The organism is Arthrobacter sp. FW306-05-C, assembly GCF_021801725.1.
GTDB lineage: Bacteria > Actinomycetota > Actinomycetes > Actinomycetales > Micrococcaceae > Arthrobacter.
In genome coordinates this window covers 3,877,201-3,988,591 of record NZ_CP084556.1, presented here as the reverse complement: position 1 = coordinate 3,988,591, position 111,391 = coordinate 3,877,201, and the positions used below count along the sequence as shown (strand labels likewise).

Here is a 111,391-nt window from a genome sequence, read left to right as displayed (position 1 = left end):
GCCAGGATGATGTCCCCGGCCTTCAACGCGTCACCGTGGGCGGCGATCTTGTTGGCCAGCCAATGGACCCCGTTGGCGGGGTGGTCCAGGACTCCGGCGGCAACCCCGGTCTCCTCCACGGTCTGGTTCTTGTAGAGGATGGCGGAGACCCAGCGCAGGTCCACGGCGTCCGGCTTCACCGGGTTGCCGCCGATCACCATGGCGCCCATGGCCGCGTTGTCCGAGATGGTGTCCACGATGGTCCGGCCCTCCATTTCGATCCGGGAGTCCAGGATCTCGAGGGCCGGAACCACGTAGTCGGTGGCCTTCAGGACATCGAAAATGGTCACGCCCGGGCCCTTGAGCCCGTCCTTCAACACGAACGCCAGCTCCACCTCCACCCGCGGGTGCGTGTACTGGTCCCACTCCACGGAGCAGCCGGTTTCCAGCACCATGTCATCGAAGATGGCGCCGTAGTCAGGTTCCGTGATGCCGGTGGCGGCCTGCATGGCCCTGGACGTGAGGCCGATCTTGCGCCCCACCAGGGTCCTGCCGGCGTCCTCGTTCCGGCGCCGCCACAGCTGCTGCACCGCGTAGGAGTCCTCCACCGTCATGCCAGGGTAGCGGGCGGTCAGGCGGGGAACAGGGGTGCGGGTCCGGCCGGCTTCCACCAGTTCGTCCGCGATGGCCTCAATCGTCGTCGGCTCAAGCATGGCTAGACCTGCGCTCCCAGCTTGAAGCCGGTCCGGTCGCCTTCCGGTGAACCGTCCTTGCGGGTGTAGGAGAAGCCGTCGGCCCCCACGGTCACCGCCATCTCGGACTTTTCCTCGCGGACGATGACCGGCTGCGGGTTGCCGTCCAGGTCCAGGACGAGGGAGGCCTCGGTGTACCAGGACGGGACGACGGGGTTGCCCCACCAATCGCGGCGCTGGTTGTCGTGGACGTCCCAGGTGATGGTGGGGTTGTCGGGATCGCCGGTGTAGTAGTCCTGGGTGTAGATCTCGATGCGGTGGCCGTCGGGGTCCAGGATGTAGAGGTAGAACGCGTTGGACACGCCGTGCCGGCCGGGGCCGCGTTCGATCCGGTCGCTGATGCGCAGGGCGCCCATCTTGTCGCAGATCTGGATGATGTTGTGCTTCTCATGGGTGGCGAACGCGACGTGGTGCATGCGCGGGCCGTTGCCGCCGGTCAGAGCCGTGTCGTGGACCGTCTGCTTGCGGTGCATCCAGGCGGCATAGGTGACGCCGTCGGAATCCTTGATGTCCTCGGAGACGCGGAAGCCGAGGTCCTCCAGGTACGCCCGGCCGCGCGGGACGTCGGGGGTGACCTGGTTGAAGTGGTCCAGGCGGACCAGTTCACCGGCCGAGTAAAGGTCGTAGCGCTGGGTGAGGCGTTCGACGTGTTCCACCTCGTAGAAGAATTCGTAGGGGAAGCCCAGCGGGTCCTCCACGCGGACGGAGTCGCCGATGCCCTTGGTGAAGCCGTCCTTGCGGCGCTCCACGCGGCAGCCGAGCTCCTTATAGTAGGCCTCTGCGGCGTCTACCTCGGCGGGGGACTTCACCCGGTAGGCGAACGCGGCGACGGCGGCCACGGGTCCCTTGCGCAGCACCAGGTTGTGGTGGATGAACTCCTCCAGGGAGCGCAGGTAGATGGCGTTCTCGTCCTCTTCGGTGACGTGCAGGCCCAGGACGTCCACGTAGAACTCGCGGGATCTGGCGAGGTCCGTGACCACGATTTCCATGTAGGCGCAGCGCACGATGTCCGGTGCCGGGACGGTGGGGGTGGGAACGAAGTTGGTCATGGGATTCTCTCTTCTTCGAAAGGGCTTTCCCCAACTGACTGGCAGTAGTTGTCGTTTTGGAGCTTCAAAACGACAACAAGTGCGAGCTAGTTGGGCTAGGCGCCGAATTTGGGGGTGTGGACGGAGCCGAGCGTGATGTGCACGGCCTGCTGGTCCGTGTAGAAATCGATGGAGCGGTAGCCGCCCTCGTGGCCCAGCCCGGAGGCCTTGACGCCGCCGAACGGGGTGCGCAGGTCGCGGACGTTGTGGCTGTTCAGCCACACCATGCCGGCTTCGACGCTTTGCGAGAAGTTGTGGGCCCGGGTGAGGTTTTGCGTCCAGATATACGCGGCCAGGCCGTACTTGGTGTTGTTGGCCAGCGCGAGGGCTTCGTCGTCGTTCTCGAACGGGGTGATGGCCACGACGGGTCCGAATATTTCCTCCTGGAAGATCCGGGCGTCGGGTGCGACGTCGGCAAACACCGTGGGTGCGATGTAGTTGCCTTCGGGCAGGTGGTCGGGGCGGCCGCCGCCGGCCAGGAGCCGGCCTTCGGACTTGCCGATCTCCACGTAGGAAGCCACCTTCTCGTAGTGCTCGGGGTGCACCAAAGCTCCCACCTGGGTCTTGGGGTCGTGGGGGTCGCCGACCACGATGTTCCTGGCCCGGGCGGCGTACTTCTCGCAGAACTCGTCGTAAATGGCGCGTTCCACCAGGATGCGGGAACCTGCGGTGCAGCGCTCCCCATTGAGGGAGAAGACGCCGAACAGGGCGGAATCGATGGCGGCGTCGAGGTCCGCATCGGCGAACACGACGCAGGGGGACTTGCCGCCGAGCTCCATGGACAGGCCCTTGAGGTTGGTTGCGGCGTTGCGGAAGATCGTCTGGCCGGTGGTGGTCTCGCCGGTGAAGGAGATAAGCGGGACGTCCGGGTGCTTGACCAGTGCGTCGCCGGCTTCCTCTCCCAGGCCATTGACCAGGTTGAAGACACCGTCGGGCAGGCCGGCGTCCTTGAAGATGGTGGCCCACAGCGAAGCGGACAGGGGAGTGAACTCGGCGGGCTTGAGGACCACGGTGTTGCCGGTGGCCAGGGCCGGGGCGAGCTTCCAGGACTCCAGCATGAACGGGGTGTTCCACGGGGTAATCAGCCCGGCGACACCGATCGGCTTGCGGTTCACGTAGTTGATCTGGGATCCGGGGACCTTCATGGCATCGTCGAACTGGGCGACAATCAGGTCCGCGAAGAACCGGAAGTTCTCGGCGGCGCGGAGGGCCTGGCCCTTTGCCTGGGTGATGGGCAGGCCGGTGTCGAAGGTTTCGAGTTCGGCAAGGCGTGCTTCCTGGGCTTCCACGGCATCAGCGATCTTATTCAGGACCCGGGCGCGCTCGCGGGGCTTCATCTTCGGCCATGGGCCATTGACGAACGCTTCGCGGGCGGCAGCCACGGCGAGGTCGATGTCTTCCTTCTGGCCCGCCGCTGCCGTGGCGTAGTTCCGGTTGGAGACCGGGTCCAGGACGTCGAAGGTCTTGCCGCCCACGGAGTCCACGAACTGGCCGTTGATGTAGTGCTGGATATGCGTGGGCAGATCCTCCGGAACGTAATGCTTGGCGGTTTCTACAGAGGCAGTCATCGTTGAAGTCCTAACTGTGTTCTTTGTCCTGCAAGGGTTTGCGCGTCCGGCCGGGCAGAGCGCTTAGGTGGTTTGGGCGAGGTACGCGTCCAACGTCGCTGTCCGGTGGAGCCGGGCTGCCTTTTCGATGGCGTCCGCGTCGGCTCCGGTTTCGAGGAGTTTCAGCAGGTTCTCGTGTTCCTCCACGGAGTCGCGGGCGCGGCCGGGGACGAAGCGGAAGGTGGAGGACCGGAGGGATGCGAGCCGGTTCCAGCCGCGGTGCACCAGGTCCAGGATGTGCGGGTTGGGGCAGTGCTCGAACAGGACGCTGTGGAAGTCCTGGTTGAGCTGAGTGAACCGGACCGGATCGAAGTGTTCCAAACACTCGCGCATCTCCTGGTTCACAGCCCGGGCCCGGGCCACCGCGGCGGAGTCGATCAGCGGGGCCGACAGCGCCGTCGCGGCCCCCTCCACAATGCTGAGGGTCTGCATCGTGTACAGGTACTCCGTGGGATCGATTCCTGCCACGGTAGCGCCGACGTTCCGTTCGAAGGTCACCAGGCCCTCGGCTTCCAGCCGCCGGATGGCCTCCCGCACCGGGACCACGCTGAACCCCAGGTCCTTGGCGATGGCCCCCAGGACCAGCCGGTAGCCGGGGGTGTAGGTGCCTTCCACGATCCGGGCCTTGACGGACTGGTAGGCCTGCTCCGACTTGCTGCCGGAAGGGGTATCGGAAAGCTCCGGCACGCCGGTCAATGCTGTCTCAGTCATTGGTGCTGCCTGCCCATGCGTTCCCACTCCACGTACCTGGTCCGCCATTCGGCGTTCATGGGGTAGAGGCCATCCACGCTGTTGCCCTGCTTGACCATCTCGAAGATGAAGGCTTCTTCCTTCTCCTGCTGGATGCAGTCGTCCACCAGTTCCTCGGCGATGGCCGGCGGGATCACCAGGATTCCGTCCGAGTCGGCCACGATGATGTCGCCGGGCTGCACGGTGGCGCCGCCGCAGGCGATGGTGATGTCGGTGTCCCACGGAATGTGGCGCCGTCCCAGCACCGCAGGGTGAGGGTTGGCGAAGTAGGTGGGCATTTCCAGATCCGCGACGGCCGAGTAGTCCCGCACGCCGCCGTCGGTAATGATGGCAGCGGCGCCCCGCACCTGGGCACGGAGGGCCAGGATGTCGCCCACCGTGCCGGTGCCCTTCTCGCCGCGGGCCTCCATGACCAGGATTTCGCCCTCGTTCACGGAGTCGATGGCCTTCTTCTGGGCGTTGAAGCCGCCGCCGTGGGTCTTGAACAGGTCTTCGCGGTTGGGCACATACCGGAGGGTCCGGGCCAAGCCCACAACGCGGCGGTCCGGCCGGGTGGCCTGCAGCCCATCGATGCTGACGTTGTTCAGGCCGCGCTTGCGCATTTGCGAGGACAGCGTGGCGGTGGCAACTGACTCAAGTTTTGCTTTCAGTTCCGGGGAGAGGGCGGGCGAAACCGCGGCAAGTCCGGCTGCTTCGCGCGAACCGTAGGCCTCCTCCCGCTGCAGGTCATCGACCTTGGGCTGCGCGCCAAAGTCGGCGAACGCCGTCGTGCCTTCCTCAACAGTGGTGACCAGGCGGCCGGTGGAGAGCGAACCATCAAGGCTGGCCACCTCAACCTCCAGGACGTCGCCGGGCTGGGCCACGGAGGCGCCGGCCGGGGTGCCGGTGAGGATGATGTCCCCCTCTTCGAGGGTGAGCAGCTGGGACAGGTCCGCCACAAGGCGGGCGAACGGGAAGAGGAGGTCTTCGGTGGTGTCGTCCTGGACCAGCTCACCGTTGTGCCAGGTGCGGATGCGGAGCCTGGAAGGGTCGACGGCGTCTGCCGGGATCAGTGCCGGGCCCACGGGGGTGAACCCGTCCCCGCCCTTGGACCGAAGGTTGGAACCCTTGTCGGCATACCGCAGGTCGTACACGCCGAGGTCATTGCTGGCCGTGACGGCGGCGACATGGCTCCACGCGTCCTCCATGCTGACGCGGCGGGCGGCCTTGCCGATCACCAGGGCGATCTCGCCTTCGTAGCCGAGCAGTTCGCAGCCGGCTGGCCGCTCGACGGGGCTTCCGCTGAGTGCCAGGGAGCTGGAAGGCTTGAGGAAGTAGGACGGCTGGGCCGGGGTGCGGCCGCGCTGGGCAGCCCTGCTGGGGTAGTTGATGTGCACCGCGATCACCTTGCGTGCTGCCGCCAGGGTGTCGCCGTTGACCTGCTCCAAATCCTTCTCCTCATCAGGTACGAAATCGTATACGATCACTATGGCCGCTTCCGCGCGGTCCGTCAACCCCCGGTTTTCCACCGCTTTCCTGATAGCTCCTGATCCACTTGTCGCCCACATCACATGCGGCGTACAGTGGAAACCAAGTTTTTAGTTTCGATTATCGAATCTAATGTTCCAATATCGAACAAAATCAATCTGACGGAACAGTTATCCACAATGAAGTGAGGAAAGCCCGTGCAGTTCCACCACCACGGATACGTATCCGGTGACCCGCGCGTCCAGCCCGCAGCCGGCGTCGGCCTGAACCGGCCCGAGGAGCTTCCTGAGGAAGTGGACGTCCTTATCGTCGGGACCGGCCCTGCCGGTATGCTCGCCGCCGCGCAGCTGTCGATGTTCCCCAACGTGACCACCCGCATTGTCGAGCGCCGTCCCGGCAGGCTGGCCATCGGCCAGGCCGACGGAATCCAGGCCCGCAGCGTGGAGACCTTCCAGGCCTTCGGCTTTGCGGAACGCATCACCGCCGAGGCGTACCGGATCACGGAGATGGCCTTCTGGAAGCCTGATCCCGCCAACCATGCCAACATTGTCCGTTCTGCCCGTGCCGTGGACGACGAGATGGGCATCAGCGAGTTCCCGCACCTGATCGTCAACCAGGCACGCGTTCTGGACTACTTCGCCGAGTTCGCCGCGAATTCGCCCACCCGACTCAAGCCCGACTACGGCTACGAATTCCAGGGCCTCACCGTCGCCACTGAAGGGGACTACCCGGTGACCGTGACCCTGCTCCACACTGCAGGACCCAACGAGGGGCAGGAGCGGACGGTCCGCGCCAAGTACGTGGTGGGGGCCGACGGTGCCCGCAGCAAGGTTCGCCAGGCGATTGGCTGCACCATGGCAGGGGACCAGGCCAACCACGCCTGGGGCGTCATGGACGTACTGGCCGTCACCGATTTCCCCGACATCCGTACCAAGTGCGCCATCCAGGGCGAAAAGGGCAGCATCCTGCTGATTCCGCGCGAAGGCGGCCACCTGTTCCGCATGTACGTGGACCTGGGCGAAGTGGATCCTGCCACCCATCACGCAGTGCGCAACACCAGCATTGAGCAGATCATCGCCAAGGCAAACGACATCCTCCACCCCTACACCCTGGATGTGCGCAACGTGGCATGGCACAGCGTGTACGAGGTGGGCCACCGCCTCACGGACAGGTTCGACGACGTCCTGCCGGCGGACCGCGGCACCCGCACCCCCCGCGTATTCATCACCGGCGACGCCTGCCACACCCACAGCGCCAAGGCGGGCCAGGGCATGAACGTCTCGATGCAGGACGGCTTCAACATCGCCTGGAAGCTGGGGCATGTCCTTGAGGGCCGCAGCCCCGAAAGCCTGCTTTCCACCTACTCCGAGGAGCGGCAGGTGGTGGCGAAGAACCTGATCGACTTCGACAAGCAGTGGTCATCAATGATGGCCAAGAAGCCCGAGGAGTTCGAGGACCCGTCGGAGCTGGAGGAGTTCTATGTCCGCACCGCGGAGTTCCCGGCCGGTTTCATGACCCAGTACGCGCCGTCGCTTATCGTGGGCAGCAGCGGGCACCAGGACCTGGCTGCCGGCTTCCCGGTCGGAAAGCGCTTCAAGTCCGCACCCGTGGTCCGCGTCGGTGACACCAACCCCATCCACCTGGGCCATCACGCCACCGCCGACGGCCGCTGGCGGATCTACGTCTTCGCCGATCCCGCCCTGCCCGGCACCGGCTCCGCCACGGACAAGCTCGCGGAATGGTTCGCCAACTCGCCGGAATCCCCGCTGGCCGCCACCCCTGCCGGCGCCGACCCGGATGCGTGGTTCGACCTGAAGGTCGTCTACCAGCAGCCGCACACCGCCGTCGAGATCGGGGCCGTTCCTGCAGTGTTCAAGCCGCAGGTGGGGCCGTTCAAGCTGACCGACTACGAAAAGGTGTACGCCACGGATCCCAAGGCCGACATCTTCGACCTGCGCGGCGTCGACCGCAACGGCGCCGTCGTGGTGGTCCGCCCGGACCAGTACGTGGCCAGCGTCCTGCCGCTGGCGGCGACTGCTGAGCTGGGGGCGTTCTTCGGGCCGCTGCTCAAGCGCAGGGAACCGGTGACACAGCCGCGTCAGGCGGTGGCTGCTGCCGCCCGGTAGGCCGCCGCCGGGTAGACGCCCAGGATCCGCACCTCGGTGGTGAAGAAGTCCAGTTCCTCGAGGGCCAGCTTGAGCGGCAGGTCCTCGGGGTGGCCTTCAACGTCGGCCATGAACATGGTGGCCGCGAACTCGTTGCCCACCATATAGCTCTCCAGCCGGGTCATGTTCACGCCGTTGGTGGCAAAACCGCCCAGCGCCTTGTACAGGGCGGAGGGGACGTTGCGGACGCGGAAAACGAAGCTGGTGACTGCCGGTCCGGGAAGTTCCTCCCGGGCCGGCAGTGCCGTTTCCCGGGCCAGGACCACGAAGCGGGTGGTGTTGGACGGGTCGTCCTCCACGCGCGAGGCCAGGACATCCAGGCCGTAGATCTGCGCGGCAAGCGGGGGAGCCAGGGAGAGCTTGCGGGGATCGTTCCATTCGGCCACTTCCCGGGCGGACCCGGCGGTGTCACCGGCGATGACCGGCTTGAGGCCGTGTTCGCGGATCAGCTTCCGGCACTGGCCCAGCGCGTGGATGTGGCTGTGCACCTCGGTGGCACCTTCGATGGTGCTCCCCGGGATGCCCAGCAGGTCGAAGTGGATGGGCAGGAAATACTCGCCCACGATCTGCAGGTTGGACTGCGGCAGCAGGATATGGATGTCCGCCACCCGCCCGGCGATGGAGTTCTCGATGGGGATCATGGCCAGCTCCGCCTCGCCGCTGGCCACCAGCTCAAAGGCGTCCTCGAAGCTGGCGCATGGAACGCTTTCCATGTCCGGGAACATCTGCTGACACGCGATATTGGAGTTGGCGCCGGGCTCACCCTGGTACGCAATCTTGGAGGCCATAATCCGTATGGTTTCACGCACGGACACGGGTTAAGAAAACGGGCACCGCGATGCTACGCCGGGGTGACGCGCAGCCAGAGGTATTGCCGGGGAAGGAGCATTACGCCGTCGTCCAGCTGAAGGGCAGCCTCGGAGAGAAGGTCGACGGCGGCCGGCGCGAATCCGCCGAAGGTCTCCGGCGGAAGGGTCTGGGCGGAGTCGCTGAAGTTGGCAAGGGAAAGGACCGCGCTGCCATCCTCCGGATCGCCGGGCCGCTGGTAGGCCAGGACTGACCGGTTGTTCGTGTGGAAGTCCACCAGCGTGGTTCCGGCAAGTTCAGCGGTATTCGCCCGGACCTCGATCATCCGTTTCAGGCCTGCATACACTGCACCTTCCGGAGTGGCGGGATCCAGGCGGCGGGCGTACTGCTCCGCCGGAAAGTGCGGGCGGTGGACCCACCGGCTGTCCTCCCCGTGGCCCGGTTCCGACGCGTAGCCATAGTCGTTGACCTGGCCCACCTCGTCGCCCAGGTACAGCAGCGGGATGCCGCCGGTGCTGAACGGCACCGAGTGGGCCAGGAGGATCCGTTCCACCGCCTCAGCCGGGTCAACCTCCATGCCGCACAGGGACGCCGTCGTGCCGGAAATCCTGCAGTCTCCGGTTTTCGGATTGTCCTGGAAGGGGACCCCGCGGGCGAAGCTGCCGGGGAACCTGTTGACGTAGAAGGAGTTCAGGAAACGGCGGTGGTCAAAGCCGTTGATGCCCAGTTCGGCGGCGTCCTCGTCGGCGAAGGTCCAGCCGATGTCATCGTGGCTGCGGACGTAGTTCACCCAGGCCGTGCCGTCCGGGATGTTGTGCCGGCGCTCCAGGGCCTGGGCCAGGAGCGAGGCATCCCTGGTGGCCAGGGATTCCCAGATCAGGGCCATCTGCAGCGGGTTGTAGGACAGCTGGCATTCTTTGGGGTCGATGTACAGGGCCACCTCGTCCGGGTGAACGATGGCCTCTGACTTGAACAGCAGCGACGGCGCCGCCAGCCGGCACACGGCGTTGAAGGCCCGCAGCAGCGTGTGCGCCTGCGGGAGGTTTTCGCAGGCGGTGCCCAGCTGCTTCCAGATGAACGCCACCGCATCCATGCGCAGGATGTCCACGCCCTGGTTGGCGAGGAACAGCATCTCGCCGGCCATGGCCCGGAACACCTCCGGGTTGGCGTAGTTCAGGTCCCACTGGTACGTGTGGAACGTGGCCCACACCCACCGGCCGTCCTCCATCTGGATGAAGGAGCCGGGGTGGTTCTCGGGAAAGATCTCGCGGACGTTCGCCTCGAAGGCGTCCGGCATGGTCCGGTCCGGGAAGATCCAGTAGTAGTCGCTGAATTCGGGATCTCCCGCGGCTGCCTTCCGGGCCCATTCGTGCTCGTCCGAGGTGTGGTTGAAGATGAAATCCACCACCAGGCTGATGCCGTTGGCCTTCAGCTCCGCTGCAAGGGAGCGCAGCTGCTCCATGGTGCCCAGCTTCGGGTTGACCTGACGGTAGCTCGAGACCGCGTAGCCGCCGTCCGAATGGGGTTCGGGTGCCAGGAACAGGGGCATGAGGTGCAGGTAGGTCAGGCCCAGTTCCTTGAAGTACGGGATGCGGGCCCGCACCCCTTCCAGGCTTTCGGCGTAGCGGTCCACGTAGCAGACCCCGCCGAGCATCCGGTTGGACTGGAACCAGTCCGAAGTTGCCTCGCGTTCGGCGTCCAGGGCCTTCAGTTCCGGTGAGCGGTCCTGCCAGGAGCGGGCACATTGGAGGACCAGGTCCGTGAGCTGGTCCAGCCAGTCATTGCGGTCGCCGTATAGGGAGTGGAACAGGCTGCGGAGCGTGGGAAAGTGCTCCTCGAGGCGCCGGTCGAAGTCCGGGTCCGGGCGCAGCCCAAGCCCGCGTTCCCGGGACACAGCAGACAGCACATGCCGGCGTGCCTGCTGGTCCTCGTTAACCGTTTCCTGCATGTTGACCGGCCTTTCCACACTTCCTCCGGCCTCCCTGGCCGCTCACCTGTAGGGAAGTATTCCACGTCACATGCGGAAGGCGTCCGACGGCGACGGGACGGTTACGTTTCGCAGGGCCCCGGTGGGCCGGAGCAGGTGGTGCCAAGTCCGGCCTAAGCTTTATCCGTATACAGGTACGCCGGAAATGATAGGAAACCCATGAGCCGCAACTTCACCATCGACTCAATTCCCGGCGACGGCATCGGCGTGGATGTCACCGACGTGGCCATGGAATGCGTGGACGCCCTGGCCGGGCTGCACGGCTTTACCGTTACCTGGCGGGTCCGCGACTGGAACAGCGACCTGTACGTCAAGACCGGCAGGATGATGCCGGTTGACGGTATTGAGCAGCTCAGCAGTGGCGACGGCATCTTCCTGGGCGCAGTGGGAACCCCTGACGTCCCGGACGACGTAACCCTGTGGGGACTGCTGATTCCCATCCGCCGCGAGTTCGACCAGTACATCAACCTGCGCCCCATGAAGCTGCTGCCCGGCGTCACCGGTGCGGTGCCTGGCATCGAAGACCTGGACATTGTGGTGGTGCGGGAGAACGTTGAGGGCGAATACTCGCAGATCGGCGGGCGCTTTGGCGCCGGGACGGAGGCGGAGTTCGCCGTCCAGGAGAGTGTGTTTACCAGGGCCGGCATCAGCAGGGTGGCGCGCTATGCAGCCCAAGCAGCCGCCGGCCGTGGCGGAACGCTGGTCTCAGCCACCAAATCCAACGGCATCATCCACACCATGCCGTTCTGGGACGAAGTGGTGGCTTCCGCGGTGGCCCAGTTCCCAGGCGTCACCGTGGACAAGGTGCTCATCGATGCGCTCGCTGCCCGGCTGGTCATGAAGCCCACCAGTGTTCGCACCATCGTGGCCTCGAATCTGTTCGGCGATATCCTGTCCGACCTTGTGGCCGGCGTCGCCGGCTCCATCGGCATCGCGCCGAGCGCCAACCTGAACCCTGAACGGCGCTTCCCGTCGATGTTCGAACCCGTTCACGGTTCTGCCCCGGACATCGCCGGCAAGGGCATCGCTAACCCGGTCGGTGCCCTTTGGGCTGCGGCCATGATGTTGGAGCACCTGGGGGAGGTGGCGGCAGCGCGGTCCCTGACAAGCGCTTTCGAATCCACGCTTGCGGACGGAGTGGCCACTCCGGACCTCGGCGGATCAGCCACCACCATGGAGTTCGCGAAGGAAGTGCGCCAGCGGCTGCAGTAGCTGCGCTTTAAACACGACGACTAAAGCACGCTGCGGATGGCCTGTTCGAAACTGGTGACGTGCTCCAGGGCGAGTTTGCCCGCCCGGTCGGAATCGCCGTCGGCCACTGCCTCCAGCAGCTCCACGTGCTCGGCGATGTGCGACGCAACGGACGGCACCTTTTCCAGCACCATGCACCAGATCCGGGTGGCCAGGTTGTCGTAGCGGATCAGGACGTCTTCGAGGTGCGCGTTGGCCGCGGCCCGGTAGATCAGCCGGTGGACTTTGATGTCGTACCGCATGAGGTCGTAGGGATCATAGCCGTCCTCCATTTTGGCGATCGCCGCCGCGGTCTCGCGAATCTCCGCCCGCAAAGCCGGCGTTGCCAGCTTGGCCGCCCGGCGTGCCGCCAGGGGCTCCAGGGATTCGCGCAGCTCGGAGACGTCGGCGAGTTCGGTGATGTCGACGATGGTGGCGAACGTTCCGCGGCGGGGATATGAGACCACAAGATGGTCGCTTTCCAGGCGCTTGAGTGCTTCCCGGACCGGCGTCCGGCCAATCCCCAGTTCGGCGGCCAGCTTGCCGTCGTTGATCGCCTCGCCCGGCCGGATGTCCAGCATGATGAGCCGGTCGCGGAGGTGTCGGTAGGCCTGTTCGGAGAGTGAGAGATCTCCGTCCCCGGCCAGGTGGTTCTCTAATGTGACGCTCATTTCGAGCCTTCCCAGGAGTGCTATTGACGTCCAAGTGATCTGGAACATACTATTACGATAGTTCTAATATATCAGTTACAGATCAGTTATAGGTCAGTAACTCCGAAGGGCTTTGAAGGAGAACAATGCAGGACGTACTGAACGCCTCGCTCGCCACGGTCGACGCCGACGTCGCCGCCGCTGTGGCACGGGAACTGCACCGCCAGCAGTCCACCTTGGAAATGATCGCCTCGGAGAACTTTGCTCCGTCCTCCGTCATGGAGGCCCAGGGCTCGGTCCTCACTAACAAGTACGCCGAGGGCTACCCCGGCAAGCGCTACTACGGCGGCTGCGAGCACGTGGACGTCATCGAACAGCTCGCCATCGACCGCGTGAAGGCCCTGTTCGGCGCCGAGTTCGCCAATGTCCAGCCGCACTCCGGCGCGCAGGCCAACGCCGCCGCCATGTTCGCCCTGCTGAACCCCGGCGACACCATCCTGGGCCTGTCCCTGGCGCACGGCGGCCACCTGACCCACGGCATGAAGATCAACTTCTCCGGCAAGCTCTACAACGTGGTTCCCTACCACGTCCGGGAGGAAGACCTCCGGATTGATATGGCCGAGGTGGAAGCCCTGGCCCTGGAGCACAAGCCCAAGCTGATCGTGGCCGGCTGGTCCGCCTACTCACGCCAGCTGGACTTCGCGGAGTTCCGCCGGATCGCCGACCTCGTGGGCGCCTACTTGATGGTGGACATGGCCCACTTCGCCGGCTTGGTGGCGGCAGGCCTGCACCCCAACCCCGTCCCCTACGCGGATGTGGTGACCACCACCACCCACAAGACCCTGGGCGGCCCCCGCGGCGGCGTCATCCTCGCCAAGGAGGAATACGCCAAGAAGATCAACAGCGCCGTGTTCCCCGGCCAGCAGGGCGGTCCCCTGGAGCACGTGGTCGCCGCCAAGGCCGTGGCCTTCAAGCTCGCTGCCGCCCCCGAATTCAAGGAGCGCCAGGAGCGCGTCCTGGCGGGCGCCAAGCTGCTGGCAGATCGTCTCCTCAAGGAAGACGTGGCAGCGGCAGGCATCTCCGTGGTCAATGGCGGCACCGACGTCCACCTGGTCCTGGTGGACCTGCGCCACTCCGAACTCGACGGCCAGCAGGGCGAGGACGCACTCCACCAGATCGGCATCACCGTCAACCGCAACGCCGTCCCCTTCGACCCCCGCCCGCCGATGGTCTCCTCCGGCCTCCGGATCGGGACACCCGCCCTGGCCGCCCGCGGTTTCGGCGCCGCCGAGTTCACCGAGGTTGCGGACATCATTGCGACGGCCCTGATCGCGTCGGCGTCCACCGGTACCCTGCCCGGGGACACCGCCGTCGAACTCCGCTCCCGGGTGACGGCCTTGGCCGAAAAGTTCCCCCTGTACCCGCACCTCACCGCCGACGCCAGCCTGGCAGAAGCCGAAGCAGACCTGATTGGAGCAGCCCAGTGAGCGCAGACCTCCTCCCCGAGCACCCGGATTTCCTCTGGCGCAACCCGGAGCCCAAGTCCTCCTACGATGCCGTGATCGTCGGCGGCGGCGGGCACGGCCTCGCCACCGCCTACTTCCTGGCCAAGAACCACGGGATGACCAACATCGCCGTCCTGGAAAAGGGCTGGCTGGCCGGCGGCAACATGGCCCGGAACACCACCATCATCCGCTCCAACTACCTCTGGGACGAGAGCGCCGCCATCTACGAGCACGCGCTCAAGCTGTGGGAGATCCTGCCCGAGGAACTCGAATACGACTTCCTGTTCAGCCAGCGCGGCGTGATGAACCTGGCCCACACCTTGGGCGACGTGCGCGAAAGCATCCGCCGCGTGGGCGCCAACAAGCTCAACGGCGTGGACGCCGAATGGCTCGACCCGCAGCAGGTCAAGGAACTTTGCCCCATCCTGAACATCCGGGACAACATCCGCTACCCGGTCATGGGCGCCACCTACCAGCCCCGTGCCGGCATCGCCAAGCATGACCACGTTGCTTGGGCCTTCGCCCGCAAGTGCGACGAAATGGGCGTGGACATTATCCAGAACTGCGAGGTGACCGGCTTCCTCAAGGACGGCGACCGCGTAGTGGGAGTCAAGACCAACCGCGGCACCATCAACACCGAAAAAGTTGGCCTGTGCGCCGCCGGCCACAGCTCGGTTTTGGCCGAGATGGCAGGCTTCCAGCTGCCCATCCAGTCCCACCCGCTGCAGGCCCTGGTCTCCGAACTGCACGAGCCTGTCCACCCCACGGTGGTCATGTCCAACCACGTCCACGTCTACGTTTCGCAGGCGCACAAGGGTGAACTGGTCATGGGCGCCGGTGTGGACTCCTACAACGGCTACGGCCAGCGCGGCTCCTTCCACGTGATCGAGCAGCAGATGGCGGCCGCCGTCGAACTCTTCCCCATCTTCGCCCGGGCCCACGTGCTCCGGACCTGGGGAGGCATTGTGGACACCACCCTGGACGCCTCGCCGATCGTGGGCCTGACCCCGGTGGAGAACATGTTCGTGAACTGCGGCTGGGGTACCGGCGGGTTCAAGGGAACGCCCGCTGCCGGCATGACCTTCGCGCATACCATCGCCACCGGCGCGCCGCACAAGCTGAATGCGCCGTTCTCGCTGGAACGCTTCGAAACCGGCGCCCTCATCGACGAACACGGCGCCGCCGCCGTGGCCCACTAGCCGCCGCCACCAGAAAAGGACTAACGCACATGCTGCTGATCCCATGCCCCAACTGCGGCCCGCGGGACGAAACCGAATTCCACTACGGGGGACAGGCCCACGTCCCCTACCCGGAGAACCCGAATGAACTGAGCGATACGGAGTGGTCCCGCTACCTCTTCTACCGCGAGAACCCCAAAGGCACCTTCGCCGAGCGCTGGGTCCACAGCACCGGCTGCCGGCAGTGGTTCAATATGCTGCGCGACACCGTCAGCTACGACATCCAGGCCGTCTACCCCATGGGAACACCGCGGCCCGACCGTTCCCCGAGGGTCACGCCCGAATCCGGAACCGCCAGCACGGCCCCTGACAGCACCACCACGGGAACCGCTGGACCCAGCACTTCCACCACGAGCATCCTGACCACCACCGCCCCGGAAGGAGCGACCAAGTGACTTCCCAGAACGCCCGCCTGGCTACCGGCGGCCGCATCGACCGCACCATTTCCTGGCGCTTTACGGTGGACGGCGAGGAATTCACCGGCCACCCCGGCGACACCCTGGCCTCGGCCCTGCTGGCCAACGGCCGCATCGCCGCCGGCAGCTCGCTGTACGAGGACCGTCCCCGCGGCATCATGTCCGCCGGAGTCGAAGAGGCCAACGCCCTGGTCCGCGTGGAAGCCCGCTTTCCCGGCCACGTAGCCGAATCCATGCTCCCCGCCACCACCGTCTCCCTGGTGGACGGCCTGAAGGCCACGCTTCTGAATGGCCTGGGCAAGCTTGACCCGGAAGACGACCGCGCTGAATACGACAAGAAGTACGTCCACACCGACGTCCTGGTGATCGGCGGCGGCCCCGCCGGCCTTGCCGCGGCGCGAGAAGCTGTCCGCACCGGCGCCCGTGTCATGCTGCTGGACGACCAGCCCGAACTCGGCGGCTCCCTGCTCTCCGGCTCCACCGCCGAGGGCCTGGCCGAGACCATCGAAGGCAAACCAGCCCTCGAGTGGGTGGCTGATGTCGAAGCTGAATTGGTCTCCGGCGCCGAGTCAACGGTCCTGAACCGGACCACCGCATTCGGCGCCTACGACGCCAACTACGTCATCGCCGTCCAGAACCGCACCGACCACCTGTCCACCCCCGCAGCTCCCGGCGTCTCCCGCCAGCGGATTTGGCACATCCGTGCCAACCAAGTGGTGCTGGCACCGGGCGCGCACGAGCGTCCCCTGGTGTTCGAGAACAACGACCGCCCCGGCATCATGCTGGCCTCTGCCGTGCGCAGCTACCTCAACCGGTACGGCGTTGCCGCCGGCAAGCGCGTGGTCATCAGCACCACCAACGACAGTGCCTACGCCGCCGCCGCCGACCTGACCGCCGCCGACGTCAAGGTCGCAGCCGTGGTGGACGCCCGCCCCCAGTTGACCCCGTTGGCAACTGCCGCCGTCGAAAGCGGGCTCCGGGTACTGATCGGCAGCGCGGTTGCCAACACGTCGGCAGACAGTGACGGCCGGCTGGACGGCGTCACCGTCCGCAGCATCAACGACGACGGCGAGCTCACCTCCGGCGTCGAACAGATCGCCTGCGACCTGCTGGCTGTGTCCGGCGGCTGGAGCCCGCTGGTCCACCTCCACTCCCAGCGGCAGGGCAAGCTGCGCTGGGACGACGAGCTGGCAGCCTTCGTGCCCAGCACCGAAGTGCCCAACCAGCAGACCATCGGCTCCGGCCGCGGTTCCTTCGACACCGCCGACTGCCTGGCCGAGGGCATCTCCGCCGGCGCACGGGCAGCCACCGCCGCCGGGTTCGCATCCGCCGTCGAACCTTCCGTGTTCGGCGCGCCGAAGGCCTCCGCCCCCACCCGCCAGCTGTGGTTGGTACCGGGGGAGAACGGCACCCCGGATGACTGGCACCACCACTTCGTGGACTTCCAGCGCGACCAGTCCGTGGCGGACGTCCTCCGCTCCACCGGCGCCGGCATGCGCTCGGTGGAGCACATCAAGCGGTACACCTCCATCAGCACCGCCAACGACCAGGGCAAGACTTCCGGCGTCAATGCCATCGGCGTCATCGCCGCCGCACTCCGGACCGCCGGCGAGGCGTCCCGCGGCATCGGCGACATCGGCACCACCACCTACCGCGCACCGTTCACCCCGGTGGCCTTCGCGGCACTGGCCGGACGCCAGCGCGGCGAACTCTTCGACCCCGCCCGCATCACGTCGATCCACCCCTGGCACGTTGCCAAGGGCGCGCTGTTCGAGGACGTCGGACAGTGGAAGCGCCCCTGGTACTACCCGCAGGCCGGGGAGGACATGGACGCCGCCGTGCTGCGTGAATGCGCTGCGGTCCGCGAATCCGTAGGGTTCATGGACGCCACCACCCTGGGCAAGATCGAGATCCGCGGCAAGGATGCGGGCGAGTTCCTCAACCGCATGTACACCAACGCGTTCAAGAAGCTCGCCCCGGGCTCGGCACGCTACGGTGTCATGTGCACCCCGGACGGCATGATCTTCGACGACGGCGTGACCCTCCGCGTTGACGACGAAACCTACTTCATGACCACCACCACCGGCGGCGCCGCCAAGGTGCTGGACTGGCTCGAGGAATGGCTGCAGACCGAGTGGCCGGAACTGGACGTGAACTGCACCTCGGTGACCGAGCAGTGGAGCACCATTGCCGTCGTCGGGCCCAAGTCCCGCGAGGTCATCGCCAAGGTGGCGCCGGAACTGGCTGCCAACGGCGGCTTGGAGGCCGAGGCCTTCCCGTTCATGACCTTCCGCGAAACCACGTTGGCGTCCGGCGTCCGTGCCCGGATCTGCCGGATCTCGTTCTCCGGCGAACTTGCCTACGAGATCAACGTGCCGGCCTGGTACGGCCTGAACACCTGGGAAGCCGTGGCGGCGGCCGGTGCCGAATTCAACATCACCCCGTACGGCACCGAAACCATGCACGTGCTCCGCGCCGAGAAGGGCTACCCGATCGTCGGGCAGGACACCGACGGCACGGTCACCCCGCAGGATGCCGGCATGGAGTGGATCGTCTCCAAGGCGAAGGAATTCATCGGCAAGCGCTCCTACTCCCGGTCGGACGCGCAGCGTGAGGACCGCAAGCACCTGGTCAGCGTCCTTCCCGTGGACGGCTCGCTGCGGTTGCCGGAAGGCACCCAGCTGGTGGAAAAGGGCCGCTCCACCAACCCCGCCTACGGCCCGGTGCCGATGGAAGGGTTCGTCACCTCCAGCTACCACAGTGCAGCGCTGGGCAGGTCCTTTGGCCTGGCCCTGATCAAGAACGGACGCAACCGCATCGGCGAAACGCTGGTGGCAGCCGCCGGCGACCAGCTGGTGGACGTGGTTGTGGCAGAGACAGTGCTTTTTGACCCCGAAGGGACCCGTAAAGATGGCTGAAACAGCAGCATCCCCCACCTCCGCAGACAAGAACCTCGCAGCCCGCATCAGCCCTGCCAGGCAGCTGGCCGAAGCATTCGCGGCAGGCTCCCTGCCCGGCACCGTCGAGCTCACCGAGCTGCCCTTCCTGACCATGGTGGGGCTCCGGGCCGCGGCGGGGTCGGACGTGGCGCAGCGGCTGGCCGCTGTCACCGGCGGCCTCCCGGCCGGGTCCGGCGCGGTGGCCGGCAACGGCGACGTCTCCGTCCTGTGGCTGGGCCCCTCCGAGTTCCTGGTGGTGGCACCCACCGAGGCACACGAGTCGCTGGGCGGCGGCCTGATCCCCGCACTCCGGGACGCGCTGGGCAGCGACGCAGGCCAGGTGGTGGACCTCTCCGCCAACCGCACCACCTTTGAACTGAAGGGCCCGCGGGCCCGCGCTGTCCTGGAAAAGGGCTGCTCGCTGGACCTGCACCCGCGGGTGTTCAAAACGGGCACCGCCTTCTCCACGGAAATCGCGAACATCCCCGCCGGGCTGTGGAAGACCGGGGAGGACACCTTCCGGATCTTCCCGCGTGCTTCGTTCGCCGAGTTCCTGGGCCGGTGGCTGCTGGACGCCATGCGGGAGTACGCCTCGCCAGAGGTTCCCTGATGGCGCTCAGCGTCCTGGACCTGTTCTCCGTTGGCATCGGGCCCTCGTCGTCACACACGGTGGGCCCGATGCGGGCAGCCAAGCTTTTCGCTGACGGGCTGAAGGGCGACGGGCAGCTGGCCGCCACCGCCAGGGTCCAGACCGAACTGTTCGGGTCTCTTGGTGCCACCGGCCGCGGCCACGGCTCGGACAAGGCGGTGGTCCTGGGGCTGAAGGGCCTTGACCCGGAAACCGTGGACACCTTCACCGCCGACGACCAGGTGGCGGCCGCCGCGCTGGACGCCGAACTGCACATCGCCGGGGTGCACCGGGTGGACTTCAACTGGGAAGAGGACGTGGTGCTCCACCGCCGCAAGTCCCTTCCCGCGCACCCCAACGGCATGACCTTCCGGGCCCTGGACCACGCCGGCGCCGTGCTGAGCGAGCGGAGCTTCTACTCCATCGGCGGCGGCTTTGTGGTGGACGGCGATGCCCGGGGCGGGGACAAGGTGGTGGCGGACGACACCGTCCTGCCGTACCCGTTCTCTACCGCAGACGAGCTCCTGCAGATCTGCAGCCGGGAAGGCATGTCCATCTCCGACGTCATGCTGGCCAACGAACTGACCTGGCGCAGCGAAGCCGAACTCCGGGAGCAGCTGCTGGGGCTGTGGGCCGTGATGAAGGAATGTGTGCAGAACGGCTGCAACGCCGAGGGAATCCTGCCCGGCGGCCTGAAAGTGACCCGGCGCGCACCGGCCCTGTACAAGACACTGTCGGCGGATTCGGCCACCAAAGATGCGCTCCATGCCATGGAATGGGTCAACCTGTTCGCGCTGGCCGTGAACGAGGAAAATGCCGCCGGCGGGCGGATCGTCACCGCCCCCACCAACGGCGCCGCCGGGATCGTGCCGGCCGTCCTGCACTACTACGTGAAGTTTATTCCAGGGGCCGACGACGACGGTGTGGTCCGCTTCCTGCTGGCGGCGGCCGCCGTCGGAATCCTGTTCAAAACGAACGCCTCCATCTCCGGTGCCGAAGTGGGCTGCCAGGGCGAGGTTGGTTCTGCCTGTTCGATGGCCGCCGCCGGGCTCTGCGAGGTGCTTGGCGGAATGCCGGCGCAGGTGGAAAACGCCGCGGAGGTTGGCATCGAGCACAACCTGGGCCTGACCTGCGACCCCGTGGGCGGCCTGGTGCAGATCCCGTGCATCGAACGGAACGCGATCGCCAGCGTAAAGGCGATCAACGCGGCCCGCCTGGCCCTGCACGGGGACGGCAGCCACAAGGTCTCGCTGGACAAGGCGATCAAGACCATGCGGGACACCGGAGCCGATATGAAAACCAAGTACAAGGAAACCTCCCGAGGAGGCCTCGCCGTGAATGTGATCGAGTGCTGAGCCATGACCGTTACTGAAACCCACGTGCCCGCGCCCAAGGCGCCCACCACCGTGGAACACGTCCTTACCCTTGACTGCCCGGAAGGACCCGGCATCGTGCACGCCGTGTCCGGCTTCCTGCTGGAACACGGCTGCGACATCATCGACAACAAGCAGTTCGGGGAGCGCTCCGAGGGGCACTTCTTCATGCGGGTGCACTTCGTCTCCGAGGGGGACGAATCCACGCTGGAGGTCCTGCGTTCTTCCTTTGCCCCGGTGGCCGACAAGTTCGGCATGCGCTGGCAGCTGGAACGCCAGGGCTCCAAACGCAAGGTCCTGATCATGGTGTCCAAGTTCGGGCACTGCCTTAACGACCTGCTGTTCCGTTCCCGCATTGGCGAGCTGCCCGTGGAAATCGTGGCGGTGGTGTCCAACCACCGGGACCACGAGGCCCTGGTGGAGTGGCACGGCATCCCGTTCCACCACATCCCGGTCACTGCCGACACGAAACCCGCAGCGGAAGCCGCGCTGATGGCGCTCGTGGACGGGCTCGACGTTGAGCTCGTGGTGCTGGCCCGCTACATGCAGGTGCTCAGCGACGACCTGACCCGGAAGCTGGACGGGCGGGCCATCAACATCCACCACTCGTTCCTGCCCAGCTTTAAGGGCGCCAAGCCGTACCACCAGGCCTATGCGCGCGGCGTCAAGACCGTAGGCGCCACCGCGCACTACGTGAACGCGGAGCTGGACGAGGGGCCCATCATCTCGCAGCAGGTTGTGGACGTGGACCACACCTACGGGCCCGAGGACCTGGTGGCCGCCGGCCGCGACACGGAATGCAAGGCCCTTTCCAACGCGGTGAAGTGGCACTGCGAAGGCCGGGTCATCCTGCAGGGAAACCGCACTGTAGTGCTCCGGTAACGGAACAAAACTTCATAGCAATGCGCGGCCGGCTGCTTGTTGGAGCGGCCGGCCGCTGCCACATGTCGAACGCTTTTTGCATTCATTCGGGACGGGACGCGAGAGTTGGGGAAACACCAACCCTTTGAGGAGACCCAAAGATGAACCACCGCCCGGTGAACAACCAGGTACTGGAACTGGACGACGTTTCGTTTCGCCGGGACGGCCGCGACATCATCAGCGGGATCACGCTCTCGGTCAAGGCCGGAGAACACTGGGCATTGCTCGGGGCGAACGGAGCCGGGAAGAGCACCCTTATGGGGCTGTGCGGGGCCGTCAACCACCCCAGTTCCGGAACGGTATCCGTGCTTGGCGAACGCCTGGGGCGGGTGGAACTGAAGGCACTTCGCCAATCCATCGGCCACGTAAATCCGCGCCACCAGGTCCTGTCACCCCTCACTGTCCGCCAGGTTGTCCTCACGGGCCTGACGGGGAGCAATGACCTGGCCCCGCGGTGGGAGCCCACCCACGCCGAGTATGCCAAGGCCGATGAGCTCGTGGAGCAGTTTGGACTGGCCCACAAAGCCGGTCTGCGCTGGCCCACCCTCTCCCAGGGTGAGCGTGGGCGGGCGCTGATTGCCCGGGCCCTTATCTCCTCCCCGGAGCTGCTGCTTCTTGATGAACCCTGCACGGGCCTGGACATCGCTGCCCGGGAGCAACTGCTGGAAACCATCGACGACCTCGCCTACACCCACCCGCAGATGGCGTCGGTCCTGGTCACCCACCACCTGGAGGAACTGCCCGCCACAACCAGCCACGCGCTGCTGATCACGGCCGGGCAGGCAGTGGCCGCCGGGCCCGCTGCCGGGGTCATCACCAGCGAAAACATCAGCGCCGCCTTCGGGCACCCCATTGACGTCGAGTACCGGCACCAGCGCTGGAGCGCCCGCACGGGCCGCAGCAGCAGGCGCGGGATCCGGCGGCAGCATGCAGCCGAGGTCACCGCTTCCTAGACGCTGCGTTGGTCTGCCAGGCGGGTTTTGCCCCGCTCGCCGGCGTGACGGAGCGAAGCGTCGTTGACTGTCGCAGCCAGCCCCGGGGCGCCTGCACTGGCCCGGCGAGGACTGCGCCGTCCCCGCCGCGCCAGCAAGCCCGCTGCCACGAAGAGACCGGCCAGGAGCGCCGCCGCCAAACACGCCACCAAGCCGCTCCGGGGCCACAGTCCGGCCAAGCCCAGGAACGCCGGGACGGTGGCCGTCACCTGGCTGGCCAGGACCAGCGCCCAACCGGCGAACGGTTCCAGCCGCGCTGCTCCCAGCGCTGAGGAAGCAAACAGCAGGCCCCACAGCACCGACCAGCACACCCACAGCACGGCGAGCAGCGGATCGGTGCCCACCCAGGCACCCGCCAGCAGCAGGCCAAAGAACGCCACCATGCCGCAGAACCAGCCCAGTCCCTTTGAGCCAAGCCCCAGCAGGACGTCCAGCCCGGCGTAAACGTAGGTCAGTCCGAACAGGAACATGCCGGCGCCCGTCATGAGGGCTTCACTGCCGGCGCCGGTCCCTAAAAGATGCCCGACGCCGAGCACCAGTTGGGTGCCACCGAGCACCATGCTGAACACGGCTGCGTCGCGGCGGGGGAGTTGGCCGAGTGTTGCCAGTCCGTTGACCAGCAGCGCGGCGCCGGAGAGCAGGAGGCAAATGTAAGCCATCAGCGCTTCCTCCCGGACCTTGAATAGGGCTTCTCGGTTCCCGAATTATGGAATTCTTCTGTCACATTACGGAGATTAGTGGAAGCGCGTGGATCGGCCTACTGGTGCCCGGTCGTAATCGGATACGTTGAAGCGTGAACCTTTGAAGCGATGGCGCTGTCCTGCGCCGGCCCTCATATCGGCAATGTTAGGAACTGTTCATGGACGCACGGCTCGAATCCATCAAGGACACTGTCCTTGCGCGGAACCCCGGCGAAGCGGAGTTCCACCAGGCGGTGGTTGAGGTGTTTGAAAGCCTGGGTCCGGTCCATGACAGGCACCCCGAATTCCTTGAGGCTGCCATCCTTGAGCGTCTCTGCGAGCCCGAGCGCCAGATCATCTTCCGGGTTCCGTGGACCGACGACTCCGGCCGCGTCCAGATCAACCGCGGGTTCCGGGTGGAGTTCAACTCGGCGCTGGGCCCCTACAAGGGCGGCCTGCGCTTCCACCCGTCTGTTTACCTGGGGATCGTGAAGTTCCTCGGCTTCGAGCAGATCTTCAAGAACGCCCTCACCGGCATGCCCATCGGCGGCGGCAAGGGCGGCTCCGACTTTGACCCCCGCGGCCGCAGTGACGCCGAGGTCATGCGGTTCTGCCAGTCCTTCATGACCGAGCTCTACCGGCACATCGGGGAGTACACAGACGTCCCGGCGGGCGACATCGGCGTGGGCGGCCGCGAAATCGGCTACCTCTTCGGCCAGTACAAGCGCATCACCAACCGCTACGAGTCCGGCGTGCTGACCGGTAAGGGCATCTCCTGGGGCGGATCCCTGGTCCGCCCTGAGGCAACCGGCTTTGGAACCGTCATCTTCACCCAGGAGATGCTGAAAACCCGAGGCACGTCCTTCGACGGCCAGCGCGTGGTGGTGTCCGGCTCCGGCAACGTGGCCGTCAACGCGATCGCCAAAGCGCAGGCCCTCGGCGCCACCGTCGTGGCCTGTTCCGACTCGTCAGGCTACGTGGTGGACGAGGCGGGGATCGACGTCGAACTCCTCCGCACCGTCAAGGAAGTGGAGCGCGGCCGCCTGAAGGAATACGCGGAACGCCGTGCCGGCGTCTCCTACGTGGACGGCGGGTCCGTGTGGGACGTGGACGCCACGGTGGCGCTGCCGTGCGCCACGCAAAACGAGCTCGACGGCGATGCTGCCGCCCGCCTGCTGCGCAATGGCCTGCTGGCTGTCGGCGAAGGGGCCAACATGCCCTCAACCCGGGACGCCGTGGCGGTGTTCCAGGAGGCTGGAGTGCTGTTCGGACCCGGCAAGGCCGCCAATGCCGGCGGCGTGGCTACCTCGGCCCTGGAGATGCAGCAGAACGCCAGCCGCGATTCATGGTCCTTCGAACATACCGAGGAGCGGCTCACGGAGATCATGGTGGGCATCCACGACCGCTGCGCCGCCACCGCTGACGAGTACGGTGAACCCGGAAATTACGTGCTGGGTGCGAACATCGGAGGGTTTGTGAAGGTGGCCGACGCCATGCTGGCGCAGGGGCTGATCTAGCCGGGGGAGCGGCATCCAGCCGCGCCCCAGCCTCCCGTGCCATGATCGGGCAATGAAGTCCATGACGGTTCCCGGCGACCACCACCGGAACTTCAACTCCCTCGCACATCATTCGCGGCTCCGGATGCTGGTCATGCTGGTCGTCGGCCTGGCTGCGGCACTGTTGGTCGGTCCCTCAGGAGCCTGGGCCTATGCACCCGCTCTCGGGTGGGCAGTCGCTTCGGCCACCTACCTGGTTTGGGTGTGGAGCGTTATTGGGCGCCTGGGGCCCGCGGCCACTGCTGCGCATGCCCGAAGAGAGGACCCGGGCCGAGTCTTTTCGGACGCCCTGGTCCTCACCGCCACGGTGGCCAGCTTTGCGGGAGTCGCCCTGATCCTGCTTGACGCCTCCAATGAGCAGGGCGGAGCCAAGGATGTCACCGTGGCCATGGCCCTGGGCAGCATTGCCCTGTCATGGTTCCTGGTGCACACGCTGTTCACCCTCCGGTACGCCGCGATCTACTACCGGGACGGCACCGGCGTCGATTTCAATGAGGAGTCCCAGCCCCGCTACTCGGACTTTGCCTATCTCGCCTTCACCGTAGGCATGACCTTTCAGGTTTCGGACACGGACCTGAAGACCAACGCGATCCGTTCCACGGTCCTGCGGCAGGCGCTGCTGTCTTACCTCCTTGGGGCCATTGTCCTGGCCACCACCATCAACCTGGTCTCGGGGCTCATCCACTAGGCGATCGAAGCCGCGCCATCGGTGCCGCCCTGCCTGGGGCGCCGGGGATTTATTCTGGGCGCATGGTTGAGATGAGAGTTAACTGGCACCGGCGGCACAAAGAAGGCCTTAGCGCGGGCGACAAGGCTGCGGACAGGCTTCGGAACGGCATGGGCAGTTGGCCTTTCGTAGGCATCTTCGTGGGCTTCATGGTGCTCTGGGCAGGAGTGAACTCCTACCTTCTCGCCAACAATGCATGGGACCCGTATCCCTACATCCTGCTGAACCTGTTCCTGTCCATGCTTGCCGGCCTGCAGGGCGCCATCCTGCTCATCGCGGCCAAGCGCCAGGACGCCATCGCCTCCGCCATGGCCCAGCATGACTATGAGACAGATGTCCGCGCTGCCGCCCAGATCGAAATGCTCATGGCGGTCAATGCTGAGCAGCTGAAGCTCCTGCAGGAGCTCCGGGACCAGCGCGACCAGCCCTAGGAACGCCAATGGGTGCAGCTCCTGCTGGAGCTGCACCCATTGTTGCGTGTGGCGCCGACTAATCCTTCTTGAAGGCGTCCTTGACGTTCTCGCCGGCCTGCTTCAGGTCCGATTTTGCCTGGTCCGTCTTGCCTTCGGCCTTCAGGCTCTCGTCGCCCGTTGCGCTGCCGGCAGCTTCCTTGCCCTTGCCGCCAAGCTTTTCTGCGGCGTTACCGATCTTGTCGTCCAAACCCATGGAGTTGCTCCTTACAGTTGGTGCTCTCCCTGGCAAAGCCAGAGCCTGACCCCTCCATACTAAGCATGCTTTCGACTTTGGTGCCCATCCGTCGTCGTACATTTTGGGTAAATTTGCCAAGACCTCCAGGCGAGCCACTCAGGCGGCAGGGACGCCCAATGGGCGGGCGACGTGCAGCTGGCCGTGGTCAACGAGCCACTGGACGGCTTCGAAGATGGCCTGCTCGGGCTCGTACCGCGGCACGTAGCCCAGCACTGAAGTGGCCTTCTCAATGCTGAAGCACTGGCTGCGGTAAAGGTGGCCCCAGGTGGACTCTGCGTAGTCCCGCGTCGTGTCTTCGCGGAAGCGGTCCCACGGGACCGTTTCCAGCACGGCGGCGTGTCCGAACCAGGCCGCGGCGATGTCTGCGTAGCCGCGGACGGTCAGCGCTGTTGGGGCGACGATGTTGAAGTCCTCGCCGCTTGCCGCTTCCCGCTGGGCGATGGCTTTCTCGAAGGCCTGGGCGACGTCGTCGGCATGCACATGATGCATGAGCTCAGCACCGCTGCCGGGGACCCGGAGGGGCTGGCCGGCGGAAATGGTCTGCCATACGGCGGGGTCGAGGTTTCCCAGCGGGCCGATAGGATGCCAGCCCGGTCCTGTGATGTGGCCCGGATGCAGTGAGGTGGTGGCCAGTCCGCCGCGCGCCGTTTCCTCCTTCAACATCAGGGCAATCCGGTTCTTCTGGATGCCGTACTCGCCGAAAGGCTCCGCGGCCGAGTCCGATCCTTCCCTGATGGGCAGTTTCAGGCTTTGCCCGTACCGCCAGACGGAGCCACAGTGCAGCAGGTGGCCCACCTCGCCGCGCAGGCTCTGTACCAGCGACGCTGCCGATTCAAGCGTGAAGCAGACCAGGTCCACCACGGCGTCCGGCTTCAGGGCAGCAACCCGGTCCCCGAAAGTCCCGTCGCGGTCCTCCGCCTCGCGGTCCGCAGCGACCTGGCGCACCTCCTGCCATTCGGGTGCCTCGTGGTAAGGCTTGCGGTTGCCGCGGCTGATGACGGTGACCTCGTGGCCAGCTCGGACCAGCCGGGGGACCAGGAACGACCCGATATGGCCGCTGCCGCCGATGACGGTGACTTTCATTGCTCTCCGATCGTTGTGTTCCCTCCACCGTAGGGCCCGGGCAACAGGAAAGGGAGGTCCTTGCGGACCTCCCTCGGGAGTTTCTGCACTGCGAGCAGTTTGTGCACTCCTGTGGTCAGGCGGGCTTGGCGAACTCGGCTGCACTGATGATTTCGTAGCCGACGTACGCCTCGTCGTTTTCCACCCAGGCGTCGTGCCCGGCGGGAATGGAATAGGCGTCCCCGGCACGGATGGTCATTTTGCTCCCGTCGTCCAGCTGTACGGTCAGGGTGCCGCCGGTGCAGAAGCCCAGGTGGTTGACCTGGCAGCTGTCCGTATGGACCACCGTCTTGACTGTTTCGGACCAGCGCCAGCCGGGTTCAAAAGTGAAGCGGCCCAAGGTGGCACCGCCGATGTTCACCACGTCCACCTGCGTCTTGGGTGGCCGGCGCTTTTCGTCGGGCTCGTTGAAGGACTTGGATTCAAGATCCTTAACCGTTACTGCAGGCATTTCTGGCTCCTCGGAAGGGAGTGGTTATGAAAATTCATACCCAAGCGCGCTGAGCCGCTCCGGGAAAAGGCACGGCAGGGCGGGGTGTGCCCGTCCACAGCCTGCCGAACCTTGCGTTGCAACGATTTCAATCTGCTCTTGCGCGCACCCTGTGTCAATGACGTTTTTCGGCCTCAAACCGCTCCCGGGCCGGGTTGCTGACACCAGGGATCGAGCGGTCTAACCCGGGCTGCGCCGCCCACACCACACCGTTGGCCAGGACGCGCTGGATCTGCGGGTGGTGGTACACCGGGTACTCCTGGTCCCCAGGGCTGAAGTAGAAGATACGGCCCTTGCCCCGGGTGAACGTGACACCGGAGCGGAACACCTCACCGCCCGCGAAGGAGCTGATGAAGATCAGGTCGTCCGGGTCCGGGATATCGAACAGTTCCCCGTACATCTCCTGTTCCGGGATGACGATGGGGCTGTCCACGCCTTCCGCGATGGGATGCGAGGGCTTCACGGTCCACACCAGCTCGCGCTCGCCGTCGTTGCGCCAGGCAAGGGAGCAGCTGGTCCCCAGCAGTTTGGTGAAGATCTTCGAGAAATGCCCCGAGTGGAGCACGATCAGCCCCATCCCGCCCAGCACGTGCCGGTGGACGCGTTCGACGACGGCGTCGCTGACGTCGGCATGGGCTATGTGGCCCCACCAGAGCAGGACGTCCGTGTCCGCCAGCACCTCCTCCGCAAGGCCGTGCTCATCATCCGTGGCCAGGACCGCCGTCGTGACCTCCGCGTCCGGAAGGTGGGAGCGAAGCCCGGCGGCGATGGCGCCGTGAATGCCCTCGGGGTAGATCTCCCCGATGTGGGCCGGCTGGTTGTTGGCCTCGTGCACGCCCTCGTTCCATACCCGGATCCGCAGTTTGCCGTCCATTACAGCCGAACCTCCCTCTGCTCCAGTGCTGACTGGTAGCAGGCGTCGATGATCTGTGCCCGGTACAGCGCCAGAGAGCCATCGTGACGGCTCCACACCTGCGCGCCGCCGCGAACTGCGGCGACGAAGTCCTCCACCACTTCATCGTGGGCGCGGCCCGGTACGACGGCGGGCATATAGTCAGCGGATTCGCCGTCTTTGTCAGTGAACACACGGAGCTCGCCAACGGGTGGAAAAGGGGCCCCGTGGGCCTTGAGTTCGGCGCCGCCGTCGGTGCCGTAGACCGTGAACTCCAGCTGGTCGTCCACTTCCCGGTAGGTGGCCCAGCTTGCTTCGACGACGAGTGTTGCGCCGCCTTCCAGCCGCAGGAAGGCCGAGGCAAAGTCCTCCACCTCGAATGCGTGGCTGGAGGCCTGGGCGGTGAACCGGGTTCCGCCGCCCCTGCCCTGCGGCCCGAGCTCGGAGTGGGTGGCGGCGGAGACAGCAACCACTTTCGGTTCGCCCAGGAGGTACAGCGCGTAGTCCAGTGCGTGGACACCGATGTCGGCAAGCGGTCCGCCGCCGGACAGCTCGGGGTTGGTGAACCAGCTGCCCAGGGTGGGGATGCCGGAGCGGCGCAGCCAGGATGCCTTGGCGTAGTAGGGGCGGCCCAGGCCGCCGTCGTCGATGACCTGCTTGAGGGCCCGGATGTCCCCGCGGCGGCGGTGGTTGAACGCCACGTCCAGCACGCGCCTGGCCTCCCGTGCCGCGTCCACCATGGCCTGGCCTTCCACGGCGTTGCGCGCGATGGGTTTTTCGCTCAAGACGTGGATTCCCCGCTTCAGCGCGGCGATCGCCACCGGCGCATGCAGGAAGGTGGGAACTGCAACGCTGACTGCGTCCAGGCCGCCGTGGTCCAGCATCTCCTCCCAGTCGGCGAAGCCGTTCGGGATGGAGTATTCGGCCTGTAGGGAGTCCCGGAGTTCCTGCTCCATTCCTGCGAGCGAGACGATGCTGACGCCTTCCAGCCCGGCGTAGGCCTTCAGGTGCTGTTGGCCGGCCCAGCCGATGCCTACCACGCCCACCCTGAGCTCAGTCGGCGGCATGGGGGAGGGCTGCGTGCTGTTCAAGGGCTGGCTCCTTCGGGGTGGTTTGCTGCCCGGATTCCCTTAGCCTAGTCCTGCAACCGCTTGCTCCTGGGCTGCCACGTATTCCTGCGGCTGAAACATCAGGTGCTCCTGCGCCCTGCGTTACAGCTGAAACCCCGGGGCAAATGACGGAAACCATCATTTAACACCCCTGAAACCCAACCAAAAATGGGCGCCATAGATTGAGACCAGACGGCACAAGCCGCCCCTCCGCCGGACGTGGTTACTCCGTCCACGTCCCTCCAGGCGGAACGGCTCTGACAGCAAGTTACCGTCCTGTTCGCATCTTGAAAGGGGTTTCCCATGGATTCGGGAAATGTCGCTTGGATTTTGGCCAGCTCGGCGCTGGTTTGCATGATGATCCCCGCCCTGGCCCTGTTCTACGGGGGCATGGTGGGGTCGCGCCGCATCCTCAACATGATGATGATGTGCGTCGGCGGCGCCAGCCTGGTGGCCGTCCTGTGGGCCCTGTTCGGGTACTCGATGGCGTTCGGGAACTCTGTCGGCGGCCTGGGCCTGATCGGTGACGTCACCGAGTTCCCAGGCATGGGGCAGCTGCTGGCCAAGGATGATTCGGCCTCCATCCCGGTCATCCTGTTTGCCGCGTTCCAGCTGTTTTTCGCCTGCGTCACCACCGCGCTCGTCGCCGGGGCTGCCGCAGGCCGCATGAAGTTCGGCGCCTGGATGCTGTTCGCAGGCATTTGGGCCACCATTGTCTACTTCCCCATCGCCCACTGGGTTTTCGCGTTCAATTCGGCCGACGGCAGCAGTGTGGGTGGCTGGATCGCCAACGGGATCAAGGCGATCGACTTCGCCGGCGGCACCGCGGTGCACATGAACGCCGGCGCCGCTGCCCTGGCCCTGGCCCTGATCCTGGGCAAGAGCTCCGGCTGGCCCAAGGTGGAACACGCCAAGCCGCACAGCCGCCCCTTGGTGCTGCTGGGTGCAGGCCTGCTCTGGGTGGGCTGGTTCGGCTTCAACGCGGGATCCGCCCTCTCCGCCGGCCAGTCAGCGTCGGTGGTCTTCCTCAACACCGCGGTGGCAGCTTCCACGGGCTTGCTGGCCTGGGCGCTCGTGGAACGGTTCCGCCATGGCGCGGCCACCAGTATGGGCGCCGCCTCCGGCCTGGTCGCCGCGCTGGTGGCTATTACGCCGGCCTGTGGCGCGGTGAGCCCGCTGGGGGCACTGGCTATCGGCGCCATCGCCGGGGCCGTCTGCTCACTGGCCATCGAATGGAAGTTCCGCCTGGGCTTCGACGACTCACTCGACGTCGTGGGCGTCCACCTGGTGGGCGGCATCCTGGGCACCCTGCTGATTGGCCTCTTCGCCACGGACAAGGCTCCGAACGGCGTCAGCGGCCTCTTCTACGGTGGCGGGTTTGAACTGCTGGGCGTGCAGGCCCTGGCCACGGTCACGGTGTTGGCCTACTCCTTCGGCATCACCTGGGTCCTCGCCAAGATCCTGGACAAGGCCATGGGCGGTCTCCGCATCAAGCCCGAAGACGAACTGCGCGGCATCGACCTCGCAGCACACTCGGAGCTGGCCTATCTGATGGACGAGGATCCGGTGGAGCTGGGCTCACCGCAGCGGGTCTAGTCCCAGCCCGACAGTCAGGGCCAAACCTTGGACCGGTGCCGGCAGCCGCCGGCTTATAGTTCCAGGGTTTGGCCCTTCTGTGCGTCGAGGGCTTAGTGCCTCGTGTTCCGTGCAGACCAGGTTTCCGTCCAGCACTTCCAGCACTGCCGCCCGGACGTGGCTGAGGCGCGTGCCCGGGTCCGGCGCCATGGTGTCGATGTCCTCACCACCCCAGTACGGGTGCGTGAAGTAGACCAGCAGCGCACGCTGCGTGCCGCCGTCGGCCGTTTCTTTGGGCGCCCCGCCGGCAAGGGGCACCACGTCAGCATGGCGCCCGACGACGGCCCTTCCGTCCACCGATTCCGGCGCCGTGAGGATCAACCCGCCAAGGTGCTGCTGCCGGACCCAGGTGTCTGCAGCATCATCGGAGCGATAGACGGCCTGGCCGCGCCATTCGTCCACGATCATCCAGTAGTGGCCGCCCAGCGGGAAGACCTTGGGGCCTTCATGCGGACGCCCGGGGATGGCAACCCCTTCCAGGACCCACGACGACGGGTCCTCCGGGGTGTCGCTGACCGCGCTGTACGTGTTGGAGCCCCGGGCCTCGTCCTTGTACCAGAGCCGGTGCCGGCCGTCCCCGCACTGGGCGACGGCGGCGTCGATCACCCGCGGCGAGTCCAGGTCGATGCCGCCCAGGTACTCCCAGTTCTCCAAGTCCCGGCTGGCGAACTGGATGATTTCCGCCTTCCCGGTCCAGTCCGTCCGCCTGCCGCCCAGGACGGTCAGGTACATGATCCACCGGTCGTCGATGCGGACGACGTCGGGCGCCCAGAGGGTTGCCGGCAGTTCCGTTCCGGGCGGGACCAGTCCCTCCACGGTGCCCTGGTAGCGCCAGGTTGCGCCGCCGTCGGACGACCTTGCGACGCCGACGCCGGTGCCGTGCACCCACTCGACTCCGGTTAGTCCCGGTGCTGTGGCACGGCGCTGGGTGTAGAAGAGGACCCACTCGCCCTTGAGGTGGTCCCCAACGAGGATGGGGTCGGTGGGCCCGTCCCAGACCGGATCACGGTAGGGGGCGGTGAAGGCGTCCGGGCGCAGGTGCGGCATGGGTGATGCTGTGACGGCAGGCTGCCCGACCGTCCGCGGGGTTGTCTGCTGGTGGTCCACCGGTTTCTCCAACGTTGTAGTTTTGGTTGGATACCAGCATAGGGTGCGGTTCCCGACGCGCAAACGCATCCGCGCTGCGCAGGCTCCCCAACGCTATGGATATTTGGGCCGCGGAACGGAACATGCGCGTCGCAACTGACCACCCGCGTCGCAAATGACCATCCGTGTCCGCTTTGGGCAGGGCAGCCGCCGCCCCGGATCCCCTACTCCTTGAACAGCCCCGCCAGGTCCTCGGCGGTGATGGCGCCGCCGGCCAGGGCGTCGCCCTCCATCACGTCCGCGAACAGCTGCGACTTCCGGGTTTTCAGCGCCATGACCTTTTCCTCGATGGTGTCCTTGGCCACGAGCCGGTACACCATCACGTTCCGGGCCTGGCCGATGCGGTGGGTCCGGTCCACCGCCTGTGCCTCGGAGGCGGGGTTCCACCAGGGGTCGAGCAGGAAGACGTAGTCGGCTTCGGTGAGGTTGAGCCCGAAACCGCCGGCCTTCAGCGAGATCAGGAACACCGGCGCACTGCCGTTCTTGAACTCGCTGACCACATCGGCCCGGTTGCGGGTGCCGCCGTCGAGGTAGCAGTACTCGATCTCCTCCTCGTCCAGCCGCTCCCGGACCTTGCCCAGGAATCCGGTGAACTGGCTGAAGATCAGTGCCCGGTGCCCCTCGGCCACCAGGTCCTCCAGCTGCTCGAACAGCACATCCAGCTTGCTGGAGCGGACGGCGGACAGTGCCGGGTCCACCAGCGACACGTCCAGGCTCAGCTGCCGCAGCAGCGTCAGCGACTGGAAGATGGTGAACCGGTTCTTGTTGACGTCCTCGATCAGCCCCAGGATCTTCTGCCGCTCCCGTTGCAGGTGCGTCTGGTACACCTTCTGGTGCCGCGGATTCAGCACCACCTCCAGGACCTGCTCCTGCTTGGGCGGCAGGTCCTTGATCACCTGGTCCTTGGTGCGGCGCATCATCAGCGGCCTGACCCGGCGGCGGAGCTTCTCCAGCTGCCCCTTGTCGCCGTTCTTCTCCACCGGCTTCTGGTAATACTCGGCGAAGCGCTTGGGGCTCGAGAACAGTCCCGGCGCCACGATGGAGGTCAGCGCCCAGAACTCCATCAGGTTGTTCTCCAGGGGGGTGCCGGTAATGGCCAGCTTGAACGCCGCCGGCAGCTTGCGCGCGCACTGGTACGCCTTGGACTGGTGGTTCTTCACGAACTGCGCCTCGTCCAGCACCAGCCCGGACCAGGTACGGGAGGCGTAGGACTCGTAGTCGATCCGGAACAGGGCGTAGGACGTGATCACGATATCTGCCCCGCCCAGGGCCTCGGCCACGTCCTGGCCGCTCTTGGCGAAGGTCTCTCCGACGGTCCGCACGGTGAGGCCGGGGGCGAAGCGTGCGGCCTCGAGCGCCCAGTTGCCCACCACGCTGGTGGGCGCCACCACCAGGAAAGGCGCGACGGCGGCCGGCTGGTTTGCGCCATCCACACCAGGGGCGGCAGCACCGCCGTCGGGCTTCTCCGCGGACGACCGGGCCTCAACAGCCAGCTCCCTCGCCGCGCACATCAATGCCAGCGCCTGCACGGTCTTGCCCAGGCCCATGTCGTCGGCGAGGATGCCGCCCAGCCCGTGCTTGTACAGGAAGCTGAGCCAGTTAAACCCCTCCAGCTGGTACGGCCGCAATTCGGCGTTGAGGGACGCCGGCAGCGGCAGCCCGTCCGTTCCGCCTTCCAGGAGCCCGCCCACCGCTGAGCGCCAGGCCGCTGCCTGCTCGTCGACGATCCCCAGCTGCGCCAGCTCGTCCCACAGCCCGGCCTGGAACCGGCTGATCTGCAGCGGAGCATCCTTGTTGTCCTGCAGCGACCTTGCTTCCTCGATCAGCGCCCGCAGCTGGTGCAGCTCCGGCAGGTCCAGCGAGAAGTAGGCTCCGCTGGGCAGCAGCATCTTGGTCTGGCCGGCAGCCAACGCGGAGAACACGGCGGCGAAGGAAACGGGCTGGCCCTCGAGGGAAATCTGGATGCCCAGGTCGAACCAGTCCCGCTGTTCTGTTGCCTTGGTGGAGATGGACACCACGGGCGCTTCCTCGGCCTCACGGTAGTCGGCGATCTCGCCCACGGTGTCGACATCCACGTCCGGCGCCTCCCGCAGCCGGGGCAGTACTTCCTCCGTGAACGCCAGCGTGTCCAGGCCCGTCAGCTCGGCAGAAGCCGCCAGCCGGGGCGTGCCCCAGCCGCCGGTGGCGGATTCGCCCAGCGCGGGCACCACGTTCCACGGCTGGGCGACGCCTTCGAGGATGCGGGACTCGGCGGTGTCGTCCCGGTAGCCGGCGTCGCCCGGGTGACGCCACAGCGGCTGCGCCGTGACCAGTTTGCCGGTCTTGTAGTGCCACTCCCAGTGCAGCCGCACCCGGTGGTCAGCCCCGTAGTTGGCCAGCAGCGACAGGGTGGGGACGGCAAGTTCGGGCAGTTCCACCGACTCGTCGCGCGCCGTCACGCGGGCCGTCTGCTTCAGTTTGGGGTAGAAACCGGTCAGGAACCGCGATTCGTCTTTGGCGGGAATGTGCAGCGTGCTTCCTGCCGTGACGAAGGCCAGCAGTTCCTCGCTCAGCCCGTTCTCCAGCGGCGCCAGCGTGATGGTTCCGTTGGGGTCGGGGACGCCGGGCAGCGACGCCTCCCCGGAGGTGAAGAACAGCCCGTGCGCAGGCCGGCCGATCGTTCCCACCGAGGCCGGATCGACGTCCGCGCCCTCAACGGTGATGGTGGGCGAAAGCTCCAGCCCGCCGTCGGACGCCTGTGCCTTGGCGGCGTCCACCGCAGCAGGCTCCGCAACAGGAGCCCCGTAGCGGCTCAGGGAAAGTCCGACGGCGGCGGGGGCCTCGGCGACACGGACCGGCTCGGTGCCGCGCGAGTGGACCAGGGCGAGCCCGATCTTCCGGGCGTCGGACAGGAGGCTCCACAGGTTCTTGCCGGCGTAGGAGTTCAGGCTCAGCCACAGGCCTGCCGAGTTGTGCACCCGGCTGGCGGAGGAGGAGTGGCCGGCCAGGAACTCCTGCAGCCACTCCACGTGCGCCTGGTTCGATTCACGCCGGAAGTTCAGGTAGCTCAAGGTGTTCCAGGAAACGTCGCCGCGGATCCACTTGCCCTTGGCGCCCATGATGACGGGCCGCACCTTGAGCTGCCGCACGCCGCGGACCGGGTCCCGGCGGCCGGTGTAGGAGAAATGCGGCGGCGGTTCCTCCACCTCGAACTGCAGGGCCAGGGGAACGCCGCTGGTGGAGGGGGCGGATCCGGGCTGCGAGATCAGCGGGCTGAGGGCCTGCTCCCAGTCGGACAGGGCGGCGGAGGGTGCGCGGGACACCTGCGTTGCCGTGGACGGCGCCAACAGCTGCATCCGGACCGAGGGGTTGTCCTCCGCGGCGAAGAGCAGGGCCGCCACGTGCTTGCAGTCCTTCCGGACCGGGCAACTGCAAACGCCAACGGTGCAGCTCCAGCCGCCGGCCTTGCGCACCAGCTTGGCGGTGGTGGAATAAGGAACTTCGGCGCCGCCCCGGACCTTTCCCAGCATGAGGCCCGTGCCGCCGTCGAACGATATGCCGGAGACCCTGCTGGCCATGGCGTACGCCAGCCCAGCCGCCAGTGAGCGGTCGTTGATGGCAGGTGTCTGTATCGCCAGGTCCGCACTTTCGTCCGGTTGGGATGGCATGGTGGCACTACTTTCGGGAGGTCACGGCGGAGCCGGGTCCGGTGGGTGGCTATCTGATCCATCTTAGTTCGCCAGAGCGGGGGCCTTTGCCGGGCGCTTTCTCCACACGCCCCAAAAACTTCGCTTGGCGTTCATGTCTCCCCGGCCCAGCCGTGACTCTTCCCCCGTACCGTAAAGGCGTCCGCCGCACCGCCACCTCCACCAAGGATCACCATGGCCACCACGCACCTGCCCGTCGTCCTCACCAGCAGCAGCATCGACGGCAGGGACGAAGAGGTGGTGGAGGCCAACGCGGCGATCGTCAACGCCATGCACCATGCCCTGCTGCTCGCGGACGAGATGTCGCCCGTTGCCGTCCGGAGCTGCGCCGTGGACTTCTACCTTTGCCAGGTGCTGGACGGCGGCTTCACACGCTATGCCGCCATGGCAGGCCGGCGCTCCGGTGCCGCCGACGCACTGGTCCGCGAGGGCATGGCCGCAATGGGTGCTGCCGCCCATCTGGACCTTTTCAACCTGGCCATGGAGGCCCTCGCTGCGCTGCCCGGCGGGGCTGGGTCCAGCGCCCGTGGCGCCGGTGCCGTTTCCGACGGCGTCTTCCGGATGGCGGAGCTTGACGGCGAGTTTGAGGAGCTGCTGGAACGCGAAAACGTCACGGCCCTCAACTCCAGGTGGCTGCGCGGCCAGCCGGACCTCCTGGTGCTGGATGACGAGGAAGTAGGGCCCTACATCCAGCGCATGGCGGCGCGGGTTCCTGACATGGCAGGCAGGAAAACGGCCGCCGCTGGCGCCGCAGCTTCGCGGATCGCGGGATCGCTGTGACACCGCCGGAGCGGACCGGCGATCCGGAAGCTTTCCAGCGATCTGGGGGCAGAAAAAAGAAAATTGTGGGCGTCCGTAACCTTTCCGCCACCGCAGGCGATGTAGTCCGTGATGGGCCCGCCCGGCGGGCCCAGCCCAATGTGTTGTCTAGGTTTTGGAGAAGTAAATGTCTGTGTTCACCGTTCTCGCCACCAGCAAAGTCGCCGCAGGAGTCCTGGCTGCCGGAACCCTGGCAGTAGGAGGAACCGGTGCCGCCGCCGTCTCGGGCGTCCTCCCCACCCAGGCCCAGCAGACCGCCCACGAGCTCTTCGGCGCGCCCGCCCCCAAGCTGGCAGCGGAAGCAGCCGCTGACGCCCAGGCCACCCCGGCTCCCACCGCCACCGCCGCTGTGACCGACGCCGTGAAGACCGCAGAAGCTACCGGGGACGCCACCGCCAAGGCTTCCGCTACCGCTGAGGCTTCGGACGAAAAGGTCAGCGCCGACGCAACGGAGTCGGCAAAGGCCAACACCGCCGTTGACGCCGCCGGCCCCGCCGCCCTGGGCCTCTGCACCGCCTTCACCCACGGCGGACTGGACGCTTCCTCCAAGGCATTCTCCTCGCTGTCCATCGCAGCCAAGGGCGACGCGAACATCAAGAGCTACTGCGCCGACGTCGTGACCAAGGCTGACGCCGCCGCGAAGGCCGGCGCCGAAACCAAGGGGTCCGTGTCCGTCCAGGCTGAGAAGCCCGAGGTTCCGTCCGCTCCCGCTGTGCCCGCAGTTCCGGCCGTTCCGGGTGTTGACGGCAAGACCACCGTCCCCGCTGTTCCTGCCGTTCCCGCTGTCCCGGCTGTGGGCGGCAACACGGCCCACAGCTCTTCAGTTTCGGCCCGCTAAGGCTCATTCGCTAGTCTGGACTGCGGCTCGCAAGCCGCAGTCCGGGCAGCCGGGCGGGTTCGCGCACGTTTGCCGGGGCGCCCCTGGAAGACCCGCCAAGAGGCAGCCGGATGACCACGGGGACTGGCAGTCCGTACCGGAGACCGGGACAAGGCATGAGCCGGGTCCCGGGATGGAGGAGCCGCTGGTGCTAGACACTCTGGCCCAAGAAGAGATGGACATATTCGACAACGCAGCCGGAACCGATCCGGCCGCGTTGTTCGCTGCTGCCTATCGAACCTTCGCGGGCCCCGTGCAGGGGTACCTCAAGGCGCGCGGACTCGATGACCCCGAGGCTGTCACCCAGGACGTGTTCCTGGCCTTCTACCCCCGGATCAGCAACCTCACCGGTGGCCTGCAGGGCGCCAAGTCCCTGATCTTCTCCATTGCCCACGCCCGCATGGTGGACCACTACCGCCGGCTGGAGCGCAGGCCGCAGCTCACACCGTACGACCCCCAGTACGACGGCCGCACCACGCCGTCGGCCGAAGACCACGCCGTGGAACTGAACAGCGGAGCCGCGGCGATGCTGGAAGGGCTCAGCGAGGAGCACCAGGAGGTCCTGGCCCTTCGCGTCGTGGCCGACCTGTCCATCGACCAGGTGGCCGCCATCATGGGCAAGAGCGCCGGAGCGATCAAGCAGCTCCAGCGCCGCGCCCTGCAGAACCTCAAGGCACAAACGCTCAAGAGAAACCAGGCGAATCATGAGTGACACCGCAGGATCCCGTAACCACGGGGCCGTTGACCAGCTCCTGCTGGAAGCAGGCATGGGTGACGACGGCCAGCTCCGCGACGCCTTGGCCGACCTGAGGTCCCTCGCGGCGGAGGCCCCGGCGCCCTCCGCCGAAATCGCGGCGTTGATGGCGGGTTCATCACACGCAGCCACGCCGGCCGACACCACGGTACTTCCCATCGCGGACCGGCCTGGCGATGAACTTGCCGCCCGCCGCAAGGCCAAGCGCCGCATCACGCTTACCACGCTGTCCGTGGCGGCATCGCTCGCCGCCGGCGGTGCTGTCGCCGCAGCCTCGGACCAGGGCTTCCGCGAGTCCTTCAGCCAGCTGAACCATGCCGTGACCACTTTCGTGTCGGGCTCCGGCGCCACACCTGAGGGCAGCACCGGCGGTCAGGTACCCGCGCCTGGGCCCGCAGCTTCCCGGCCATCGGCAACCAGCAGCCCGGACTCCGTTCCGGCGGCAACCGCGCCTGCTTCGGCGCCTGCCGCCGCGGCGCCATCGAGCATTCCTGCCCGGCCCGGAAATACCCCCACCCACGGAGCGCCTGCCCAGAAGCCGGCGGAAGTCCCCGCGCAGCCGTCCCTGCCCGCGGATGTTCACGGGGATGTCAAGAAGGGCCTGGAACAGGGCAACCCAAAACTCCCCGTTCCAGTGCCCACGGAAATCCCGCTCCCGGGCAAGGTCCCGGACGTACCCCTCAAGTAGGGGTGGCAGCAGGCAGGCCTAGTAGCCCTGGCCTGGCGCCTTGATCATCGCGCCCGACGGATCCGACAGGTACCACACACCGCCCACGCCCTGGCCAAGGGTGTCGCCCGGCTTGGTGTCCTTCGCGAAGTAGTACAGCGGCATCCCGTTCAGGGTCACCTGCTTCTTCCCGTCGGGGGTGCTGATGGTGCCCACTTTTCCGGTCACTCCCTCTGCTGCCGGTGTGCCCGAGTTGGTGGTCAGCGGCGGCCATGAGACCAGGCAGGAGCCGGTGCAGGCGCTGGTGCCGGAGTCCTTGGTGTCCTTGGTGAAGAAGTAGAGGCTCATGCCCTTCGCATCCACCACGATGCTGCCCGCCGTCGAGGAAGCCGTCTTAAGGTCGACGGCGGCGCCTGCCTGGGACGATGAGGCGGACGATGACGTGGAGGTTGAAGACGGGCCGGCAGACGACGCCCCGGATGACGCGGTGGCTGTGCTGCCCGCGGCGCCCGTAGCCGGGCTGGTTCCGGCCGGGGCTGTACTGCTGCTGCCGCAGCCGCTGAGGGCTGCTGCCAGGGCCAGGATGGCAAGGCCTGGCCCGAGATGGTGTTTCATGGTGTGCTCCTTGGCTTTGATGTTTTTTGCTGTGGCGTTCTTCGCTGCTGCCTTCGCAGCGGGCGCCGGCCCCGCATTACCGGGCACCTACCCCTACCACGCCGCCTGGTAAAGAATGGTTCACAGCGCGGTGGAGCGGGATTGCGGGCGAGGGCCGTTGAACCGTTGGAAGGCTTCATGCGTGGTAACAGCCAGGAGCGCCGGATGCTGTGGCGTTCCTGCACAGTGGCCCGCGTGTGGCGACATGGGCCATGCAGTGCCGGGGCAGCGATGGGAGGGGCGGCATGCCGCTCGACGACAATGTGGTGGAGGCCATCTACCGTGAACACGGGAACGCCCTGCGCCGGTTCGTGCTCAGCGCCACCCATGATCCGCAGCTCGCGGAGGACGTGGTCCAGGAAACCGTGCTCCGCGTGTGGCAGCACGCCCCGGACGTCAACGGCAGCTTCCGCAGTTACTTGTACCGCACGGCCAGGAACATCATGATCGATAACTACCGACGCAGCCAGCGCCGCCCGCGGGAGGCGCTGGAGGGCAGCCCCACCGATCCCGTCGAGGTGATGGGCCGCGTTGATGAGCTGCTCAACAGGGTCCTGATGGAGGAGGCACTGCTGCGGCTGAGCAAGGAACACCGGGACGTTTTGGTGGCCCTGCATTACCGCCGGTTCACGGTCAACGAGGCGGCTGTCCAGCTCAACATCCCCAGCGGCACGGTCAAGTCCCGCGCGTATTACGCCCTCCGGGCCCTGCGGGGCATCCTGGATGAAATGGGGGTGGAACGATGAGCACCAACCCACACACCTTGCTGGGGGCCTATGTGCTGGGCGGCCTTGAGCCCGCCGACCTTGCCCTCTTCGAGACGCATCTGCAGGGCTGCGCCGGCTGCCGCAAGGAACTTGCCGTGCTGGAGAAGGTGCCAGTGCTCCTGGACGCGCTTCCCGTCCCCGACGCAGTGGCGCTTACCGACGTTCCCGGCAGCGGGGCGGCTGACCCCGGCGTCCCCGTCCGCCTTTTCGACGAACTGGCGCGCCGCCGTCGGACATTACGACGGCGGTGGGCAGCGCTGGCGGGCGCCATCGCCGCTGCCTGCCTGGCGGTGGGCCTGGCGGTGGGGCCTTTGCTGGCCAGGCCGCCGCAGCCGGACGCCACCTATTCGGTGGTGTCCGGGGGAGGGCTGCAGGTGAACATCGACATGGCGCGGAAGACGTGGGGGACCGAACTCGCGGTGAGCGGCAGCAGCCTGCCGGCGGACGGGACGCTCTCGCTGTGGGTGCGGGACCGCGCCGGCGGGGAGGACCGCGCCTGTGCCTGGACGGCCACGCCCAGCGGAAAAGTCAAGGTCACCGGGGCAACGCCCATCCAGCTGGGCAGCATCTCAAGCGTGGAGCTGCGGGACGGCGCGCAGCACGCGGTGGCGGTGATTACGGTTCCCTAGGTGCGGGGCGACTGGTCCCGGGTCCCCAGTGCCTTGAACTCCGCGACCAGCGCCTCGTCCTCGCAGGCGCGGGCGAAGGCATCAATCCGCCGTTCGATCTCGTAGCCCAGCAGCCAACTGCCGATCCGCTCCATGACGGGCCGGAGCAAGGGCGGCCGGCAGGAAAAGGTGTACTTCCAGACCGCCCGGGTGCCGTCGTCGTCAGCGGTGAAACGCCAGCCGCCGCCGAAGTTCTTGAAGAACCAGGGCCCGGACACCATGGTCATGCCCACGTTCCGCGGCGGCGCGTAGGAGACATACTGGCTTACCATCGTCAGGCCAAGGCGCGACCTGGTGCGGGTGCGGACGCCCTTGCCTGCTGCCTGCGCTCCGTCCAGGAAACCCTGTGCGGAGATGAAGGGGTCCCACTTGAGGCGGAACTCTCCGGTGGTCTGGGAAAAGGCGAATGCAGTCTCCGGATCGATTCGGATGAGGCGTTCGGCACGTACCTGCGGCATTCCCCCACCTCATCACACTGCAGCCGGCTATTTGGTCATTTTGGCCAGCCGGGCGCGCATGATCATGTACGCGCCGTAGCAGACCAGCCCGGCTCCCACCGCGGCCAGGAGATAGGGGCCCATCGGTTGGTCCCGAAGGGCACGCAGCCCGCCGTCCAGACCGGTGGAGTCCTCCGGATGTTCCTTGATGGTGGCAATCACGATGAGCAGGCCGGTCAGCAGCAGCACCATGCCCTTGGCCAGGTATCCCGCAACCCCCAGGGTCACCACCGCTGTGCGAGCCGTCCCGGAGGCCGGCATCCGCAGGTGCTTTTCGAAGGATTTGTTGGGGCCCCGCATGCCGTAGGCCACGCCCGCGACCGCCACGGCCAATCCGATCAGGACGAGCAATGCCACCCCGCCCGGGGCCTGCACCATGGCGATAGTGAAGTCGCTGGCGGCCTTGCGGTTGTCCCCGCCAGTCCCGGAGCCCGTTACGAAGTGCCAAACAGTCACGGCCAGGACGGCGTACACGACCGCCTGCAGGGCGGCCTTGGCCTTGTTCTTGATCTTTTTCCTGGTGGCCTGGTGGTTGAAGTCGAAAATTGCATCGCCGGTCTGCCAGAGCGACAACGCGGCGCAGGCCGCGAAGCTGCCCCACAGCAGAAACGGGCCCACAGGCATGGTTGCCAGCTCGGCCATCGCGCCGCTGAAATCGGCATTGCCCGTGCCGCCCACGGCCAGCCGGACGGCAATGGCACCCACCAGCAGGTGCAGGATGCCGCTAACCGCAAACCCGGCGCGGGCCAGGAACTCGAGGATGCGCGAATTCGTGACGTCCTCGGCCTTCTCGACCACCTGTTTGAGTTCTTCTTTTATCGTCTTTCCTTTGAGCAGGCGCGGTAGTGCGCTGGTGTGCGTGCCCTTCGTACAAGGGCAATCGTGCCATGCCGGCCGGGATGCGGAACAGTCGGCTCCCGGCACTGTCCGCGCCCGGACCGCCGGGCGATGGGGAGGGATCCCCATCGCCCGCTTCCGGTACCTGTGCAACCATAAGGACCAGCGATCGACAGGCACCGCACACTTTTCCCGGGGGAAACCATGACTTTTTACGGCGCAGACATCAGCCAGCTGCGGGCGCTGGCCAAGGCGGCCGACCAGGCAGCATCCCTGTTGAGCAGCCGGGCCGGTTCACTGCACAGCCAGATCCAGTCCGCACCGTGGAAGGGCAGGGACGGTGAACGCTTCCGCCAGGAATGGAGCGCCAGCCACCGCCCCAGCCTGGACAAAGTCGTCGCCAGCCTGCGGGAAAACTCCAAAATCCTGATGAAACACGCCGATGAACAGGAGAAAGCTTCCACCCGGGGAAGCGACGGCTCCGGCGGCAGCGCCTGGGACAGGATTACTTCTTTGGCGGCGCAGGCCAAGGATTGGTTCCAGGAAAAGGCCGAAGCCGCCAGGGAGCTCGCGGAGCACCACCGCGAACTGGCGTCGGGGCTGGACCGGATGCTCAACGCCAGCCCCGAAGAGCAGGCGAAGTGGTGGGCCGGACTGTCCGACGCCGACCGCAGATACCTGATCGAGGGCGAAGGCAGCGACGGCCCCTTCGCCGAGGACCTCATGCGCATGGACGGGGGCATCCCCGCGGCCGCACAGCAACTGGCCAAACAGCACCTCCAGGAGCTGGCCAAGGCGGACATCCCGGTCTACTCGGAGACGGGCAAGGCCTCCATCGAAGCCCGGGTCGCCTGGGTCCATGGCGGTGCCGAAGTGGGGACCGAGGTGGTGGAGAACGCCGACGGGTCCGCCACCATGAAGGTGTACGGAAACCTGGGCCTTGGCGTGAATGACACCACCGGCACGGCGGGGGCCACCCTGACCGGCGAGGTATCCCGCGAGTACACCTTCGGCAGCGTGGAGGAAGCCATGGCTGCCCGCGAACAGATGTACCGGGACCTGCCGCCGGACAGCATCGGCGAGATCAAGGATGTGGCGGGCAACCCTCCCGGGTACGTCCTGGACACCATCAATGACGCTGCCAAGGACAACGGCTCCATGGGACAGGCGGACAAGGCCAAGGGCACGTTCTCGCTCGATGCAGAGGGTGAGGCCGGCACGGCCTCGGGCGGGGCAAAACTGGACCTTGCCTATGAGCGGAACCTGACGGACGGAACCTCCACCGCCAGCGGTGAAATCTCCGCGCAGGGCCAGCTCAAGCTTGACGGCAGGGTCTTCGAAGCCTCCGGAAAGGGGGGCTTGCAGGTCAACATGGACAAGAGCAACAACATCGATTCCGTCTCGGTGTCCATGGACGGCACCGTGGCGCAGGGCGTCACCTCCGGTGTGAAGACAGAAGCCGCCAAATTCGATTCCACCGTCACGGCAGGGACGCAGGGCAGCGTCAAGATCGACGTGGATTACTCTCCGGAGAACCGGCCCATCATCGACAGCTACCTGCGCAACGTTGCCCTGGGGAATGACACCGGCGCAGCCCGTGACGCGGCGCGGCTCTATGAGGCCGGTTCCGCCACCGTCCAGGTGAACTCGGTTGTGACGGCCACCAACGAGGCAGGCTTTGACGTGAAGATGGGCGAGGTGGAGGTCAAGACCGAGAACCAGGCCACCACCAACGTCTCCACGTACTATAAGGTCCCCAACGACACCAAGCTCGAGAGGCTCTGAAACCCATGTCAGTGCACATCGAATCCCCGCTGGGCTTCACCGCAGACTTCCCCGAGCACACCCAGGTCCTGGGCGACTCCACGGCCGGGCCCAACAGCGAACAGTACGGCCTGCTGAACGGCGTGCTGGTCACCGTGATCAAGGACGACACCTCCGTGCAGGACGCCCCGCAGGCCAACGGCTGGGCGCACCTGATGGCGGGCTTCTACCTTGAGGACCGGGGCGGGACCCTCCTGGCGGAGGGCGAGCTGAACCTGCCCGGCAAGGCTGCCTACGCCGTGGTTGTGGGATATGACGACGACGGCGGGCCGGCCAAGGTGGCAGCCACGGTAGGCGTGTGGGAAAGGGGGCGGTTCATTGGCGTAGTGGTCATCTGGCCCTACCTGAACCCGGAGGCAGAACCCCGGCTGGACATGCTCAAGGAGATCGTGGGGTCCATCAGCGTCGGCTGAAAGTACTGCCCGGACTGGCCGGGATGCACCGCCCAGGCAGGTTCAGCGTTCAGCGGCGGCGGTAGCAGAGGTCGAAGATCAACCTGCCGGCCTCGTGGGCCTTTGCCTCAAAGCTGGTCCTGATCCGGCCCTCGAAGCGGGGTGCCCAGCCGCCCGTTTCGTCCACGCCTTCGTTGGGGCCGGTGTGTTCCGTGCTCACGGGCGCGCGCCCCTCGCGGACGGGCGCGCCGCCCACCACGGATTCAACGCCGGACTGCCACACCTGGGTCAGCGGGCTTTCGGGGCCGCGGCGCTCGCCGGTGTGCAGGTTCTCGAAGTCCATTGAAGCTGCCATCACGTCGCGGACGTGGACGGCATAGTTGGACCAGTCGGTGGCGATCCGGAAGAGGCCCCCCTGTTTCAGGGCCCGCGCCGCCAGCTCTGCGAACTCAGGCTGGATGAGCCGGCGCTTGTGATGCCGCGACTTGTGCCACGGGTCCGGGAAGAAGACCCACAATTCACTGACCGAGCCTTCGGGCAGCATGGTGGCCAGTACCTCCGGAGCGTTTGCCTCCACCACCCTGACATTGTTCAGGCCCCGGCTGTTGATCTTGATGATGGTGTTGGCCAGGCCCGGGGTGTAGACCTCCACGGCCAGAAAGTTCGTGTCCGGGTTCTGTTCGGCTGCATGGCAGATGGCATCGCCAAGGCCCGAGCCAATCTCGACGATGAGCGGGGCGTCACGGCCGAATTCAGCCGCAGCGTCAAAGACGTAGTCGGGGTGGACCGAGGTGTTGGCCACGTGCCTTGGTACGTCGACGGCCCACCGCTCGGCATGCTCGGCCCAGGCAGCTTGCCTCCGGCCCTGCAATCGGGTGCCGCGGCGCACGAAGCTGACCGGGCGGCCGCCATAGGTGCCAAAGGAGGCCTGGGTTCCGGGCGTCACGGGCCTCGGGACATGCGGCTGCTGGGGGTTTTCAGGGGATTCGCTCATCCCTTCCAGAATAGCGCCGCGAGACTGCTCCGGATCGGAGGGGTCAGAACACCCCCACGTTGTCCAACGCCGGACCCAGTGCCAGGGCATAGACCAGACCGCCAAGACACAGCGCAACCGCCGCAGCGGAGCGGTCACCGGATCCCTGTGGCGACCGCTTTAGGGCAGGGATGGCCCGTCGCAGGGCGAGAGAAGCAAAGAGGAGCGGAAGGCTGAACAGCACCAGGGGAGTCACCCATGGCCTGCTGGAAGAGCCGTTGGACGAATACGTCATCAACATGGCGAACATGGATACAGGTGCCGTGAGGATCATGCTTGCAGGGGCAAGGATCGCCAGGACCAGGCTGTCGGCCCCTTTATGCCTGGGCGCACCTGGCTGAGGCTGGCCAGGGCCTCCCTGCCGGGGAGGCGATCCCGGCCCGCCCGGCGGTGCGCTTCCCTTCGATGCAGCGTCCACGGATCTACTGGCCTGCGATGCACCGTTCATCGATCTACCGTCCAGCGACGCACCTTCCGCCAGTCGGCTTTCCGTCGATCCCGGGCCGGGTTCCGGTTGCGGCGTGGTTTCCATGGTGCTCCCATCGGTTGATGCAGCCATGTGCGTGGCCGCGGCTGCTTTCAACCTACGAAGTTGCAGGGGAAGCCAGAAGCCGCCTCTTCCCCTATGTGGAAAACCTGCATCCGCGCTCTCCTGCGAGAATGGGCCCATGAAGGACGCAATGAATGCCGGGGCAAGTAAGCAGCGGCGGATGACAGCCGCGGGGGACGCACAGGGCCGGGCCCGGAGCGGCAGCAGCCTGATGGACCTCAGCACCCTGGTGGACGCAGAAATCGATGAACTCCCGGCGGCGGCACCCACCCGGGTGGGCAGCCGCCGTGCCTTGGTCTACTTGGGGGTGTGCCTGGTCCTGATCGGACTGAACCTCCGCAGCGTCTTTTCCAGCCTCTCCGCAGTCCTTCCGGAAGTGACGTCCCAGGCGGCGCTGCCGGGCTGGTCCGTGGTGGTGCTGACCACCGTCCCCGTGACACTGCTCGGCGTGTTTGCGCCGCTCGCCCCGGTCCTGGCTCGCCGCTTCGGGGCGGAACGGGTGCTTTTGGGGGCCATGGCGTTGCTGACCGCCGGGCTGCTGCTGCGGCCCGTGGACACCGGGGCAGGCACGGGCGGGGCCGGCCACCTGCCTGCCCTCCTGGTTGGCACGGCTGCCTGCGGGGCCGCCATCGCACTGTGCAATGTGCTGCTCCCCGGCCTGGTGAAGCGCGACTTCCCCCACCGGCTGGGCCTCATGGGCGGCCTCTACACCACCGCCATCTGTGCGTCCGCCGCCCTGGGAGCCGGATTCACGTACCCGGTCTACACGGCGACGGGGGAGTGGACCAAGGCGCTGTGGGTGTGGGCGCTGCCCGCCGCCGTCGTCCTTTTGCTGTTCCTGCCCGTAGCCGTCCGGCAGGAAACTGTCCGGCACCAGGCGGTCAGGGACGGCGTCAATGTGTGGCGTTCCCCGGTCGCCTGGCAGGTGACCATCTTCATGGTGCTGCAGGCCATGATGTCCTTCAGCGGGTTCGCCTGGCTGGCGCCCATCCTCCGCGACAGGGGCGTGGACGGTGCCACGGCAGGGCTGATCGTCGCCGTGTGCATCGTGCTGCAGATGCTGGGTTCGCTGTTCGCGCCGGCCTTGGCCGCGAGGTTCCGGGACCAGCGGGCCATCAATACCGTAGTGGCGTTGATGACCGGCGCCGGGTTCGCGCTTAGCATCCTGGGTCCGCTCGATCTCATTTGGGTGTGGGCCGGGCTGCTTGGCCTGGGCCAGGGCAGCCTCACGGCTTGCGCACTGACCCTGATCATGCTCCGCACCCGTGACGGGCATACCGCCGCCCACCTGTCCGGCATGATGCAGGGTGTTGGCTACGGGGTGGGCTCCACGGGGACGCTCATGGTGGGGCAGTTGCACCAGGCCACAGGCTCGTTCGTGCCCGCCGGCATCTTGTTCACGGTGGTGGGCCTGCTCGCGGCGGTCTTCGGCTACCGCTCAGGCCGGAACCGGTTCGTGGGGTAGGAACTGCCGTGCGGGACTCCACCCTTCCGGCCGCCCATCCCGCCACCGGGATCTTCCGGCCCCCGTATCTGTGGGTGACCATCGGCACGTGCGCCCTGGTGTTCCTTGCCGCTTTTGAGTCCCTGGCCGTCACCACCATCATGCCGCTGGTCAGCCGGGAGCTGAACGGCGGCAGCCTCTACGCGCTAGCCTTCGCCGGGCTGCTGGCCACCGGTGTGATTGGCATGGTGGGAGCCGGCAACTGGTCCGACCGGCGCGGGCCAGCCATGCCGTTGTACGCCTCTGTCTCACTGTTCGTGCTGGGACTCCTGATTGCGGGCAGCTCGGTGTCGATGCCGATGCTCGTCGCAGGCCGCCTGGTCCAAGGGCTCGGCGGCGGCGCCCTTACCGTGGCGCTGTACGTGCTGGTTGCGCGGTTCTTTCCCGGCCCGCTCCATCCCAGGATCTTCGCTGCCTTTTCGGCCGCGTGGGTGGTCCCTTCACTGGTGGGGCCCTTCGCCGCGGGCGTGGTGGCACAGGTGTTCAGCTGGCATTGGGTGTTCCTGGGCGTGGTGGGCCTGGTCATTCCCGCGCTGGTGATGATCGTGCCGGTGCTCCGGGGCCTGGATGAACCTGAAGAGGCAGGCGCGCCCCAAGGGGCCGGTCAGCCAGCCCACCCCGTCCCGCCCTGGGCCCTGGGCCGGCTCGGGTGGGCGGCGCTGGCCGCGCTCGCGGTGCTGGGCCTCAACCTCTCGGCCGAGGTCAGCATCCCCTCGTTCCCCGCCGCCACGGCACTCCTGGCATCGGCCGCCGTCGTCCTTGCCCTGGTGGCCGTCCGGCCGTTGGTGCCCCACGGCACCCTTGCTGCCCGCCGCGGGCTGCCCAGCGTGATCCTGGCACGCGGGCTGGCTTCGGCTTCCTTCTTTGGTGCGGAGGTCTACCTTCCCTACCTGTTGATCGACCAGTACGCGTTCCCGCCCACCCTGGCTGGCCTGACCCTGACCGGAGGAGCGCTGGCCTGGGCCGGTGCAGCGGCGGTCCAGGGCCGGCTCGGTTCCAAGCTGCCGCACCAAAGCGCGGTGCAGACCGGCTCGCTGATGGTCCTGGCGGCGGTGCTCCTGGCCCTGGCCACCACGGCGCTGCACTGGCCCGCTGCCATCGCCATCGCGGGCTGGGTCTTGGCGGGCGGTGGCATGGGCCTGCTCTACCCGCGCCTCAGCGTGATGACCCTGGCGCTCTCCACCAAGGAGAACGAAGGCTTCAACAGCTCGGCCATGTCCATTTCCGACTCCCTGGGCGGAGCGCTGTCGCTGGCCACCACCGGGATAGTCTTCGCGGCATTTACGACGGCGGTCCAGTCCTTCGCGGGTGTCTTCGCTTTCACCGCGGCCATCGGAGTGGGCGCGGCGCTGGTGGCGCCCCGGGTTACCGGGCGTACGCCCTCAACCAGCCGCACGCCCTGAACCAGCCGTACGCCCTGAGGGGCGGTCAGGCGAGGCGGGTTGCGCGGAGCACGACGTCGGCGATGGTGGCTTCCTGCCCTTCCGGTCCGGTCACGGGGCGTTCCCGTGAAGTGAGGACTTCCAGCTGCCACTCCGGGCGGCCATTTGAATCGAGCCGGTCCAGCCCGAGCTCCTGTACCAGCTGGTCGGCGGTGTAGAACATGCCCGCATGATGGTGCGCGGGGCCCCAGGGCGGCAGCCGGTCAGGATGGTGGCCCACCACCAGCAGCGTCCCGCCCGGCTTCACGGCTCCGGCGGCGGTCCGCAGCGGAATCCGCCAGTCGAGCTCCTGGGAGTGCAGGAACTGCGACGTCACCAGGTCGTACAACGCCTCCGGCTGCCACTGCGTCAGGTCCGCCAGCTGCCACGTGATCCGGCTTCCGATCCCACCGTTGGACGCCTGCACGCTTTCCCGTGCCAGTTCGGCCAGTTCGTGCGAGTGCGCCCGTTCCAGGGCGACGGCGGAAACGTCGACGGCGGTCACGGACCAGCCCTGCTGCGCAAGCCAGATGGCGTCGGCACCTTCGCCGCAGCCCAGTTCCAGCGCCTTTCCCGGGCGCAGGCCGCCGGCTTCACGGACCAACTGCGGGTTGGGCTTCCCGCTCCAGAGCCGCGCCTTGGTGCGGTACCGCTCGTCCCAGACCGATGCGGCGTCAATGCTGCCGCCCGCCGCCTCGGGCGCGCTGCCGCCGTCGTGCGCTTGATTCCAGGGCGCTTCGTCCCCTTGGGGCCGGTGCCCCTGCGCTTCCTGCCGGTGCGTTTCCTGTTGCTCCTCCGGGTGCTCGTTCATGGGTCAACACTGCCCCGCCGGGGCTCCCATGGCAACGCCGCGGAAGGACGCCGGGCGCCGGGATGGTAGACTGGTGGAACTTGATGTGCAGTGATGCCGCCTGCTCCTGATCTGGAGATCCTTTCCGGGGAGTGGGCTTTCTTCATGTGAGAGGCACATCCTGCGTCGATGAACGCGTTCCATTTGGTCCCGGCCGGCTGTCCCTATTTACAGCGCCCGGTTGATCACCTGACTTTTCTTCGGCGAAACCCCTGGTCCAACCGGCATCGGGGGCCGATATCCGCCCGGATACCGCCAGAAAGACCGTAAAAAACTACATGACTACTTTTGCTGCCCTCGGTACTCCCAAGGCCCTTGCAGACACTCTTTCCGCGCAGGGAATCGTTGAACCGTTTCCCATCCAGGTCAAGACCCTTCCGGACACGCTGTCCGGACGTGACGTCCTGGGCCGTGGCCGGACCGGATCCGGTAAAACCATCGCTTTCGCCATCCCGCTTGTAGCAAGACTCGCTGAGCGGGAAGCTAAGCACTTCCGTAAGCCCGGCCGCCCCATGGGCCTGGTCCTGGCACCCACCCGTGAGCTGGCCACCCAGATCAACGCCACCATCGAGCCCCTGGCCAAGGCTGCCGGTCTGAACACGACGGTGATCTACGGCGGCATTTCCCAGGCGCGGCAGGAAAAGGCGCTGCGCGCCGGCGTCGACATCGTCATCGCCTGCCCCGGTCGCCTGGAGGACCTGATCCGCCAGCGCATCCTCACCCTCGAGGCCGTGGAGATCACCGTCCTGGACGAGGCCGACCACATGGCTGACCTCGGCTTCCTGCCCGTGGTCAAGAAGCTTATGGACATGACCCCAAGCCAGGGGCAGCGGTTACTCTTCTCCGCCACCCTGGACAACGGCGTGGACAAGATCGTCCAGCGCTACCTGTCCAACCCGCTCACCCACTCCGTGGATGACCCGCAGGCCGCGGTGACCACCATGGAGCACCACGTGCTGGTGGTCAACGACCAGACCGTCAAGAAGCAACTGATCGTGGAGCTTGCTTCCGGCGCCGGCCGCCGCGTCCTGTTCATGCGGACGAAGCACCACGCCCGCAAGCTGGCCAAGACCCTGACGGACGCCGGCATCCCCGCCGTCGACCTGCACGGCAACCTGTCGCAGAACGCCCGCGACCGCAACCTGGCTGAGTTCTCCAATGGTGACGTCCGTGTCCTGGTCGCCACCGACGTCGCCGCCCGCGGTGTGCACGTTGACGACGTCGAACTCGTCATCCACGTGGACCCGCCCACCGAGCACAAGGCATACCTGCACCGCTCCGGACGCACCGCCCGCGCGGGTTCCGACGGCACCGTGGTGACGCTGACCCTGCCGGAGCAGCAGACCGACGTGAAGAAGCTCATGAAGGCCGCCGGCGTGGACGTCAGCTTCGAACGCGTCACTGCCAGCTCGCCCATCGTGGCCGAGCTCGTCGGTGACATCGCCGAAAAGGTCGACCCCCGGACCCGCGCTGCACTGATGGCCGCCAAGACGGCCAAGCAGGGTGGCGGCACCTCCACCGGAGCCAACGCGGAACGCAAGCGTGCACGCCGCCAGGCTGCCCCCACGGCTGGTGGCCGTGGTGGCCGTGGCGGACGCGGCAAGGTTGCAGCAGAGGCAGTGCGCGGCGACGTTCCCCGTGCCGAGCGCCGCGCCGCAGCTTTCGAGGGCCGCACTGAGGCCCGCGCAGCGTTCGACCGCAACGCCGAGCAGAACGAGGACCGCGCGGTGGCCGCAGCAGCTGCACGCCGCAACGCCCGTGGCCGCGGCACCGCTTCGACCCACCGCAACGACGTCCCCGCGGCAGGTGGCCGCTCATCGGCCGGCCGCGGTTCGGACGGACGTGCAGCGGAAGGCCGCGGCGATTCCCGGATCACCCGCAGCGACGCCCCGCGCGGCGGCACCGGCCGCCCGGCCTCAGGCGGGCGCCCCGCTTCCGGTGGACGTCCGGCAGCCGGTGGTCGGCCCGCTTCCGGCGGCGGCCAGCGCAGTGGTCGTCCGGCGACCGGGCAGCGCGCAGCAGCAACCGGTGGCAGCAAGGCCGTCTGGTCGTCCAACACCGGCGGAACCTCCGGCGGTTCGTTCAGCTCAGGTAATGGCGGCTCGGGCAACGGCGGCTCAGGCCGTCCGGCCCGCAGCGGCCCGCGCCGCGCATCCGCCCCGGCGTCGAATGAGCGCCGCGGACGGTAACAACGCCTGGCCCATCGAGTGCTCCGATAACGTCGTTTAGGAGGTTCTAAACGACAGTTGCGGAGCACTCGGTGCGTTAAACCGGGTTTGGCAGCAGGGACCGGGGCCGCGGCTGCCGCGTGCCTCAGGTCAGCGCCGCCATGGCGGCCGCGCCCGCCAGGCCCAGCCCCATCACGGCAGCCCCAGTGGCTGCAATCACCCGGCCCGGGAAGGCCCCGCGGACCATCAGCATCGACGGCAGGCTTAGCGCGGGCAGGGTCAGCACCAGGGCCGCCAGGGGAACCATTCCAACTCCAGCGGCCATCAACGCGCCGATGATGGGGATTTCCGCGGCGGTCGGGATCACGAACAGGGTTCCGACGACGGCGAGCAGGACGGCGGCGAGCACGCCCCAGGACGCGAGCGTGCCGGCCTCCGGGAACAGCCAGCCACGGAAGGCGCCCAGGAGCATCACCACCACCGCATACTCCGGCAGGAGTCGCACCGATAACCGGACCAGGGCCTTGGCGAACCTGTGGACAGCGCCCGCGGCAGTCACGGTTTCAGCGGGCTCTTCCACCGGTCCGGCGACGCTGGTCCCTTTTGCCAGGCGGCTCACGAGCAGCGTGACGCCAAAGACAAGGATCACGCCGGTGCCCACGCGGACGGCCACGAACTGCCAGGGGAGCACAAAGGCCATGAATGCCAGGGCTGCCGGATTGAGCACGGGATTACCCAGCCAGTATGCGAGCGCGGAGCTGACGGGCACCCCTCTGCGGCGAACATTCAACGCGACGGGCGCGGCGCAGCATGTGCACATCATTGATGACATGGACAGGAGCCCGCCACAGACCGTGCTCACAGCCGGGCCACGCCTGGCCTGGAACAGCGCGAGCAACCGGCGGGCGGGAAGAAACGCCTCCACCGCCGCTGCAACGAGCAGGCCGGCCACCAGCGCCTGCCAGATCGACCCGACGTAGCCCAGGCTGTACTCAAAAGCCGCGTTCCAGGAGGGGGCGGGCGGCGCACTTGCCTTGCCGGACAAGACGGAGTTTCCCAACGAGTGGCTGTCCGCCACCGCCGGGATCTTGAGGGCATAGGGGTACCACTTGGCCCACAGGAGGACCGCGATGGCTATCCCTACCGTGGCCAGCGTTCCCACAAGCACCATTCGCCGGGCAGCCGAATCCGGAGTGAGCTCCTGGTCCCGTTGCCCGGTGTCCAGTGTCCCGTTGTCCTGGCGGTCGATACCCGCGGCACTATCCTTCATGCGTTCCCGAAACCTCTCCTCGTGGGGCTTGGCGGCAGCTGGCGAGCCGCTACCAGCCGCGGGCGCGCCATTCGTCGAGGTGCGGCCGCTCTGCACCAAGAGTGGTCGGCTTGCCGTGGCCGGGATGGACGACCGCGGAGTCCGGGTAGGCGCCGAACAACCGCTCCGTGACGTCGGCCAGGAGCTGGTTGAACCGTTCGGGGTCCTTCTGCGTGTTGCCCACGCCGCCCGGGAACAGCGAGTCACCGGAGAAGATATGCGCCGGCCCGTCCGGGTCCTCGTAAACGAAGGCAATTGAACCGGGGGTGTGCCCGCGCAGGTGGACTGCCGTCACATCAAAGCCGTCGAAGTTGCCAACGTCGCCATGCCTGAGCCGGACGTCAACGGGAACCGGCAACGCATCGGCGTCGTCCGCCCCGGCGGCTGTCCGCGCCCCCGTAGCCGCCACCAGTTCCTTCAGCGCCCGCACGTGGTCCCAGTGCTGGTGGGTCGTCGCGATGAGGGCCAGCCGGGGAACAGCCGTCGTGTCCGCGGCCCCGTCCGCCAGCAACTGCTGGATGGCGGGAAGGTCGTCGGCGGCATCAATCAGCAGCTGGGCCCCGCTCTCCTTGGCCGTCAGCAAGTACACGTTGTTGTCCATCTCGCTGACGGAGATGCTGCGGATGGTCAGGGCCGGCAGGTCGTAGAGAAGTGAGTCCATGGGCTTAGGCCTGGGACGGCTGCAGGTCGAGCGGCATGGTCTCCGAGTAAACCTGCTTTGACGGTGTCCCGGCGAGAACCTCGCCCAGCCTGTGCTTCCCCTCCGGCGTCTTCCGCCATGCGGCGTAGTCGTCATGGTCCTGGGTGGTGGCCCAGGTTTCCACTACCAGGATGTGGCACGGATCTGCGTCGTCCACCAATGCTTCGATCCCGAGGTTTCCGGGCCAGGCACGGGTGGCGGCGAGGGTTTCAGACAGGTATGCGGCGGCGTCGTCGCGGCGGGCGGGGTCAATCTGGACTTCGAAGTGCACGATGGCAGGCATGGGGCTCCTTTGGGTTTGCGGTGGAATTGGTGAAAGGCGTGTTATTCCCGGCCCTCGGACACCCATTTGGGGTCCGCGGAACGGGAGCCGACGACGGCGTCTGAGGCCGCGTCCAGGGCCTCCAGGTGCGCCGGGGTGAGGTCGAGGGACAGTGCGCCGAGGTTTTCGTCGATGCGGGCGGCCTTGCGGGTGCCGGGGATGGGGACCACGGGCAGGCCCAGCCGCTTGCCCTGGGCCAGCAGCCACGCCAGGGCAACCTGGGCGGGGGTGGCCTGCAGCTGGTCCGCCACGGACCGGACCGCGTCCACCACGGCCTGGTTGGCGCTTGCGGCATCGGGGGCGAAACGGGGGATGTTCCGGCGGAAGTCCTTGTCGCCCAGGCTCGAGGTGTCCACGGTGCCGGTGAGGAACCCGCGGCCCAGCGGAGAGTAGGGAACAAAACCCACACCGAGGTTGGCGGCGGCGGGAACCACATTGCGTTCCACATCGCGGCTCCAGATGGACCATTCGCTTTGGACTGCGGCGATGGGGTGGACCGCCGAGGCGTCCTGCAGTTCCTGCGCCGTCACTTCGGACAGGCCCAGGTGCTTGACCTTTCCCTGCTTCACCAGCTCGGCCATGGCGCCCACGGTCTCTTCGATGGGGACCCGGACGTCCCGGCGGTGCATGTAGTAGAGGTCGATGACGTCCGTGCCCAGCCGCCGCAGGCTCCGCTCCACCGCCTGGTGCACGTATCCGGCGTCGCCCCTGATGTCCGTGTAGCCGTCCGTCGGCGTGCCCACCAGCGCGAACTTGGTGGCCAGCTGGACCTCGTCCCGCCGGTCCTTGAGCAGCTGGGAAATCAGTTCTTCGTTGCTGCCGCCGCCGTAGATGTCGGCTGTGTCAATGAAGCTGACACCGACGTCCACGGCATGGTGCAGTGTCTGCAGTGCCTCCGCTGGGTCCACCTCGCCGTAAACGGGGGTGAGGGCCATGCCGCCGAACCCGAGGGGGCTGACGGCCAGGCCGTCGCCGAGCTGGACTGTAGTGCCGGGGTTGGTGGGGGCGTTAGCCATGGGTGCTCCTGTTCGTTTCCTGAGAATGACGTTACAGCCAGGGTATGACGCGGTCCGCGGCAGGACGGGTTGCCTGGATCAGCCGGGCGTTCGCCTCGTCGGATCCGCTGGCCCAGGCAAGCGCAGCCTCCGGGTCCATCCCGAACGACACATGCCGGTCAACCAGCCGCTGCAGCCGGAGCTCGTGCGGGGTTTCGAGGAACCACACCTCGTCCAGCTGCGCCCGCACCTCCTTCCATGGCTCCTGGTCCGCCAGCAGGTAGTTGCCCTCGGTGATCACCAGCGGGACGTCGGCCGGGACGGCGATGGACGCCGCTACCGGTTCATCGATGGTGCGGCGGAACTCCGGCGCGTACACCACTGCCTCGTCCCGGCGCGCCAGGCGGCGCAGCAGCGAGAGGTACCCGCCGCCGTCGAACGTATCAATGGCGCCCTTCCGCGCACGCAACGGCGTGCCCTCGATGATCGCGTTGCCCAGGTGGAAGCCGTCCATCGGGACCACAACCGAGGTTCCCGGGCTGAACTGCTCCTGGAGCCAGGTTGCGAAAGTGGACTTGCCGGACCCTGGCGCCCCGGCAATGCCGAGGATGGTCCGCGTGCCAGGCACCATGCGGCGTCGCAGCGCGTCGACGGCCTGGGCGATCTCGGGGGAGTCCATGCCAAAAGCCTAGTCACTGCTGGGAGCAGCCGGAGCGTCTTTTCCGGCCGGCAGCGCCTTCAGGCCGGCCGCGCAGCCCACGATGCCGGCGATGAACAGCAGTTTCACCACGCTGAAGGGCTCCACGCCGGTGGCCATTGCCCAGCCGACGGTGAGTGCGGCGCCTATACCCACCCAGATGGCGTAGGCGGTGCCCAGGGGAATGCTGCGGATGGCCATGCCCAGGCCCAGCATGCTCAGGGTCGCAGTGACGGCGAAGACGGCAGTAGGCAAGGGTTTGCTGAAGCCGTCGGACAGGCCAAGGGCCGTGGCCCAGACTGCTTCCAGGACCGCGGACGCCAGGAGCACCAGCCACGGGAGTGCGCGCTTCAGCATTACGCCACCACCTTCAGGCCAACCACGCACGCGGCGATGCCGGACAGCAGCAGCAGGCGCGCCGCCGTCGGGGGTTCCACTTTGGTGGCCATGGCGTAGGCGGAAGTGAGGACGACGCCCACACCCACCCACACGGCGTAGGCGGTGCCGGTGGGGATGGACTGCATGGCGACGGCAAGGCCGCCGGTGCTGGCCGCGACGGCCACGAGGAAGAGGGCGGCCGGGGCGAGGCGCCGGCGCCCGGAAACCTTGGAGGCCCGGTGCAGCGCGGCCGCCCAGACGGCTTCCAGAGCGCCGGAAAGAATGAGGATTATCCACGACATGACCAGATCCTTTGGCCAGTCTTGTCGCGTGCCGGGTACTGAACCGTCGTCCGGAGGCTCGGGTGCGGAGCCTTGGATTCCAGCGTAGCAACGCACGACGGCGGCCAGCCACCGTTGGTGCCCAACCTCACCAGCGGTGCCGGTACTTACGCGGTGGTGTCCACCGGGTCAATGGACACCACGGCCAGGAAGCCGCGCCCCAGGATTTCGGGAGAGCCGCCGTCCGAGCCCACTACCGTGTCGTAGCGGCCCAGCTCCATGGGCTCTCCGCCGCCCTGGCTGACCGTCGCCTGCCCTTGCAGCAGCACACCGAACTGCCCTTCGAACACCGGGTGGGCGCGCTTCCTGGACAGCTCAACGATGGACGTGAAGCCCTTGAAGGCCCCCGCCCGGGTGATGACGTTCAGGTCCCTGATGTCCCCGGTGGGCAGCTTGGCAGCGGTGGCGGCCCCGCCGTCGAACCTGAAGGGACGGTACTTCTCCAGGGGCTGCTCTGCGCCGTCAACGGAAAGCAGGATCAGTTCCCCTTCGATGACCGTCAGGACGCGCTCCATGCCGGGGAACGCCGTGAAATCTCCTGCCTTGGCAACGTCAGCGATGCTCACCCGCCAGTCAAAGCCACCGTCTTCGGAGTCCTGGCGTGCGATTTCCCTGGTCACCCCGCCGCCATTGCGCCACGGTTGGGCCTTGAGTTCTGCGAAGCGGATGATCTGCATCAGCCCAGCCTAGTTGCCGCGTGTGGGCGGCATCGCAGTTGGGTCCGGTCCCTGCTACTCTCCTGCGGGGGGTCAACACGAAAACAGCCTGAAGGAGCCGGGAATGTTCGTCAAAGTGTGTGGTCTCAGCACGCCCGAATCGGTGCGCGAGGCAGTGGATGCCGGTGCGGACGCCGTGGGTTTCGTGCTCACGGCCAGCCCCCGGGTGGTCTCGCCGTCGCAGGCGGCTTCGTTGCTGGCAGGGGTCCCCAAAACCGTCTCCCCGATCGGGGTGTTCCGCGACGAACCGGTGGCCGACGCCATTGCCATCGCCCGGGCAGCGGGCCTGGAATGGATCCAGCTGCACGGCAGCCGGTCCCGCGCGGACGTGAAAACCGTGCACGACGCCGGCATGAAGCTGATCAGGGCCATCACCATGGGTGCCGCCCAGGATGATTTCGAGGACTGGGGCGAGGACCTGCTCCTGATTGATGCAGCGGTGCCCGGATCCGGCGAGTCCTGGGACTACGCCTCCGTGGCTGCGCTGCCCGCGCTGCAAGGGCGCAACTGGCTGCTCGCCGGTGGACTTGAACCCGGGAACGTGGGCCAGGCATCGGCAGCCGCGCATGCCTGGGGTGTGGATGTTTCCTCTGGCGTTGAAGTATCCCGGGGCGTGAAGGACCTGGCCAAGGTCCGCGCCTTCGTGCACGCTGCCAAGGACGCCGCCACGGTCTAGGTGGGCTGCCAGGGCTGGGCTGGCAGGGCGGCAGCCCCAAGTTCCGGCCACCGGATCGGGCAGGATCCCTGGGCACGAACCAGTATCAGGGCAGGATCAGGGGAGTCCCCCACCCTTTTGTCGGAGGGACGGGGGCACAATGGGTGCATGAAGACACTTCTGAACATCATCTGGCTGGTTTTCGGCGGCCTGTGGCTTGCCTTGGGCTATTTCCTGGCGGGTGTGGTCTGCTGCCTGCTGATCGTCACCATCCCGTGGGGCATTGCCTCGTTCCGGATCGCCGCCTACACCCTGTGGCCCTTTGGTCGAATGGTGGTGGATAAGCCCGGCGGCACCGGTGTCTTCTCGCTGCTGGGCAATGTGATCTGGCTGCTGGTGGCCGGAATCTGGATCGCCATCGGGCACGTGGTCACGGCGTTCGCCATGGCCATCACCATCGTCGGCATTCCGCTGGCCATCGCCAACCTGAAGCTAATCCCGGTGTCCCTGATGCCGCTCGGCAAGCAGATCGTGCCCACCAGTACCCCCTTTGTGAGTACCTACCCCGTCAGGACCTACCGCTAGCCGCCTTCGCCGGGCCTCAGGGCGCGAAGCACGCAGAACTCGTTGCCGTCCGGGTCAGCCATGACCACCCACGTGGCGGCCGCGCCCTGTCCCACGGAGACCTGGCGGGCACCCAACTTCTCGAGCCGGGCCACTTCAGCATCCTGGTCCTCGGGCCGGAGATCCAAATGCAGGCGGTTCTTGAGCTCTTTCCGTTCGGGGACCCGCAGGAAGAGCAAATCGGGCACCACGCCGTCTTCCTTGCTGCCCGCCGGCGGCTCCAGCACGACTTCGTCATCCTCCTCATGGGTGCGCCGCCACCCCAGCGCCTTTTCCCAGAAGGCTGCCGGAATCCCGGGCTCGGTCGAATCAACGGCGATGGCTTGGATGCGCAGGCTCATCCGTGCAGTTTTGCACAGCTGCAGGGATTCCTGAACTCTCTCCCGGCGACGGTGACGGCGCCCGTCCCGGGCCTGCCGCGGCGGGTCTGCGGGTTAAGCTGTTCCTCAAAGCTGCCGGAATGCCCCGTTCCGCAGGATGGCCACCGAATCGCTTTGGTCCAGTTCCGCGGCGATGTCAGCGTCCCCGGCGTAACCGGCCCCGGACAGCTCCCGCCCGCTGGAGCATTGCTGCAGCATCTCCCGCAGGCGCGGTTCTGCGGATTCGTAGACAGCCATGGCCGCTACGGCTTCCGGTGCATAGCCGTGCCGTCCGTCACCGGCTTCATACCCGCCCTTGCCGGCAGCCACCAGCCCGGCGATGAACGCACCGGCTCCGATCTGGTCCTCGACGGCGGGGCGAAGTGTGCCGTCCGGCCAGCGTTCACCGGCGGCCACCACCGCCACCACCGCGTCGCCTGGAAGATTGGCGGCCACCCACTCCGCCGTGGCCGCCGCGTTCCGCAGGCATACCGCGGCCATCAGGGGAACCTCCCCCGCAAGCGCGTGGCACAGTTGCGAACCGTTGGGGGACGGCAGCACCACTCTGTCCAGTCCCTCCGCATCTCTGAAGCTTGTCGGGGACAGGCTCAGCCCGCCGCCGTCGCGCGGCCCCGCCAGCTGCGCCTGGTGGTGGGCAGCGAAGTCTTCCGCGCCGGTGTCCCGCCACCGGTAAGGGAAGACTTCCGCGCCCCGGTCCAGCGCCACGCTGACGCACGTACTGAAGGACAGCACGTCCACCACCACCGCAATATCCGCCCCGGGCGCCACCGTCAATGCCCCGGCGAGCCCCCAGTCCAGCCGGACCGTGAACGGGAGTTGCCGGTGCGCGGCATTGGCGGAGAACGTGTGCCGCGGGCTGGAGCCGGGCGCGTTCACGTCAGTTCGCTTTCCAGGTTGCGGTGCGCCGCGTCCAGCCACAGGTCCCGGGCGCGCTCGTGGTGGAAGAGCGGGTCCAGTTCCAGCAGTTGGCGCACGACGGCGGCCCTGCCGGCGGCGAAGTCGGCGTCACCGATGTGCGCATAGTCCTTCCGTACGGCGGCAACATACCGGGCGTAGTCCTCCGGCTCCCCACCCAGGACGGACAGGTCCGCGTCGCAGAGGAGGGCTCCGTCGTCGTCGCCTGGTTCCGGCCGGTGGTCGGATGTCAGCCGGACCAGCCGCGCCGTCTCCGCCACCTCTTCCTCCGGCAGGCCGGCCTCGGAAAGGCGTTTCTCGGCAAGCCGTGCGGATTCCTCCTCATCCTCGCCGGCGGCGCCGCGGTACACGGCGTCGTGGAACCAGGCGGCCAGCAGCACGGACCGCGGCGCCTCGTCCGGTTCGGTGAGCAGGTCCAGCGCCTCCAGGACCGAGAGCAAATGCGTGCAGCCGTGATAGTGGCGGTGTGGTTCGCTCCACCGGTCCAGCAGGTCCAGGAACAGTGCGTCATGGCCCGGCATGATGGCTTCCCACCGGTTCAGGAGCGGGACCTTCAGTGCCTTGTTCCGCCGCCGGGCCGGGATGCGCAGTCCGCTCGCGATGAGCCTGCGGACCAGCACCCTGGCCTCCACGGACACCGCGCCGGCCGCCACGAGCTCCTCGAAGCGGCGTTCCGGTACGTCGTAATGGTCGCCGTCGAAGGCCCGCTCCGGGATCCCGGCGGCGGCAGCGAAGGCATGCAGCTCGTCCAGGGAAGCGTCCGAGACCAGGTGTGAGAAGTGGGTTCCGTGTGCAGGCCACAGCGGCGGGTCGATGTAAATGGCCATGGAAGCGAGTCTAGTGCTGCGGTGTGTCCGGAAGCCTGGGGTCCACAGGACAGGCTCAGCTCCTCCTTTGCGCCCTAATGCTGTTTCTGCTGCCGCATTTGCGGACTAGGATCTGTCCATGGCCCTTATCCGCGTTTCCGAAGCCGCCCGGTTCCTTGGCGTGAGCGACGATACCGTCCGCCGCTGGACCGAGAACGGAACCCTCAACCCGCTGCGCGACGGCTCGGGCCGGCTCGCGGTCGACGGGCTGGAACTGGCGGCCCACGCGCAGAAGCTGGCCCAGCTCCCGGATGACCCCAAGCGCGGCAACAGTTCCGCGCGGAACCGCTTCGTGGGCCTGGTGACCAACGTGATCACGGACAAAGTGATGGCGCAGGTGGAACTGCAGTGCGGACCCTTCCGGGTGGTGTCGCTGATGAGCAGCGAGGCGGTCCGCGAACTGGGCCTCGAACCAGGCGCCGTGGCCACCGCCGTCGTCAAGGCAACAACTGTCATCATCGAGGCCCCGAAAGGGAAGGGCACGGCATGATCAGGCAGGACATCCCCTTCCTGAGGCCCCGCTTCTGCGCCGCGCTGCTTGCCTTGGGTATCCTCCTGCCGGCTTTGCTCGCCGGATGTGGCGCGCAGGCCGGCAATGCCCCGGATGCCGGCGCCACGCCAAGCGGCACCGTCACCGTTTTTGCCGCAGCCTCCCTCAAAGCCACCTTCACCGAGCTCGCCCGCACTTTCGAAGCGGAATACCCGGGAACACACGTGGCCCTGAGCTTCGCGGGGTCCTCGGACCTGGCCGGCCAGCTCAGCCAGGGTGCACCGGCGGACGTCTTCGCATCAGCAGACACGGCCAACATGAAGAAAATGCAGGACGCGGGCCTCGCGGACGGCACGCCGAAAGACTTTGCCACCAACACCCTGGCCATCGCCGTGCCGCCCGGCAACCCGGCCGGAATCGCCTCGCTGCAGGACCTGGCCCGGCCGGGCATCAAACTGGTCACCTGCGCCCGGCAGGTTCCGTGCGGTGCCGCGACGGCCAAGGTGGCTCAGGCCGCGGGGCTTACCCTGAACCCGGTGAGCGAGGAGAATGCCGTCACGGACGTCCTGGGCAAGGTCACTTCCGGTGAGGCCGACGCCGGGCTGGTCTACGGCACGGACATCACGGCCGCCGGTTCCAGCGCGAAAGGCATCCCGTTTCCGGAAGCTGCGGGTGCAGTCAATACCTACCCGATCGCGGGTGTCGCCACCGGCCGGAACAAGGCCACCGCCAGGGCCTTCCTAAGCCTGGTCATCGGTCCGGAAGGCCAACAGGTCCTGGCCGCGGCAGGGTTCGGCCCGGCCGGCGAGGGTGCGGGCAGCAAGTGACGCAGCAAGGGAAGGTGGCCCGGCAGCAGGGAAGGCCTGCGGCGCGCCCGCGCACCCAAACCAGCGCGTACTCGGGCATCCCCGGCTGGGTGCGGGCGCTGGCCGTCGTGGCTGCCGTCGTCGTCGTGCTCCCGCTGCTGGCCATGGTGCTGCGGGTGGACTGGGCCCATTTCATTCCGCTGGTGACGTCCGGCCCGTCGCTGACGGCGCTGGGGCTGAGCCTGCGGACTTCGGCCGCGAGCACCCTGCTGTGCATCGTTTTGGGCGTCCCGTTGGCCCTGGTCCTTGCACGGGACACGTTCCGCCTGCAGGGCCTGCTGCGCTCGCTGGTGCTCCTGCCGCTGGTGCTTCCCCCGGTGGTGGGAGGCATCGCCCTGCTCTACACGTTCGGCCGGCAGGGGCTGCTGGGGCGGACCCTGGAAGTGCTCGGCCTGCAGATCGCCTTTTCCACCACGGCTGTGGTCCTGGCGCAAACGTTCGTGGCGCTGCCCTTCCTGGTGGTGAGCCTGGAAGGCGCGTTACGGACCTCCGGGTCCAGGTACGAGGCGGTTGCCGCAACCCTGGGAGCCCGCCCGGTCACCGTCTTCCGGCGCGTCACGCTGCCGCTCGTCCTGCCCGGACTGGCCTCCGGCGCCGTCCTCTCCTTCGCGCGGAGCCTGGGAGAATTCGGCGCCACGCTGACTTTCGCGGGCAGCCTGCAGGGGGTGACCCGGACCCTGCCGCTGGAGATCTACCTGCAGCGCGAAACGGACCCGGACGCCGCCGTCGCCCTGTCCCTGGTGCTGGTGGCGGTGGCCGTGGCGGTGGTTGCCCTCGCCTACCGGCGCCCGGCAGCGGGCCGCGCCGGATCAGGACAACGCACGACGGCGGCTGCTCCGGCAGGAGGGAACGCACAGTGACGCTGTCCTTCCAGGCAGCCGTGGCCGGCCGGGGGTTCGACGTGGCCCTGACCGTCCGGCCGGGCGAAACCGTCGCCGTCATGGGACCCAACGGCGCCGGTAAATCGACCCTGCTGTCCAGCATTGCCGGCCTGCTGCGGCCGGACAGCGGCCGGGCCGAACTCAACGGCAGGACGCTCTTCGACCTCGATGGGGCACAGCACACCTGGTCGCCGCCGCACGACCGCGGCACGGCCCTGCTCGCCCAGGAACCCCTGCTCTTTCCCCATCTGAACGTCCTGGAGAATGTCGCTTTCGGGCCCCGCAGTGCCGGCGTGTCCAGGCGGGAGGCCAGGGAGCAGGCCCTGCGGCTGCTGGCGGACGCCGAAGCGGACCATCTTGCCGCGCGTCGTCCTGCCGAGCTCTCGGGCGGGCAGGCCCAGCGCGTCGCCGTGGCCCGGGCGCTCGCCGCCGACCCGGCGCTCCTCCTGCTCGACGAGCCGCTGGCCGCCCTGGACATCCACTCCGCCCCGCTGCTGCGCCGCCTGTTCAAGCGCGTCCTGGCCGGGCGGCAGGCCATTATCGTCACCCACGACGTACTGGATGCGCTGATGCTCGCGGACCGCGTGGTGATCCTGCAGGACGGCAAGATCGCGGAGGAGGGACTCACCCGGACCGTCCTGGAGCGCCCGCGAAGCTCTTTCGCCGCCGGGCTTGCCGGGCTGAACTTCGTTGCCGGCACCCTCGACGGAACCGGGGTCCGGACCGATGGCGGCCTCAGGGTCACCGGCCACGACGACGAACCCGGCCACCTGCACACGCCGGGCGGTTCCGGCGTCGCCGTCTTCCCGCCGTCGGCCGTTTCCGTGTTCCTGACGGACGCACATGGAAGCCCCCGGAACTCGCTGGCTGTCACCATCACCGATCTGGAGCCGCACGGCGACCAGATCCGCGTCCGCGCCGGAAGCCTCGCCGCGGATATCACGCCTGCCGCTTCCGCGGACCTGGGCCTCGTCCCGGGCATGACGGTGCACTTCGTGGTGAAGGCTGCCGCCGTGTCCGTGTACGGAACCTAAGGGCCCTGAACACAGGGCCGGAGCCGGTTCCCGGGAGGCCCCCGGTTCCTAAAAGGTCCTCGGGCTCTGGACAGCCGTTTCGCCTTGGGCAAACATGGCTAGTGGACCTCGCCGTTCAAAGTTGAGCGTAGTAGACTCAACTTAGTCAACAAGCCCCCGAAAGGAGCTCTCTTTGGACGTCAAATTCACCACCAAGAGCCAGGAGGCTCTTTCCGCCGCCGCAATGAACGCCTCGACGGCCGGGAACCCCCAGGTGGAACCGGCCCACCTCCTCAAGGCCCTGATGGACCAGCGGGAGGGCGTGGCCGTTGCGCTGCTCCGTGCGACCGGGGCCGACCCCGACGCCGTCAGCGTCCAGGCCAGCAGCGCCATCAAGGCCCTGCCCGCAACGTCCGGCGGCTCCAGCCAGCAGGCCCAGCTGTCCCGGCCTGCGCTGCAGGCCATCCAGCACGCCAAGGAGGAGGCTGACCGGCTGGGCGATTCGTTCGTGTCCACCGAAGTGCTCCTGGTGGGCCTGTCCGCCGGCAATGACGCCGCTGCCCGCCTGCTGCGCGACGCCGGTGCTTCCCGCGAAGCCCTGCTCGCCGCGCTGCCCGGCGTCCGCGGCGACCGCAAGGTGGACAGCCCGGACCCGGAAAACACCTTCCAGGCTCTTGAGAAGTACGGCACCGACCTGACTGCCATGGCCCGCGCCGGCAAGCTGGACCCCGTGATCGGCCGCGACTCTGAAATCCGGCGCGTGGTCCAGGTCCTGTCCCGGCGCACCAAGAACAACCCGGTGCTCATCGGTGAGCCCGGCGTGGGCAAGACCGCCGTAGTGGAAGGCCTGGCGCAGCGGATAGTGGCCGGGGACGTCCCGGAAAGCCTGCGCGGCAAGACCCTGATCTCCCTGGATCTGGGTTCCATGGTTGCCGGCGCCAAATACCGTGGTGAGTTTGAAGAACGGCTGAAGGCGGTGCTTGAGGAAATCAAGGGCTCCGATGGCCAGATCGTCACCTTCATCGATGAGATCCACACCGTGGTGGGGGCCGGCGCCACCGGCGACTCCTCCATGGACGCCGGCAACATGCTCAAGCCCATGCTGGCCCGTGGCGAGCTGCGGCTGATCGGTGCCACCACCCTGGACGAGTACCGCGAGAACATCGAGAAGGACGCGGCTTTGGAGCGCCGCTTCCAGCAGGTGTACGTAGGTGAGCCCAGCGTGGAGGACACCATCGGCATCCTCCGCGGACTGAAGGAACGCTACGAGGCGCACCACAAGGTGTCCATCGCCGACTCCGCGCTGGTGGCAGCGGCCACGCTCTCCAACCGCTACATTTCCGGCCGGCAGCTGCCGGACAAGGCCATCGACCTGGTCGATGAGGCGGCTTCACGCCTCCGCATGGAAATCGACTCCGCCCCGGAGGAAATCGACCAGCTCCGCCGGCAGGTGGACCGCCTCACCATGGAGGAACTGGCCCTGAGCGGCGAATCGGACCCCGCGTCCGTGGAGCGGTTGGCCGCACTCCGTGCCGACAAGGCGGACAAGGAAGAGGAACTCTCCGCGCTGAATGCCCGGTGGGAAGCCGAGAAGGCCGGCCTCAACCGCGTAGGCGACCTGAAGGCCAAGCTGGATGAGCTGCGCTCCGCCGCTGACAAGGCCCAGCGCGAAGGTGACCTGGAGACGGCTTCGCGGATCCTCTACGGCGAAATCCCGGCGCTGGAACGCGAGCTGAACGCCGCCGCGGAGGCCGAGGCTGCCGTCACGGACAAGCCGGCGCAGATGGTGGCGGAGGAAGTAACCGCGGAAGACATTGCAGAAGTCATCTCGGCCTGGACGGGCATCCCCGCCGGCCGGATGCTGCAGGGCGAAAGCCAGAAGCTGCTGCACATGGAGGAGGAGCTGGGCCGGCGCCTGATCGGCCAGGCCAAGGCCGTGCAGGCAGTGTCGGACGCCGTCCGGCGCGCGCGGGCCGGCATCAGCGACCCCAACCGCCCTACCGGTTCGTTCCTGTTCCTGGGCCCCACCGGCGTGGGCAAGACCGAGCTGGCCAAGGCCCTGGCTGACTTCCTGTTCGACGACGAGCGTGCCATGGTGCGCATCGACATGTCCGAGTACAGCGAGAAGCACAGCGTGGCCCGCCTGGTCGGGGCGCCTCCGGGATACGTGGGCTACGAGGAAGGCGGCCAGCTGACCGAGGCCGTCCGCCGCCGCCCGTACTCCGTGGTGCTGCTGGACGAGGTGGAGAAGGCGCACCCCGAGGTGTTCGACATCCTCCTGCAGGTGCTCGACGACGGCCGCCTCACCGATGGGCAGGGTCGCACCGTGGACTTCCGCAACGTGATCCTGGTGCTGACCTCCAACCTGGGCAGCCAGTTCCTGGTGGACCAGTCGTTGAACGCCGAGGCCAAGCGCAACGCCGTGATGGCCACCGTGAACGCGTCCTTCAAGCCGGAGTTCCTGAACCGGCTCGATGAAGTGGTCCTGTTCGACGCCCTTACGGTGGAGGAACTGGCGCACATCGTGGAACTGCATGTGGCGGAACTGGGTCGGCGGCTGCACGAGCGGCGGCTCACCCTCGATGTCACCGACGGCGCCAAGGCATGGCTGGCGTTGTCCGGCTACGACCCCGCCTACGGCGCCCGGCCGCTGCGCCGCCTGGTGCAGCGCGAGATCGGCGACCGGCTGGCCAAGGCCATCCTGGCGGGCGAGATCAGCGACGGCGACACAGTCCTGGTGGACACCGCGCCGGACTTCGGCGAACTCACCGATTCCAGCGTCGACACGCTGACCGGTGCCCCGAGCTCAGGGCTGTCGGTGCGTCGGAAGGACTAGCCTCGCGCTGCGGTTTGGGTGTGCTGCCCCGGCAGGCTCTCTGTCAGGGCAGCACACTTGCGTTGATCACGTTGCCGCCGTCGGCCGCGACGTAGCAGTCCACCCGACGGTCGCCTGATCCCCAGCTGGTGGTGCTGGGGTAACTGCGCTGGTAGTTGAGCGGGAACTGCTTCGCCGCCGGGCTGAGCTTTGCTGCCTGGCAGACCTCCAGCGCTTTTGCCTTGAGCGGGTCCGCACCCGGATACTCGGCGTCCTGCGGGTAGTGCAGGGTGGCCACCAACTGCGCCGAATGGGGCGTGTCACAGGCCACCACCGTGGACGTCAGCGCCTGCGGGTCGAAGTCCTTGAAGCAATCACCAACGGCGTACGCGGCGGGTGCCACCCCTTCCCGGGGGAGGGGCTGGGGGCTGGCGGGCGGAGTGACGGCGGTCTGCAGCACACCCGGCGCAGCGGTTTTCGGCGCCTGGACGCCAGGGGAAGAGCCGAGCCACACGACAAGCCACACCAGCGATCCCGCAACCGCCAGGATTACGACGACGAAAAACGCCTTCCAGACGGCCGGCCGCCTGTTGGCGCGCTTTTCCAGGGCGGGCTCGTGGGGCGTTTGGGACCAGGTGACGGATTCCGGCGCAGGAGCTGACGTGCCGCTTCCGTTAGGGATCTTAGGCAGGCTTCCGGTGCGCGGCGGCGAGGACGGTTTTGGCGGGAGGTCCTGCTGGTTCACGGGTGCGCATCCTCCTGGTTTGGTTCCGCGGCTCGCCAACGGCCGGATAATATCCGGCAGTTCTTAGGTGACTCTACCGAAGAAAAATGCCGGAATCCCGCGGGTGGGAGTGCGTCATGGTACCCCACCGGGCCGTGCGGGCCTCCAGGCGGCAAGCGGGGCCCGCCGAAAGCATGTAATCTAGGTGTACGACAAATTGACCAAACATTCCGGGGCCTCACCGATCGCCAAGGTGACCACCTCCGGTCCAAGTACAAAAGGGGGTCACGCCATGGGGCGCGGCCGTCAAAAGGCAAAAGCTACCAAGCAGGCTCGGGACATCAAGTACTACTCCCCGAACACTGACTACTCGGCACTTCAGCGTGAGCTGACGGGCCCTGCCAGTCGTTCAACGAGCCGTTACTCGAATGAGCCGGTCGAACCGGACTATTCGGCTTATGTGGATAAGTACGCGGATGATTTGGATGACGATGACGACGAGGTTGACCACCGTCGCATCGGCTAGTTGTCGCAAGCCCGCCGTGGCTCTGGCCCGGCTGCTGTGGCGCTCAAGCACAGACTGATCCCGCAGGAATGCGGACGCAGGTAATGTGCGGGAACTCCTTTTTGATACCCGGTTCGGGTGACCGCTTACAGCGCGAAGCCCGCTGCCACCCCGGATTACCGGTGCGGCAGCGGGCTTTCCGTGTTGCTTCACGGACCGGATTGGTAACCTGACCGGATGACTGTTCGGACCACGTACGCCAACGGCGAGCCCTGCTGGGCGGATCTGCAGACCCCGGATGTTGCCGCCGCCAAAGACTTCTACGGCCGTATCTTCGGCTGGACCTACCAGGACTTTCCCACCCCGGATGGCCGCAGCTACGCGCAGGCCTTCGTGGGCGGAGAGCTGGTATCCACGATCGCACCGCAAAACCCCCTCCAGTTGGAGGCCGGCACTGCCGCAAAGTGGAACATCTACTTCTCCGCCAAGGATGCCGCGGACGTGCTGGAAGAAGCACGCCACACCGGCGGCACTGCTTTGTTCGGCCCGGAGCCGGTGGGCGATACGGGAGTGCTTGGCTTCCTGGCCCCTCCCGGCGGTGGAACCACCGGGATCTGGCAGCCCGGAACGCACTTCGGAAGCCGCTTGTTCAACGAGCCCGGTGCGCTTGCCTGGGCGGAACTGTTCACGCCCGAGCCCCCGGCCGCCGTCGGCTTCTTCCAGCAGCTGTTCGGGCATGAGGTCACCGAGTATCCCCAGGACGACGGCGGCAGCTACAGCACGCTGCTCATCGACGGCAGCGAGGTGGCCGGCGTCGTTCCTGCCGATGAAGGCGAGCAGGCCGACTGGCAGGTCTATTTCGGCGTGGCGGATGTTGCAGGGGCGGCAGCGGCGGCCCAGGCAGCAGGCGGCGAGGTCCTGGTAGAGCCGGACGAATACCCTGTCGACGGTTCACTGGCCACCATAAGGGATCCCCAGGGCGGAGTGCTCAACCTGATCCAAGTCGATTAAAAACATCGAGTGCTGAGTACTTGTCGTTCCCAGGCGTGAAAACGACAAGTACCCAGCAATGGATGGAGGGTTTTAGGCGTAGGCGTTGACCAGGCGGACCGCTCCGCCGTCCACGCCCTTGGCGCCCTGCACGTAATCGGGGCCGGACTTGTCGATCGAATCGGAGTCCGCGGTGACGGTACCCATGATCCAGGACGGCAGCCCGCGCTCGTTGAGGCGGGCCACGGCGGCATCCGCTGCCTCGGGGGACACGATGGCCACCATGCCCACGCCGAGGTTCAGCGTGCGCTCCAGGTCGGCCAGGGGGACGTTGCCCAGTTCGGACACGAGCTTGAAGATGGCCGGCAGTTCCCAGGTGGCGCGGTCAACCGTGGCCACCAGGCCCTGCGGCAGGACACGGGCCAGGTTGGCGGCCAGGCCACCGCCTGTCACGTGGCTGAAGCCGTGCACGGCCGCGCCGGCGCTGACCGGGAAGGTGCGGGCAAGGTCCAGGCAATCGGCCGCGTAGACGCGGGTCGGCTCCAGGAGTTCCTCACCCAGGGTGCGGCCCAGTTCCGAGACCTGGCGGTCCAGCGCCCAGCCGGCATGGTTGATGACGCGGCGGACCAGGGAGTAGCCGTTGGAGTGCAGCCCGGAGGAGGCCATACCGATCACCACGTCCCCGGCGCGGACCCGGTCCGGACCCAGCAGCGCGTCGGCCTCCACTACGCCGGTGGCTGCACCGGCAACGTCGTACTCATGCTCGCCCAGCAGGCCGGGGTGCTCGGCGGTTTCGCCACCCACCAGGGCGGTGCCGGCTACGGAGCAGGCGGAGGCGATGCCGCGGACGATGTCGGCGATGCGCTCCGGGACAACCTTGCCGCAGGCGATGTAGTCGGTCATGTACAGCGGCTCGGCGCCCACCACCACGATGTCGTCCACCACCATGCCCACCAGGTCGAATCCGATGGTGTCGTGGATGTCCATCGCCTGCGCGATGGCCACCTTGGTGCCCACGCCGTCGGTTGAGGTGGCCAGCAGCGGCTTCCTGTAGGTCAGCAGCCTGGAGACATCGTAGAGGCCCGCGAAGCCGCCCACCCCGCCGATCACCGAGGAGTTGTGGGTCGCCTTGACGGCATCCTTCATGAGCTCGACGGCGCGGTCCCCGGCTTCAACGTCCACGCCGGCGGAGGCGTAGGTGATGCCGGAGTTTTCTGCGGCGGGGCTGGCGGAGGTCATACGGAATCCTTCTTGTCGGCGCTGGTGGCGGCGTGTACGTCGGGCACGAGGTCGGCTTCGGTCAGCAGGTTCTCGAATTCGGAGTCCGGGCCCGGATCGCAACCGGTGGCACCGGACTTTTCCGCGGGATCCTCGGTGGCGTCAACGGCCAGGGCGGCGGTTTCACCGGGGAGCGCGGACGGGGAAGGCTTCAGGCCGCCGAGGTCCGTGCGCTCCAGCAGGTTCTTGCCCAGCTTGTCCGCATCGGGAAGCTTAATGGGGTATTTGCCGGTGAAGCATGCGGTGCAGAGGCGTTCGCGCGGCTGCCGGGTGGCCCCGATCATGCCGTCCTCTGTGATATAGGCCAGTGAGTCGGCGCCAATGGCCTGGGAGATCTCTTCAATGGTGGCGCCGTTGGCGATCAGCTCGGCCCGGGAGGCGAAGTCGATGCCGTAGAAGCAGGGCCACTGTACCGGCGGGGAGGAAATCTTCACGTGCACGGCGGCAGCTCCGGCTTCCCGGAGCATCCTTACGATGGCCCGCTGGGTGTTGCCGCGGACGATCGAGTCATCCACCACGACAACGCGCTTGCCGCGGATCACCGATTCCAAGGCGTTGAGCTTGAGCCGGATGCCCAGCTGGCGCAGGGTCTGCGACGGCTGGATGAAGGTGCGGCCCACGTAGGAGTTCTTGACGAAGCCGTGGGCGAAAGGGATGCCGGATTCCTCGGCGTAACCGACCGCCGCCGGGGTGCCGGACTCCGGTACGGGGATGACGATATCCGCAACCTGGGTATTTTCCCGGGCCAGCTGGCGTCCCATCTCCACCCGGGATTCGTACACGGACCGCCCTGCTATGGCGGCGTCCGGGCGCGCAAGGTACACGTACTCAAAAACGCAGCTCGCCGGCGTCGGCTCCGCGAAGCGCTTGGAACGCACCCCGTCCTCGTCGATGGCGATGAACTCACCCGGCTCGATCTCGCGGATGAAGCTGGCACCCACGGTGGCCAGGGCGGACTGTTCGGACGCGACGACCCAGCCGCGCTCCAGCCGGCCCAGGACCAGGGGGCGGATGCCGAAGGTGTCGCGCGCCGCGTAAAGGGTTCCTTCATCCATGAAGACGAAGCAGAAGCCGCCTTTGATCTTGGGCAGCAGTTCGGTGGCGGTTTCCTCGAGCGTCTTGCCCGGCTCGCCCTCCAGCAGGGCGGTGACCAACGCGGTGTCCGAGGTGTTGCCCTGCTTCATTTCACCGGTGAGATGACCGCCGTTGCGTTCGGTGATCATGGCGTTGAGTTCCACGGTGTTGGTCAGGTTGCCGTTGTGTGCCAGGGCAACCGTGCCAGTGGCCGTGGCGCCGAGCGTGGGCTGTGCATTGGCCCAGTGGCTGGCGCCGGTGGTGGAGTAGCGGCAGTGGCCCACAGCCAGGTGCCCGGTCAAGGTGTTCAGGGTGGTCTCGTCGAAGACCTGGGAGACGAGGCCCATGTCCTTGTAGACGTTGATCCGTTTGCCGTCGCTGGTCGCTATGCCAGCCGACTCCTGACCGCGGTGCTGCAATGCATACAGCCCGTAATAGGTAAGTTTTGCTACTTCCTCACCCGGTGCCCAGACGCCGAAGACGCCGCAAGCGTCCTGGGGGCCTTTTTCGCCGGGGAGAAGATCATGGGAAAGTTTTCCATCGCCGCGTGCCACTGATCGATTATCGCACGATATGGGGTATGTCTTTTCCGGCCACCGGTTTGTGACCTGCTAGCCCTGGGTATCGGTATCGGGCTCTGAATCCGGAACAGCCTCCACCACGGCCCTCTGCTGCCGTTTCACGCTTCGACGGTCAAGGACCAGCGCCAGACCAGCACCGAGGATGGCACCGATGGCAGCGAACATGATCAGAAAGAAACCGAAGACGGCTCCGGGGTCGAATGACGCGTCGCCCGGAACCGCATATGCCACCACTGCGGCAGCGATAATTCCCACCACGGCACCCAGGATCAGGAATGGAACGTATTTGGGTGCCCGGCGGACGGTTACTTCGCGCCGCTCGGCAGGGGTTTCTTCAAAAGCCATGCCATCCAGCCTACTGCCGGACTTTTGGGCCACATAACAGGACGCCGGGCGGCGGGAGCCCAGGTTTCCTGCCCCGCCAAACTTCGCCCGGAAAGGATCCGTGACCCGCGCCGCAACTGGCCTGCAACTGATATATCTATTGACACGACCTGTAGCCGCTGCCATATTTCCCGTTAGTGCTCTGTGCAACTTGTTGTGTAATCCGCAATCATCCCCGCAGGTCGCACTGGCCATGGCGAGACCCCTGGGCCTTGGCACGTCAGCTAGATTGGCACTTGGTGCCGACTCACCGGATCCAGCCGGATCCAGGAAAGGAACACAAGACCATGGTCCACAAAGTCCAAGCAGTTGTGGTTAAGGAAAAGAACGCCCCGGTGTCGCTGGAGACGATCCTGGTGCCGGATCCGGGCCCGGGGGAGGCCTTGGTCGACATCCTGACCTGCGGTGTCTGCCACACCGACCTGCACTACAAGCAGGGCGGTATCGGCGACGACTTCCCGTACCTGCTCGGTCACGAAGCCACTGGCGTGGTTAGCGCTGTCGGCCCTGATGTCACCTCCGTGGCTCCCGGCGACCGGGTCATCCTGAACTGGCGCGCTGTGTGCGGCGAGTGCCGCGCGTGCGCCAAGGGCCAGCCGCAGTACTGCTTCAACACCCATAACGCCACCCAGAAGATGACCCTCGAGGACGGGACCGAGCTTTCCCCGGCCCTGGGCATCGGCGCCTTCGCCGAAAAGACCCTTGTGGCTGCCGGACAATGCACCAAGGTGGACCCCGAGGCGGACGCTGCCGCCGTCGGCCTGCTGGGCTGCGGCATCATGGCCGGCATCGGTGCCGCAATCAACACCGGCGACGTCAAACGCGGCGAGTCCGTGGCAGTGATCGGCTGCGGCGGCGTGGGCATCGCGGCGATCGCCGGCGCCAAGCTGGCGGGCGCGACGACAATCATCGCCGTGGACATCGATGACAACAAGATTGAGATGGCCAAGTCCCTCGGTGCCACCCACGGCGTGAACTCCAAGCAGGAGGACGCGGTGGAAGCCATCCGTGCCCTCACCGGAGGATTTGGCGCGGACGTGGTGATTGACGCCGTCGGCCGTCCTGAAACCTACAAGCAGGCCTTCTACGCCCGCGACCTTGCCGGCCGCGTGGTCCTGGTGGGCGTGCCGACGCCGGAGATGACGCTGGAACTGCCGCTGCTGGACGTCTTCGGGCGCGGCGGCTCGCTGAAGTCCTCCTGGTACGGTGACTGCCTGCCCTCCCGCGACTTCCCCATGCTGGTGTCGCACTACAAGCAGGGCAACCTGGACCTGGACGCCTTCGTCTCCGAACGCATCACCATCAAGCAGGTGGAGGAAGCGTTCGAGAAGATGCACGAGGGTAAGGTCCTGCGCTCGGTGGTGGAGATCTAATGGCAGTCACCATCGAGAACCTGGTCACCTCGGGCACTTTTTCGCTCGACGGCGGCACCTGGGACGTGGACAACAACGTCTGGATCGTGGGCAACGATGAGGAATGCGTCATCATCGATGCGCCCCATGACGCCGCTGCGATCATCAACCAGGTCCGCAGCCGCAAGGTCAAGGCCATCCTGCTCACCCACGCGCATAACGACCACATCGGCGCCGCCCGCGAAGTAGCAGACGCTCTGGGCGCCCCGATCCTCCTGAACTCGGAGGACCTGGTCCTGTGGGAGCAGGTGTACCAGGACGCCAAGCCCGACCAGTACCACGCCGACGGCGATGTGTTCGAAGTTGGCGGGTCCACGCTGCGTGCCATCCACACCCCGGGGCACTCGCCGGGATCCACGTGCTTCTACCTCGAGAGTGAAGGGACGGTCTTCACCGGGGACACGCTGTTCAACGGCGGCCCGGGTGCCACTGGCCGGTCCTACAGCGACTACCCGACCATCCTGACCTCCATCAGGGAGAAGCTGCTGACCCTGCCCGCTGAGACCGTGGTCCGCACAGGCCACGGCGACAACACCACCATCGCCGCGGAACGGGAAACACTGGCCAAGGTGGCGCAGTAGCCAACAAAGAATCGATGCAGTAAGCCCGTGAAGGGCGGAAACAGCGACGGCGACAGTCCGGCAGGTGCCGGTGTCGCCGTCGCTGTTGCATGTTCCCGGTAGTCACGCAGGGTTGTTGCCGTCCGGCCCCCCTCCGGATCCAGGTCCCTGCCGTAGCCGCGGGCGGAAGCCAACCGCCCGCGAGGTGGCACTTCGCGGCAGTCCAAGGCACTGGGATTGCCGTCAAATGCCAATTCGCGGGCCGTTCCGGGGTGAAAAGTGCGGGTTTATTCGACGCTGCACCTGACACGCAAGGCCTGTTGGCGGCACGCATCGGACGACACATTCCGGGCTTTTCCGTCATATCTGAAATTCATTGACAGCGGGGGTGGCAGGAGTCACACTGTTGCATATGGTGATCGCTGTTGCGTTAGGTGCTTCCAGTTCTCCTCTGGAGTCATCAAGTCTGTTGCTGATGTACCTCCCCACATTGGTGAACAGAACGTCCTGGACAACCCCTGTTGCCCCAGCCGCTCCGTAATCTCCTCAATTTGCTCAAAACCCAGCCCTTTTGGGAGGAAACACATGACTACCTCAGTGAACGCGCCCCTCAGCGCACGCGGAAAGCTCGCTTCAACAATGCCGGCCGAGCAGCTGGCTGAAATTACCGAGTTGTTCGCTCTACGGCGCACCGGCTACTCCCTCGACGCCCCCTTTTACACCGACCCCACCATCTTCAAGCTCGACATGGAGGCCATCTTCGGCCAGCACTGGATCTTTGCCGGCAGCGTTGCCGAGCTGCCGGAGCCGGGCGACTACATCACGGTGGACTACGGCCCCTACTCCCTGATCGTGCTGCGCACCGATGAGGGCGACGTCAACGTCCTGCACAACGTCTGCCGCCACCGGGGTGCGCGGGTCCTGACCGAAGCTGCCGGTTCCACCGGAAACCTGGTCTGTGGCTACCACTCCTGGACTTACTCCCCGGAGGGCAACCTGATCCACGCCTCCGCCCCCGGCGAAGCCAAGTTCGATAAGAACTGCTTTGCCCTCAAGCGCGCCCACAGCCGCGAGGTTGCCGGCCTCATCTTCGTCTGCATCGCTGACGAACCGCCCGCAGACTTCGACGAGACCTCGAAGATCTTTGAGCCCTACCTGGCACCCCACGACCTGTCCAAGACGAAGATTGCCTACCAGCAGAACATCATCGAAGAGGGCAACTGGAAGCTCGTCATGGAGAACAACCGTGAGTGCTACCACTGCGACGGACACCCGGAACTCGCCTGCTCGCTCTTCCCCACATGGGGCCTGACCGAGGGACTGATTCCGGCCCACCTTGAAGAGGTCTGGGACCGCAACAAGGAAGCCCAGTCCTCCCTCGAGGAGCGCTGCCGCCGCTACGGCCTGCCCTACGAGGTGGTTGAGGAACTCGACACCCGCATTGCCGGTATCCGCATCTCACGCGAATCCCTGGACGGCGAAGGCGAATCGTTCTCGGCCGACGGCCGCAGGCTCTCCAAGAAGCTGCTCGGCGACCTGCGGGACTTCCGCCTGGGCCGCTGCTCGATGCACCTGCAGCCCAACAGCTGGTTCCACTTCCTGGGCGACCACGTCATCACGTTCGGCGTCTTCCCCATCAACGAGCACCAGTCCCTGGTCCGCACCACCTGGCTGGTGGCTGACGACGCCGAGGAAGGCGTTGACTACGACCTCGACAAGCTCACCTACACCTGGAAGCAGACCAACATTCAGGACAAGGCGTTCGTGGAACTGTGCCAGCAGGGAGCTGCCAGCCCCGCCTACGAGCCCGGCCCGTACATGAAGAGCGAATACCAGGTGGAGGCCTTCATCAACTGGTACGTCCACCGCGTGCAGGAGCACTTGGCATGATTGACGTCCTCACCCAGACGCAGGTCCAGGAACCACAGCGCATCCGCGGCCTTGAAATGCCGTGGAACCGGGTGATGGGCAGCGTCGAAGGACCGGCCAGCGCAGCCAAGGCCCTGGGCCCGTGGCATCCGCAGGAGTTCATGGCCGAATGCGTCGAAACCATCCCCGAAGCGGGCGGCATGATGACCTTCGTGTTCCGCCGCTCCGATGGTGCACCGCTGGCGTTCCGCCCGGGCCAGTACGTGAACATCGCCTTCCCGGTTAACGGCGAGGACCAGGAACCCGTGGACCGCAGCTACTCGCTGTCCAGTTCGCCCACGGAACCGTGGACCTTCAGCGTTACCGTTAAGCGTGACCCGGGCGGACTGGTTTCCCCTTGGGTGCACCAGAACGTCAGGCCCGGCACCGTCCTGGACATGCTGGGACCTGTGGGCGCATTCCACCTGCCTGACGCCGACCGGCGCGCCCGGTACCTCTTCCTGGCTGCAGGCGCCGGCATCACCCCCATCATGTCGATGCTGCGGACCATCCACTCCCTGCCGGGAACCGCCGACGTGGTGGTGCTCTATCACGGCGCGGAAGCCGGCGGCTTCGCCTTCCACCGGGAGCTGGCCTACATCGCTTCCGTGGACTCGCGCATCAAGGTCTTCTATGCCCTGGGCGACCGCGGCAGGCCCGAGCACTGGGAAGGCTTCAGCGGACGGCTGACCTCAGCCATGATCGATGAGGTGGCGCCCGACGCCAACGGCCGGCAGGTGTACGCCTGTGGACCGGAGGGGTATCTGAACACCGCCACTGAGTTGCTCAGGAAGGTGGGCGTCGACGACACCTCCATCTACATGGAGTTCTTCTCCGGCGACCGGCAAACCCTCCTCGAATACCAGGCCGAGCTCGCCCTGGCGGCGGACATCGCCGAGGAAATCGCTGGGGAAATCGCGGAATCCGCCGAGGACTACTTCGAAGGCCAGCCCGCAGCGTTCGGGATCTACGAGCCCGGCTACGACCAGGACGGAACCCTGCAGGCCACGGGACTGGCGCTGGAAGCTGCCAACCCGGAAGCCCCGGCCCCGGCCGGTGGCACCCCGGCTGTGGCCCCGGATGCGCAGACCCCGGACGCCTCCAGCTTCGACACCGTGGGAACCGGCAGCCTCACCCTGTCCTTCATGCGCACCGGGATCAACGTGCGGATCGACCCCGAGGAGCACATCCTCGAGGTGGCCCAGCGCGCCGGTGTCCGGATCGGCGCCAACTGCAAGGAAGGCATGTGCGGCTCTTGCAAGGTGGTCAAGTTGTCCGGGGAGATCGACATGAACCACCAGGGCGGAATCCGTAAACGTGAAATCGATGCCGGAAAGTTCCTTCCCTGCTGTTCCACCGCGCGCACCGACATGGTGATCGACGCCTAGCCGCGCCCTGGGCCGGCGGGCACCCCGCGGCCCCCAAAGATTCACCGCAAGTGAAAAGTAACACCACACGGAAGGTCTGATGCACCCAGCGTCAGGCCTTCCGTGGCAACCGAACGCCAACCATAGGAGCCATGCCCATGTCAGGTAACAAAGCCGTTGCGTACAAGGAGCCCGGAGTCGTCGAGGTCATCGACACCCCGTATCCCTCGTTTGAGCTGAAAGCCGGCCCCGGCGTCAATCCCGCCAATGTCGGCCGGAAGGTCCCTCACGGGGTCATCCTGCGCACCGTGAGCACCAACATCTGCGGGTCCGACCAGCACATGGTCCGCGGCCGGACCACCGCACCGGCCGGCCTCGTCCTGGGGCACGAGATCACTGGCGAAGTCATCGAGACCGGGCCCGACGTCGAGTTCATCAAGGTCGGGGACATCGTCTCCGTCCCCTTCAACATCTCCTGCGGCCGCTGCCGGAACTGCAAGGAGCGCAAGACCGGGATTTGCCTGAATGTGAACCCCGACCGTCCCGGCTCCGCCTACGGCTACGTGGATATGGGCGGTTGGGTTGGCGGCCAGGCCGAATACGTGCTGGTCCCCTACGCGGACTGGAACCTGCTGCGCTTCCCCGACCGGGACCAGGCACTGGAGAAGATCATGGACCTGACCATGCTCTCCGACATCCTGCCCACCGGGTTCCATGGCGCCGTCACGGCCGGGGTCGGCGTCGGGTCCACCGTGTACGTTGCCGGGGCCGGTCCCGTGGGCCTTGCCGCGGCCGCCAGTGCCCAGCTGCTGGGAGCAGCGGTGGTCATCGTGGGCGACCTGAACGAGGACCGCCTGGCCCGTGCCCGGTCCTTTGGCTGTGAAACCGTGAATGTGGCCAACGGCGACCCCGCCGACCAGATCGAGCAGATCCTCGGCGTCCGGGAAGTCGACTCCGGCATCGACGCCGTCGGCTTCGAAGCGCGCGCACACGGCCATGGCGCCCAGGAAGCACCGGCCACCGTGCTTAACTCGCTGATGGACCTCACCACCGCCGGCGGCTCCGTGGGCATTCCCGGCCTCTACGTCACGGGCGATCCCGGAGCAGCGGACGAGGCCGCCCGAAAGGGAAGCCTGTCCCTGTCGCTGGGTACCGGCTGGGCCAAGTCCCTGTCCTTCACCACGGGCCAGTGCCCGGTGATGAAGTACAACCGGCAATTGATGATGGCCATCCTGCATGACCGGATCCAGATCGCCAAGGCGGTCAACGCCACGGCCATTCCGCTGGAGGATGCCCCGCGCGGGTACGCGGAATTCGATGCCGGAGCCGCGACAAAGTACGTCCTGGACCCGAACGGCTACCTCAACAACTAATGCCTGGTTCCCGCTGCTGACAAGCGGCAAGGCCAAACGGCGGCACCCCGGACTGAGCAGTTCAGTCCGGGGTGCCGCTTGGTGTGGCTGGGCGGATCAGCCGCGGAGGCGTTCCATCCCCGGGTCAAAGAGCGGTTCGGCGCTGACGGTGGCGGCTACGCGCCGACCGAAGTACTCGATTTCCACGGCGTCCCCTTCGGCCACCGACGCGGGCAGCCAGGCGTAGGCGATGGGCTTGCCGACGGTGAAGCCGTACGCCGCGCTCGTGACGTATCCAGCGGCTTCCCCGCCCACGTACACCGGTTCCTTGCCCAGCACCACTGACGTGCCGTCGTCGACCGTCAGGCAGCGCAGCGTCTTGGCCGCCGGCTGTTCCTTGCGGACCGCCAGGGCCTCGGCACCCACGAACCCGGTCTTGTCCTTGGCCACGGAGAAGCCCAAACCAGCCTGGTAGGGGTTGTGCTCGGAGTTCATGTCCGTGCCCCATAGCCGGTAGCCCTTTTCAAGGCGCATGCTGTTGAAGGCGCCGCGGCCGGCAGCGATGATGCCGTGCTCTTGGCCGGCTTCGAACAGCAAGTCCCAGAGCTTCAGCCCGTATTCAGCGGTGGTGTAGAGCTCCCAGCCCAGTTCGCCCACGTAGGAGAGCCGCATGGCCGTGACGGGGATGCCCCCAACGGAGATTTGCTTGGTGCGGAAGTACTTGAGGCCGTCATTGCTCAGGTCGTCCGTGCTGACCTTGCCGATGACCTCGCGGGCCAGCGGGCCCCACAGGCCGATGCAGCAGGTGCTGCCCGTAATGTCGGTGACGTGGACCCACTGCGCGGGATCCGCCGCCGACTGCCGGCGGGCCTCCACCCGGAGGTAGTCGAAGTCAACGTTGCTGTTGACGCCCAGCTGGAACTCCTCCTCCGCGAGCCTTGCCACGGTCACGTCGCTGCGGATGCCGCCGTCGTGCTCCAACAGCAGGCAGTACGTCACGGCACCTGGCTTCTTGGCGATGTTGCCCGTGCTGAGCCGGTGCAGCAGTGCCTGGGCGCCGGGGCCGGTGACGGAGAGGCGCTTCAGCGGCGTCATGTCGAAAAGTCCGACGGCGGTGCGCGTCTTCCACGCTTCGGCGGCGGAGATGGGGGAGTGGAACATGGCGGACCACTCGTCCCTCTCGGGGGCCTGCCATTCTGCGGGCAGCTCTTCGAGGAGCCGGCGGTTGGCTTCGAACCAGTGCGGGCGTTCCCAGGCGGCGGATTCCAGGAAGAAGGCCCCAAGCTCCTTCTGCCGGACGTTGAAGGGGCTGACGCGCAGGTCGCGCGGCGATTCGCGCGGCTGCAGCGGGTGCAGGACGTCGTAGATCTCCACGAAGTTCTGCTGCGAGGTCTCCCTGACGTAGGCGTCGGAGGTCTGCACCTTTTCAAAGCGGGTCAGCTCGCAGCCGTGCAGGTCGGTCTGCGGGTGGCCGTCGATGATCAGCTCCGCCATGGCCTTGGCCACGCCGGCGGAGTGGGTGACCCAGACGGCCTCGGCCACGAAGAAGCCCTCGAGGTCCGGTGCCTCGCCCATGAGCGGGCCGCCGTCGGGGGTGAAGGAGAAAATGCCGTTGAATCCGTCCTGGATCTCAGTGCTGCGCAGTGCCGGCAGCAGGTCCTGGCTGTCCTCCCACGCGGGAACAAAGTCTTCGAGGGTGAAGTCCAGGCGGGAGGGCATGCGGTGGTCGGACATCTCCTTGGCCGCCACCTTTGGCAGCGCGGACATGTCCACCGGCATCGGGCGGTGGGCGTAGCTGCCGATGCCGATGCGGTCGCCCCATTCGCGGTAGTACAGGTCCTTGTCCTGGTAGCGCAGGATGGGCTTGCTGGCACCCTTCGGAAGCTCGTTGACGCCCTCGAGTTCGGCCAGGGGCGTGGTGACCGCGTACTGGTGGGCCAGCGGCAGCAACGGCACCTCCAGGCCTACCATCTTGCCGAGCTCGCGTCCCCAGAACCCGGCGCAGGACACCACGATGTCAGCCGGGATCACGCCGTCGGACGTCTCCACGCCGGTGACCTTGCCGGCTTCCCGGGTGATGCCGGTGACTGTGGTGGAGCCGCGGTAGCTCACGCCGCGCTCGCGCGTGCGCTCGATCAGCAGCTGCACCGCCCGGGCCGCCAGGGCGATTCCGTCGGTGGGGATGAGCAGGCCGCCCAGGACCTCGCGGCCGCCGGAAAGCTTTCCGGTATTCAGCAGCGGGTAGATCTTTTCGCATTCGTCGGCGTCGATGATCCGGCTTTCGACACCCCAGGACGTCATCACGCCCATCTTGCGCTGTAGGTCGGCGAAGCGCTCCGGAGTGGTTGCCAGCTCCAGGCCGCCCACCTGGTTGAAGCAGGACTCGCCGTCCTTGCTCAGGGCGAGGAGCTTGTTCACGGTGTACGTGGCGAATGCCGTCATGGTCCTGGACGGATTGTTCTGGAACACGAGGCCCGGGGCGTGTGACGTGGAGCCGCCTGCCAGTTCCAGCGGGCCCTGCTCGACGACGGTGATGTCGTTCCAGCCGCGGCTTACCAGCTCGTCGGCGAGGTTGGTGCCGACGATGCCGGCTCCGATGATGACGACGCGGGGTGATGCGCTCATGATTTTTGGTTCTCCTGGGTGGTGCTGGAATCCGCCTGACCGGGTGATGGAGTTAGCTTCGCTATGAGCAACGCGCATCACTATATGCAACAGAGTGGCTTAGCTCACATTGGATGTCAAGGATTTCCTGCTTTGTTGCGGGGATCGGCAGCACCGCGTCGAAAGGCAGCAAAGAGGCCCCCGCCGCAGGCACGGCGAGGGCCTCTTGTGCAGTCCCGTGTCAGTGGGAGACGTCTGCTGAGATGTCGGCGAGGGTGCGCCCCTTCGTCTCAGGCGCGAGCCATTGCGAGAGGATTGCCCCGAGTAATGCGACGGCGGCGGCTACGACCATGCTGGGCCCCATGCCGATGTTGCTGATCGCCCACGGCAGGGCGAAGGTGCCGAGCGCGGCTCCAATGCGGCTGAAGGCCGCGGCGAAGCCCATTCCGATGCCGCGCAGATGGCCGGGGAACAGCTCGGCCGGATAGACCTGGGTCAACGTGGTGTAGCCGGCGTTGAAGAAGGAGAAGGCGAGGAACAGGGCGAGCACGAGGATCGCCGGTGCGTCCGCCCAAACTCCGATCACCAGAAGGATGCCTGCGCAGAGCCACTGCCCGGGCACGGTAAGGATTCGGCGGCCGAGCTTGTCAATCAGAAGCACGGTGGTGACAACACCCGCGGTGGCAAGTGCGGACAGCCCGACTCCACCGGCCCAGCCGCCGCCGAAGCCGAACTGGTTGAGCACGTCGTCGGCGAAGGTGGCGATCGCGAAGTACGGAGTGACCGCACAGAACCAAAAACCTGAGGTGAAGAGGGTGGTGCGCCAGTTCTGCCTCGAGAACAGCATTCCGAGGGAGGCGCTCTTGATTTTGGTCCTGCCCTGCGCGGCCTGGGCCTCCTGGATCGCCCTCAGGTCGATCTCTTCGGTGATGCTGTTGTGCATCTGGGGCGATTCGATGTATCTGTGTGCGATCTCGAGTGCTTCCTCACGCCGTCCCTTCGTAATGAGCCAGCTGGGCGATTCGGGGAGCCCGAAGCGGGCGAAGAACAGGACAAATGCGAGGATCGTGCTCGTGCCGATGACGAGGCGCCAGGGGGTGCCGGCATCATGCAGGAGCGTGCCGATGATGAATGCCATCATGAAGCCGACGTACCAGGCGATCAGGGTCAGTCCGAGCAAACGCCCGCGGAGCTTTGGCGGGGAGAACTCTGACAGCAAGGGGCCGCCGATGGAGTATTCACCGCCGATCGCAACGCCCATGAGGAACCGGATGATGGCCAGTTGGATCACGGCTCCGTCTCCGGAAGTTACGAAGAACTGGGCCGCTGAGGCCGCGAGGAACAGGCCCATGTCCACGAGGAACATGGGCTTGCGTCCGAATTTATCGGTAGCCCAGCCGGCCAGCGGGGAGCCGACGAAGATACCAGCCAGCGGGCCTGCCGCAATCATGCCCAGGGACAGTGCGTCGAGCTGGAGCTCTGACCGCATGGGTCCGGTGACGGGGCCGATAATTCCGAGGATGTAACCGTCGAGGAACATTCCGCCGATGAAGACAGCAACAAGCCGCACCATGAAGCGACGTTTGAACGCGGAGCTGGTCTCTTCTGATTTTGAGGTGTCGACGGGGGCCGTCGACCTGGTCGAATTAATCATTGAAATTCGTTCCCTTCGGGCTTCAGCGCAAGCCGCTGACGCCACCGGAGCGCCGTTTCCTGGACTCAGGGACAGACTCCGGTGTCGTCCCCAGGTTCCGGCGCTCTGCACTGCTTTGATCGATGGTGCTGCCATCTTTGATAGTCATCAACAGTTTCCTTTGGTGATTTAGCGGTACCGCCTGGATGCTGACATCGCTGGGCGGGCCGATGGGCGAGGTGCGGATCGGCCAGAATGAATTCGTTCGTCTGTTTCCGAGGCCATCACGGGTGGAGCCGGGGGAAGGGAAGGACATATCCGGGCAAGCTTCGTTCCGTGATGATCAACAACGTTCGCTTTATGCAACAAAATCGTGCGCTACGTCACACTCAAAGTCAAGACTGTGAACTGTGAAAGTCAGAGTATGTAAGCGCCCTTGCTTCGTTTTCCGGGGCACGCCAAAGGCCCGCTCGTTTACGGCGTCCCGTTTTCCGAAAACGGTGCTTCGATGAGGAATACCTCCCCAGGTCTTAGGCCCATCGAAGCACCTTTCACGGAAAACGCGACTCCCGCTGCGAACGCGGACCTTAGCTTGCCGTTTCCAGGACGTGGTCTCCTGAAACGCCGGCCTGCAGCGGCAGGGGGCACGCTTGCCGCCGTGCGGCCTCCACGGTGTGGAGGAGCAGCAACGCCGTCGTCACGGAGCCGACGCCACCCGGAACAGGGCTGAGCGCAGCTGCAACCCCGCGGACGCTGTTTGCATCCACGTCCCCCACCAGCGAACCGTCGGCCAGGACGTTGGTGCCCACATCGATGACTACGGAGGAGGGAGAGACATGGCTGCCGTTGAGCAGGGCCGTCCTTCCGGCCGCGACCACCACGATGTCAGCCTCAGCCGTGTATCGCTCCAGCGGCCCGGAGCGTGAATGGCATACCGTGACGGCGGCATCGCGTTCCAGGAGCAGGAGGGCCAGCGGCTTTCCCACTACTGCCGAGCGGCCGACAACCACAGCGTTGCGGCCCGCCACCGGGATGCGATAGTGCTCCAGGATCTCGACGACGGACCGGGCGGTGGCAGGCGCGAAGGCCGGTTGTCCTACGGCCAGGCGGCCAAGGCTCAGTGGATTCGCGCCGTCGATGTCCTTTTCCGGCGGTATCAGGCCCACAAGGGCATCGGTGCGGACGCCGGCCGGAAGCGGCGTCTGCAGGATGATGCCGTGCACCGACGGTTCGGCGCCCAGGTCGCGCAGGACGTCGGCCAGCACCTGCTCGGTTGCATCGTGCCCCAAGTCCATGACCCGGCAACCGATCCCGGCCGCCTCGGCGGCCCGCTCGATGGAGCGGACGTACCAGTGGGTCGAGCCGTCGTCGGTGGCGATGACCACGGCCAGTGCAGGGTGGATACCGCCCTGTTCGAGGTCCCGGGCCTGCTCCCGGGCGCGGTGCCGGATGTCCCCGGCCAGTTCCTTTCCGGAAAGCGACTGGGTGCTCATTGAAGGATCCTTTCCCGTACCCGTGCCGTGAGGGCGTCGGCCGAGGCCACGACCTTTTCCTCGATGCCGTCCGTCTGCTCCTTGAGCAGCGACCGCACTGCCGGGTCCTTGATGGCCACGACATTGATGTCGATATTGACCCGTGCCGTGGTGGCGGCGGCACGTGCTGCATCTGCTGCTGCGGCCACATCGCTGATCACGTTCGGATTGGCGACGTCGGCCAGCCCTGTTGCGAGCTCCACCACCGCGCCGGCCAGTTTGACCAGTTGGGCGGGGGTCTGTGCGGCCTGCACCAACGCTGCCTGGATGGCCGACGTCTTGGCAGCCTTGAGCCCCTCGGTGTCAGCTGGAAGCCGGTAGGCGTCAATGACGGCCTGGAAGACCTGTTCATCGGCGTCGGCCAGGCGCAGTGCCTCCGACGCGAGCTCATCGGCCACCTTCGTGGTCCGCTCCACCAGGGCTGCGTGCTCCCCGTACTTGGGGCCGGTGGTGTAGCGGGCCACCATGGCCACCAGGGCTGCCCCTTGGGCGGCGTGGAGTGCGGCCGCCGCCCCGCCTCCGGGCGTGGGTTGCCGGGAGGCGAGCCGTGCGAGGAAGCCGCCGATGGTCTCGGTGCCGATCGAGCCCGTGGCGGATGAACCGGTGCCAACCGGGCCAGCCCCGGACGGCGCCGCCGTGTTCACTTGCTGTTCCGTCATGCTCAGCCGCGCAGCCGGGACATGGTGGGGTCGTACAGCGGGTCCTGGGTGACTGTGGCCACGATGCGACGGCCGAAGTACTCGATCTCCACCGAATCGCCGACCGAAACTTCGGCGGGCAGGTAGGAGTAGGCGATGGGCTTGCGGACGGAGTAGCCGTAGGCGGCGCTGGTCACGTAGCCAACTGCCTGGTCCTTGTAGAACACCGGTTCCTTGCCCAGCACCAGGCTGCGGCCGTCGTCGACCGTGAGGCAGCGCAGGCGCCGCCCGGAGTTCTCCTCGGTGCGGCCCTCCAAGGCTGCCTTGCCCACGAAGTTGTCCTTGGCCATCTTCACCGCGAAGCCGAGGCCGGCCTCAAAGGGGTCGTGCTCGGTAGTCATGTCGGATCCCCAGGAACGGTAGCCCTTCTCCAGGCGGAGCGAGCTGAATGCCGCGCGGCCTGCGGCGATGATGCCGAAGGGCTGGCCGGCCTTCCACAGCGCGTCCCAAAGGCGCTGGCCGTTGTCAGCGCTGGTGTACAGTTCCCAGCCGAGCTCACCGACATAGGACAGCCGCATCGCGGTGACGGGGACGCCGCCGATGACGACCTGCTTGGACCTGAAGTACTTCAGGCCGTCGTTGGAGAAGTCGTCGCTGCTGACCGCGCCGACCACCTCGCGGGCGAGCGGGCCCCAGAGTCCGATGCAGCAGGTTCCGCCGGTGGTGTCGCGCACCTGGACCCAGTCTCCGGCGCTGCCGCTTTCGGTTTGGTGCCGGGCAGCCCGCTCGAAGTAGGCGGTGTCGATGTTGCCGTTGGCGCCGAGCTGGAAGGTGTCCTCGCTCAGGCGTGCAACGGTGATGTCGCTTCGGACCCCACCCTTGTCATCCAGCAGGAGCGTGTAGGTGACGGCGCCCGGTTTCTTGTTCATTTCCGCGGTGGTCAGTTCCTGCAGCAGCTTCAGTGCCCCGGGTCCGGAGATTTCCAGGCGCTTGAGCGGGGTCATGTCGTACATGGCGACGGCGGTACGCGTCTTCCATGCCTCGGCGGCGGCGATGGGGGAGCTGAACATGCCGGACCAGGAATCGCGGGCCGGTGGCTGCCAGTCGGCGGGCAGTTCCTTGAGCAGGTCAGCGTTCGCCTCGAACCAGTAGGGACGTTCCCAGCCGGCGCCTTCGAGGAAGTACCCGCCCAGTTCCCTGTGCCGGGCGTGGAAGGGGGATACACGCAGGTTGCGCGGGGAGAGCTTGGGCTGCAGCGGGTGCATAACATCGTAGATCTCCACGAAGTTCTGCTGGGAGGTTTCGCTGACGTATTCGGGGGTCAGCTGGACTTCTTCAAAGCGGTGGATGTCGCAGTCGCCCAGGTCGATGGATGACTTGCCGTCCACCAGGAGTTCGGCCACGGCCCGGGCGATACCGGCGGAGTGGGTGACCCATACGGCTTCGGCCACGAAGAAGCCGTCCAGTTCCTTCGACTCGCCGACGAGGGAGCCGCCGTCGGGGGTGAAGGAGAAGATGCCGTTGAAGCCGTCCTCGATCTCGCTCTCGCGCAGGGCGGGCAGGATCTGCTTGGTGGCTTCCCAGGCCGGGAGGAAATCCTCCAGGGTGAAGTCCAGTCGGGAGGGCATGTTGTGTTCGCTGATCTCGTTCGGCTTGAAGCTGCCGAGCTCGTCCAGGTCCACCGGCATGGGCTTATGGGCGTAGGAGCCGATGCCGTAGCGGTCGCCGTGTTCGCGATAGTAGAGGTCCTGGTCCTGGTGGCGGAGGATGGGCAGACGCGCACCGTTGGGCAGCTCGTTCTTGCCCTGCTGTGCCGGAACCGGCGTGGTCTTGACGTACTGGTGTGCAAGGGGCAGCAGCGGCACGGACATGCCGATCAGTTCGCCGACCTTTGCGCCCCAGAAGCCGGCACAGGAGACGACGATGTCTGCCGGGATCACGCCGTCGGGCGTTTGGACGCCGGTAACGCGGCGGCCGGATTGCTCGATGCCGGTCACTTGGGTGTTGCCGATGTACTTCACGCCGGCCGCTTCAGTGCGCTTGATCAGCAGCTGGACCGCGCGGGCGGCCAGCGCCAGACCGTCGCTGGGAACGTGAAGGCCGCCGAGGATGTCCTCTTCGTTAATAAGGGGGTACAGCTCCTTGCACTCGGCGGGGGAGAGGATGGAGCCCTCAATGCCCCATGACGAGGCGTAGCCAAGCTTGCGCTTCAGGTCCGTAAGCCGGGTTTCGGTGGTGGCGACTTCCAGTCCGCCCACCTGGTTGAAGCAGCTGACGCCGTCCTCGGTGAGGGACAGCAGCTTCTCCACCGTGTACTTCGCGAACAGCGCCATGGACTTGGAGGGGTTGGTCTGGAAGACCAGGCCGGGGGCGTGGGACGTGGAGCCGCCCGGCATGTTGAGCGGGCCCTGGTCCAGGACCGTGATGTTGTTCCAGCCCCGGGTGACGAGTTCATCCGCCAGGTTGGTGCCGACGATTCCGGCTCCGATGATGACGATGCGTGGCGACGATTCCATAAAAGGTCTCTCCTGCTGCTTTAAGTATTGTGTCTGCGAAACGGGCGGGCGGTTACCGGAACACCACGGTGCTGGTCTGGTCCAGCAGTACCCGGTGCTGGCAGTGCCAGCGGACGGCGCGGGACAGTGCGAGTGCCTCGGCATCCTGCCCGACGGTGGACAGCTGGGCCGGGCCGTAGGTGTGGTCCACCCGGATGACTTCCTGCTCGATGATCGGCCCCTCATCCAGGTCAGTAGTGACGTAGTGCGCCGTGGCACCGACCAGCTTTACGCCGCGGTCGTAGGCCTGGTGGTAAGGGCGCGCGCCCTTGAAACCGGGAAGGAACGAGTGGTGGATGTTAATGGCCCGGCCTTCCAGCGCCCGGCAGAGGTTGTCAGAAAGCACCTGCATGTAGCGGGCCAGCACCACCAGGTCGGCGTCATACTCATCCACCAACTCCAGGAGCCGGCGCTCGGCGTCGGCCTTGGTGTCCGGGGTGACCGGGAGGTAAATGAAGGGCAGGCCGGCGGCTTCGGCCATTGCACGGTGGGTCTCGTGGTTGGAAACGACCGCTACCAGTTCCCCACCGAGGCTGCCGCCGCGCCAGCGGAAGATGAGGTCGTTCAGGCAGTGGCCGAACTTGGAGACCATGACCAGGACGCGCTGCTTGGTCTGGCCGTGGAAGCTGAACTTCATGGCGAACCGGCCCGCAATGGACGCAAATTCTTCTTCGAGCATGGCTGGCGTGTAGTTGGGGGAGCCCGAGAACGCCGTGCGCAGGTGCAGGGTTTCGCGGAGGCTGTCGTCGAACTGCTGGTGTTCGTCGATGTTGAAGCCACGCTCGAAGAGGAACGTGGTCACGGCCTGGACGATCCCTGCCTGCTCCCGGCACGACAGGGTCAGCACGAACTTCTGCGCCTGCTCTTCCTTGAGCGCGGGCAGGGTGGTGGTTGCTGAGGCTGTTTCGATGAGGGTCATGTCCCTCCTCCTTCTAGATATATTCCAAAGCACTGAACTGATATATTAGATTGGGTGCCAGCGTATACTGGTCCACAGACGAGGTCAATAGATTTTTTGTGGATTGCGAAGAAGGGGGCCCGGCATGGCATTTGAGGCTTTGGCGGTGGCGGACGACGCCGGCAGGAAGTCGCTGGCCGACGTCGCCTACGAAAGCATCCGGGACCGGTTGCTGACGCTGGAAATCAAGCCCGGAGAACTGCTCAATGACGAGCTCCTTGCCAGGAACCTGGGCGTGGGGAGAACCCCGGTGCGTGAAGCGCTCAAGCGGCTGGAGCTGGACCGGCTGGTGAAGACTTACCCCAGGCGGGGGACGTTCGCCACCCGGGTGGACGTCACCGACCTTTCCTTCATCTCCGAGATCAGGGCACAGCTGGAGCCCCTTGCCGCCGCACGTGCAGCGAGGGTTGCCTCGCCTGCGGCCCGCGCGGAGCTGTCTGCCACCCTCGAGGAGGTGGAGGCGTTTGACGTGGCTGCGGCAACGGTGACAGAGACCCTGCGGCTGGATGCCCGGGTGCACCAGGGGATTTACGCCGCTGCGGCCAACCCTCACCTGGAGGACATCCTGATCCGCTACGACAACCTGGCCACTCGGATCTGGTGCATGGTCATTGATCGGCTGCCGGACCTCCATCACCATGTGCGCGAACACCTCGATCTGCTGCGGGCGGTCATTGACGGGGATGAAGATCGCGCCGCGGAGCTGGCCAAAGCCCATGTGAGTGGATTCGAGCATGCGGTGCGCGAGGCCCTTTTCAACGCCTAGCCCATCCCGGCCCTCAGGACCGTCGTTGACGCGGACTGTGACCTGCGCCATACTCGGGTAGTGCTTTGATATATCAATCAAATACCAGTGTTTTCTCAGGAGCGGCGACGGTGCCGGCGAACGGAGTGACGAGTGAATTCCCAAGCAACCCTTGACGCCCGGCGTGATGCCAGCGAACTCGACCTCGAGCACGTTGAGCAGCGCGCGGGAAGTTCTGGAAAGGTCCTCGGCCTCCGGTCCGACTGGGCGCGGCTGCCCGGCCGGAGTGTTGAGGTGTGGCTACTGGGGGAGCATGTGGCCACCGGGGTGGTGGACCAAGCCGCGGAGGACGGATCGGTCCTCTGGATAGCCGCCGAAGGCATCAGCACGCGGCGCATTTTCGACAAGTCATCGGGCTATCAGATCTGGGCTTAATCGCCCTGCCCCCCGCAGCGCTGCCAGTTTTTAGCGCAGCCCGCAGCTGTGTCTGGACCTAACCCGCAGTTCCGGCCCCCTGGCTGGTCTGCATAGCCATAACGACGATGGCCCCGACGCAGGCGCCGGGGCCATCGCAATGCCGGTGCTCCTACAACCGGTGGGCTGCCTTCTGCGTGTCCGTACTTGCCCCTGGGCACGGACTGCCCTTTGCGCATGCTTCTGAGCACTCGTGCTTGGTCACAAGTTCAAATTGGACGCCGCGGTGCTGCTCGACCCCCGTGCGGATGGCCCGCTCCACCACCGAGTCCGCCAGCCGGCGGTGCAGGGAGAGCGGGTCCCGCCGCAGATCCTTGGTGATGGCAAAGCAGAGCAGCAGCATAACGATGATGAAGGGCAGGGCCGCCACGATGGTGATCCGCTGAAGGCCGGACAGTGCTTCCGAGGGCTGGTCGCCGCCGGCCAGGAGCATGACGGCCGCCACGGCACCGGTCAGGGCACCCCAGAAGATGACCAGGGCACGCTTAGGTTCAGAGCTGCCGTTGGAGCTCAGTGAAGCCATGATCAGGGATGCGGAATCGGCGCCGGTGATGAAGAAGATTGCCACCAGAACCATGGCGAGGACGATCACGGCCGCGGTCAGCCAGGCGGGCAGCGGGAGGTTCTTGACCAGGTTGAACAGGGCGCCGTCGAAATCGATGGTGGCCTTGCCGTCGACCATGGTCATGAGCCCGGGCGAACCGGCTTTGTCCGCTTCCTGCTGGATGCGGAAGGCGGTGCCGCCGAAGATGCCAAACCAGACCACGCTCACAATGCTGGGGACGAGCAGGACGCCGGTGACAAACTGCCGTGTGGTGCGGCCACGGCTGATGCGGGCGATGAACATTCCCACAAAGGGCGTCCAGGAAATCCACCAGGCCCAGTAGAAGATGGTCCAGCCCGACATCCAGGTGCGCAATGCTTCGTCGCCGACGGCCTCAGTGCGGGAAGACATTGCGGCCAGGTCCCGGATGTAGTCACCCAGAGCGGAGGGAATGAGGTTGAGGATGAAAAGGGTCGGCCCTGCCACAAAGACGATCATGGCCAGCACGACGGCGAGGACCATGTTGATATTGGACAGCCACTGGATGCCCCGGCTGATGCCGGAAACTGCGGAGGCAACGAAGCATGCCGTCAGAATGGCGACGATCCCGACCAGCACGGGGGTTCCGATTTCGCCGGCCCAGCCGTTGGAAGTGAAGCCGCTGCCGATCTGCAGGGCGCCCAAGCCCAGGGAAGCTGCGGTGCCGAAGAGCGTGGCGAAGATGGCCAGGATGTTGATGACCTTGCCCACCGGTCCTTCAACGGTCCTGATCCCGAATAGGGAGGTGAAGGCGGCGGAGATCAGCTGCTTGCGGCCCAGTCGGTACGTGCCGTAGGCCATTGCTATTCCCACGACGGCGTACATGGCCCAGGGGTGAAGCGTCCAGTGGAAGATCGAGGTGGCCATGGCCGTTTGGATGGCGGCCGGAGTGCGGCCATCGACGGTTCCCGGCGGCGGAGAGATGAAGTGGTACAGCGGCTCGGCGACGCCGTAGAACATCAGGCCGATGCCCATGCCGGCGGCGAACATCATCGCGATCCAGGAGACCGTGCGGAATTCAGGCTTTTCACCGTCCTTGCCCAGTGGAATGTTGCCGAACTTGCTCATTGCCAGCCACAGCACGAAGACGACGAAGAGTGAGGCGAGGACCATGAACAGCCAGCCCGTGTACTCCATTACCCAGTCAAGGGCGTCTTTTGACGTGGCGGCGAGACCGTCCTTGTCGAGGAATCCCCAGGCAATGAAGGCCAAGGCGATGGCGCCCGTGATCCCGAACGTCGCCTTGTCCAGCGTCAACTTCCGGTTGCGGCGCTGGGAGACTTCCTGCTCCCGCCTGCCCAGCCGCAGCTCTTCGAGGATCTGTTCATGATCGTTAGGGGCAGCCGGGGCCGCTTCTTCCCGTGGATCGTCAAGGCTTGCAGAGGCGGCGTCCCCTGACGGAGGCACTTTGGGCTTGGGGGTAGTCAAATCACTATTGATGGCCATGAAAGCGGGTCCTTTGGCTAGTCCATGGGCTTGCGAGTGTGCTTGGCCTGTAGTTCCAGGAGCCCTAACGGCAACCGGCAACCGCGGCCATGCGGGGGAAGGGTCATTAGCCCTGTGGGGGAGGTGTTCCGCAAAGATCAACAGAGTTCGCGCTAAGCAACAAGAGTGCTGTACGTCACTTTGAAAGTCAAGGGAGGCTGCACAGGCCGTGTCCCCGCTTAAAGCAAAATGACCCCCGGCCAGCCGGGGGTCATTTTGTTGTTATCGGACCGTGTAGCCCATGTTGGCGCTGACCTTGAGTCCGGCTTCCTTGAGCGTATCCAGCAGCCCCGGGATCTGCTCAGGGTCGAAACGGAATGCGGGTCCCGAGATGCTGAGGGCGCCAATCACGGTGCCCTGGTGGTTGTAGACGGGCACCGCCACCGCGTTCAGGCCGATTTCGAACTCCTCGCGGACCACGGCGTACCCCTTGGCGGCCACCTCGAGCAGCTCCGCGTCCAGTTTCTTCCGGTTTGTGACAGTCCGGGCCGTTCGGGCTTCCAATCCCGTCTCCTTGAGGATCCGGTCCCGTTCATCGGCCCCCAGTGCTGCCAGGAGCACCTTTCCGCTGGAGGTCGCATGCAAGGGCGTGAGGCTTCCCACCCAGTCGTAGGTGGCCAGCGTGGAAGGGCCCATGGCCTGGTCCACGTTGACTGCATAGTTGGAACGCAGGACGGCGAGGTTGACGGTTTCCTTGAACTCCTCCGCCAGGCTTTCCAGCACAGGCCGTGCCTCGTGCACCAGGCTCAGCCTGCCGGGAATGGAACTGGCCAGGCGCAGGATGCCGAAGCCGAGCTGGTACTTTCCGCGCTCGCTGTTTTGGTGGACCATTTCGCGGGTTACCAGGGAACCCATCAGCCGGGAGACGGTGGACTTGTGGATCCCCATCTCCTCGGCGATCTCGCTCACGCCGGCGTGCCCTTCCCTGGCCAGGATCTCCAGGACGGTCAGAGCACGCTCCACGGACTGCACTCCGCCTGACTGGCCGCCTTCGGTGTCGGTATCTGATTCCGGTTCATTTTTAGGAGCCATACTTCCTGATCCTATGCGGGAACTGTGACGGCCGTGACATTGGATCAACCTGGGCGGCGTCCGGCCGCCCTGGATGTCCGCTAGCTCCCGCGGTAGGTGGAGTATGCGAACGGGCTCAGGAGCAGCGGCACGTGGTAGTGCTCGGGGCCGGTGACCTCGAACACCAGGTCCACTTCCGGGAAGAAGGTCTGTGTCTGCAGGCCTGCGTAGTACTTGCCCGTGGCGAAGTTCAGCTTGTAGTGTCCCGGTTCCAGCTGCTCCGGCCCCAGGTCCTTCGCCCGGCCGTCCGCGTCGGTGCTGGACGCTGCCAGCTCGCGCCAGGTGCCGCCGTCGTTCTTTGAAAGGACGACGGCGACCCCCGCCGCCGGGCGCCCCGCGCCGGTGTCGAGGATGTGGGTAGTGACGTGGGAAACGCTCATTCGCTGATCAGTCCTTCGAGCCGCAGTACGGCGATTTCGCGCAGCTGCTGCGCCACGATGCTGTCTTCTTCTTCCGGAGAGTTGGAGAGCCGCTGGTTCAGGGCCGCCAGGATTTCCGGGGCGGTGCGTCCGGCTGCCCGGATCAGGAAGACCCGGCCGAACTTCTCCTCGTACTCACGGTTCCCGCGCGCCAGGGACTCGGCGGCTTCAGCGTCCGCAGGGTCCACCCCGGCTTGCTCGGAACGGGACATTGACGCCTCGGTGCTGGCCGCCGTCGGGCGTTCCCCGATCCTGGGATGGTGGGCCATGGCGGCTTCAACCTCGGCGGAAGTGAACGGGTTGGCAGCCTGGGCGGCGAACTCCAGGAGCTCGTTACGGGCGGGGAACGGGCGTGCCCCGGCCACCGCCTCCACCCAGCGGCTGATGTCGATGCAGGGCCGGAGGATGGCCTGGGCCGCGGCAGGATCCGCGCTGTTGAATTCGGCAAGCTTCATGCTGGTCGTATTCCTTGGTGTCATGCTGGCATCCACGGTGACGGCTATGCGGACGCCGGAGTGCCCGGCACCTGCGCACAAAGGCAGGCTTCCGCATCATGGAACTGTTATTTCAGCATACGCAATATTTAAGAGCAGGCGACGGTCACTGTCAAGCGGCGCGCCAGAACCCTAGTCCTCTGAGGACGTCCTGGAAAGCACCCACGTGTTGGTTCCGTCCTGGCGCTCGAATGTCACCGTGGTGACCAGCGCCTCGATCAAGGCCAGGCCGCGCCCCGACTCGGCGTCGTCGTCCGGGGTGGAGGCCTCCATGGGACCGAACGGCGCCTTGGCGTAATAGGCGCTGACCCGGGCCTGCAGCAGCGCGGGCTGCACCGTGGTCTCCACGCCCAGCTCCACCTCGCGGTCCCCGGCCGGCTGCGCATGCTGGACGATGTTGGACGCGGATTCGATGACGGCGGTGGTGAACGTCATCTGGTCCATATCGTTCACGAACGGGACGTCCAGCCACAGGCTGTCGAGGTCGTTGTGGATCTCTTCTATGGCCTCTTCGGCGGCCGGTCCGCGGAAGCTGCGCGATGCCAGTACCTCAGTCATTGCTGAACGCCTCCTCGGCCGTGGGGTAGGCGGTGAGGACCTTGTCCATGCTGGTCAACTTCAGGACCATGTTCACCTGCGGCTGCACGGCAGCGATGCGCAGGTCGCCCCCGGCCTGGCGGGCGGCCTTGAGGCAGCCGATCAGCGCGCCAAGGCCGGAGGAATCCATGAACGCGGTGTTTTCCAGGTTGACCACGATCCGGTTGGATCCGCCGGCGATGACGTCCGTGACGAACTCGCGCAGTTTGGGCGCGGAGACCATGTTGAGCCGGCCGTCCGCCTTGACCTCCGCGTACGAATCTTTGACCTCGTAACTGAACTCCATCAGGATTCCTCTCTGTTTGCAGGTTCTGCGGCCGGTTCGTACCCCTTGTAGAGCACGGCGCGGACCAGGATGCTCATGACCACCAGGTCAAAGACCACCCAGACAACGTTGACCAGGGTGCCCAGCGGCTCGGCCAGGCCGGTGGCCAGGCGGATGATGCCGACGACGGCGGCGACGGCCAGCAGGATGGACACCACGATCTGGGGCCGGATGAGGCTCCAGCTGGGTCCGCCGCTTTGGCGCGCCTTTGGGGTGACGGCAAACCCAAGGGGACGGCCGAACCAGACGTTGCGGGCCGCCGTCGTGCATGCCTTGATCCAGGTGGGGAACAGCGCAAGGCTGTACTGCTGGCCGCGCCAGGTGGGAATGCCCCGGCCTGCCACGGCGAACAGCAGCTGGTTGACCACCATGAACGGGATGAACCGGATGAAGAAGTCCCAGCTCAGGCTGCTGACCGGCAGGATGCCCAGCAGCAGGTAGATGATGGGGGCGGCGAAGTAGATGACCGCGGCGAACCCGCTCAGGTACGTCCACATGGTGGCGAAGTACATCAGGCGCTGGCCGAGCTTGAGGCCCTTCTGCACCAGGGGGTTCTCGCGGAGCAGCACCTGGATGGTGCCCTGGGCCCAACGGAGGCGCTGGGTGAGCATGGTCTTCAGGTCTTCCGGCGCCAGGCCGTAGGCCAGGATCTCGTGGTGGTAGACGCTCTCCCAGCCCATGGCGTGCATGCGCATGGCGGTGGCCATGTCCTCGGTCACCGATATGGTGGCCAGCGGCATCACCGGCTGGGCCTCGTTGCTGCGCTCCACGGTAAGGGCATCCAGGACGGCCTGGACGGACTCCAGGGCGCCGAGCGGGGACCAGTCGCGGGCGGACATGCGCTGGACGGCGTCATCAGCCACCACGGGGACACCGGACTCGCCCACGTGGGCCAGCTCCATGGCGGCGATTTCCTCAAGGTCTGCCTGCAGTGCTGCGACGTCGGCCTGGACCAGGGTCTGGACGGCGGCGTCCACGCGGCGGCGGACCCGGTAGGTCACTTCGCTGAGGGGCCGGCCGGCGTCCACTTCCGCCTGGGCTTCGCGGGTCGCCGCCTCCACCTCGTCCAGGACCTCCGCCACCAGGGGTGACTCGACATCGGCAGATTTCCGGGCCTGCTTGATGGCTGCCCGGGAGGCGGCCAGGGCCCGGCGGATGCTCTTCTCGGTTTCCTTGACGTAGCCCACCAGGCCCAGCTGCATCAGGGCCTCCCGGCGCAGGATGGCGTTGGAGCCGCAGAAGAAGGCCGCGTTCCAGCCGTCCTTGCCCTGCTGGATGGGGCCGTAGAACAGCGGTGCCTGGCTGCCGAGCGGATCGTCGGCCGGGACATTGCTGAAGTACTGGGGCGTCTGGACCAGGGCCACGCGCCGGTTGTTGAAGTAGCCCAGGGTCTTTTCCAGGATGTCCGGCTCGGGGATCTGGTCCGCGTCCAGGATCAGCAGGAATTCGCCGTGGGTGACCATGAGGGCGTTGTTGAGGTTGCCGGCCTTGGCGTGCCGCGGCAGGTCCTTGGTCCAGTCCCCGCTGCGGGTGACGTAGCCCAGGCCATGCTGTTCCGCCAAGGCCTTGAGCTCGGGGCGGGCGCCGTCGTCCAGGATCCAGGTGCTGTGCGGGTGCCGGATCTTCTGCGCCGCCAGCGCGGTGGTGAGGACCATGTCCAGGTCCTCGTTGTAGGTGGTGATGAAGACGTCCACGGTGGCGTCTTGCGGCGGCGGCGGGGCGCCTTTGCGGATCTTCAGCTTCCACACGGTCATGCCGAAGAGCATGACGTCGATCAGGCTGTAGGTTTCGGCGACCACCAGGGGGAGGGCAATCCACCAGGCATCCCAGTTGAGGGACGCCGCCCAACGCCAGGCGATGTAGTTCAGGCCGGTCAGGACGGTGAGCACCACCACCAGCCGGGTCCAGAAACGGGTCATGCGGCCACCTCCCCGGGGAGCCGGCGGACCACAACCACCGTGACGTCGTCTTCGGCGGTCTCCGCCGGGGCAAGGGCCATGATGGAGTTGCTGGCTTCATGGGCCGAACCTGCAGCCTGCGTCGCCTGCTGCACGGCGTCCGTGAAATCCTCCACGGACTCGAACACATCAAGCACGCCGTCGCTGACCACAACCAGGGAATCGCCCGGGGCCAGCTCCAGCTCTGCCTGCGGCCACTGCGTTCCGGGCCAGGCCCCCACTGGAGGCCCTCCCGTGGGGAGGCGGTCCGCCGGACCCGCAGGCTGGACGTGCAGCGCAAGTCCGTGGCCGGCGTCGACGTAGCTGACCTTGCCGGACGCCGCGTCCAGCCGGGCATGGAAGAGGGTGACGAAGGAGTTGGAGGAGTCAAGGTCGCTGGCGATCGCCTTGCTGGCAGAGGCGAATCCCGCGTCCAGGTCCTGCCGCAGGCCGGTGGAGCGCATCACTGCACGGACGGTTGCCGCGATCAGCGCCGCCCCCATGCCCTTGCCCATGGCATCGGCGAAGGTCAGGTGGAGCCCGTCGGGCGTCTGGTACCAGTCGTAGAAGTCGCCGCCCACGCTACGGGAGGGGCGGAAAAGGCCCGAAACGTCGTAGCCGTCCACCCGGATGTCCTCCTTGGGCAGAAGGCTTTGCTGCACCTCCGTGGCGCGTTCCAGTTCACTCCGGGCCGCGGACGCCGCCGCTTGGGAGGGGCGGCGGCGGAACAGGGCGTTGATCCGTGACTGGAGTTCCCGGGGGCTGAACGGCTTGCTGATGTATTCATCGGCGCCGTTGTCCAGCCCGGTCAGCTTGTCCAGTTCGTCCGCGCGGGCAGTGAGCATCACGATGAACGCGTCCGAGAATTCGCGCAGGAGCTTGCATACCTCCAGCCCGTCAAGGTCCGGCAGGTTCAGGTCCAGCGTCACCAGGTCCGGTTTGGTCCGCCGGACTTCCTCCACTCCGGGGAGGCCGGCGCCCGCGTGGGTGACGTCAAAGCCCTGCTTCACCAGGACGCGGACCAGCAGGCCGCGGATGTCCGGGTCATCTTCGATGACTACCGCACGGCGGGTTTGAGGGAGAGACCATTCTCTACTTCTACCGTATTAAGCCGCACACGGCATGTCTTAGGCTTCACAGTTTCCGGTGACTTGCCTGACAGGAGGCGATACCCACCCTTTTCGGTCCTGCGCAGGGGCACCGCTCAGCAGATCTTGTGGAAATTTTGGCATCTGCTTGCCGGGACGTTGAGGTGCGGCGCTCACACTCGAAGGAACGCAGCAGCTTCCAGGAAACAGCGTACGACGACGACACCGCGCGGAGGCTGTACGGCTTGCGGAAGGCGGGGAAGCCATATGGAACAAGTTAAGAGGAAGGGCGCGGACAAGGCCAAAGCATGGCTTCGCGTCTACTTCCACTCACGCAAAGTACGGGCGGCATCGCGGGAACTGGAGCACGCGCTCGCCGAATCGCGGGAAGTGTCCAGCTGGCCGGGGGACCGGCTTCCGGTGGGGGAGGAGATGTCCCGGCACGTAGAGAAGCTGACCCGGCGGCTGAAGCTGGAGACCGAGGCGCACCGCAGGCTAGAAGTCCTTTTCAAGACTGCGGGTGGAGGGCATTCCGTAGCGGCGCTTTAGGTGCCACACTTAGCAGCAATCGATTGGCTGGGGGATAGTCAGGAGATTGCTGTGAGTTTGTTGCTTGGCTGGTCGTACCTGATGGCAGGACTCATGACCATGGACGCGCTGCTCCTGGCGCTATGGGCCATGGAGGTTGACTGGGGCAAATACTGGCGCCGGAAGTAGCTCTGGGGGAGCCGCCGAAGCCCGTGCTTATGTGAGTTCCAGCCGCATCAGCACGCGCGGAAAACCGTTCAGGACCGACGTCGTGTCCGCCGCCTTGGTGAAGCCTGCGTCCTCGAACAGCTTGCGGGTTCCCACATATGCCATGGTGAGGTCCACTTTGCTGCCGCCGTTGTCCACCGGATAGCCCTCCACGACGGGCGCTCCATAGGACCGTGCCATCCCGACGGCACCTGCCAGCAGGTGGTGCGAGATCCCCTTTCCGCGGTGCCCGGGGCGTACCCGGAGGCACCAGACCGACCAGGCGTCCCGGTCGTCAACGTGCGGGATCTTCCTGTTGCGGGCGAAGCTGGTGTCCGCGCGCGGGTGGACCGCTGCCCACCCAACGGGTTCGCCGCCGTCGTACGCTATGACTCCGGGTGGCGGATCCTGGGTGACCAGCTGCCTGACCAGTTCCCCCCGTTCCTCGCCCCGCAGCGAAACGTTTTGCTTGGAGGGGATCCGGTAGCTCAGGCACCAGCAGACCGTGGCGTCCGGCCGCTTGGGCCCTACCAGTGCTTTGACGTCCTCGAAGTTTGTTGCCGGACGCACCTCGATCACCATGCGATGATCCTAGCCACCGGGAATCCGGCCAATACTCCACGCCGCCACCCTGCGGACGTCAACCCGGGTTGCCTGCAGCGGCACCCTGGCTCCTCCATGGTGGCGTCCTGACTTGACCCGAAGACCGAGGCGAGCACCAGTGCCAGGCGCGGGTCCTTCCCGTTCGCAGGCGCTTCCTTATCCGTCCCGTTGTGCATGGCGTCCCCTTCCTGAATTTGGGGTAGAGCTGAATCCCCTTCAGGCCAGTTTCCACCCTGTTGGCGGTCCTTGCGCGTCACTACACTGGGACGCATGACCCAGCAGGAACCGGGCAACGCCGCTGCGGATCCAGAAACAATCCACCGCTCCCTGCGTACCCCGGCCCAGCGCTCCCGAACCTTTGCCGGCATCCTGGTCAACACCGCCCTGGCGAATATCACCACCAGCTACCTGTGGTTCGCGCTGACTTTCTGGCTGTACCTGGAGACGCGCAACGTGATTGCCACCGGCGTGGTGGGCGGCGCCTACATGCTGCTGATCGCCCTGTCCAGCATCAGCTTTGGCACTTTCGTGGACCGTTACCGCAAGCTGGCCGTCATGCGCTTCGCCGCCGGCTTCAGCCTGGTCATGTTCGTGCTGTCGGGGGTGATGTTCCTGCTGACGCCCGCGGCATCGCTGCTGGACCTGGGGCAGCCGTGGTTCTGGATCTTCACTGTGATCATCCTGGTCGGCGCCGTGGTGGAGAACCTGCGGAACATCGCCCTGTCCACAACCGTCACCATCCTCATCGAGCCTGAACGCCGCGCCAATGCCAACGGGCTGGTGGGTATGGTGCAGGGGCTGATGTTCATCGTCACCTCCCTGCTGTCCGGACTCTCCGTCGGGTTGCTCGGCATGGGCTGGACCATCGCGGTCGCACTGGTGCTTACGGCGGTCGCCGCGGCGCACCTGCTGACCCTGCGGATGCCCGAGGAAATGCGCGCGGCGGCCACGGACGCCCATGGCAACTTTGATCTTCGGGGTTCTTTGGCCGCGGTGCTGGCCATCTCCGGGCTGTTTGCGCTGGTCCTGTTTTCCACGTTCAACAACTTCATCGGCGGCGTCTACATGGCGCTGATGGACCCCTACGGGCTGGAGATGTTCTCGGTGGAGATGTGGGGCGCCGTGTTCGCAGTTGGATCCACGGGGTTCATCATCGGCGGTGCCTTGATCGGCAAGTTCGGGCTCGGAGCCAACCCGTTGCGCACCCTGCTGATGGCAGTAGCAGTCATGGGGGTCCTTGGCGCGGTCTTCACTCTGCGGGAGTGGGCGTGGCTCTACATCCTGGGAATCTGGCTCTACCTGCTGCTGGTTCCGTTCGTGGAGGCGGCCGAACAAACCGTCATCCAGCGGGTGGTGCCCTTGGAGCGGCAAGGCCGCGTCTTCGGCTTCGCCATGGCGTTTGAGTCCGCCGCGGCCCCTGTCACCGCTTTCCTCATCGCACTCATCGCCCAGTTCTGGATCATCCCCTATGCGCGGTCGGCGGACGGCGCCACCGCCCTGGCGCCGCTGCTGGGTGAGGGCACCTCCCGAGGAATCGCCTTGGTGTTCCTGGTGGCGGGCATCATCATGATCGCGGCGGCGCTGCTGGCCTTCCTTACGCCGGTCTACCGCAGGGTTTCGGCGTCCTATGCGCAGGTTGCAGCAGAGGTGAAGGCAGAAGGTTAAACGCCGGACGCCCCAGCAGTATGTGCTGGGGCGTCCGGAGATGCAGAGAGAGCTTAGACTCCCAGGGCTTCCTTGAGGCGGGTGACGTGGCCGTCGGCCTGGACCTGGTACTGGGCCAGGGTGACGTTTCCTTGGGGATCCACTACAACCGTGGAGCGGACGATCCCCTCGTGGATTTCGCCGTTGACCAGCTTTTCGCCCCAGGCGCCGTAGGCCAGGGCAACCGCGTGGTCGGGGTCGGAGAGCAGCGGGAAGGTCAGGGAGAAGTCGCCGCTGAAACCGGCAAGCGCTTCCTGGGCGTCGGGGGAGACACCGACAACTTCATAGCCCTTGCCCTGCAGGGAGGCAAGGCTGTCGCGGAAGTCGCAGGCCTCGGTGGTGCAGCCGGGGGTTGCGGCCTTGGGGTAGAAGTACACGATGACGTTCTTGCCACGGTAATCGGCCAAGGAGGTTTCCCGGCCCTGGGCGTCCCGGAGGGTGAAATCAGGAGCCGGGGTGCCGGGCTGAAGCTTGGTGGTCAGGGTGGGGCTCATGGCGTTCCTTTGTAAGACTCGGTCAGTGATGGCCAAACATCCAGTGAAGCGGGTTGCCGCTTACTGATACAAACCCGCGCGTCATATGCAGTATTCCGCAGGACCCCGAACCGCGGCGTGCGGGCCGGGAACAAACTGGTAGCCGCCGCCGCGCACCGTGGCCACGGCGTGGCGGGCGTTGCCCAGTTTCTTGCGGATCCTGCCCACGTATACGTCGATGGAGCGGGCGGTGGCGCCGGGGAAATCCAGCGATTCCAGGAACTCCTGCAGCTCCTCGCGGCCCACTGTGCGGGACAGGTGGGTCACCAGATACCGGAGCACCTTGTACTCGACGCCGGTCAGCGCCACCGGACGGCCGTCCAGCAGGACGGTGTCCGCGGCAAGGTCCACGGCGACGCGGCTGACGGGGCCGGCCGACGGCGGCAGGCGGGTGCCGCCGTCGGCCCTTGAAAGTGCCGGGCTGGGTGCCTCCGCCGCGGAGGAAGCGCGGGAGGAGTCATCTTTTGCTTCCTCCGCGGCGGACGTGGGGGCTCCGGCGGCAGGCCAGTGGACTTCCGCCTCCGGAGCAGTTTCGAGGGCCCTCGCGAGGACCATTTGGGCGGCATGGTGCAGGAGTTCCGGGCTGGTTCCTTCAGCCGGGACCACCCACAGGGCCAGTCCGTGGGCGGTGGCCCGCCTGGCCGGAACCGGATACGGCACCTGGTGCGGGGCCGCCGTCCGTGGATGATGGGCTTCCACTGCCATGGCGCGCCCCTATACGCCGCCGCGGCGGATCAGCTTGCCCGTAGGGGTCTGGCCGTCCACTACGGCGCCGCGGAGGTAGGTTTTGCGTACGACGCCGGACAGGGCTTTGCCGTCGTAAGGGGTGATGGGGTTCTTGTGCTTGAGCTTGGAGACATCCACAACGAAGGCTTCGTCCGGGGCGAAGACGGAGAAGTCGGCGTCGTAGCCCAGGGCCAGCTGTCCCTTGTTGGTCAGCCGGGCCAGGTTGGCGGGCTTCTCTGCCATCCAGGACACCACCTGCTCCAGCGGGATGCCGCGGTGCCGCGCTTCGGTCCAGATCAGGGACAGGCCCAGCTGCAGCGACGAGACGCCGCCCCAGGCCACGGCGAAGTCGCCATTTTCCAGGTCCTTGAGGTCCAGGGTGGAAGGGGAGTGGTCCGAGACGATGCAGTCGATGGTGCCGTCCTGCAGGCCCTGCCACAGCAGCTCCCGGTTGGAGGCCTCGCGGATGGGCGGGCAGCACTTGTAGGCGGTGGCGCCGTCCGGGATTTCCTCCGCCATCAGCGTGAGGTAGTGCGGGCATGTTTCAACAGTGAGCTTGACGCCGTCACGCTTGGCGCTGGCGATCATGGGCAGCGCGTCCGACGACGACAGGTGCAGGATGTGCGCACGCGCACCGGTCCAGCGGGCCCGTTCGATGACTTCAGCGATGGCCTTGTTCTCGGCGCCGCGGGGTCGGGAAGCCAGGAAGGTTTGGTAGTGGTCGCCGCCCGGGTGGGGTGCGCGGTCGATGGCGTGCGGGTCTTCGGCGTGGACGATCATGAGCGAGTCAAAGGACTTCAGCTCGGCCATGTCCTCTTCCATCTCGTCCGCGTCCAGGTGCGGGAACTCGTCCACACCGGAGTGCAGGAGGAAGCACTTGAAACCGAAGACGCCCTCGTCGTGCAGGGGGCGCAGGTCGGCCTTGTTGCCGGGGATGGCACCGCCCCAGAATCCGACGTCGATGAACGCCTGGTCCTCGGCCACCTCGCGCTTGAGCTTGAGGTTGTCCACCGTGGTGGTGGGCGGGACGGAGTTCAGCGGCATGTCGATGATGGTGGTGACGCCGCCCGCTGCCGCAGCGCGGGTGGCGGAGGCGAAGCCCTCCCACTCGGTGCGGCCAGGCTCGTTGACGTGGACGTGGGTGTCCACCAGGCCGGGGAGCAGGGTTTCGTCGTCGGTCAGTTCGAGGACTTCGCCGCCGGCCAGGCCGTTGCCCAGCGGTTCGATGGCCACGATCTTGCCGTTGCGGACACCTACCTCGCGCGGCGCGATGCCGGCGGTGGTCAGGATGCGCTGGCCCCGGATGACGAGGTCAAAACGTTCTTCAGACACGGAGGTCCTCCTTGGTACTTGCGGCGGCGGGCCTGTTGGCCGCCAGCCCCGCACTGATTTGGGTGCCCAGCTGCTCCAGCAGCGGCCCAGCCTCTGCTATGCACCTGTTTACATCGGTTTCGAGCGCCGTCAAAGCGTAGACGTCCTCGAATCCGGCCGCTGCCGCCTGGCCTTGGTCCAGGGTGGTCCGGCCGCAGACGGCGATGACCGGAACGCCCTGGGCCGCGGCGGCCCGCGCAACGCCCATGGGGGTTTTGCCCAGCAGGCTTTGCTCGTCCAGGCTGCCTTCGCCGGTAATCACCAGGTCGGCGCCCGCCAGGCGGTCCGCCAGTCCGGTGAATTCCAGGACGACGTCGATGCCCGGCCGCCGCGACGCGGCCAGGACGGCGATGGCGGCGTAGCCCACGCCGCCGGCTGCCCCGGCTCCGGGAGCCTCAGCAGCCTTGACGGCGCGGAATCCGATTTCCCTGGCCAGGACTTCGACAAACCTGGCCAGGGCGGCGTCGAGCATGCCGACGTCTTGGGGCGTGGCGCCCTTCTGCGGACCGAACACCGCTGCGGCGCCTTGGGCGCCCAGCAGCGGGTTGTCCACATCGGAGGCCAGCACAAACCGTGTGTCCACCAGTCGGGGCTCGAAATCGGTGAAGTCGATGCTGTGCAGGTTTGCCAGCGCAGCCCCGCCCGGTGGAAGTTCGTTGTTCCTGTTGTCCAGGAACCTGGCGCCGAGCCCCTGCAGGAGACCCGCGCCGCCGTCGGTGTTGGCACTGCCGCCCACGCCGAGCACGATCCGCCGGCAGCCGGCGTCGAGCGCTGCCAGGATGAGCTGGCCGGTGCCCAGGCTGCTGGCCGTGGCGGCCTCGACCGGGGTGGGCCGTCCGCCCTTCTGGACGCTTGGCACCAGGGCGAGCCCCGACGCCGCCGCCATCTCAATGACGGCCTCGTGCCCGCGGACCGCGTAGTCCGCCTCCACCGGCTGCCCCGTTGGACCGCTGACCGTGGCCGTGCGGCGGGTGAAACCGGAGCCGACGGCGGCGTCGAGGGTGCCCTCGCCGCCGTCGGCTACCGGAATCCGGACCACGTCAAGGTTCCCGCCGGCACCGCGCTGCAGGCCCTTTTCCAGGTGGCTGCACACCTCCGGGGCGGACAGCGATCCCTTGAACTTGTCCGGGGCAATAACCACGCGCATGGTTATGCCTGCAGGGCCAGGATGGCGGTGGGGGCGTCGGCGGCGGTCTCGGCCAGTTCCTCGAACTCGTTCACGGCGTTGATTTCCACGCCCATGGAGATGTTGGTGACCTTTTCCAGGATTACTTCCACCACCACGGGTACGCGGAACTCGCCCATCAGGGCCTTGGCCTTGTCGAACGCGGCGGCGAGGTCGCTGGGGTCCTCCACGCGGACGGCCTTGCAGCCCAGGCCCTCGGCCACCTTCAGGTGGTCAACGCCGTAGCCGCGGGTGTCCTCGGACAGGTGGGAGCTGTTGATGTTCTCGAACGCCAGGGACACGTTCTGCTCCATGTTGAAGCCGCGCTGGGACTGGCGGATCAGGCCCAGGTAGGAGTTGTTCACCACCACGTGGATGTACGGCAGGTTGAACTGCGCACCCACTGCCAGTTCCTCGATCATGAACTGGAAGTCGTAGTCGCCGGAGAGGGCCACCACGGTCTGGTCCGGGTTGGAACGTGCGACGCCGAGCGCGGCCGGGGCGGTCCAGCCCAGCGGGCCTGCCTGGCCGGCGTTGATCCACTTGCGCGGGCCGAAGACGTGCAGCATCTGCGCGCCGGCGATCTGGGACAGGCCGATGGTGGACACGTATGTGGTGTCGCGGCCGAAGGACTTGTTCATCTCCTCGTACACGCGCTGCGGCTTGATGGGGATGTTTTCGAAGTGCGTCTTGCGGTGCAGTGAGGCCTTGCGGTCCTGGCATTCGGCCACCCAAGCGCTGTAGTCCGGCAGGGACCCGGCAGCAGCCCGTTCCCTGGCGAGTTCAACCAGCCCTTCCAGCGCCGCAGCGGCGTCGGAGGCGATGCCCAGGTCCGGGGAGAACACGCGGCCGATCTGCGTGGGCTCGATGTCGATGTGCACGAACTTGCGGGCGGCCGTGTAGGTGTCCAGGCCGCCGGTGTGGCGGTTGGCCCAGCGATTGCCGATGCCGATCACGAAGTCGCTCTGCAGGTAGTTCTCGTTGCCGTAGCGGTGCGAGGTCTGCAGGCCCACCATGCCGGCCATCAGCTGGTGGTCGTCCGGGATGATGCCCCAGCCCATGAGGGTGGGGATGACCGGAACGTTCAGGGTCTCTGCCAGTTCCACCAGTTGTGCGGAGGCGCCGGCGTTGATGATGCCGCCGCCGGCCACGATCAGCGGGTGCTTGGCCGCCAGGAGCATGTCCAGGGCCTTCTCCAGTTGCTTGCGGGAGGCCTTGGGCTTCTCGACGGGCAGGGGCTCATAGGTGTCGATGTCGAATTCGATCTCGGCCATCTGCACGTCGATCGGCAAGTCCAGCAGCACGGGGCCGGGGCGGCCGGAGCGCATCAGCTGGAAGGCCTTCTGGAAGGCGCCGGGAACCTGGCCCGGTTCCAGGATGGTCATGGCCATCTTGGTGACGGGCTTGGCGATGGACTCGATGTCCACGGCCTGGAAGTCTTCCTTGTGCAGCTTGGCCACGGGGGCCTGGCCGGTGATGCAGAGCATGGGGATGGAGTCTGCCCAGGCAGCGTAGAGGCCGGTGATCATGTCGGTGCCGGCGGGGCCGGAGGTGCCGATGCAGATGCCGATGTTGCCGTCCTTGGCGCGGCTGAAGCCGTCGGCCATGTGGCTGGCGCCTTCAACGTGGCGGGCCAGGGTGTGGCGGATGCGGCCGTGGGCGCGCATGGCGGAATAGAAGGGGTTGATGGCGGCGCCTGGCAGGCCGAACGCCTCGATGGCGCCTTCCTTTTCCAGGATGGCCACCGCTGCATCAACGGTACGCATCTTGCTCATGGGGTGCTCCTTGTTGTGCCCCTTTGGGGCGAAGTCTGGGTGTTTTTGGGTGTGGTGAGGGAACCGCCGTCGTTTTATGTCCGACGGCGGGTGCCCTGCTGGTGTTTCTTAGGCGCCTGTAGCGCTGGTGCTTATTTCCTGCCGCTGAGCTGGAGGACCTGCTTGAAGAGTCCGGAGTGGTCCAGTGCGCCGTCGCCCTGGTTGACGGTGGCGGCGACGAGCTGGGCGACGATAGCGCCGAGCGGGATGGTGACGTTGGCTTCGCGGGCGGCCGAGGTGACGATGCCCAAATCCTTGTGGTGGAGGGCCAGGCGGAAGCCGGGGTCGAAGTTGCGGTCCAGCATCTTCTGGCCCTTCTGGTCCAGGACCTTGGAGCCGGCCAAGCCGCCGCCGAGGACCTTGAGGGCGGCGTCCGTGTCCACGTTGTAGGCCTCAAGGAAAGCGATGGCCTCGCCGAGGACCTCGATGTTGACGGCGACGATCAGCTGGTTTGCAGCCTTGACGGTCTGGCCTGAGCCGGAGGGGCCCACATGGACGATGGTCTTGCCGACGGCGTTCAGGACATCCTGGGCGTCCTCGAAGTCGGCCTTCTCGCCGCCGACCATGATGGAGAGGACGGCGTCGATGGCGCCCTGTTCGCCGCCGGAGACCGGGGCGTCGAGGGGGCGGATGCCTGCTTCGCGGCCCTCGTCGGACAGGCGCTTGGCGACGTCGGGGCGGATGCTGGAGGCGTCGATCCACAGGGTGCCCTGCTTGGCGTTGGCGAAGACGCCATCCTTGCCGCTGACTACGCCCTCAACGTCGGGGGAGTCCGGCACCATGGTGATGACGACGTCGGCATCCTTGACGGCCTCAGCGATGCTCGAGGCACCCCTGCCGCCTTCGGAGACCAGCTTGTCGATCTTGTCCTGGCTGCGGTTGAAGCCGGTGACGGTGTGGCCGGCCTTGACCAGGTTGATTGCCATGGGCAGGCCCATGATTCCGAGTCCGATGACTGCAACGTTGCTCATGATGGTTCTCTTTCTGAAGTCTGTATGTGTTCCCAACTGACTCGCATTTGTTGTCGTTTTGAGGGCTCATAACGACAACTACTGCGAGTCAGTTGGGCGGGAGGGGTCAGTTGGATACGCGCTCGCGGATGGCCCAGCTGAAGGCCGTTTCCTGCGGTTCCTTGTACTCGAGGCCGATGTAGCCTTCGTAGCCGAGTTCGCGGCTGCGGGCGATCCACTCGCCGAGCGGGAGTGTTCCGGTACCGGGTGCGCCGCGTCCCGGGTTGTCGGCGATCTGGATGTGGCCGAAGTCCTTGGCGTGGTTTTCGATGACGGCCGGGACGTCATCGCCATTGACTGCCAGGTGGTAGAAGTCAGCGAGGAGCTTGATGTTGTCGACGCCGGCCTCCTCCTTCACGCGGGCGATGACCTTGAGTGCGTCGTCGGCGGTGAGGAGCGGGTACTTGGGTGCGCCGCTGACGGGTTCCAGGAGGACGGTGCCGCCGATGCGGGCCACGCCCTGGGCTGCTGCCGCCAGGTTCTTGACGGCGAGTTCGTCCTGCTCTTCGGCGGTGAATTCGTCCTGCCGGTTGCCGTAGAGGGCGTTGAAGGCCTTGCAGCCCAGGCGCTCACCGATGCCGGCCACCACGTCGATGTTGTCCTTGAACTCGGAGCAGCGTCCCTTCCAGGAGACCAGGCCGCGGTCGCCGCCGGGCATGTTGCCGGCGTTGAAGTTCAGGCCCGTGAGCTGGACGCCGGCGTCCGTGATGGCGTTCTCGAACTTGGTGACCTCGCTGTCCGCCGGGACGGAGGTTTCGAAGGGCCACCAGAATTCGACGGCGTCGAAGCCTGCTGCCTTGGCGGCGGCGGGGCGCTCGAGCAGGGGCAGCTCCGTGAGGAGGATGGAGCAGTTCACTGTGTACGTCATCGTAGGTCCTTCCAGGGGAGGGCTTTGATCTATTTTCCCTTGCGTCCGGCTTCCTTACCGTTTCCGCTTTGTGGAATTTAGATTCTGCTTTATGAAAAGTGTAGGGAAGGTGGGGTGGGGTAGTCAAGACCGGCCCCGGGCAGCAGACTGGGATGACGTAAGTCCGTTCTGCGGAAACGAATTGGAGCGATCATGACCGGCGCCCGCCTCCGTCTTCTGGCCTGGCTCGTTGCCGTGGCCGGATTCCTTTCCGGCTGCACGACGGTGGCGGATCTCCGGGAGGCGTCGAGTGCTCCCGCCTCTCCGGCTGCTGCATCTGCGGATGCTTCTACGGAGACCTCTGCCGGTCCCGATGCATCCGCAGCCAGTACCGCCCTGGCACCTCCGCCGGCCCCCATCCCGGCAGCGCCTGCAGAACCGGCTCCGAGTCCGGCAGCCCCTCCAGCTCCAGCTCCAGCTCCAGCCGCGGCTCCAGCTCCAGCCGCGGCGCCGCAGCCGTTCGCCCTCAACCTGTACCGGGAGGGGGATTTCGTGCCGCAGTACACCTTCGACTGGTGTGTGGCCGCGAGCATTCAGATGGCGCACAACCTCATCGACGACACCGGCGGCGGAACCTGGGCTGACCGGGCACAGCAGAACGAGCTGTGGGACATGGCGCGTGCCCGTTCGTCCGATTCGTTCAACGGTGCCAACCCGTTCGGCTGGGCGCAGGTCCTGACGTTGTCAGGAATGGGGCCGTACGGCGTCGTAAGCATTTCCGACTACCAGGAAGCACTGCGGACGGCGGCCCGTGCCATCACCGAAACGGGGCGGCCTGTTGGGCTGGTGATGTGGAGCGGCCGGCATGCCTGGGTGATGAGCGGTTTCGAGTCGGTGGGGGACCCCCGGCAGTTCGCGGACTTCTCGGTAACCGCTGTCCACGTCCTTGATCCGCTGTACCCCTACGGGAGCGGCCAGTGGGGACCGTCACCCGCGCCCAATGCACTGCTGAGCCCCGAACAACTTGCTACCCAGTTTGTGGTCCGTGAGCCCCGGCGGTGGAGCAGCGCCCTGCCCGCCGGCTACCTGCTGGTGCTGCCGCAGGCCTGACCTTTGTGCTTGCCTTCCCAGGCATCAGGGACGTCAGGGCCGATACCCTAGAGCCCAAAAGGTGGGTGGGACACAGGTGAGCAGCAGGACAATCGGCATCAGGGACGTGGCAGTGGCCGCAGGCGTGTCCGTCACCACGGTTTCCCATGTCCTGAACGACGTGCCGTACGCCAGGGTCAGTCCGAAAACCCGCAAGAAGGTGCGGTCCGCGGCGGAGCAGTTGGGGTATGGGCCAAACCGGCTGGCCCAGGCCCTGCGTACCCAGCGGACCGGCATGCTGGGTCTGGTCTGCGAGGACATGGCCAGCACGCCCCACGCAGGCAGGATCATCGTGGGGGCGGAGGAGGCCGCCAAGGCCCGGGGGTACAACCTTCTGATCATCAACGCGTCCGGTGCGGCCAACCTTGAATCCCGACAGACCGACGTCGGCGCGCTCCTGAACCGCCGCGTGGATGGCATCCTGTACGCCACCGCTGATTACCGAAAGGTGGAGTTCCCGGCGAACTTGGGCAGCGTGCCCGCCGTCCTGGTCGGCTGCGAGACGGGGGAACCAAAAGTCCCCGCGGTGGTGCCGGATGGGGAAGGTGGTGTACGCCGCGCCCTGCACGCTCTTGCTGGCGCGGGCCACACCCGCGTGGCCTTCATCCACAACGCCGATGATGTTCCCTCAACCCGCCGACTGGTGCAGGCCTTCCGGGCCGCGCTTGACGAAGCAGGGCTCGACGGCGGCACGGCACCTGTGGAGTCAGGGGTCCCCAAGGTGCAGGGCGGCTACTTCGCGGCCCGGCGCATCCTGTCACGTGAGGACCACGCCGATATGCCAACGGCACTGTTTTGCCACAACGACCTGATGGCGATGGGCGCCTACCGAGCGGCCGCCGAGTTGGGACTTTCCATTCCCGGTGACCTTTCCGTCATTGGCTTCGCTGACCAGGAGTTGATCGCGGACAGTCTCTATCCGGCCCTGACCACTGTGGAAACGCCACATCACGGAATGGCTGCCTTGGCAG

105 protein-coding genes and 1 riboswitch (2 of these 106 running past the window's edge) are annotated in these 111,391 nt (G+C 66.5%); of the genes, 45 read left to right on the top strand and 60 right to left on the bottom strand.

Features of this window, described 5'->3' with window-relative positions; all coding sequences use genetic code 11:
* The 5 genes from hpaH to LFT44_RS18530 all read right to left on the bottom strand — a co-directional run.
* Nucleotides 1–692, bottom strand: the 5' portion of a protein-coding gene (gene hpaH / locus LFT44_RS18550) for a 2-oxo-hept-4-ene-1,7-dioate hydratase (RefSeq protein ID WP_236799918.1). 94 nt of this gene lie to the left of the window's left edge; only the first 692 of its 786 coding nucleotides appear in the window; its start codon is at nt 690–692; the stop codon falls past the left edge of the window.
* Between the two features lie 2 nt (nt 693–694).
* The gene (gene hpaD / locus LFT44_RS18545; protein WP_236799917.1) at nt 695–1,780 is read right to left on the bottom strand and encodes a 3,4-dihydroxyphenylacetate 2,3-dioxygenase; all 1,086 of its coding nucleotides are present in this window, start codon (nt 1,778–1,780) and stop codon (nt 695–697) included.
* Nucleotides 1,781–1,875: 95 nt separating this feature from the next.
* Nucleotides 1,876–3,387: a 5-carboxymethyl-2-hydroxymuconate semialdehyde dehydrogenase gene (gene hpaE, locus LFT44_RS18540; protein ID WP_236799916.1), complete on the bottom strand. Its 1,512-nt coding sequence runs from the start codon at nt 3,385–3,387 to the stop codon at nt 1,876–1,878.
* Nucleotides 3,388–3,450: 63 nt separating this feature from the next.
* On the bottom strand, nt 3,451–4,137 hold the full coding sequence (locus LFT44_RS18535; RefSeq protein WP_236799915.1) for a GntR family transcriptional regulator: 687 nt from the start codon (nt 4,135–4,137) through the stop codon (nt 3,451–3,453).
* Nucleotides 4,134–5,603 carry a fumarylacetoacetate hydrolase family protein gene (locus LFT44_RS18530; RefSeq protein WP_236802951.1) on the bottom strand — a complete coding sequence of 490 codons (1,470 nt, stop codon included), beginning with the start codon at nt 5,601–5,603 and terminating at the stop codon, nt 4,134–4,136. The genes LFT44_RS18535 and LFT44_RS18530 overlap by 4 nt, the downstream gene beginning before the upstream one ends.
* A 237-nt stretch (nt 5,604–5,840) precedes the next feature.
* Between LFT44_RS18530 and LFT44_RS18525 the strand changes: the two genes are divergently transcribed.
* Nucleotides 5,841–7,769 (top strand): FAD-binding monooxygenase, encoded by a 1,929-nt coding sequence (locus LFT44_RS18525; protein WP_236799914.1) that lies wholly within the window; start codon nt 5,841–5,843, stop codon nt 7,767–7,769.
* Here LFT44_RS18525 and LFT44_RS18520 read toward each other — a convergent pair.
* On the bottom strand, nt 7,742–8,596 hold the full coding sequence (locus LFT44_RS18520; RefSeq protein ID WP_236799913.1) for a prephenate dehydratase: 855 nt from the start codon (nt 8,594–8,596) through the stop codon (nt 7,742–7,744). The two genes, LFT44_RS18525 and LFT44_RS18520, sit on opposite strands and share 28 nt — an antisense overlap.
* A 53-nt stretch (nt 8,597–8,649) precedes the next feature.
* Nucleotides 8,650–10,563, bottom strand: coding sequence for an amylosucrase (locus LFT44_RS18515; protein WP_236799912.1), 1,914 nt, complete (start codon nt 10,561–10,563; stop codon nt 8,650–8,652).
* 198 nt (nt 10,564–10,761) lie between these two features.
* Here LFT44_RS18515 and LFT44_RS18510 point away from each other — a divergent pair, with 198 nt between their 5' ends.
* Nucleotides 10,762–11,814 carry a tartrate dehydrogenase gene (locus tag LFT44_RS18510; protein ID WP_236799910.1) on the top strand — a complete coding sequence of 351 codons (1,053 nt, stop codon included), beginning with the start codon at nt 10,762–10,764 and terminating at the stop codon, nt 11,812–11,814.
* A 20-nt stretch (nt 11,815–11,834) separates the two neighbouring features.
* Here the strand turns inward: LFT44_RS18510 and LFT44_RS18505 are convergent, their stop codons facing one another.
* Nucleotides 11,835–12,503, bottom strand: a complete 669-nt coding sequence (locus LFT44_RS18505; RefSeq protein ID WP_236799907.1) for a GntR family transcriptional regulator — start codon at nt 12,501–12,503, stop codon at nt 11,835–11,837.
* Nucleotides 12,504–12,628: 125 nt separating this feature from the next.
* On the opposite strand from LFT44_RS18505, the gene glyA reads away from it, so the two are divergent.
* The 8 genes from glyA to LFT44_RS18465 all read left to right on the top strand — a co-directional run bounded on the left by glyA (nt 12,629) and on the right by LFT44_RS18465 (nt 22,455).
* A complete protein-coding gene (gene glyA, locus LFT44_RS18500) occupies nt 12,629–13,969 on the top strand; it encodes a serine hydroxymethyltransferase (RefSeq protein ID WP_236799906.1) in 1,341 nt (446 codons plus the stop codon).
* On the top strand, nt 13,966–15,186 hold the full coding sequence (locus LFT44_RS18495; RefSeq protein ID WP_236799905.1) for a sarcosine oxidase subunit beta family protein: 1,221 nt from the start codon (nt 13,966–13,968) through the stop codon (nt 15,184–15,186). The genes glyA and LFT44_RS18495 overlap by 4 nt, the downstream gene beginning before the upstream one ends.
* Nucleotides 15,187–15,215: 29 nt before the next feature.
* Nucleotides 15,216–15,620: a sarcosine oxidase subunit delta gene (locus LFT44_RS18490; protein ID WP_236799904.1), complete on the top strand. Its 405-nt coding sequence runs from the start codon at nt 15,216–15,218 to the stop codon at nt 15,618–15,620.
* Complete coding sequence (locus LFT44_RS18485; RefSeq protein ID WP_236799903.1) at nt 15,617–18,559, top strand: sarcosine oxidase subunit alpha family protein; 2,943 nt, start codon at nt 15,617–15,619, stop codon at nt 18,557–18,559. Before LFT44_RS18490 ends, LFT44_RS18485 begins: the two co-directional genes overlap by 4 nt.
* On the top strand, nt 18,552–19,190 hold the full coding sequence (locus LFT44_RS18480; protein ID WP_236799902.1) for a sarcosine oxidase subunit gamma: 639 nt from the start codon (nt 18,552–18,554) through the stop codon (nt 19,188–19,190). Before LFT44_RS18485 ends, LFT44_RS18480 begins: the two co-directional genes overlap by 8 nt.
* Nucleotides 19,190–20,563, top strand: a complete 1,374-nt coding sequence (locus LFT44_RS18475; protein ID WP_236799901.1) for an L-serine ammonia-lyase — start codon at nt 19,190–19,192, stop codon at nt 20,561–20,563. Before LFT44_RS18480 ends, LFT44_RS18475 begins: the two co-directional genes overlap by 1 nt.
* A 3-nt stretch (nt 20,564–20,566) precedes the next feature.
* Nucleotides 20,567–21,463: a formyltetrahydrofolate deformylase gene (gene purU / locus LFT44_RS18470; protein ID WP_236799900.1), complete on the top strand. Its 897-nt coding sequence runs from the start codon at nt 20,567–20,569 to the stop codon at nt 21,461–21,463.
* A 140-nt stretch (nt 21,464–21,603) separates the two neighbouring features.
* The gene (locus LFT44_RS18465) at nt 21,604–22,455 is read left to right on the top strand and encodes an ABC transporter ATP-binding protein (protein ID WP_236799899.1); all 852 of its coding nucleotides are present in this window, start codon (nt 21,604–21,606) and stop codon (nt 22,453–22,455) included.
* Here the strand turns inward: LFT44_RS18465 and LFT44_RS18460 are convergent.
* Nucleotides 22,452–23,153 (bottom strand): AmiS/UreI family transporter, encoded by a 702-nt coding sequence (locus tag LFT44_RS18460; RefSeq protein WP_236799898.1) that lies wholly within the window; start codon nt 23,151–23,153, stop codon nt 22,452–22,454. The genes LFT44_RS18465 and LFT44_RS18460 overlap by 4 nt on opposite strands.
* A gap of 200 nt (nt 23,154–23,353) precedes the next feature.
* Here LFT44_RS18460 and gdhA point away from each other — a divergent pair, with 200 nt between their 5' ends.
* The 3 genes from gdhA to LFT44_RS18445 all read left to right on the top strand — a co-directional run bounded on the left by gdhA (nt 23,354) and on the right by LFT44_RS18445 (nt 25,888).
* Nucleotides 23,354–24,691, top strand: a complete 1,338-nt coding sequence (gdhA, locus tag LFT44_RS18455; RefSeq protein WP_236799897.1) for an NADP-specific glutamate dehydrogenase — start codon at nt 23,354–23,356, stop codon at nt 24,689–24,691.
* 52 nt (nt 24,692–24,743) lie between these two features.
* The gene (locus LFT44_RS18450; RefSeq protein WP_236799896.1) at nt 24,744–25,418 is read left to right on the top strand and encodes a DUF1345 domain-containing protein; all 675 of its coding nucleotides are present in this window, start codon (nt 24,744–24,746) and stop codon (nt 25,416–25,418) included.
* A 62-nt stretch (nt 25,419–25,480) separates the two neighbouring features.
* Nucleotides 25,481–25,888 (top strand): DUF1003 domain-containing protein, encoded by a 408-nt coding sequence (locus LFT44_RS18445; protein WP_236799895.1) that lies wholly within the window; start codon nt 25,481–25,483, stop codon nt 25,886–25,888.
* A gap of 58 nt (nt 25,889–25,946) precedes the next feature.
* Here LFT44_RS18445 and LFT44_RS18440 read toward each other — a convergent pair whose 3' ends face one another.
* From LFT44_RS18440 to LFT44_RS18420, 5 genes are all read right to left on the bottom strand, one after another.
* Nucleotides 25,947–26,123: a CsbD family protein gene (locus LFT44_RS18440; protein WP_214946270.1), complete on the bottom strand. Its 177-nt coding sequence runs from the start codon at nt 26,121–26,123 to the stop codon at nt 25,947–25,949.
* A 138-nt stretch (nt 26,124–26,261) separates the two neighbouring features.
* A complete protein-coding gene (locus tag LFT44_RS18435; RefSeq protein ID WP_236799894.1) occupies nt 26,262–27,248 on the bottom strand; it encodes an NAD-dependent epimerase/dehydratase family protein in 987 nt (328 codons plus the stop codon).
* A gap of 115 nt (nt 27,249–27,363) precedes the next feature.
* On the bottom strand, nt 27,364–27,738 hold the full coding sequence (locus LFT44_RS18430; RefSeq protein ID WP_236799893.1) for a cupin domain-containing protein: 375 nt from the start codon (nt 27,736–27,738) through the stop codon (nt 27,364–27,366).
* A 154-nt stretch (nt 27,739–27,892) separates the two neighbouring features.
* Nucleotides 27,893–28,651, bottom strand: coding sequence for a ThuA domain-containing protein (locus tag LFT44_RS18425; RefSeq protein WP_236799892.1), 759 nt, complete (start codon nt 28,649–28,651; stop codon nt 27,893–27,895).
* Nucleotides 28,651–29,736 carry a Gfo/Idh/MocA family protein gene (locus LFT44_RS18420; protein WP_236802950.1) on the bottom strand — a complete coding sequence of 362 codons (1,086 nt, stop codon included), beginning with the start codon at nt 29,734–29,736 and terminating at the stop codon, nt 28,651–28,653. The genes LFT44_RS18425 and LFT44_RS18420 overlap by 1 nt, the downstream gene beginning before the upstream one ends.
* Nucleotides 29,737–30,081: 345 nt before the next feature.
* Here LFT44_RS18420 and LFT44_RS18415 point away from each other — a divergent pair, with 345 nt between their 5' ends.
* Nucleotides 30,082–31,374, top strand: a complete 1,293-nt coding sequence (locus LFT44_RS18415) for an ammonium transporter (protein WP_236799891.1) — start codon at nt 30,082–30,084, stop codon at nt 31,372–31,374.
* Here LFT44_RS18415 and LFT44_RS18410 read toward each other — a convergent pair.
* The gene (locus LFT44_RS18410; protein ID WP_236799890.1) at nt 31,357–32,520 is read right to left on the bottom strand and encodes a glycoside hydrolase; all 1,164 of its coding nucleotides are present in this window, start codon (nt 32,518–32,520) and stop codon (nt 31,357–31,359) included. The genes LFT44_RS18415 and LFT44_RS18410 overlap by 18 nt on opposite strands.
* A 203-nt stretch (nt 32,521–32,723) precedes the next feature.
* Nucleotides 32,724–36,206 (bottom strand): DEAD/DEAH box helicase, encoded by a 3,483-nt coding sequence (locus LFT44_RS18405; protein ID WP_236799889.1) that lies wholly within the window; start codon nt 36,204–36,206, stop codon nt 32,724–32,726.
* A gap of 213 nt (nt 36,207–36,419) precedes the next feature.
* Between LFT44_RS18405 and LFT44_RS18400 the strand changes: the two genes are divergently transcribed.
* The 4 genes from LFT44_RS18400 to LFT44_RS18385 all read left to right on the top strand — a co-directional run bounded on the left by LFT44_RS18400 (nt 36,420) and on the right by LFT44_RS18385 (nt 39,383).
* Nucleotides 36,420–37,025 carry a DMP19 family protein gene (locus LFT44_RS18400; protein WP_236799888.1) on the top strand — a complete coding sequence of 202 codons (606 nt, stop codon included), beginning with the start codon at nt 36,420–36,422 and terminating at the stop codon, nt 37,023–37,025.
* 166 nt (nt 37,026–37,191) lie between these two features.
* Nucleotides 37,192–37,902 carry a protein tyrosine phosphatase gene (locus LFT44_RS18395; RefSeq protein ID WP_236799887.1) on the top strand — a complete coding sequence of 237 codons (711 nt, stop codon included), beginning with the start codon at nt 37,192–37,194 and terminating at the stop codon, nt 37,900–37,902.
* Nucleotides 37,903–38,074: 172 nt separating this feature from the next.
* Nucleotides 38,075–38,653 carry an RNA polymerase sigma factor gene (locus LFT44_RS18390; RefSeq protein ID WP_236799886.1) on the top strand — a complete coding sequence of 193 codons (579 nt, stop codon included), beginning with the start codon at nt 38,075–38,077 and terminating at the stop codon, nt 38,651–38,653.
* Nucleotides 38,646–39,383 (top strand): hypothetical protein, encoded by a 738-nt coding sequence (locus LFT44_RS18385; RefSeq protein ID WP_236799885.1) that lies wholly within the window; start codon nt 38,646–38,648, stop codon nt 39,381–39,383. Before LFT44_RS18390 ends, LFT44_RS18385 begins: the two co-directional genes overlap by 8 nt.
* A gap of 18 nt (nt 39,384–39,401) precedes the next feature.
* Here LFT44_RS18385 and LFT44_RS18380 read toward each other — a convergent pair whose 3' ends face one another.
* On the bottom strand, nt 39,402–39,977 hold the full coding sequence (locus tag LFT44_RS18380; protein ID WP_236799884.1) for a COG4315 family predicted lipoprotein: 576 nt from the start codon (nt 39,975–39,977) through the stop codon (nt 39,402–39,404).
* A 284-nt stretch (nt 39,978–40,261) separates the two neighbouring features.
* On the opposite strand from LFT44_RS18380, the gene LFT44_RS18375 reads away from it, so the two are divergent.
* Together LFT44_RS18375 and LFT44_RS18370 are read left to right on the top strand one after the other, a co-directional pair.
* On the top strand, nt 40,262–40,762 hold the full coding sequence (locus tag LFT44_RS18375) for a sigma-70 family RNA polymerase sigma factor (protein WP_236799883.1): 501 nt from the start codon (nt 40,262–40,264) through the stop codon (nt 40,760–40,762).
* Complete coding sequence (locus tag LFT44_RS18370; protein ID WP_236799882.1) at nt 40,759–41,412, top strand: anti-sigma factor family protein; 654 nt, start codon at nt 40,759–40,761, stop codon at nt 41,410–41,412. The genes LFT44_RS18375 and LFT44_RS18370 overlap by 4 nt, the downstream gene beginning before the upstream one ends.
* Here LFT44_RS18370 and LFT44_RS18365 read toward each other — a convergent pair.
* Both LFT44_RS18365 and LFT44_RS18360 read right to left on the bottom strand, forming a co-directional pair.
* Nucleotides 41,409–41,909, bottom strand: a complete 501-nt coding sequence (locus LFT44_RS18365; RefSeq protein ID WP_236799881.1) for an SRPBCC family protein — start codon at nt 41,907–41,909, stop codon at nt 41,409–41,411. The genes LFT44_RS18370 and LFT44_RS18365 overlap by 4 nt on opposite strands.
* A 27-nt stretch (nt 41,910–41,936) precedes the next feature.
* Complete coding sequence (locus tag LFT44_RS18360) at nt 41,937–42,746, bottom strand: DUF1206 domain-containing protein (RefSeq protein ID WP_236799880.1); 810 nt, start codon at nt 42,744–42,746, stop codon at nt 41,937–41,939.
* Nucleotides 42,747–42,989: 243 nt separating this feature from the next.
* Here LFT44_RS18360 and LFT44_RS18355 point away from each other — a divergent pair, with 243 nt between their 5' ends.
* The gene (locus LFT44_RS18355) at nt 42,990–44,570 is read left to right on the top strand and encodes a hypothetical protein (RefSeq protein WP_236799879.1); all 1,581 of its coding nucleotides are present in this window, start codon (nt 42,990–42,992) and stop codon (nt 44,568–44,570) included.
* A gap of 5 nt (nt 44,571–44,575) precedes the next feature.
* Nucleotides 44,576–45,022, top strand: a complete 447-nt coding sequence (locus tag LFT44_RS18350) for a hypothetical protein (RefSeq protein ID WP_236799878.1) — start codon at nt 44,576–44,578, stop codon at nt 45,020–45,022.
* Between the two features lie 49 nt (nt 45,023–45,071).
* Here the strand turns inward: LFT44_RS18350 and trmB are convergent, their stop codons facing one another.
* Together trmB and LFT44_RS18340 are read right to left on the bottom strand one after the other, a co-directional pair.
* Entirely contained in the window at nt 45,072–45,995 is a 924-nt protein-coding gene (gene trmB, locus LFT44_RS18345; RefSeq protein WP_236799877.1) for a tRNA (guanosine(46)-N7)-methyltransferase TrmB, read from the bottom strand.
* A 43-nt stretch (nt 45,996–46,038) separates the two neighbouring features.
* Nucleotides 46,039–46,308 (bottom strand): hypothetical protein, encoded by a 270-nt coding sequence (locus LFT44_RS18340; RefSeq protein ID WP_236799876.1) that lies wholly within the window; start codon nt 46,306–46,308, stop codon nt 46,039–46,041.
* Between the two features lie 487 nt (nt 46,309–46,795).
* Here LFT44_RS18340 and LFT44_RS18335 point away from each other — a divergent pair, with 487 nt between their 5' ends.
* Both LFT44_RS18335 and LFT44_RS18330 read left to right on the top strand, forming a co-directional pair.
* Nucleotides 46,796–48,049: an MFS transporter gene (locus tag LFT44_RS18335; protein ID WP_373462171.1), complete on the top strand. Its 1,254-nt coding sequence runs from the start codon at nt 46,796–46,798 to the stop codon at nt 48,047–48,049.
* A gap of 8 nt (nt 48,050–48,057) precedes the next feature.
* Complete coding sequence (locus tag LFT44_RS18330) at nt 48,058–49,491, top strand: MFS transporter (protein WP_236799874.1); 1,434 nt, start codon at nt 48,058–48,060, stop codon at nt 49,489–49,491.
* 25 nt (nt 49,492–49,516) lie between these two features.
* Here LFT44_RS18330 and LFT44_RS18325 read toward each other — a convergent pair whose 3' ends face one another.
* Nucleotides 49,517–50,320, bottom strand: a complete 804-nt coding sequence (locus tag LFT44_RS18325) for an SAM-dependent methyltransferase (protein WP_236799873.1) — start codon at nt 50,318–50,320, stop codon at nt 49,517–49,519.
* A 317-nt stretch (nt 50,321–50,637) separates the two neighbouring features.
* On the opposite strand from LFT44_RS18325, the gene LFT44_RS18320 reads away from it, so the two are divergent.
* Entirely contained in the window at nt 50,638–52,548 is a 1,911-nt protein-coding gene (locus tag LFT44_RS18320) for a DEAD/DEAH box helicase (protein WP_236799871.1), read from the top strand.
* 124 nt (nt 52,549–52,672) lie between these two features.
* On the opposite strand, the gene LFT44_RS18315 is transcribed toward LFT44_RS18320, so the two are convergent.
* The 8 genes from LFT44_RS18315 to LFT44_RS18280 form a co-directional block, all read right to left on the bottom strand.
* On the bottom strand, nt 52,673–53,797 hold the full coding sequence (locus LFT44_RS18315) for a permease (protein ID WP_236799870.1): 1,125 nt from the start codon (nt 53,795–53,797) through the stop codon (nt 52,673–52,675).
* Nucleotides 53,798–53,846: 49 nt separating this feature from the next.
* The gene (locus LFT44_RS18310; RefSeq protein ID WP_236799868.1) at nt 53,847–54,497 is read right to left on the bottom strand and encodes an MBL fold metallo-hydrolase; all 651 of its coding nucleotides are present in this window, start codon (nt 54,495–54,497) and stop codon (nt 53,847–53,849) included.
* Between the two features lie 4 nt (nt 54,498–54,501).
* A complete protein-coding gene (locus LFT44_RS18305; RefSeq protein ID WP_236799865.1) occupies nt 54,502–54,819 on the bottom strand; it encodes a putative quinol monooxygenase in 318 nt (105 codons plus the stop codon).
* Nucleotides 54,820–54,860: 41 nt separating this feature from the next.
* On the bottom strand, nt 54,861–55,874 hold the full coding sequence (locus tag LFT44_RS18300) for an aldo/keto reductase (RefSeq protein ID WP_236799863.1): 1,014 nt from the start codon (nt 55,872–55,874) through the stop codon (nt 54,861–54,863).
* Between the two features lie 31 nt (nt 55,875–55,905).
* Nucleotides 55,906–56,532, bottom strand: coding sequence for a nucleoside/nucleotide kinase family protein (locus tag LFT44_RS18295; RefSeq protein WP_236799862.1), 627 nt, complete (start codon nt 56,530–56,532; stop codon nt 55,906–55,908).
* 9 nt (nt 56,533–56,541) lie between these two features.
* Entirely contained in the window at nt 56,542–56,907 is a 366-nt protein-coding gene (locus LFT44_RS18290; RefSeq protein WP_236799860.1) for a DMT family transporter, read from the bottom strand.
* Nucleotides 56,907–57,230: a DMT family transporter gene (locus LFT44_RS18285; protein ID WP_236799858.1), complete on the bottom strand. Its 324-nt coding sequence runs from the start codon at nt 57,228–57,230 to the stop codon at nt 56,907–56,909. The genes LFT44_RS18290 and LFT44_RS18285 overlap by 1 nt, the downstream gene beginning before the upstream one ends.
* A 10-nt stretch (nt 57,231–57,240) precedes the next feature.
* Nucleotides 57,241–57,306, bottom strand: a riboswitch (guanidine-III (ykkC-III) riboswitch).
* A gap of 70 nt (nt 57,307–57,376) precedes the next feature.
* Entirely contained in the window at nt 57,377–57,946 is a 570-nt protein-coding gene (locus LFT44_RS18280) for a HutD/Ves family protein (protein WP_236799857.1), read from the bottom strand.
* 103 nt (nt 57,947–58,049) lie between these two features.
* On the opposite strand from LFT44_RS18280, the gene LFT44_RS18275 reads away from it, so the two are divergent.
* Together LFT44_RS18275 and LFT44_RS18270 are read left to right on the top strand one after the other, a co-directional pair.
* Nucleotides 58,050–58,661 (top strand): phosphoribosylanthranilate isomerase, encoded by a 612-nt coding sequence (locus LFT44_RS18275; RefSeq protein ID WP_236799855.1) that lies wholly within the window; start codon nt 58,050–58,052, stop codon nt 58,659–58,661.
* A 147-nt stretch (nt 58,662–58,808) separates the two neighbouring features.
* Complete coding sequence (locus LFT44_RS18270; RefSeq protein ID WP_236799854.1) at nt 58,809–59,225, top strand: YccF domain-containing protein; 417 nt, start codon at nt 58,809–58,811, stop codon at nt 59,223–59,225.
* On the opposite strand, the gene LFT44_RS18265 is transcribed toward LFT44_RS18270, so the two are convergent.
* The 3 genes from LFT44_RS18265 to LFT44_RS18255 all read right to left on the bottom strand — a co-directional run bounded on the left by LFT44_RS18265 (nt 59,222) and on the right by LFT44_RS18255 (nt 61,386).
* Nucleotides 59,222–59,605 (bottom strand): VOC family protein, encoded by a 384-nt coding sequence (locus tag LFT44_RS18265; protein WP_236799852.1) that lies wholly within the window; start codon nt 59,603–59,605, stop codon nt 59,222–59,224. The two genes, LFT44_RS18270 and LFT44_RS18265, sit on opposite strands and share 4 nt — an antisense overlap.
* A gap of 105 nt (nt 59,606–59,710) precedes the next feature.
* A complete protein-coding gene (locus tag LFT44_RS18260; protein ID WP_236799850.1) occupies nt 59,711–60,520 on the bottom strand; it encodes a 2-phosphosulfolactate phosphatase in 810 nt (269 codons plus the stop codon).
* Entirely contained in the window at nt 60,517–61,386 is an 870-nt protein-coding gene (locus LFT44_RS18255; RefSeq protein WP_236799848.1) for a DUF4031 domain-containing protein, read from the bottom strand. Before LFT44_RS18255 ends, LFT44_RS18260 begins: the two co-directional genes overlap by 4 nt.
* 118 nt (nt 61,387–61,504) lie before the next feature.
* Here LFT44_RS18255 and LFT44_RS18250 point away from each other — a divergent pair, with 118 nt between their 5' ends.
* From LFT44_RS18250 to clpB, 5 genes are all read left to right on the top strand, one after another.
* Nucleotides 61,505–61,915 (top strand): TOBE domain-containing protein, encoded by a 411-nt coding sequence (locus LFT44_RS18250; protein WP_236799847.1) that lies wholly within the window; start codon nt 61,505–61,507, stop codon nt 61,913–61,915.
* Complete coding sequence (gene modA / locus LFT44_RS18245; protein ID WP_236799845.1) at nt 61,912–62,742, top strand: molybdate ABC transporter substrate-binding protein; 831 nt, start codon at nt 61,912–61,914, stop codon at nt 62,740–62,742. The genes LFT44_RS18250 and modA overlap by 4 nt, the downstream gene beginning before the upstream one ends.
* Nucleotides 62,743–62,756: 14 nt before the next feature.
* Nucleotides 62,757–63,641: an ABC transporter permease gene (locus tag LFT44_RS18240; protein ID WP_442863786.1), complete on the top strand. Its 885-nt coding sequence runs from the start codon at nt 62,757–62,759 to the stop codon at nt 63,639–63,641.
* Nucleotides 63,638–64,696: a sulfate/molybdate ABC transporter ATP-binding protein gene (locus LFT44_RS18235; RefSeq protein WP_236799843.1), complete on the top strand. Its 1,059-nt coding sequence runs from the start codon at nt 63,638–63,640 to the stop codon at nt 64,694–64,696. The genes LFT44_RS18240 and LFT44_RS18235 overlap by 4 nt, the downstream gene beginning before the upstream one ends.
* A 172-nt stretch (nt 64,697–64,868) precedes the next feature.
* On the top strand, nt 64,869–67,511 hold the full coding sequence (gene clpB / locus LFT44_RS18230) for an ATP-dependent chaperone ClpB (protein WP_236799841.1): 2,643 nt from the start codon (nt 64,869–64,871) through the stop codon (nt 67,509–67,511).
* A 43-nt stretch (nt 67,512–67,554) separates the two neighbouring features.
* Here clpB and LFT44_RS18225 read toward each other — a convergent pair whose 3' ends face one another.
* Entirely contained in the window at nt 67,555–68,235 is a 681-nt protein-coding gene (locus LFT44_RS18225) for a septum formation family protein (RefSeq protein ID WP_236799839.1), read from the bottom strand.
* A 271-nt stretch (nt 68,236–68,506) separates the two neighbouring features.
* On the opposite strand from LFT44_RS18225, the gene LFT44_RS18220 reads away from it, so the two are divergent.
* Nucleotides 68,507–68,740 carry a DUF3073 domain-containing protein gene (locus tag LFT44_RS18220; protein ID WP_142135039.1) on the top strand — a complete coding sequence of 78 codons (234 nt, stop codon included), beginning with the start codon at nt 68,507–68,509 and terminating at the stop codon, nt 68,738–68,740.
* Nucleotides 68,741–68,956: 216 nt separating this feature from the next.
* A complete protein-coding gene (locus LFT44_RS18215; RefSeq protein ID WP_236799838.1) occupies nt 68,957–69,730 on the top strand; it encodes a VOC family protein in 774 nt (257 codons plus the stop codon).
* Between the two features lie 72 nt (nt 69,731–69,802).
* Here the strand turns inward: LFT44_RS18215 and purM are convergent, their stop codons facing one another.
* Genes purM through LFT44_RS18200 form a run of 3 tightly spaced genes read right to left on the bottom strand, consistent with a single transcriptional unit; the run spans nt 69,803 to nt 72,987 of the window.
* Nucleotides 69,803–70,948 carry a phosphoribosylformylglycinamidine cyclo-ligase gene (purM, locus tag LFT44_RS18210; protein ID WP_236799836.1) on the bottom strand — a complete coding sequence of 382 codons (1,146 nt, stop codon included), beginning with the start codon at nt 70,946–70,948 and terminating at the stop codon, nt 69,803–69,805.
* A complete protein-coding gene (gene purF, locus LFT44_RS18205; RefSeq protein ID WP_236799835.1) occupies nt 70,945–72,615 on the bottom strand; it encodes an amidophosphoribosyltransferase in 1,671 nt (556 codons plus the stop codon). Before purF ends, purM begins: the two co-directional genes overlap by 4 nt.
* 57 nt (nt 72,616–72,672) lie before the next feature.
* Nucleotides 72,673–72,987: a hypothetical protein gene (locus LFT44_RS18200; protein WP_236799834.1), complete on the bottom strand. Its 315-nt coding sequence runs from the start codon at nt 72,985–72,987 to the stop codon at nt 72,673–72,675.
* A gap of 326 nt (nt 72,988–73,313) precedes the next feature.
* On the opposite strand from LFT44_RS18200, the gene LFT44_RS18195 reads away from it, so the two are divergent.
* The 5 genes from LFT44_RS18195 (at nt 73,314) to fdhA (ending at nt 79,646) form a co-directional block, all read left to right on the top strand.
* Nucleotides 73,314–74,399 carry an S-(hydroxymethyl)mycothiol dehydrogenase gene (locus LFT44_RS18195; RefSeq protein ID WP_236799833.1) on the top strand — a complete coding sequence of 362 codons (1,086 nt, stop codon included), beginning with the start codon at nt 73,314–73,316 and terminating at the stop codon, nt 74,397–74,399.
* Nucleotides 74,399–75,019, top strand: a complete 621-nt coding sequence (locus tag LFT44_RS18190) for an MBL fold metallo-hydrolase (RefSeq protein ID WP_236799831.1) — start codon at nt 74,399–74,401, stop codon at nt 75,017–75,019. The genes LFT44_RS18195 and LFT44_RS18190 overlap by 1 nt, the downstream gene beginning before the upstream one ends.
* 564 nt (nt 75,020–75,583) lie before the next feature.
* On the top strand, nt 75,584–76,888 hold the full coding sequence (locus tag LFT44_RS18185) for an aromatic ring-hydroxylating oxygenase subunit alpha (RefSeq protein WP_236799829.1): 1,305 nt from the start codon (nt 75,584–75,586) through the stop codon (nt 76,886–76,888).
* Complete coding sequence (locus tag LFT44_RS18180) at nt 76,885–78,294, top strand: ferredoxin reductase (RefSeq protein WP_236799827.1); 1,410 nt, start codon at nt 76,885–76,887, stop codon at nt 78,292–78,294. Before LFT44_RS18185 ends, LFT44_RS18180 begins: the two co-directional genes overlap by 4 nt.
* 137 nt (nt 78,295–78,431) lie before the next feature.
* Nucleotides 78,432–79,646, top strand: a complete 1,215-nt coding sequence (gene fdhA / locus LFT44_RS18175) for a formaldehyde dehydrogenase, glutathione-independent (protein WP_236799825.1) — start codon at nt 78,432–78,434, stop codon at nt 79,644–79,646.
* 96 nt (nt 79,647–79,742) lie between these two features.
* Here fdhA and LFT44_RS18170 read toward each other — a convergent pair whose 3' ends face one another.
* From LFT44_RS18170 to purU (LFT44_RS18145), 7 genes are all read right to left on the bottom strand, one after another.
* Complete coding sequence (locus LFT44_RS18170) at nt 79,743–82,250, bottom strand: GcvT family protein (protein WP_236799823.1); 2,508 nt, start codon at nt 82,248–82,250, stop codon at nt 79,743–79,745.
* A 220-nt stretch (nt 82,251–82,470) separates the two neighbouring features.
* The gene (locus tag LFT44_RS18165; RefSeq protein ID WP_236799822.1) at nt 82,471–83,883 is read right to left on the bottom strand and encodes an MFS transporter; all 1,413 of its coding nucleotides are present in this window, start codon (nt 83,881–83,883) and stop codon (nt 82,471–82,473) included.
* A gap of 22 nt (nt 83,884–83,905) precedes the next feature.
* Nucleotides 83,906–84,031, bottom strand: a complete 126-nt coding sequence (locus LFT44_RS22020; protein ID WP_272910872.1) for a hypothetical protein — start codon at nt 84,029–84,031, stop codon at nt 83,906–83,908.
* Nucleotides 84,032–84,449: 418 nt separating this feature from the next.
* A complete protein-coding gene (locus LFT44_RS18160; protein ID WP_236799821.1) occupies nt 84,450–85,355 on the bottom strand; it encodes a bifunctional 5,10-methylenetetrahydrofolate dehydrogenase/5,10-methenyltetrahydrofolate cyclohydrolase in 906 nt (301 codons plus the stop codon).
* The gene (locus LFT44_RS18155; protein ID WP_236799820.1) at nt 85,352–86,053 is read right to left on the bottom strand and encodes a cyclodeaminase/cyclohydrolase family protein; all 702 of its coding nucleotides are present in this window, start codon (nt 86,051–86,053) and stop codon (nt 85,352–85,354) included. Before LFT44_RS18155 ends, LFT44_RS18160 begins: the two co-directional genes overlap by 4 nt.
* Before the next feature lie 2 nt (nt 86,054–86,055).
* A complete protein-coding gene (locus tag LFT44_RS18150) occupies nt 86,056–88,548 on the bottom strand; it encodes a GcvT family protein (protein ID WP_236799818.1) in 2,493 nt (830 codons plus the stop codon).
* Between the two features lie 52 nt (nt 88,549–88,600).
* Entirely contained in the window at nt 88,601–89,506 is a 906-nt protein-coding gene (gene purU / locus LFT44_RS18145) for a formyltetrahydrofolate deformylase (protein WP_236799815.1), read from the bottom strand.
* A gap of 124 nt (nt 89,507–89,630) precedes the next feature.
* Here purU (LFT44_RS18145) and LFT44_RS18140 point away from each other — a divergent pair, with 124 nt between their 5' ends.
* Nucleotides 89,631–90,311 (top strand): GntR family transcriptional regulator, encoded by a 681-nt coding sequence (locus tag LFT44_RS18140; protein ID WP_236799813.1) that lies wholly within the window; start codon nt 89,631–89,633, stop codon nt 90,309–90,311.
* A gap of 132 nt (nt 90,312–90,443) precedes the next feature.
* Nucleotides 90,444–90,725 (top strand): hypothetical protein, encoded by a 282-nt coding sequence (locus tag LFT44_RS18135; protein WP_236799811.1) that lies wholly within the window; start codon nt 90,444–90,446, stop codon nt 90,723–90,725.
* Nucleotides 90,726–90,876: 151 nt separating this feature from the next.
* Here the strand turns inward: LFT44_RS18135 and LFT44_RS18130 are convergent, their stop codons facing one another.
* The 8 genes from LFT44_RS18130 to LFT44_RS18095 all read right to left on the bottom strand — a co-directional run bounded on the left by LFT44_RS18130 (nt 90,877) and on the right by LFT44_RS18095 (nt 98,730).
* Nucleotides 90,877–92,793: a BCCT family transporter gene (locus LFT44_RS18130; RefSeq protein ID WP_236799809.1), complete on the bottom strand. Its 1,917-nt coding sequence runs from the start codon at nt 92,791–92,793 to the stop codon at nt 90,877–90,879.
* Nucleotides 92,794–93,054: 261 nt separating this feature from the next.
* The gene (locus LFT44_RS18125; RefSeq protein WP_236799807.1) at nt 93,055–93,864 is read right to left on the bottom strand and encodes an IclR family transcriptional regulator; all 810 of its coding nucleotides are present in this window, start codon (nt 93,862–93,864) and stop codon (nt 93,055–93,057) included.
* 80 nt (nt 93,865–93,944) lie between these two features.
* Complete coding sequence (uraH, locus tag LFT44_RS18120; protein WP_236799805.1) at nt 93,945–94,283, bottom strand: hydroxyisourate hydrolase; 339 nt, start codon at nt 94,281–94,283, stop codon at nt 93,945–93,947.
* On the bottom strand, nt 94,280–94,777 hold the full coding sequence (gene uraD, locus LFT44_RS18115) for a 2-oxo-4-hydroxy-4-carboxy-5-ureidoimidazoline decarboxylase (protein ID WP_236799804.1): 498 nt from the start codon (nt 94,775–94,777) through the stop codon (nt 94,280–94,282). The genes uraH and uraD overlap by 4 nt, the downstream gene beginning before the upstream one ends.
* 171 nt (nt 94,778–94,948) lie before the next feature.
* A complete protein-coding gene (locus tag LFT44_RS18110) occupies nt 94,949–95,374 on the bottom strand; it encodes an ATP-binding protein (protein ID WP_236799803.1) in 426 nt (141 codons plus the stop codon).
* Nucleotides 95,367–95,699: an STAS domain-containing protein gene (locus LFT44_RS18105; RefSeq protein ID WP_141945622.1), complete on the bottom strand. Its 333-nt coding sequence runs from the start codon at nt 95,697–95,699 to the stop codon at nt 95,367–95,369. Before LFT44_RS18105 ends, LFT44_RS18110 begins: the two co-directional genes overlap by 8 nt.
* Entirely contained in the window at nt 95,699–97,657 is a 1,959-nt protein-coding gene (locus LFT44_RS18100; protein WP_236799802.1) for a glycosyltransferase family 2 protein, read from the bottom strand. The genes LFT44_RS18105 and LFT44_RS18100 overlap by 1 nt, the downstream gene beginning before the upstream one ends.
* Nucleotides 97,654–98,730, bottom strand: coding sequence for a PP2C family protein-serine/threonine phosphatase (locus tag LFT44_RS18095; protein ID WP_236802949.1), 1,077 nt, complete (start codon nt 98,728–98,730; stop codon nt 97,654–97,656). Before LFT44_RS18095 ends, LFT44_RS18100 begins: the two co-directional genes overlap by 4 nt.
* A gap of 300 nt (nt 98,731–99,030) precedes the next feature.
* On the opposite strand from LFT44_RS18095, the gene LFT44_RS18090 reads away from it, so the two are divergent.
* Entirely contained in the window at nt 99,031–99,312 is a 282-nt protein-coding gene (locus LFT44_RS18090; RefSeq protein WP_236799800.1) for a hypothetical protein, read from the top strand.
* A 195-nt stretch (nt 99,313–99,507) separates the two neighbouring features.
* On the opposite strand, the gene LFT44_RS18085 is transcribed toward LFT44_RS18090, so the two are convergent.
* Complete coding sequence (locus tag LFT44_RS18085) at nt 99,508–100,080, bottom strand: GNAT family N-acetyltransferase (RefSeq protein WP_236799798.1); 573 nt, start codon at nt 100,078–100,080, stop codon at nt 99,508–99,510.
* Nucleotides 100,081–100,371: 291 nt separating this feature from the next.
* Here LFT44_RS18085 and LFT44_RS18080 point away from each other — a divergent pair, with 291 nt between their 5' ends.
* A complete protein-coding gene (locus tag LFT44_RS18080; RefSeq protein ID WP_236799796.1) occupies nt 100,372–101,766 on the top strand; it encodes an MFS transporter in 1,395 nt (464 codons plus the stop codon).
* Between the two features lie 53 nt (nt 101,767–101,819).
* Here LFT44_RS18080 and bcp read toward each other — a convergent pair whose 3' ends face one another.
* The 7 genes from bcp to LFT44_RS18045 form a co-directional block, all read right to left on the bottom strand.
* Nucleotides 101,820–102,299: a thioredoxin-dependent thiol peroxidase gene (gene bcp, locus LFT44_RS18075; RefSeq protein ID WP_236799794.1), complete on the bottom strand. Its 480-nt coding sequence runs from the start codon at nt 102,297–102,299 to the stop codon at nt 101,820–101,822.
* 81 nt (nt 102,300–102,380) lie between these two features.
* Nucleotides 102,381–103,043, bottom strand: coding sequence for a winged helix-turn-helix domain-containing protein (locus LFT44_RS18070; protein ID WP_236799793.1), 663 nt, complete (start codon nt 103,041–103,043; stop codon nt 102,381–102,383).
* A gap of 9 nt (nt 103,044–103,052) precedes the next feature.
* Nucleotides 103,053–104,396, bottom strand: coding sequence for an allantoinase AllB (allB, locus tag LFT44_RS18065; RefSeq protein ID WP_236799791.1), 1,344 nt, complete (start codon nt 104,394–104,396; stop codon nt 103,053–103,055).
* Entirely contained in the window at nt 104,389–105,582 is a 1,194-nt protein-coding gene (locus tag LFT44_RS18060) for a glycerate kinase (RefSeq protein WP_236799787.1), read from the bottom strand. The genes allB and LFT44_RS18060 overlap by 8 nt, the downstream gene beginning before the upstream one ends.
* Before the next feature lie 2 nt (nt 105,583–105,584).
* Nucleotides 105,585–107,375: a glyoxylate carboligase gene (gcl, locus tag LFT44_RS18055; protein ID WP_236799786.1), complete on the bottom strand. Its 1,791-nt coding sequence runs from the start codon at nt 107,373–107,375 to the stop codon at nt 105,585–105,587.
* A 131-nt stretch (nt 107,376–107,506) separates the two neighbouring features.
* Nucleotides 107,507–108,385 (bottom strand): 2-hydroxy-3-oxopropionate reductase, encoded by an 879-nt coding sequence (locus LFT44_RS18050; RefSeq protein WP_236799785.1) that lies wholly within the window; start codon nt 108,383–108,385, stop codon nt 107,507–107,509.
* 106 nt (nt 108,386–108,491) lie between these two features.
* Nucleotides 108,492–109,292, bottom strand: coding sequence for a hydroxypyruvate isomerase family protein (locus tag LFT44_RS18045; RefSeq protein WP_236799784.1), 801 nt, complete (start codon nt 109,290–109,292; stop codon nt 108,492–108,494).
* A gap of 192 nt (nt 109,293–109,484) precedes the next feature.
* Between LFT44_RS18045 and LFT44_RS18040 the strand changes: the two genes are divergently transcribed.
* Nucleotides 109,485–110,381 (top strand): hypothetical protein, encoded by an 897-nt coding sequence (locus tag LFT44_RS18040; protein WP_236799783.1) that lies wholly within the window; start codon nt 109,485–109,487, stop codon nt 110,379–110,381.
* A 76-nt stretch (nt 110,382–110,457) separates the two neighbouring features.
* Nucleotides 110,458–111,391, top strand: partial view of a LacI family DNA-binding transcriptional regulator gene (locus tag LFT44_RS18035; RefSeq protein WP_236799782.1) — the 5' portion only. The gene runs 128 nt beyond the window's last position; the window shows 934 of its 1,062 coding nt (coding positions 1–934); its start codon is at nt 110,458–110,460; its stop codon lies off the right edge, out of view.

Coding starts and splice junctions, on each gene's coding strand:
- LFT44_RS18315 (WP_236799870.1), bottom strand. CDS start 53,797: ATGAAGGATAGTGCCGCGGGTATCGACCGCCAGGACAACGGGACACTG.
- LFT44_RS18100 (WP_236799802.1), bottom strand. CDS start 97,657: ATGACCCGTTTCTGGACCCGGCTGGTGGTGGTGCTCACCGTCCTGACC.
- LFT44_RS18170 (WP_236799823.1), bottom strand. CDS start 82,250: ATGAGCGCATCACCCCGCGTCGTCATCATCGGAGCCGGCATCGTCGGC.
- LFT44_RS18290 (WP_236799860.1), bottom strand. CDS start 56,907: ATGCTGAAGCGCGCACTCCCGTGGCTGGTGCTCCTGGCGTCCGCGGTC.
- LFT44_RS18285 (WP_236799858.1), bottom strand. CDS start 57,230: ATGTCGTGGATAATCCTCATTCTTTCCGGCGCTCTGGAAGCCGTCTGG.
- LFT44_RS18490 (WP_236799904.1), top strand. CDS start 15,216: ATGCTGCTGATCCCATGCCCCAACTGCGGCCCGCGGGACGAAACCGAA.
- LFT44_RS18220 (WP_142135039.1), top strand. CDS start 68,507: ATGGGGCGCGGCCGTCAAAAGGCAAAAGCTACCAAGCAGGCTCGGGAC.
- LFT44_RS18165 (WP_236799822.1), bottom strand. CDS start 83,883: ATGATTAATTCGACCAGGTCGACGGCCCCCGTCGACACCTCAAAATCA.
- LFT44_RS18090 (WP_236799800.1), top strand. CDS start 99,031: ATGGAACAAGTTAAGAGGAAGGGCGCGGACAAGGCCAAAGCATGGCTT.
- LFT44_RS18195 (WP_236799833.1), top strand. CDS start 73,314: ATGGTCCACAAAGTCCAAGCAGTTGTGGTTAAGGAAAAGAACGCCCCG.
- LFT44_RS18450 (WP_236799896.1), top strand. CDS start 24,744: ATGAAGTCCATGACGGTTCCCGGCGACCACCACCGGAACTTCAACTCC.
- bcp (WP_236799794.1), bottom strand. CDS start 102,299: ATGAGCCCCACCCTGACCACCAAGCTTCAGCCCGGCACCCCGGCTCCT.
- LFT44_RS18140 (WP_236799813.1), top strand. CDS start 89,631: ATGGCATTTGAGGCTTTGGCGGTGGCGGACGACGCCGGCAGGAAGTCG.
- gdhA (WP_236799897.1), top strand. CDS start 23,354: ATGGACGCACGGCTCGAATCCATCAAGGACACTGTCCTTGCGCGGAAC.
- LFT44_RS18040 (WP_236799783.1), top strand. CDS start 109,485: ATGACCGGCGCCCGCCTCCGTCTTCTGGCCTGGCTCGTTGCCGTGGCC.
- LFT44_RS18305 (WP_236799865.1), bottom strand. CDS start 54,819: ATGCCTGCCATCGTGCACTTCGAAGTCCAGATTGACCCCGCCCGCCGC.
- purM (WP_236799836.1), bottom strand. CDS start 70,948: ATGACCTCCGCCAGCCCCGCCGCAGAAAACTCCGGCATCACCTACGCC.
- modA (WP_236799845.1), top strand. CDS start 61,912: ATGATCAGGCAGGACATCCCCTTCCTGAGGCCCCGCTTCTGCGCCGCG.
- LFT44_RS18295 (WP_236799862.1), bottom strand. CDS start 56,532: ATGGACTCCCCCGAGATCGCCCAGGCCGTCGACGCGCTGCGACGCCGC.
- LFT44_RS18200 (WP_236799834.1), bottom strand. CDS start 72,987: ATGGCTTTTGAAGAAACCCCTGCCGAGCGGCGCGAAGTAACCGTCCGC.
- LFT44_RS18085 (WP_236799798.1), bottom strand. CDS start 100,080: ATGGTGATCGAGGTGCGTCCGGCAACAAACTTCGAGGACGTCAAAGCA.
- trmB (WP_236799877.1), bottom strand. CDS start 45,995: ATGAGCGAATCCCCTGAAAACCCCCAGCAGCCGCATGTCCCGAGGCCC.
- LFT44_RS18510 (WP_236799910.1), top strand. CDS start 10,762: ATGAGCCGCAACTTCACCATCGACTCAATTCCCGGCGACGGCATCGGC.
- purU (WP_236799815.1), bottom strand. CDS start 89,506: ATGACCCTCATCGAAACAGCCTCAGCAACCACCACCCTGCCCGCGCTC.
- LFT44_RS18060 (WP_236799787.1), bottom strand. CDS start 105,582: ATGCGCGTGGTTATTGCCCCGGACAAGTTCAAGGGATCGCTGTCCGCC.
- LFT44_RS18300 (WP_236799863.1), bottom strand. CDS start 55,874: ATGGCTAACGCCCCCACCAACCCCGGCACTACAGTCCAGCTCGGCGAC.
- LFT44_RS18440 (WP_214946270.1), bottom strand. CDS start 26,123: ATGGGTTTGGACGACAAGATCGGTAACGCCGCAGAAAAGCTTGGCGGC.
- LFT44_RS18190 (WP_236799831.1), top strand. CDS start 74,399: ATGGCAGTCACCATCGAGAACCTGGTCACCTCGGGCACTTTTTCGCTC.
- LFT44_RS18275 (WP_236799855.1), top strand. CDS start 58,050: ATGTTCGTCAAAGTGTGTGGTCTCAGCACGCCCGAATCGGTGCGCGAG.
- LFT44_RS18380 (WP_236799884.1), bottom strand. CDS start 39,977: ATGAAACACCATCTCGGGCCAGGCCTTGCCATCCTGGCCCTGGCAGCA.
- LFT44_RS18400 (WP_236799888.1), top strand. CDS start 36,420: ATGGCCACCACGCACCTGCCCGTCGTCCTCACCAGCAGCAGCATCGAC.
- LFT44_RS18050 (WP_236799785.1), bottom strand. CDS start 108,385: ATGAGCAACGTTGCAGTCATCGGACTCGGAATCATGGGCCTGCCCATG.
- LFT44_RS18445 (WP_236799895.1), top strand. CDS start 25,481: ATGGTTGAGATGAGAGTTAACTGGCACCGGCGGCACAAAGAAGGCCTT.
- gcl (WP_236799786.1), bottom strand. CDS start 107,375: ATGAGCAAGATGCGTACCGTTGATGCAGCGGTGGCCATCCTGGAAAAG.
- LFT44_RS18255 (WP_236799848.1), bottom strand. CDS start 61,386: ATGGCCATTTACATCGACCCGCCGCTGTGGCCTGCACACGGAACCCAC.
- LFT44_RS18535 (WP_236799915.1), bottom strand. CDS start 4,137: ATGACTGAGACAGCATTGACCGGCGTGCCGGAGCTTTCCGATACCCCT.
- LFT44_RS18280 (WP_236799857.1), bottom strand. CDS start 57,946: ATGCAGATCATCCGCTTCGCAGAACTCAAGGCCCAACCGTGGCGCAAT.
- LFT44_RS18350 (WP_236799878.1), top strand. CDS start 44,576: ATGTCAGTGCACATCGAATCCCCGCTGGGCTTCACCGCAGACTTCCCC.
- LFT44_RS18395 (WP_236799887.1), top strand. CDS start 37,192: ATGTCTGTGTTCACCGTTCTCGCCACCAGCAAAGTCGCCGCAGGAGTC.
- LFT44_RS18520 (WP_236799913.1), bottom strand. CDS start 8,596: ATGGCCTCCAAGATTGCGTACCAGGGTGAGCCCGGCGCCAACTCCAAT.
- LFT44_RS18130 (WP_236799809.1), bottom strand. CDS start 92,793: ATGGCCATCAATAGTGATTTGACTACCCCCAAGCCCAAAGTGCCTCCG.
- LFT44_RS18325 (WP_236799873.1), bottom strand. CDS start 50,320: ATGAACGAGCACCCGGAGGAGCAACAGGAAACGCACCGGCAGGAAGCG.
- LFT44_RS18265 (WP_236799852.1), bottom strand. CDS start 59,605: ATGAGCCTGCGCATCCAAGCCATCGCCGTTGATTCGACCGAGCCCGGG.
- LFT44_RS18405 (WP_236799889.1), bottom strand. CDS start 36,206: ATGCCATCCCAACCGGACGAAAGTGCGGACCTGGCGATACAGACACCT.
- LFT44_RS18425 (WP_236799892.1), bottom strand. CDS start 28,651: ATGGACGGCAAACTGCGGATCCGGGTATGGAACGAGGGCGTGCACGAG.
- LFT44_RS18180 (WP_236799827.1), top strand. CDS start 76,885: ATGATTGACGTCCTCACCCAGACGCAGGTCCAGGAACCACAGCGCATC.
- LFT44_RS18415 (WP_236799891.1), top strand. CDS start 30,082: ATGGATTCGGGAAATGTCGCTTGGATTTTGGCCAGCTCGGCGCTGGTT.
- LFT44_RS18110 (WP_236799803.1), bottom strand. CDS start 95,374: ATGACTGAGGTACTGGCATCGCGCAGCTTCCGCGGACCGGCCGCCGAA.
- LFT44_RS18390 (WP_236799886.1), top strand. CDS start 38,075: ATGGAGGAGCCGCTGGTGCTAGACACTCTGGCCCAAGAAGAGATGGAC.
- LFT44_RS18460 (WP_236799898.1), bottom strand. CDS start 23,153: ATGGCTTACATTTGCCTCCTGCTCTCCGGCGCCGCGCTGCTGGTCAAC.
- LFT44_RS18160 (WP_236799821.1), bottom strand. CDS start 85,355: ATGAGCACCCAGTCGCTTTCCGGAAAGGAACTGGCCGGGGACATCCGG.
- LFT44_RS18105 (WP_141945622.1), bottom strand. CDS start 95,699: ATGGAGTTCAGTTACGAGGTCAAAGATTCGTACGCGGAGGTCAAGGCG.
- LFT44_RS18505 (WP_236799907.1), bottom strand. CDS start 12,503: ATGAGCGTCACATTAGAGAACCACCTGGCCGGGGACGGAGATCTCTCA.
- LFT44_RS18365 (WP_236799881.1), bottom strand. CDS start 41,909: ATGCCGCAGGTACGTGCCGAACGCCTCATCCGAATCGATCCGGAGACT.
- hpaE (WP_236799916.1), bottom strand. CDS start 3,387: ATGACTGCCTCTGTAGAAACCGCCAAGCATTACGTTCCGGAGGATCTG.
- LFT44_RS18310 (WP_236799868.1), bottom strand. CDS start 54,497: ATGGACTCACTTCTCTACGACCTGCCGGCCCTGACCATCCGCAGCATC.
- LFT44_RS18250 (WP_236799847.1), top strand. CDS start 61,505: ATGGCCCTTATCCGCGTTTCCGAAGCCGCCCGGTTCCTTGGCGTGAGC.
- fdhA (WP_236799825.1), top strand. CDS start 78,432: ATGTCAGGTAACAAAGCCGTTGCGTACAAGGAGCCCGGAGTCGTCGAG.
- LFT44_RS22020 (WP_272910872.1), bottom strand. CDS start 84,031: ATGACTATCAAAGATGGCAGCACCATCGATCAAAGCAGTGCAGAGCGC.
- LFT44_RS18340 (WP_236799876.1), bottom strand. CDS start 46,308: ATGATCCTCACGGCACCTGTATCCATGTTCGCCATGTTGATGACGTAT.
- purU (WP_236799900.1), top strand. CDS start 20,567: ATGACCGTTACTGAAACCCACGTGCCCGCGCCCAAGGCGCCCACCACC.
- LFT44_RS18385 (WP_236799885.1), top strand. CDS start 38,646: ATGAGTGACACCGCAGGATCCCGTAACCACGGGGCCGTTGACCAGCTC.
- LFT44_RS18420 (WP_236802950.1), bottom strand. CDS start 29,736: ATGCCGCCGACTGAGCTCAGGGTGGGCGTGGTAGGCATCGGCTGGGCC.
- LFT44_RS18185 (WP_236799829.1), top strand. CDS start 75,584: ATGACTACCTCAGTGAACGCGCCCCTCAGCGCACGCGGAAAGCTCGCT.
- LFT44_RS18215 (WP_236799838.1), top strand. CDS start 68,957: ATGACTGTTCGGACCACGTACGCCAACGGCGAGCCCTGCTGGGCGGAT.
- LFT44_RS18375 (WP_236799883.1), top strand. CDS start 40,262: ATGCCGCTCGACGACAATGTGGTGGAGGCCATCTACCGTGAACACGGG.
- LFT44_RS18070 (WP_236799793.1), bottom strand. CDS start 103,043: ATGGCAGTGGAAGCCCATCATCCACGGACGGCGGCCCCGCACCAGGTG.
- LFT44_RS18370 (WP_236799882.1), top strand. CDS start 40,759: ATGAGCACCAACCCACACACCTTGCTGGGGGCCTATGTGCTGGGCGGC.
- LFT44_RS18045 (WP_236799784.1), bottom strand. CDS start 109,292: ATGACGTACACAGTGAACTGCTCCATCCTCCTCACGGAGCTGCCCCTG.
- glyA (WP_236799906.1), top strand. CDS start 12,629: ATGCAGGACGTACTGAACGCCTCGCTCGCCACGGTCGACGCCGACGTC.
- LFT44_RS18150 (WP_236799818.1), bottom strand. CDS start 88,548: ATGGAATCGTCGCCACGCATCGTCATCATCGGAGCCGGAATCGTCGGC.
- LFT44_RS18320 (WP_236799871.1), top strand. CDS start 50,638: ATGACTACTTTTGCTGCCCTCGGTACTCCCAAGGCCCTTGCAGACACT.
- LFT44_RS18355 (WP_236799879.1), top strand. CDS start 42,990: ATGACTTTTTACGGCGCAGACATCAGCCAGCTGCGGGCGCTGGCCAAG.
- LFT44_RS18515 (WP_236799912.1), bottom strand. CDS start 10,563: ATGCAGGAAACGGTTAACGAGGACCAGCAGGCACGCCGGCATGTGCTG.
- LFT44_RS18475 (WP_236799901.1), top strand. CDS start 19,190: ATGGCGCTCAGCGTCCTGGACCTGTTCTCCGTTGGCATCGGGCCCTCG.
- uraH (WP_236799805.1), bottom strand. CDS start 94,283: ATGAGCGTTTCCCACGTCACTACCCACATCCTCGACACCGGCGCGGGG.
- LFT44_RS18465 (WP_236799899.1), top strand. CDS start 21,604: ATGAACCACCGCCCGGTGAACAACCAGGTACTGGAACTGGACGACGTT.
- LFT44_RS18155 (WP_236799820.1), bottom strand. CDS start 86,053: ATGACGGAACAGCAAGTGAACACGGCGGCGCCGTCCGGGGCTGGCCCG.
- LFT44_RS18335 (WP_373462171.1), top strand. CDS start 46,796: ATGGACCTCAGCACCCTGGTGGACGCAGAAATCGATGAACTCCCGGCG.
- LFT44_RS18435 (WP_236799894.1), bottom strand. CDS start 27,248: ATGAAAGTCACCGTCATCGGCGGCAGCGGCCATATCGGGTCGTTCCTG.
- LFT44_RS18480 (WP_236799902.1), top strand. CDS start 18,552: ATGGCTGAAACAGCAGCATCCCCCACCTCCGCAGACAAGAACCTCGCA.
- LFT44_RS18430 (WP_236799893.1), bottom strand. CDS start 27,738: ATGCCTGCAGTAACGGTTAAGGATCTTGAATCCAAGTCCTTCAACGAG.
- LFT44_RS18125 (WP_236799807.1), bottom strand. CDS start 93,864: ATGGCTCCTAAAAATGAACCGGAATCAGATACCGACACCGAAGGCGGC.
- LFT44_RS18080 (WP_236799796.1), top strand. CDS start 100,372: ATGACCCAGCAGGAACCGGGCAACGCCGCTGCGGATCCAGAAACAATC.
- hpaD (WP_236799917.1), bottom strand. CDS start 1,780: ATGACCAACTTCGTTCCCACCCCCACCGTCCCGGCACCGGACATCGTG.
- LFT44_RS18270 (WP_236799854.1), top strand. CDS start 58,809: ATGAAGACACTTCTGAACATCATCTGGCTGGTTTTCGGCGGCCTGTGG.
- uraD (WP_236799804.1), bottom strand. CDS start 94,777: ATGAAGCTTGCCGAATTCAACAGCGCGGATCCTGCCGCGGCCCAGGCC.